This window comes from Erythrobacter tepidarius, assembly GCF_002155695.1.
Classification (GTDB): Bacteria; Pseudomonadota; Alphaproteobacteria; order Sphingomonadales; family Sphingomonadaceae; genus Erythrobacter; species Erythrobacter tepidarius.
The window spans coordinates 1-110,863 of sequence record NZ_MUYJ01000010.1; the positions used below are offsets into that span (position 1 = coordinate 1).

Genomic DNA, 110,863 nt, shown 5'->3' on the forward strand with positions numbered 1-110,863 from the left:
CCGTGCTCGAGGCAGGCTGCTTCGCCCATGCGAGGCGCAAGTTCTTCGAGCTGGCCGATGTCGTAAGCTCGGCCCGCAAGAAGAGTCGCGGACAGAGCGCCGCCATGATCTATCCGATCGCGCTCGAAGCCGTGCAGCGCCTCGATGCCCTGTTCGACATCGAGCGCGGCATCAACGGCAAGAGCCCGGCCGAGCGGCTTGCAGTTCGCCAGGAACTCAGCGCGCCGCTCATGGCCGAGCTCCACACCTGGCTGACCGAGCAGGTCGCCAAGCTATCGCGCGGCCATGATCTCACCAAGGCCTGCTTCTACATGCTCAAGCGCTGGGACGCGTTCACCCGCTTCCTCGACGATGGCCGGATCTGCCTCACCAACAACGCAGCTGAGCGCGCGCTCCGCTGCATCCCGCTTGGCCGCAAGGCATGGCTGTTCTGCGGATCCGATCGCGGCGGCCAGCGTGCCGTCATCATCTACACCCTGATCCAGACCGCCAGGCTCAACGATGTCGATCCGCAGGCCTGGCTCGCCGATGTCCTCGCTCGCATCGCCGATCATCCCGCCACCAGGCTCGATCAGCTGCTGCCTTGGAACTGGCGCAAGAGTGAAGGTCTGCTATCGCAGGCGGCATGACCCGCCAAAGCGCCATCGACAGTTTTACCGAGATCGCCACGCTGCGTATCGAGCTGAACGATTCCGACCCGCTCATCTGGCGAGAGCTCGAAGTCCCAACCTCCATCACCCTCAAGGTGCTGCACGAGATCGTCCAGACCGCCATGGGATGGCTCGACTATCACCTCTGGGAGATGGTCATCGATCACCAGACCTACGGCCTGCCCATGGACGAGGACTGGGGGACCGCTCCCCGCAAGGTCGCCTCCCGCACACGACTGCGCGATGTGCTTGCTCCCGGCACTACCCGGATTCATTATGTCTATGATTTCGGCGATTACTGGGAACACAGTTTGATCATCAGGGATGTCCGAGCTGGGGATCGCTCCACGGCATATCCGCGTTTCATCGCCGGTGAGCGCAACTGCCCTCCCGAGGACTGCGGCGGCATCCCGGGGTTCTACGAAATGCTCGAGGCGAGAAACGATCCGGACCATCCAGATCACGCCGATGTCAGCGAATGGCTCGACGACTACGATCCAGACGAACTCGATGTCTTCCCGATCAACGGCATCCTCGGCCGGATCGCCGCTCGTCGTAACGCCGCAGCAAAACGCATCATCAAACCCAGTGACCGCTAACTGAAACGGGTGCGGCCTTCACCGGATGGATACGTTTTGATTGTGCTTTGCACAGCTTCGCTTCCAAGACTGCTTTTTGAGGAGCAGTCATGGGTGTGGGGACTTGTCGGATGCGGAATGGGCGCTGGTCGGGCCGCTGTTGCCGCCTGAGCGTGGTCGCTGGGCGCGTCCCGCTGGCGATAACCGGCGCTTACTCAATGGCATGCTCCACGTGTTGCGGGTCGGCTGCCCTTGGCGCGACATGCACGAGCGCTATGGCAAGTGGAACTCTGTCTATGTCCGCTTCCGGCGTTGGGCCGAACAGGGCGTATCCTCCCATACACCCTGCCTGCTCCAGCGGTTGAAGCGGTTGTAGATCCTTGTGTACGGCCCATAATCAGCCGGACAATCGCGCCACCGGGCGCCCGTCTTGAGCATGTGCATGATGCCCGAGATCACCCGCCGGTCATCAACCCGGTGCGCCCCGCGCCGACCGCGCGGAAGCAGCGGCTCAATCGCGGCCCAACTCGCATCGTCCAGCCAATAAACATGCTTGCTCATTCCAGATGTCTCCTCGGCAACCTTGAATCAGCAACTCTGCGCTTCCGCCAGCCCCAATTGAGTACTGACCCTAGGAGGCGGGACTGCCTTGTGACGATAGTCCAAGTTGGTTGACCTTCGCCTTAGCCGATCATCGAGATTGGCTTTCCGCATATCCCCATCGTCTCTCTGGGTTTGACCCGGAACCCCGGCTCAATCCCTGGGAGCCGGTAAGGATCGACCCCTAACACCACCGCTTCCTCGGCCCGCCCCATTGCTCGGCCAGACCCTCGCGCACCAGCATTGCGCCGATGCTCTCGCCGCCGCGCGTCACCAGCTTGAGGCTGCGGCCATATTTGTCCTCGGAGGGGCCGAAGGTGTTGGGCGCCAGCGTGAACGGCCCTGCGTTAAGCAGCGCCTGCAAGCGCAGCGTCGCCTTGCGGCCCAGCGCCGCCTCGTTGGCGCAGCCGGGGTTGCTCACCTCGGGCGTGTCGAGATCGGCGATGCGGATCTTCTCGCCGCGATACCAGATGGTGTCGCCATCGACGACGCAGGTCACCCGCACCGGGCCGGAGCACAGGGAAAAGTGCGCCTGCTCGCGGTCCCCGTCACCCGCCACCGGCAGTGTGCCGCCCGCCTCCTTCACCCCGCTGCCGAAGGGCAGCAGCAGCACCGCCGCGAACACCGCCAGTGGCAGCGCGATCAGCGCCACCGGAAACCAGCGCACCCGACCACGCTCACGCCCTGACGAAGCGGGCCGATAGGCCGACACGCGGGTCCAGGTCGAGGCGCTCCGCCGCTTGTGGAAGGGAATGATCTTACCCATCTTTCGAGCCTGCCGGGTGAGTGATCAAGATAACACTAACGCCCCCTTTCCTACATTCCGCCTCCGGGCATACCCTCGTGGCGATGCCCCAGCCGCCAGCCTCGCCTGTTACCCGCGCAAACCCTGCTGTCCGTCCGCGCCGGGTGTGGCGCATCATATCACTGATATCGCCTCACAAATCGAGCGGGCGCAAAGTTGACAGGGTGTCAACTTCGTCAACTTGGCCGCACAGGTCACCCGCCGCCAGCAGCGCCGAAGCGCCTGAATTTGACTGCGCTCAAACACCGATGGCGCGGGCGGCTCTAGGCTGGCCGCACACACCAAGGGAGACGATCATGTCCGCACATACCCCGCACGAGCTGCACGAGGAATTTCCGCAAGATGCCGAGGTGCTGCACCGGCTGAAGCGCGAGAACGCGCATTTCGCCAGGCTGGCCGAGCGACATCACGCGGTGAACCGCGAAATCCACCGCATTGCCGCCGAGATCGAGGCGGCGAGCGATGAACGGGTCGAGGCGCTCAAGCGCGAGCGGCTCCACCTGCTCGACGAGATCGCCGCGATGATCGAGCAGGCGCAGGAGAACCCCGCATCGGCCTGACGCGCTGTAAGTCGTGCGGGCGGGGCATTGGGCGATGTCCTGCCCGTCAGCCCCGCCTGCGCCTCGACCGCGCGGCGGTCAGCTTCGGGGCTTGGCCCGCCGGTCCTCGCCCGAGCGGCGCTCGCCCTTGCGGCGATCCGGCCCGTCATAGGGCTGCTGGCTCTGGCGTCGTTCGCCCTTGCGGCGCCCCCCTTCGGGGCTATCGGTATGGGGGCATCGTCTGGCATATTGACCTCTCTCTCGCCAGCACCCTAGCATCAAATGCCTGAAAAACCTAATCCTGCTGAACAGGCTATGCCAAGCCGCCTTGCGCTGCGCGGTGAAGGCGCTAGGGCGCCGGCAAAACCATCTGCCCAAGCGGCAAGGGAACCGACGCCTGTGACCGATACCAAGCTTTCCACCGCCAGCGGCCCGCTCCCCGATCTCGCCAAGGCCGAAGTGCTGATCGAGGCGCTGCCCTATTTCCAGCGCTATGCCGGACGCACCTTCGTGGTGAAATATGGCGGCCATGCGATGGGCGATCCGGCCGCGGCGCGCGACTTTGCCGAGGATATCGTTCTGCTCAAGGCGGTCGGCATCAACCCGGTGGTGGTGCATGGCGGCGGCCCGCAGATTGGCCAGATGCTCAAGCGCCTCGGGGTCGAAAGCACCTTCGTCGACGGCCTGCGGGTGACGGACGCGGCCACCGCGCAGGTCGCCGAAATGGTGCTGTCGGGCGCGATCAACAAGGAGTTGGTCGGCTGGATCGCGGCCGCGGGCGGCAAGGCGATCGGGATTTCGGGCAAGGATGGCGGGCTGGTTACGGCGCGCAAGGTCTCCCGCACCACCCGCGATCCCGACAGCAATATCGAACAGGTGGTCGATCTCGGCTTCGTCGGTGAGCCGGCCGCAGTCGATACCTCGGTGATCGATACCGCGGTGGCGGCGGGGATGATCCCGGTGATCGCGCCGATTGCCCCCGGCGCGGATGGGGCGACCTACAACATCAACGCCGACACCATGGCAGGCGCCATCGCGGCGGCGCTGGGTGCGGCACGCCTGTTCCTGTTGACCGACGTGCCAGGCGTGCTGGGCGCGGATGGCGAGCTGCTCACCGATCTCACTCCCGCCGATATCGAGCGCCTGCGCGCCGAGGGCGTGATCCGCGGCGGGATGGTGCCCAAGCTTGAAACCTGCGTCAGCGCGGTCGAATCCGGCTGCGAGGCGGCGGTGGTGCTCGATGGCCGGGTGGGCCACGCGATGCTGCTCGAATTCTTCACCGCGCGCGGGGCGGGCACGCTGGTGCGCGCGGGATGATCATCAGGAACTGAGGTGTGGCGCGAGGCGTATTAAGACGCTAATACGCCTCTCAGGGACATCACCGGGTAGCGCACATCGCGCGCCCAGCATGGGATACGGATCGCAATGCAAGGACTGGCTGTACTCGTCGACATCCTCGTGATGATCACCAATGTGCTGGTGATGCTGATCATCGTGCAGTTCGTGATCGGGCTGCTGTTTGCCTTCAACGTGGTGAGTGCGAGCAACGAGTTCCTCCGGCAGGTCTATGATGCGATCAACCGCCTGCTCGAACCGGTGCTGCGGCCGATCCGCAACATCCTGCCTGCCACCGGCGCGATCGACTTTTCGCCGCTGGTGCTGATCCTCGGCCTGCAGATCCTGATCCGCGTGCTGATCGGGCTGGCGGGAGCCTATTGATGGCCGAGGCCGCCCTGATCGACGGCAAGGCCTTTGCCCAAGCCCTGCGTGCGCGGGTGGGCGAATACGCCGCGGCTTTCGCGCATCAGGCCGGGCGCCGCCCGGGCCTTGCGGTGGTGCTGGTTGGCGATGATCCGGCCAGCCAGGTCTATGTCGGGGCCAAGGGCAAGGCCTGCGCGGCCGCCGGCATGGCGAGCTTCGAGCACCGCCTGCCCGCCGACACAAGCGAGGCCGCGCTGCTTTCGCTGATCGAGCGATTGAACCAGGACGAGGCGGTGGACGGCATTCTCGTCCAGCTGCCGCTGCCCGGCCAGCTCGACGAACAGGCGATCATCGCCGCGATCAACCCCGACAAGGACGTTGACGGGTTCCATATCATCAACGCTGGCAGGCTGGCGGTGGGGCAGACCGGATTTGTCCCCTGCACGCCATTGGGCTGCATCATGCTGCTCAAGGACCGGCTGGGCGACCTGTCGGGGCTGGAGGCGGTGGTGATCGGGCGATCGAACATCGTCGGCAAGCCGATGGCGCAGCTGCTCACCGAAGCCAACGCCACCGTCACCATCGCGCACAGCCGGACGCGGAACCTGCCCGAGGTGGTGCGCCGCGCCGATATCGTGGTCGCCGCCGTGGGCCGGCCAGAGATGGTGCGCGGCGACTGGATCAAGCCGGGGGCGACCGTGATCGACGTCGGCATCAACCGCTTGCCCCCCGAGCCGGGCAAGGACAGGGGCCGGCTCGTGGGCGATGTCGCCTTTGCCGAGGCGCTGGAGGTCGCGGGCGCGATCACGCCGGTGCCGGGCGGGGTCGGGCCGATGACCATCGCGGTGCTGCTGCGCAACACGCTGATCGCCGCTTATGCCCACGCCGGAATGCCCGCGCCGGAGGGGCTGTGAGGCACGTCGCCCTTCTCGTGGCGCTGGGCGCAATGGCGCTCGCTGCCTGCGCCAGCCCGCGCCCCAAGGGCCCGCCACCGGCGGTGATCAACCGCGTGCTGGCGGGCGCTCCGGGCGCGGCCCAGCCGAGCGCGATCGTCGCGGCGGAAATCGCCTTCGCCCGCGCCGCGCGCGAGCAAGGCCAATGGACTGCCTTCAAGCAGTTCGCCGCTCCCGGCGCGCTGCTGCACGGTGCCAGTGGCCCCTTCCCGATCGAACCCTGGCTTGCCGGCCAGACCGATCCGCCGCAAGCCGTGCAGTGGGAACCGCGCGCCGTGGTGATGAGCTGCGATGGGGCGCTGGCGGTCAGCCAGGGCCGCTATCGCGATCCCGAAGGCAAGGTCGGCAATTTCTTCACCGTGTGGGAACGTCAGGGCAATGGCCAATACCGCTACGTCTTCGATGCGGGCGGCGATGACGTGCCGCAACCCCCGCCGAAAAAGCCGGTTGCGGACGAAGGCGGGATTGTCGTGACGGCGATGGATGCGGTGCTCGGCATGGTTGCTTCATGCCCGCGCGGCGGGAGCGAAATCCCGCCGCCGCCGGCGATCCCCTTGGGCGAGGAAGGCAAGAGCGATGCCCGCCTGTCGCGCGACGGCACGCTGCGCTGGCGCTGGGAACACCGCGCCGACGGTACGCGCTATGCCAGCGCCGAATATTTCTACGAAGGCCGCTGGCTGACCGCCTTCGAGCAGAGCCTGCTGCCCGTGGGTGACGAGTGATGGTGCTGACCGAACTGTTCCTGTCGGCCTTCGTCACCCTATTCGTGGTGATCGACCCGCCCGGCTGCGCGCCGATCTATGCTGGGCTGACCAAGGGCGCCAGCGCCGCGCAGGCCCGCAACATGGCGCTCAGGGCGACGCTGATCGCCTCGATCATCCTCTTGATCTTCGCGCTGTTCGGGCAGGAATTGCTGGCTGCTTTGCATATCGAGCTCAATTCCTTCCGCATCGCCGGCGGGCTGATGCTGTTCTTCATCGCCTTTGACATGGTGTTCGAAAAGCGCACCCAGCGCCGCGAAAGCCGTGCCGAGAAGATCGCCGCCACCCCCGAGATCGAAGATGTCTCGGTGTTCCCGATGGCGATGCCGATGCTCGCCGGGCCGGGGGCGATCGCGGCGGTGATGCTGCTGATGAACGAGGCCGATGGACTGTCCGAATCGCTCGAAGTGCTGGCTGCGCTCGCCGCCGTGCTGGTCATCACCGCAGCCGCGCTGGTCGCCGCTGGCCCGCTGATCCGGCTGCTGGGCGACAAGGTCGAGGCGGTGATCACCCGCCTGCTCGGCGTGCTGCTGGCCGCGCTTGCCGCGCAATACGTGATCGACGGGCTCAAGGGTAGCTTCGGCCTTTAGCCCTGCGTCCGGCCCGGCGCTCCCGGGTTGAGCGTGTTGGGTAAAGGGGCTCGGCTAAAATTCGTGGCTAACGACTTCCTAACCATTGCCGCGTAACTGCCCTTAAGCATGAATACGCAGAATTGCAGATGCCCCGTGTCAACCTTGCTCACCGGCACCGCGCTGGCGCTGGCCGCCATGGGCGCTGCCCCCGCGCTTGCCGGGGGCGTGACGGCGGGCACCCTGATCGAGAACACCGCTGTGGCCAGCTATGAAGAGGCCGGTGTCACGCGCAGTGTGCAATCCAACACCGTGGCCGTGCGCGTCGACGAATTGCTCGATGTGACGCTCACCTCGCTCGATTCCGGCCCAGTCACCGCGCGGCCGGGCAATGCCGTGCTCGCCTTTGAATTGACCAATCAGGGGAACGGGCCCGAAGCCTTTCGCCTGATCGCCACCACCGCTGTCGGCGGCAATGATTTCGACGTGGCGCTGCGCGCCCTTGCTGTCGATAGCAACGCGAACGGCATCTATGACGAGGGGATCGACGAGATCCTCGCCGCGCCGCAGACCACCGCAGAGCTGGCCGCGGATGCAGCGCTGACCGTTTTTGTGCTGGTCACGGTGCCCGATGGCGTAACCGATTCGCAGATCAGCAATGTCGATCTTGTCGCCGAGGCGACGACCGGCAGCGGAACGCCCGGCACCACCTTCAGCGGCGCAGGCGCCGACGGCGGTGATGCGATCGTCGGCAATACCGGCGCTCTGGCTACAGCGCGCGGATCGCTTCGCAACACGCGTGCCAGCGTCGAATTGATCAAGTCCGTGTCCCTGCGCGATCCTTTCGGCGGCACCGGCGCGGTACCCGGCTCGATCGCCACATTCACGATCGAAGCACGCGTGAGCGGCACCGGATCGGTTGCCAATCTGTTGGTGCGCGACGCCATTCCGGCGGGCACGACCTACGCGCCCGGCACACTCGCGCTCGATACCACGCCCTTGACCGATGCCGCCGATGGCGATGCGGGCAGCGCTTCCCAGAGCGATGGGATCGCCGTCACGCTCGGCAATGTGCCTGCCGGCACGCGCCGCACGATTACCTTCAACGTGACCGTCAACCCCTAGCCTCGCCCGATATTCTGCTGCAAAATCAGATAGAAAACAGGATCACTGCCATGAAGTCGATAACCTCTATGATGCTTGCCCTTGCGGCAGCTTTCGCACTCGCCGGAGCCGCTCAGCCGCTGGCAGCCCAGACCGCCAACCCGATTGCACTCAATGGCGATGTCAAGGCGGTGAAGGTCATCACCGATCCCGATGGCAAGGAGCGCACCGAACTGGTTGACCCGACCACCATAGTCCCGGGTGACCGGCTGGTGTTTGGCACCGACTACACCAACAAGGGCAGCGAGGCGGTGACCAATTTCATCGTCACCAACCCTCTACCTGCCGCGGTGCGCCTCGCGCCCGATGCCGATCCGGCGCTTGAAGTCTCGGTCGACGGGGGCAAGACCTTCGGTGCGCTGGCCGCGCTGGCCGTCACCGCTGACGACGGAACCACCCGTCCCGCCACCCATGCCGATGTCACCCACGTCCGCTGGGTGCTGGCGAGCATCGAACCGGGCGGCTCGGGGCGGCTTACCTATCCCGCAATCATCCGCTGACAGGCGGGCGATAACCGCCACGTCCTGCGGGCGGCATTTCTGACGCGGGACACACACTCAGGACCAAAACCATGATGAACACCAAGCAGTTGCTCGGTGCGGTGAGCGCGTTTGCGCTTGTCGCAATGACGAGCGCGCCTGCTCTGGCCCAGGGGACCAGCGCAGGTACGATCATCACCAACACGGTGAATGTCACCTTCAATGTCAATGGCGTCACCCAAAACGCCGAATCTGCGACCGACAGCTTCACCGTCGACCAGCGCGTCAACGTGACCGTCAGCAATGTCGGTGCGGCGACCAGCGTCGCCCCGGGTGAAACCGACCGGGCGCTCGCCTTCGACGTCACGAACCTTTCGAACAGCAGCGTCGATCTGGAACTGACCGCGCTGCTCAACGCCGGAACCGCTGCGAATATCAGCAATATCCGCATCTATCGTGACACCGACGGCAACCGCGTGCTCGATGCGGCCGAACTCGCCGCCGGACCGATCACCTACCTCGACGAGGTTGGCAGCTCGGCGACGGGTGTGACCGTGGCGGTGATCGTGCTGGCCGATATCGGCCTCAATGCGGCCAATGGCGACACGTTCGACATCGCGCTCACCGCCAATGCCCATGCCGCTGGCGGCGCGGGCACGCTGGGTGCGGAACTGGTCGAATCGGCGACCAACACCACTGGCATCGACACCGTGCTGTTCGACGGCCAGGGCGTAACCGACGCGACGCGCGACGGCGCCTTCTCGGCGATCGGCACCTACACCGTGGCGGCCGCGGTGATCGACGTGGCCAAGACGAGCCGCGTTATCAGCGATCCGGTCAACGGCACCACCAACCCCAAGGCGATCCCCGGCGCGACGGTCGAATATTGCATCACCGTGTCCAACGCGGCGGGTGCGGCGACCGCGACCGATGTCGACGTCACCGACGATCTGCCCTTCGATGTGACCTATGACAACGCCTTCGGGATCTTCGTCAACGGCGATGCGACCTGCGCCAACGGCACTGCCGGCGGCAACTTTGCTCCTGCCGGTGGCCCGGGTGGCGCAGACCGGGTGACGGGCGACCTCAGCGACATCGCAGGCGGTCAGACCCGCTCGCTCTACTTCCGGGTCGTGATCGACTAAGCCTCTGATCCGGAACACAGGTCTTGCGTGTTTTCCCCTCCTTGCGGCAGATGGCAGCAGCACTGCTTGCGGTGCTGCTGGCGCTTGGCGTGCCGCAGGGAGGGGTTTGCGCACAGACGAATGATGGCGCGGCGGTGCGCACCATCACCAACATCGCCGAAGCCACTTGGGAGGCTAACGGATCGAGCCACCGGATTGCCAGCAATCCGGTCCGGTTCGACGTCAGTCTCGCCCCGCCTGCCCCGCCGGCTATCCGGGTGTTCCGCCGCGCGTCGGGTGCGGGCTCCGAACTGGTCTATCGCGCGCCGGTCTGCGGTGCCGGGCGCAGCCCCGTGCAGGCCCGCCGCCAGTCCGCCAGCGTTGCAGGCAGCCCCGATCAGGGGGCGACCGCGGCACTCACCACGTCGATCGTCCGCCCGGTTGACCGGCTGCGCGGGGGCGAGCCGCTGTTTTTCGAAGTGACCGCGGCCAGCGCCAATCGCAATCCGGACGTGATCGACAGCCTCACCGTGGTGCTCACCAGCCTGGAGGGCGACCGCGAGACCATGACCGTGTTCGAAACCGCCCCCGACAGCGGCGTGTTCGCCGGCGTGATTGAAACCTTCCGCATTCCCCCGCCGCTGGAGCAGGAAGATTGTCGCCTCAACGTCGGGCCGGATTCGCGCATCACCGTCGCCGCAATGAACCCCGGCGAGGACACGATTCTGGTGCAGACCGCGATTGCCGTGCTGGTCGACCCCTTCGGCGTGGTGTTCGACAGCGAAACCGGCGAACCGGTCGATGGCGCGCGCGTCACGCTGGTCGATGCCGATACCGGAGCACCCGCGACCGTCTTTGCCGAGGACGGCACCACGCTCTGGCCGTCGACGGTTATCTCCGGCAGCGACATTACCGACGCAAGCGGCCGCAGGGTGATGATGGGGCCGGGCGAGTTCTGGTTCCCGTTTGTCGCAGTGGGCCGCTATCGGCTGCTGGTCGATCCGCCCGAATCCTATTCCGCGCCTTCCCGCGCCCCGCGCGATTTGCTTGCGCGGGTTCTCCGGCCCGATGGCCGGACGCATCTGGTGCGCGAAGGATCCTTTGGCGATCCCTTCGTGCTCGAAGCCCCCATCCTTTACGAGATCGACGTTCCGGTCGATCGCCCAGGGCTTGACCTTGCGCTCACCAAGAGCGCATCGCGGGTCAACGCCGCGCCGGGCGATGCGATCTTCTACACGGTGACCTTGCGCAACGCCGATCCGGTGCGGATCAAGCGCGCGGTGACGCTGACCGACATGCCCTCGCGCTGGCTGAGGCTGCGGCCCGACACGATCCGCGTCAACGGCACCGCCCCTGCTGCCGGGGCCGTGACCTTGGCTCCCGATGGCCGGATGCTGACCATCGCGCTTGGCGATATCGCGGCCGGGGCAAGCATCCGCGTGACCTATGCGATGACCGTGCGCCCCGATGCGCAGCAGGGCCGGGCGCTCAACGATGCTCTGGCGCGCGACGGGCTGGGCCGCCAGGTGCGCGCCAGCGCCGCGGTCGATCTGCGGCGCGAGGGGATTGCCGACCGGATGACCATCATTGGCCGCATCACCGCCGGGGCCTGCACTCTGGACGAGAGCCAACGCACCGGGATTGCCGGCATTCGCGTGATGCTGGAAGACGGCAGTTTCGCGATCACCGATGCAGACGGGCGCTATCACTTCGAGGGCGTGGTGCCCGGCACCCATGTGGTTCAGGTTGCGCGCATGACCCTGCCCGATGGGGCGCGGATGGTCGATTGCTCGGCCTCGACCCGCAATGCCGGCAGCGCCGCGTCGCGCTTCGCGATCGGGCAGGGCGGAAGTCTGGTGGTCGCCGATTTTCACGCCGTGCTGCCCGAGGCCGGCCCCGTGACGCCGACACCGGCCACACCGCCTGAACAGCCCGCGCCGGTTGTCCGTCCGGCCGCCAATCCCGCCGCACCTTCCGCCCCGCCCGAGGATTATCTGGCCCTGGGCGATGGCGAGGACGGCTTTCTCAGCCCCACCGAAAATGCCAATCCGCGCGCGCCCGCCGTCCGGGTCGCGATCCGTCACCGCCGCGGGCAGAGCGTGCAGCTGCTGGTCGATGGCAAGCCGGTCGATCCGCTCGCCTTCGACGGCACCCAGACGCCCGAGCGCGGCAAATATGCCATCAGCCATTGGCGCGGGGTGCCGCTGGTCAACGAACGCACGATGCTCGAAGCGCACATCGTCAATTCTTTCGGCGAAGTCACCAAGACCTTCAGCCGCGAGGTTTTCTTCACCCGCACGCCCGCCAAGGTGGAACTCCTCCCCGAACTTTCCCGTCTCGTCGCCGACGGCCGCACCCGCCCGGTGGTGGCGATCCGCGTGCTCGACCGCAATGGCCGCCCCCTGCGCGAGGGGATTTCGGGCACCTTCACGCTCAACGCGCCCTACCAGAGCGCCGAACAGATCGATCGCCAGCAGTTGAACCAGCTCACCGGCACCGCGCCGATGGCTGCACGCTGGGTGGTCGAGGGAGAAGAGGGCATCGCCCGGATCGCGCTGGCGCCGACCATGGTCAGCGGCGCGCTGCGGCTCGATTTCGCCTTCGAGGACGGCACCATCACCCGTCGTCAGGAGCTTGAGACCTGGATCGAACCGGGCGACATCGCATGGACCGTGATTGGTCTGGTCGAAGGCACGATCGGCGCGCGCTCGGTCGCCGACAACATGGAGCGCGGCGGCCAGTTCGACAGCGACCTTGGCGATGATGCGCGGGTGGCGCTGTATGCCAAGGGCCGGGTGCTGGGCAAATATCTCCTCACCCTTGCCTATGACAGCGCCAAGCAGCGTGACGACCAGCGCGTGCTCGGCACGATCGATCCGGCCGCCTACTACACCGTGTTCGGCGACGCTTCGGCCCGCCAGTTCGACGCTGCCAGCCGCGAAAAGCTCTACGTCCGGATCGAAACCGCAACCTTCTACGCGCTCTACGGCGATTTCCAGACGGCCTTCAACCAGACCCGGCTTGCCAATTACAACCGCACCGCGACCGGCGCCAAGACCGAAGCGCGGATCGGCCAGATCAAGGCGCAGGGCTTCGCCGCAAAAATCGCCAGCCGCTTCCAGCGGCAGGAAATCCAGGGCCAGGGCATCTCCGGCCCCTACAGTCTCGCCAGCCGCCGGATCCTGCCCAATTCCGAGCGCGTGACCATCGAAGTGCGCGACCGCTTCCGGCCCGAGCTGATCGTGGCGGTGCGCGAACTGACCCGCTTCGTCGATTACGATATTGATCTGCTCTCGGGCACGATCCGCTTTGCCGCCCCGGTGCTGAGCCGCGACGAAAACCTCAACCCGCAGTTCATCGTCATCGAATTCGAAACCGACGGCGCGGGTCCGGCCGAATGGAACGCCGGTGTCCGGGCCGACTGGACCAGCGATGACGGCAAGCTGCGGATCGGCGCGACCGCGATCAGCGACGCCGGCCTCGAGGGGCGCAACGGCACCGTGCAACGCACCGATCTGGGCGCGCTCGACCTGCGCGCCCGTGTCGGGGACAACACCGAGATCCGGGCCGAACTGGGCATTAGCCGCCGCGACGGCGATGCCGCGACCGGCTGGCTCGTCGAGGCGCAGCACCAGACCGCCAGCCTCGATCTGCTCGCCTATGCCCGGCAGATCGACGCCGCTTACGGCATCGGGCAGCAGAACGCGGCCGAGCGCGGGCGGCGCCGGATCGGTGTCGATGGGCGGGTGCTGCTCAGCCAGCGCCTCGCCTTCACCGGCAGCCTGTGGCAGGATGACAGCCTCACCGATGCGCTTCGCCGCCGTGCCGCGCAGGGCCAGTTGACCCTGACCAGCCTCAACACCGATCTGCGCCTTGGCATCACCCATTTCGACGATCGCCTGGCTGATGGCAGCAGCGCCACCTCGACCGTGCTGGAAGCTGGCGCGACCCAAAGGTTGCTGGGCAATCGGCTGGAGCTTTCCGCCGGCACCGCCGTGGCCCTGGGCAAGAGCGAAAGCCTCGATCTGCCCGCGCGCCATCGGCTCGGTCTGCGCTATGCGATCACGCAGGACGTGCGCCTGGTGGGCACCTTCGAGCTGGCCGAAGGCGAGAACCTCAAGGCGCGGCAGCTGCGCGGCGGGATCGAGGTGAGCCCGTGGCATGGCGGGCAGATGGTTGCCACGCTGGGCGAGGAGAGCATCGGCGAGCAGGGCGCCCGCAGCTTTGCTGCCTTCGGCCTGTCGCAGACCTTGCAAGTGAGCCAGCATCTGACCATCGACGCGACGCTCGACGGCAATCGCACGCTTGGCCGCAACCCCGGTTCCCCCGGCGTGATCAACCCCGCCCAGCCCCCGGCCAGCGGTGGTCAGCTTTCCGGCGGGCTGCTGTTCGAGGACTTCACCGCCGTCACTTTCGGCGCCGCCTGGCGCAAGGACCGCTGGAGCGTCACCGCCCGCGGCGAGCTGCGCGATGGCGAGACGGCCGACCGCAAGGGCGTGCAGTTCGGTGCCATCCGCCAGCTGGGCGAAGGCAGTCTGGTGGGTTCGGGTGTCACCTGGACCTTGTCGCAAGCGGCCGGCGGGGCGCGCGCCGAGATCCTCGACGCCAGCATCGCCTTTGCCCATCGCCCCGACGGCGCTGCCCTGGCCATGCTCGGCCGGGTGGAGTTCCGTTCGGACCGGATCACCGGCGGCGTGGCCGGGGAAATCGGCGGTGCTGGCGGTGCAGGCCGCACGGCTCTGGTGGTTGATGGCAATGCCACCGCGCGCCGCCTGGTCGCCAGCCTTTCGGCCAATTTCACCCCGCGCGGGACCGATAACGGGGCCGAAGTGCGCCGCCACGAACTGGCTCTGTTTCTCGGCGCGCGCCACAACCTTGACCGCTTCGAGGGCACCGAGTTCTCCGGCACTTCGGTGCTGGTCGGCGCTGACGGGCGGATCGGGATCGGCGCGCGCGTCGAGCTTGGGGCGAGCGCCACGGTGCGTTCCAACCTCACCGACAAGGTCACCAGCTTCGCCTACGGCCCGACGATCGGGGTGGTGCCGGCCCAGGGGATGCTGGTGACGCTGGGCTATAATGTCGAGGGTTTCCGCGACAGCGATTTCCGCGCGGCGCGCAACACCGACAAGGGTGTTTTTGCCGCCGTGCGGATGGCCTTCGACGCGGACAGCCTCGGCTTTCTCGGGCTGGGGAGATAAGCAATGCGCACCCCCGCTTCCGCCCGCCTTGCTTACCGCGTCTTAACCATAAAGCGCTATGCCCGGCGCATGGCCTGCTCCCTGCCATGTGTCCGCCGGTTGCTGGCTGCGATGGCGCTGCTGTGCGCGCTGATGTGGAGCCCGGCGGCAATGGCGCAGAACTGCGGGCAGGCGGCCACGCAGGGCACGGCTCCGGCCAGCTGGCAGACCTATTGCTGGCTCAACCTTGCCAGTTACAACGACGCCGCCGCGCGCAGCGCGGCGGGCCAGAACCTCAGCTTTACTCTGCCCGATGGCTCGGTGCTGAGCTTCAACGCTCGGGTGACGGGGACAACCACGGCCTACAACGCCGTCGCTGCTCCGTCGTGGAGCGGCGCCGCGATCGGCAATACCGCCTTCATCGGCATTCCGGGCCGCCCAGTGCTCTACACCGCCAGCGCCGGCACGCGCACCATCACTTTGTCGAACATCACCGTCATCCCGCCAGCGGGCGCGAGCGCGACGGTCTATTCCTTTGTGGTGGCCGATGCCGAATCGAGCAACCAGGGCGAGGCCCTGCGGCTTTCGACCAATGGCGGCGCGTGGCAATTGCTCGATTCGGTCAATCCGATCAGCGGATCGAACTTCCCGCCGATTGACGGGGTCGGCACCGGCAATGTCGCCATCACCGGGCGTTCGGGCACGGTCGGGGCCTATATCCTCGCCAGCAACAGTCCCACCAGCGTGACGGTGGAGACCCAAGCGGGCGGCCTGCAGGGGGTGATGTTCGCGATCCGCTTTGCAACGATCCGGCTGGAAACCCAGATCATCGGGGCGCGTGTCAACAGCGCCGACCAGCTGCAATACCTTATCACCTCGAACACCACCGGCGCGACGCTGAGTGGCGGGACCACCAGCGGCAGCAGCGGCGGCCCCTTCACCGTCGCGCCGCTCAACATGGCCGCGGGTGTGCCGCTCAGCCTCGCGCTCAACATGGCGCCGGGCAGCGTCAGCCCGCTGTCGGCCTATGCCAGCAGCCTAACCTGCGTGAACACCGCCGGCGCGACCCGGCCAGGCCTTCCGGATGGTCTGGCAACCACCGGCGCCAACATCGGCCAGCTCCAGTTTGGCGAGTATCTGGTGTGCACCTTCACCGTCGGCGCACAGCCCCGGTTGCAATTGCGCAAGCTGCTCGGCAGCGGCGGCCGGCGCTTTTCCGGCGACCAGTTCACCATCCGCATCCGCGACGGCGAAACCATCATCGCCAGCCGCACGACCACCGGATCGAGCGGCACGATCAGCAATGGCGATACCGGGCCGGTGCAGGTCACCTCCGGCACGGCCTACCGCCTCGACGAAGTCGCTGCCGGAACCACGAGCCTTGCCAATTACGATGCCGTCATGGCCTGCACCAACAGCGCCAGCGGTTCGCCCACCGTGCTGCCGACCGCGGTGGGCGGGACGGTAACGCCGCGCCCCGGCGACGTGATCGTCTGCACCATCACCAACACGCGCAGCAGCACCGCCGAGCTGGTGGTCGACAAGTCGAGCACGGTGATCTCCGATCCGGTCAATGGCACGACCAATCCCAAGCTGATTCCCGGCGCGATCGTCGAATATGCGATTACCGTGCGCAATGTCGGGGTGGCGCGCCCCGACAACAACTCGGTGATCATCACCGATATCATGCCGGCCGAAATGGCCTTTGCGACCGGAACTCCGGTGACCTTCACCAATGGTTCGCCCAGCAGCGGGCTGTCGAGCTTCAATCCGGCAACGATGGTGGCTTTCTCCTCCAGCCCTGGCGGGGCCGGGCCGTTCACCTATACCCCGGTCGGCCCGTTCGATCCCAATGTCCGGGCGATCCGCATCACCCCGGGCGGGCGCATGAACGCCGCAACGAGCGGCACCAGCCAGCCCAGCTTCACGATCCGCTTCCGGGCGCGCGTCCAGTGACCGGCAATGCCGCGCCCGCCTGCGGCTGCGGCAGGACGTGGGATAGGCGCCCGCCACCGGCGCCCCCGGCGATCCCGGTCCGCGCGGTCTGACAGGCCCCGCGGCGCGGCCGTGCTCTACCTGCCGCGCGCGTGGGCGACGATCTCGCTGGCGAGGCGCGGGACCAGCGCTTGCGGAATGTCGTGGCCCCACCCGGGGATCGTCACCAGCCGCGCGCCCGCGATGTGCCGCGCGGTATCCTCGCCTGCCTCGACCTTCACCAGCGGATCATCCTCGCCGTGCAGCACCAGTGTCGGGGTGCGCACCTTGGCGAGGCGCGCGCGGCGGCAACCGTCGTCGATGATCGCGGCGAGCTGGCGCGGCAGGCCAGCGGGATAGACCGAGCGGCGAATGTTGCGCAGCACCCGCTCGCGCTGCACCTGCGGATCGAAGGGGAAGCCCGGACTGCCGATGTTCCGCGCGATATTCAGCCCGTGGGCGACGAGGCTTTCCTCATCCATGCTGGTGATCGGCGCGACGAGCGCCTGCATCGCGTGCTTCTCGGCCGGCGGCAGCTTGGGGTTGCCCGTGGTCGACATGATCGAGGTCAAGCTCATCAGCCGCTCGGGGAAATGTACCGCCATCAGCTGGGCAATCATCCCGCCCATCGAGGCGCCGACCACGTGTGCGCGCGCGATATCCAGCGCATCGAGCAGGCCGATCCCGTCATGCGCCATGTCGGTGAGGGTGTAGGGCACCTTGGCCGGAAAGCCGATCTTCTTGCGCAGCAGCTGGATCGGCAACGAGGGGGCGCGGGCGCCTTCCATCTTCTGGCTCAGGCCGATGTCGCGGTTGTCGTAGCGGATCACGCGGAAGCCCTCGCTCACCAGCGCCTCGACCAGCTCGTCCGGCCACAGCGTCAGCTGCGCGCCGAGGCCCATCACCAGCAGGATCGCCTCGTGCGCGGGGTTCCCGTGATCCTCGTAGAAGATGTCGATCTTGGTGTTGGGGGTGGTGACGGTGGGCATGGGCGTTATGGTTCCTCTCACGCCTGCGCGGCTATTTCCACGCGGGTCCGGCAATATCGAAGCCGCGCGCGGCCAATTGGTCAAGCACTCCGCCGCGTTCCGCCAGCACCCGCAAGGGAACCACGGCCAAAGTGGTGCCCTTCGCGGCGCTTGCTTCGGCGATGCGTTCGACCCAGATGGTCCTGAGTTCGCTGCCCAAAGTCTCGTCCGCCCAGGGCCAGCATTGGCCGAGCGCGCTTTCGAGCGGGTTGTGCATCACGGCGGGAATCTTGAAGCGCCGCCAGTTGGCCGCGCGCGCCTCGACGATTTGCGGGCCAGCCTCGACCGCATCCATCGCCGCGACGAGGCAAGGGATGTGGGCGGTGGGGGGCGCGTCGAACAGATTGTCGATCACATCCTCGCCCCGCAGCGTGGCGGCGCGGGTGATCGGCACATCGGCCTTCTCGGCCGCGTCCTTGACCACGTCCGAGGCATCGCGCGTGGTGTCGCGGTTGAAGCGCAGCTGCTTGCGCAGCATCTCGAAGGCGGTGAGCAGGAAGGACTGGCGGGCGTAGTCTTCCTTATGCGCTTCGCCCAGCATCGCCAGACGCTGCCATTGCGCCGATGTCAGGTAGTCGCGCGCCACAGTCTTGTCGGGCAGCTTGGTGAGCTTGCCGCCGGAGAACATCAGCCGCAGGACATCGCCGGGTGAAATCCTGGGTCGCGCGCCGAGGATCACGCGGTCGGCCGCGCGGGTCGCCTCCTCGAGCCGCGCGGGCTGCCACGGGGTGGTCTTGGGGATAGCCCGGATCTCGCCGACAAGGATGACGCTGCCGCTGGGCGTCTCGACAATCCACATCGGCGCGCCGGAACGCTGGGCGGTAACGACGATGCCGTTTTCTGGGGCCTTTTCTGGGGCGTTGTCGGATTCGGCGGGGGCAGGTTCCTGCCCGGCGAGGGGGGTAGCAGCGAGCGCGGCCCATCCGGCCAGATACAGGAAAGCTTGCGTCGCTACGCCCTTCGCTTTCGGCCCGCTCATTCGGCCAGCCAGCGCTGGATGAACCGCCGCCCGACCGACCGGTTCCAGACGCAGCATCACGGCACCAGCACCGTATCCTTCGCCTCGGCGGCCTGTTCAGGGTAATCGAGCGTGTAATGCAGCCCCCGGCTCTCCTTGCGGGCGAGGGCGCTTTTCACGATCAGCTCGGCCGATTGCAGCAGGTTTCTGAGTTCGATCAGGTCGGTCGTCACCCGGAAGGCGCTGTAATATTCGTGGACCTCGCGCTTCAGCAGTTCGATCCGGCTCGCCGCGCGCTCCAGCCGCTTGGTGGTGCGCACGATGCCGACATAGTTCCACATGAATCGGCGGATTTCGGTCCAGTTCTGCTTGATGACGACTTCCTCGTCGGAATCGGTCACGCGGCTTTCGTCCCACGGCAGGATTGCAGGGGGCGCCTCCAACGTGTCCCAGCGCGCGAGAATGTCCTGCGCCGCGGCCTCGCCGAAGACGAAGCATTCGAGCAGGGAATTGGACGCCAGCCGGTTCGCGCCGTGGAGGCCGCTTTCGGTGCACTCGCCCGCCGCCCACAGGCCGGGCACATCGGTGCGCGCATGCAAATCCACCACCACCCCGCCGCAGGTATAGTGCTGCGCGGGGACGACCGGGATCGGCTGGCGCGTCATGTCGATGCCCAGGCCCATCAGCTTTTCGTGGATGGTGGGGAAATGCCCGCGCACGAAGTCCGGGTCTGCATGGCTGATGTCGAGATGGACATAGTCGAGGCCGAAGCGCTTGATCTCGGCGTCGATCGCGCGGGCGACCACGTCGCGCGGGGCAAGCTCCATGCGTTCGGGATCGTAGAAGGTCATGAAGCGCTTGCCGGTGCGCGGGTTGATCAGCCGCCCGCCTTCGCCGCGCACCGCCTCGGTGATGAGGAAGTTCTTGACTTCCAGATGGTAGAGGCAGGTCGGGTGGAACTGCATCATTTCCATGTTGGAAACGCGCGCGCCCGCGCGCCAGGCCATCGCGATGCCGTCGCCCGTGGCGCCGCGCGGCGCGGTAGAGAACTGATACACGCGCCCCGCGCCGCCGGTGGCGAGGACGGTGGCGCGGGCGACATGGCGTTCGACCCGCCCGGTGGCCTCGTCGAGGGCATAGGCCCCCCAGACGCGACCGGCGGCCGAGAACTGCTCGCGGTGGCGATCGGTGATGAAGTCGATGCAGGTGCGCCCCGGCAGCAGGGTGATGTTGGGATTGGCCTCGGCTGCCTTGAGCAGCGCCGATTGCACCGCCCAGCCGGTCGCATCGTCGACATGGACGATGCGACGGTGCGAATGGCCGCCCTCGCGGGTGAGGTGCAGCGCATCGGCATCGCGGTTGAACGGTACGCCCAGCGCGCACAGCCGGTCGATCGAGGCGGGGGCGCGTTCGATCACGAATTCCACCGTTGCGCGGTCATTCAGGCCCGCACCGGCGATCATCGTGTCGCGGATGTGATCCTCGAAAGTGTCACCCGCATCGAGCACGGCGGCGATCCCGCCCTGCGCCCAGGCGGTCGATCCGCCGGTGAGCGAGCCCTTTGCCAGCACCAGCACCCGCCGGGTTTCGGCCAGCGCCAGCGCCGCCGTCAGTCCTGCCGCGCCCGAGCCGATCACCAGCACGTCATGCGCTTCAGCCATTCTATCCTCTCTCGCCATCCTCTTGCATGACGGGCAAATCACCCTGCCGCAAGCGCCTTGACCTGTCACCTGGGAGTAAGAGATATTCCCTAAGTCCCGAGCTGGCACCGTGGTTCATGGCGTGGCATGTCAGACGACTGGCACAGGCCAGTGCCCGGAGGCTGGCAGAGGGGCGCGGCCGTCCAATAACCGAAATCGTCTTTCTGGTCTGCATCAGGACACCTGGTCCATGTCCTTCATTTCCTTTGTCCATTGCACCTTCGATCGGCACCAGCCGGTGCGGCGCGAAGTCACGTGGGACGGCAGGCGATATGTCGGCCATTGCCGCCATTGCGGCGCGCCGATCGTGCGAATCGGGCAAGGCAAGTGGCGCCGGCGCAAGGATTGATCAGCCCGCGCTCGCCGTCAGCTGCACGAACACGTCCTCCAGATCGGCCTCGCGGGTGGTGACATCCGCGATGGTGACGCCCTGCTCCTGCAGGATCGCCAGCACCTGTCCGGCGCTCAGGCGGTCCTTGTCATAGGTGACCTCTACCCCGCGCGCCCCATCCCATTGCACCCGCCCGAAATCAGGGTGCGCCGGGGCCGCAGCGAGATCGGCGGCGGCGGTGACCGCGACGATCTTCTCGCGCGCCATGTCGACCAGTTCGCGGGTCGGCTTGTTGGCGATCAGGCGGCCATGGTTGATGATCGCGATGCGGTCGCACAACTCCTCGGCCTCTTCGAGATAATGGGTGGTGAGCACCACGGTCACGCCTTCGCGGTTGAGTTGGCTCACCAGTTCCCACAATTGGCGGCGCAGATCGACATCGACGCCCGCGGTGGGTTCATCGAGCACGAGGATCGGCGGCGCGTGCACCATCGCCTTGGCCACCAGCAGCCGCCGCTTCATCCCGCCCGACAGGGAGCGGGCATAGGCATCACGCTTGTCGGCGAGTCGCACCGCCTCTAGCAGCGCCTCGGAGCGCCGGAGCGCGGCGGGGATGCCGTAGAAGCCGGCCTGATTTTCCAGAACCTCATAGGGTGTGAAGAAGGGATCGAACACGATCTCCTGCGGAACGATGCCGATCGCGCGGCTGGCGTTGCGCCGGTCGCGGTCGATGTCGAAACCCCAGATCTCGACGCTGCCCGAGGTCTTGTTGACCAGCCCCGCCAGAATGTTGATCAGCGTCGACTTGCCCGCGCCATTGGGGCCGAGCAGCCCGAAGATCGCGCCCTCCGGCACCTCGAAGCTCACCCCGCCGAGCGCCAGCTTGCCCTCGATGACACTGCCCTTCGCGCCTTTGGCAGGGGCATAGCGTTTGACGAGGTTGTCGATGCGGATGGCGGGCTCGGATGGCATGGCCTTGGCCCTAATCGCGCCGGGCATGGCGGGGCAACCGTTATTCTTCGCCGCGCTTTCCCACCCGCGGCGGCAGTGGCAGCTTGGCCGGCGTGATCGCGCGCCTGCGCCCCTTGCTGCCACCCGCTTTGCCCCGGCGATCCGGGCGGAGGGGTTTTTGGCTTCAGGACCGTGTCTTATGTGTCTCCAACAGGCCCGAAGATGAACGGCAAGCGGCCTTGCCAAAGGCGATTGAACTGGCGCGCCGCGCCCTGTATCGGCAGCAGCCATGAGCATTGCCCCTCCCGAAGTCCTGCTGGTCGATACGCGGCGCGTGAGCTGCGACGGGGCCAGCGGCATCCGCGGCGGTGCGGGCTTTCGCCCGGCCGCGCTTGGCCATCCGCGCGTGTTCCTCGAAATCGACGAGCACGGCTATGTCGATTGCGGCTATTGCGACCGGCGCTTCGTGCTGCGCGGCGGCCCGGCCGATGGTGCCGATCAGGCCGCCCTGCCCGATATCTCGGCCGGGGCGAGTCCGGCGCGGACGGCCTTCCCGCTCAGCGGCGGTTAAGCCTAGCTTTGGCAAGAGCCGGCGCACCTGCTGTGGAGAATCGCCCGTGTCGAACCTGTCTGCCCCTTCCCGCCGCGTGATGGCCGGCCTTGCTGCGGCCCTCGCGCTCGCCTTCGCCCTGCCCGCCGCCGCGCAGGATCAGGGCAAGCAGGATGGCGAAACCAGCGCCGAAGCCGCCCCCATGACCAAGGGCGAAAAGCGCCTCGCCAAACTGCTCGAAGGCCGCGTTGCCGGTGAACCGGTGCGCTGCATCCGGACCTTCCCGAACATGCCTATGCAGACGATCGAGAAGACCGCCTATGTCTATGGGCGGGGCGACACGATCTATGTCCAGCGCACCCGCAACCCCAGCGATATCGACGAGAGCGACGCGCTGGTGACCCAGCGCTTCAACGCCAGCGAGCTGTGCAAGCTCGACCAGATGACCACGGTCGACCGGGTGCTGGGCTTCTTCACCGGCGCGGTGTTCTTCGACGATTTCGTGCCCTACACCCGCGTGAAGGACGACAAGGCCGGCTGAACCGGCCTTCGCCTATACCGGATCGCGCATGACATGACGCGCGCCCGGCATGTTCTGTCCGGCCCGCGCCGCGCATCCATCCCCGTGCGAACAGGCCAGCCGGGTCGTGGCAGGACAGGTCGGTATGCCGCTCAAGCCGATGAAGCGGCATCTTGCGCTCCGGGCCGGGCGATCGAGCACGATCAGCGCATCCGCCTCCGGCACATCGCCGAGGATCCGCGCCGCCCGGCGGATCGCGCTGGCTTCGGCGTGTAGCTCGGCCAGCGTGAAAGGCAGCGCAAGCGCGGCGCAGCGTTCCTCCAGCGCTTGTTGCTGGCAGGGTGCGGCGCGATCCGCGGCCAGCCGATCGTCAAGGGGCGGCGGCGCATCCCCAGATGCGCAATCAGGCTCCGCCTGAGCGGCTGCGGGAGTATCGCCATGATCGCGCCACTTCTCGCCCGCCAGCGGGCCATGCACACGACCGATCGCCCAGCTGGCGACGGCAAGCAGGCCGGCAAACCCGCCCAAGGCGGCCGGATCAACTAGCAGTACCATTACTCCCTCCGCCTGGTGCACTGTCGCCGGAGCCACCTTCGTCTGCGGGCAGATGTGCGAATCGCCTTGCCCGATACCGCGGGCTGGGCGTCCATGCGGGAAAGCATGGCGCACTCCCGTGGCGGCGGGAATGCGGGTGCCTACTTAGCTTACGCGCGGGCCATGGCCTGCATCCGGGCGATGATCTCCTCGGCCTGACGCATGATGCGGTCGATCAGCTCCTTGCAGGTCGGGATGTCGTGGATCAGGCCTGCCACCATGCCGCAGCTCCACGCGCCCTTGTCCATGTCGCCTTCGATCATGATCGAAGGATAGACGCCCGCGACTTCCTCGACGATGTCCTCGAAGGTGATCGCATCGCCAAGCGCCTTCTCCTTGGCGATCAGGCGTTCGACCGCCGGATTGGTCAACACGCGCTCGGTGTTGCGCAGCGGACGCATGATCAGGCGGGTGTCGAGTTCGCTCGCGGCAAGGATCGCCTGCTTCACGTTGTCGTGCACCGGCGCTTCCTTGGTGGCGATGAAGCGGGTGCCCATGTTCATCCCCTGCGCGCCCATCGCCAGCGAAGCCACGAGGCTCCGCCCGTCGGCCATGCCGCCGGAGGAGACGAAGGGTATCTCCAGCTCATCCGCCGCGCGCGGCAGCAGGATGAAGTTGGGCACGTCATCCTCGCCCGGGTGGCCACCGCATTCGAAGCCGTCGACGCTCACCGCATCACAGCCGATCTCCTGCGCCTTAAGCGCATGGCGCACCGAGGTGCACTTGTGGATCACCTTGATGCCCGCATCCTTCAGGGGCGGCAGCAGATCGATCGGGTTGCGCCCCGCCGTCTCGACCACCTTGACGCCCCCGTCGATGATCGCCTTGACCAGGCCCGGATAGTCGGGCGGGGTCAGGGTCGGCAGGATGGTGAGGTTCACGCCGAAGGGCTTGTCGGTCATGTCCTTGCAGCGCGCGATTTCATTGGCGAGTTTTTCCGGAGTGCCCTGCGTCAGGCCGGTGATGATCCCGAGACCCCCGGCGTTGGAGACGGCAGCGGCCATCTCGGCAAAGCCCACATAATGCATCCCGCCCTGGATGATGGGGTGCTCGATGCCGAACATTTCGGTGATCGCGGTCTTCATGGCGCGTGTCCTCTCCCGTCAAAACCGTGTTTGGCGGGGACACAAGCGGGTTTGCGTGCGCCTTTCAAGTCCGCTTTTGAGAGGGGCGGGCCGGGTTAGCGTGCCGTAGCGTCAGGGCTTGTTCTATGGCGAGAAGCGGCAACCGGGGGAAGGGATGCGGTGGGATCGAGTCGCTCCCAGCCCGCCCGGCGCGATCATTCATACCGCACCGGCGCGGGAAGACTTTGATCCGGCCCAAGATCGCTGCAATTGCGGCGAGGTTCGCGTCAGCTGCGGGTGAAGGCGAGCGCGAAGGTGACCGGCACGGCGGGCGTGATCGAAGGCAGCTGCGCCAGCGCGCGCAGTTCCCCCAGTTCGTCGGTGAGGCCGAACATATCGGTGGTGATAATGACCGGCGCAGTCGGCACCACGGTCACCCGGTCATCCGCGACGCGGGTAACGAGCACGTCGGTCTCGATATCGCTGGAGGCGCCCTTGATCGTCACCGTGGCCTTGAGCGGGCGGTTCAGGGTTTGGCCGACGGCAAGGCCGGCAAAGGCCGCCGGGTCGAGTTTGGCGGTCACGCTTGCCTTGGGGTTTTCGGCAACCTGAAAGAAGATCTCGCGCATCCGCTCGTTGCGGATATCGACCCCGGTGCTGACCGAGGCGAGATCGATATCGAGGCTCGCGGTGCCATCGGCGGACACGCTGCCGGAAAGCGTATCGAAGCGGTTGGCCTCGGCAATCTCGCCTGCCTTGATGCTGACATAGGAGAGGCGTGAACCCGCCGGATCGAGCGTCCAAGCGCCGCTCGTAACCGGTGCGGCCTCCACCGCAGCACCGCTCTTGGGCGCGTCGCCGGCGGGCTGGGCGCAGGCGGTAAGACCAAGCGCCAATGCGGCGGCAAGCGGGGCGAGCAGGGGCAGGTTCGTCACAGGCAGTACCCTTGATGAACAGGATGCGGCGGGATGGATAGAGGATTTGCGAGGCAGCCGGAAGGGGGGCCTTGAGCTACTCCCACTCGATCGTCCCCGGCGGCTTCGACGTATAGTCATAGACCACCCGATTGATCCCCTTGACCTCGTTGACGATGCGGGTCGCCACGCGGGTGAGAAAGCTGGCATCATAGGGGAAGACATCGGCTGTCATCCCGTCGGTCGAGGTCACCGCGCGCAGGGCGCAGACCGAATCATAGGTGCGCCCGTCGCCCATCACGCCCACGGTCTTGACCGGCAGCAGCACCGCAAAGGCCTGCCAAATCGCGTCGTAGAGGCCGGCGTTGCGGATTTCCTCGAGATAGATCGCATCGGCCTTGCGCAGGATGTTGCAGCGTTCCTTGGTGACTTCGCCCGGAATGCGGATCGCCAGGCCAGGGCCGGGGAAGGGGTGGCGACCGACGAAGGCCTCGGGCAGGCCCAGTTCACGCCCCAGTTCGCGCACCTCGTCCTTGAACAGTTCGCGCAGCGGCTCGACCAGCGCCATGTTCATGCGCTCGGGCAGGCCGCCGACATTGTGGTGGCTCTTGATCGTCACCGAAGGCCCGCCGGTGAAGGAAACGGACTCGATCACGTCGGGATAGAGCGTGCCCTGCGCGAGGAAATCCGCCCCGCCGAGCTTCTTTGCTTCGGCCTCGAACACGTCGATGAAGGTCTTGCCGATGAACTTGCGCTTGGCTTCCGGGTCGGTGAGGCCTTTAAGGCCCCCGAGGAACAGATCTTCCGCCTCCACGTGCACCAGCGGGATGTTGTAGTGATCGCGGAACAAGGTGACGACCTCAACGGCCTCGTTCAGGCGCATCAGGCCATGGTCGACGAAGACGCAGGTGAGCTGGTCGCCGATCGCTTCGTGGATCAGCACCGCGGCCACCGCCGAATCGACCCCGCCCGAAAGCCCGCAGATCACCCGCTTGTCGCCCACCTGTGCACGGATCTCGGCGATCTTGTTCTTGCGAAACTCGGCCATGGTCCAGTCGCCGCTGAGGCCGCAGACATGGCGCACGAAATTGGCGATCAGCCTGCCGCCGTCGGGCGTGTGGACCACCTCGGGGTGGAACTGGGTGCCGTAGAAGCGCCGCGCCTCGTCCGCGATCACCGCGAAGGGCGCGCCGTCGGAGGTGGCGACGATTTCGAAACCCGGGGCAAACCGGGTGACCTTGTCGCCGTGGCTCATCCACACCTGATGGCGCTCACCCACCTGCCACAGCCCGTCGAACAGCGCGCAATCGGCGGTGACGGTAAGGAAGGCGCGGCCGAATTCGCCGCCCCTCAATCCCTCGGCGCCCGTCTCGTGGCCAGGGCGCACTTCGCCGCCCAGCTGATGCGTCATCACCTGCTGTCCATAGCAGATGCCAAGGATCGGCACGCCGGCATCGAACAGCATCTGCGGCGCGCGGGGGCTGCCGTCTTCGGGGACGCTGGCGGGTGAGCCTGACAGGATGATGCCCTTGGGGCGCATCCGCCTGAAGGCGGCTTCGGCCTGGGTGAAGGGGACGATTTCGGAATAGACTCCGGCCTCGCGCACACGGCGTGCGATCAGCTGGGTCACTTGCGACCCGAAGTCGACAATCAGGATCGATTCGGGGTGGCTCTGGTGGGGCGGGGAATCGCCCGGGGCAGGGCTCCAAGGGTGCGCGCTCATGGCAGCGGATTACGAAGCGCACCCGGCGCTGTCCAGCATCGCCGCACCGCAATCGATGTTTTTGCGGCGCAGCAATTTATTCTCCAGATATATCATGAGGTTCCCGGATTTCTTGCGTCTTTCGGTTGCAATCTTTGGAACCATTTTCGCTCTTTTCGCATTTGCACAGCGCTCTTGTGCGCTGCACCATAGTTGCAAAGAGCAACCGAATGCCGACCAACGGCATCAATGCTCAAGACACCCTCTCAACTTCGGAGAATATCCATGCGTTTCATCCTTCCTCTGATCGCTCTCGCAGCCCCGGCCGTGGCGCTTGCCGCTCCGCCGGCTAGCGAAACCGTCACCCTGCGTATCGCCTATGGTGATGTCGACCTGACGAGCGCCGAAGGCCGCGCCGCGCTCGAAGCGCGGATCGACGCCAAGCTGCGCCAGGCCTGCCAGTTCGCAGGCGCGGCGCGCTACACCTTTGGCCGCACCCGCATCGACGAGCAGTGCCTGGCCGATGCTCGCGTAGCGGCCCGTGCCGAAGTCGAACGCGTCGCCGCTGCCGAAGCGCGTCGCGGCGGTGCGATCGCGGCCAACTGAGCCACGCCAATTTCCTGAAAACCGGGCGGCCGTCGGAGCAATCCGGCGGCCGCTTGCGTCTGAGGACGCCAATTAAATTGCATATTATGCAACAAACATTGGTGTTTTATCATTTGTGTTCGATGGTTTCGAACACCATAGAGCTGGCACGCAATGTGCGCCGGGCCCTCTCTCCTCCTTGGCGCTCCCCATGTGGGGCATTGCAGAGCAGCACCAGACCGAACACGGCTGGTCTGTCAGCCTGCCTGACCCGGCACGGACGGCCACCTCCCCCCCTCTGGCCCTCCTGCCCCTGCCGGGCTGCCCTCCCGCTGATGGCAGGGCAAGCAGCACGCGAGACGCGGCCACCCTTCCTCCCCCTATCATCGGTGGCCGCGTCTCCAGCGGCTGGCGCGCCGCCAGCGCGCCGGTTGCGGGGCGCGACATTCGGGCTTGGGAGGATGAAACATTTTCGTTCATCGCTGCGATTGAAAATTACGCCCCACACCCCATATGATGCGCCTGACCGGACGGCGATCTCTCCCCCCTCTCTCCCTCGTCGGACCGGGTCCCGAACCAAAAGAAAGCAAGGGAATCAAACCATGACCAGAATCAGCGAAAAGGCGATTGCCCTGTTACTCGCGGTTGCGATCAGCGGCACCGCGTTCAATACGTTCATCGTGTAAGCGCTCACGCGCCGGACACCAGCTGTTAGCGGCCCGGTTCCTCACGACAGGAGCCGGGCCGTGTCACATGCAGGCTCTGGCTATTCGACGCCGCCCAAGCGTGCAGCCCACTCGCGCAGCTCGCTCTTGAGCAGCTTGCCGATGTGGCTGCGCGGCATCTCCTCGATCGCGTGGAGCGCGGCGAGGCGCTGGGTCTTGCCGAGCCGGGCGTTGGTGGCGGCCATGATCGCGGCCGGGTGGGCTGCACCGTCCTTGAGCACCACGAAGCCGACCGGGCTTTCGCCCCACTTGCGCGAGGGCACGCCGACCACCGCGGCCTCGGCGACGCCTGGCTCTTTCATCAGTTCGGCTTCGAGATCGCTCGGATAGATGTTGAATCCGCCCGAGATGATCATGTCCTTGGCGCGGCCGACCAGCTCGACGAAGCCGTCTGCATCCACCCGGCCAATATCGCCCATCCGCTGCCACACCGCGCCGGTGGCCGGATCGATCCAGTAGCCCTCGCGCGTCTTCTCGGGCTGGTTCTGGTAGCCGCTCATCATCGTCTGGCTACGGCCGACGAGGTTGCCGGGGGTGCCGGGCGGGACTTCGCGATCCGCGTCGTCGAGCACCTTCAGCTCGCTTCCCGGCGCGGGGCGGCCGACGGTGTGGAGCTTGTCGGGAAATTCGTGGCACGCCAGCAGGCAAACCACCCCGCCTTCGGTCATCGAATAGATCTCGATCAGGCCGCCCGGCATCCGCCGCAGGACCTCGCGCTTCAATTCGGCAGAAAAGGGCGCAGAGGTGCAATATTTGAGCTTGAGGTTGGAAAGGTCGAAGTCGTCGAACCCGGCAAAATCCATCAGCCGCTGATACTGCACCGGCACCAGCATGGTGATGGTGGTGCGGTCGGCCTGCGCATGGGCCAGCCACCTGGCGCAATCGAATTTGCCCATCACCCGCACGCAGCCGCCTGCCAGCAGCGCCGGCAGGAAGGCGACCATCGTGGTGTTGGAATAGAGCGGGGTCGAGGCGAGCGAGCGGACTTCCAGCCCCGCGCCAAGATAGCTCAAAGCCGTCGCGGCGAATTGCCGCCAGCGCATCTGGTGCGAATGGATGATGCCCTTGGGTATGCCGGTGGTGCCGGAGGAATAGATGATGTTGAACGGGTCTTTCGGATCGGGCGCGAAGTTCGGGGCGCGGCTGCCCGGAGGGGCCATCCACTGGTCGATGCTCTCCAGTGGCACGCGGATCAGATCGGCCATGAAATCCGGCCCCAGTTCCGCCGCCTTCGCGGCATCGATGAACAGGTGGATCGCGCCCGAATCCTTGGCCATCCCTTCAAGCTGTTCGGGTGATGCGCTGGTGGTGAGCGGCGCAGCCACCCCGCCGGCGCGCACGGCGGCCAGAAACACCAGCGCATATTCGACCGTGGAAGTGCCGAGGATCGCCACCGATTGCCCGCGCTTCAGGCCCGTCTCGACCAGCCGCGCCGCCAGCCGCTCTATGAGGCCGACCAGCTCCGCCCAGTAGACCTCGCGCCTGTCGTCCACCAGCGCAAGGTCATCGCCCTTGATGCGGCTCCATTCGATCAGGATGTCGGGGATGCTGCCGAAGGGCTCGGCAAGGCGGTTCATCATCATCTCGGTGCTCATGGGGGACATGCATAATCGCCAAGGCTGGCTGCGCAAAGGATTTGCCAACCGGCTCGCACTAGTGGCAGGACGCGCGCGCAAGGAGAGGGGCGCGCAATGATCCGCAAGGCTACCATGATGGCGCTCGCCGGGCTGGCGATCGGCCCGGCGCAGGCCCAGAACCCGCCCGAACGACAGGCGGTGCTGGTTGTCGCCGCACACCCCGATGACGAGCTGTTCATGGCCCCCGCCATCGCCTCGCTGGCGCGGCAGGGGCGCGCGGTGACGATCGTCTTCGCCACACTCGGCGATCAGGGGCCGGGGGTGACCGACTTCGCTCGCGGGCCGCAGCTCGGCGCGATCCGCCGCGCGGAGGCGCAATGTTCAGCGAATGCGCTGGGGGCCGAGGCACGGTTCCTTGAAGGGCTGGGTGACGGCACGCTGGCCGAAAGCCCGCAGGCGCCGAAATCGCCCGCCCTGCGCTTTCTCAACCAGTTCGCGAAGGCCTATGTCGAGGTCGACCCGCAGCTGGTGCTGACCTGGGGGCCGGACGGCGGCTATGGCCATGCTGACCACCGCATGGTGAGCGCGCAGGTGACGACCGCCCTGCAATCGCTGGCCGACCAATATCGCGCGCGCCTGCTCTATGTCGGCATCCCTGCCGGCACCCTGCCCAAGGTGCCGCAGATGGCCGGCTGGGCCGAGACCGACCCCGCGCTTCTGACCGAAACGGTGCGCTACACCCCCGCCGATCTCACCGCCGCCAAGGCTGCCGCGATGTGCCACGCGACCCAGTTCGACGAATCCTCGCGGCAAAGCATGATGGGGCTGTTCGACGCCACCATCTGGCGCGGGAAGGTGCATTTCCGTCCAGCTTTCTGAAGGCCTCGACAAGCTGCGCCTAACACTCGTGGAAAAGCTGTCCTCGGGGCCCTCCCCCAGTTGGGTTTCCGCGTCCCAGCCCCTATATGATGGGCCATGGACGATAATACCAGTCAGACCCCCGCAAAGCGGCCCAACACCAACGAATATGGCGCGGATTCGATCAAGGTTTTGAAGGGCCTCGATGCGGTTCGCAAGCGCCCCGGCATGTATATCGGCGACACCGATGACGGCAGCGGGCTGCACCACATGGTCTTCGAGGTTTCGGACAACGCGATCGACGAGGCGCTCGCGGGTCATTGCAATCTCGTGCTGATTGAACTCAATCCCGACGGCTCGGTCTCGGTCGAGGACAATGGCCGCGGCATCCCGACCGATATCCACCCCGAGGAAGGCGTCTCGGCGGCCGAAGTGATCATGACCCAGCTCCACGCGGGCGGGAAGTTCGAGAACACCTCGGACGACAATGCCTACAAGGTTTCCGGCGGCCTCCACGGCGTGGGCGTCTCGGTGGTCAACGCCTTGTCCGAGTGGCTTGAGCTCACCATCTGGCGCGAAGGCAAGGAGCACTGGATGCGCTTCGAGCATGGCAACGCGGTCGCGCCGCTGATCGTCAGGGGCGATGCGCCCCCCGGCAAGAAGGGCACGCGTGTCACCTTCAAGGCCAGCCACGAGACCTTCAAGAACGTGACCGAGTTCGATTTCGAGAAGCTCGAGCATCGCTACCGCGAGCTTGCCTTCCTCAACTCGGGCGTGCGCATCAAGCTGCGCGACAAGCGTCACGAGGAACAGCTTGAACACGATCTCTACTACGAAGGCGGGATTGCGGCTTTCGTGAAGTATCTCGATCGCAACAAGCAGGCGCTGATCGCCGAGCCGATCGCGGTCAGTGCCGAGAAGGACGGCATCGGCATCGATGTCGCGCTCGAATGGAACGATTCCTATTACGAGAACGTGCTCGCCTTCACCAACAACATCCCCCAGCGTGACGGCGGCACGCACCTCGCCGCCTTTCGTGCTGCGCTCACCCGCACGCTCAACAATTATGCCGAACGCTCGGGGATGCTGAAGAAGGAAAAGGTCAGTCTGTCGGGCGAGGACATGCGCGAGGGGCTTACCGCGATCGTCTCGGTGAAGCTGCCTGACCCCAAGTTCTCCAGCCAGACCAAGGACAAGCTGGTTTCTTCCGAAGTCCGCTCGCCGCTCGAAACCCTGATGGGCGAGAAGATGACCGAGTGGCTCGAGGAAAACCCCAATGAAGCCCGCGCGATCATCCAGAAGGTGATCGATGCCGCCGCCGCCCGCGAAGCCGCCCGCCGCGCGCGCGAGATGAGCCGCAAGGGCGCGATGAGCGTCGCCAGCCTGCCCGGCAAGCTCGCCGATTGTCAGGAACGCGATCCGGCCAAGTCCGAGCTGTTCCTCGTCGAAGGGGACTCCGCAGGCGGATCGGCCAAGCAGGGGCGTGACCGCAAGACCCAGGCGATCCTGCCGCTCAAGGGCAAGATCCTCAACGTCGAGCGCGCGCGGTTCGACCGGATCATTTCCTCAAAGGAAGTCGGCACGCTCATCCAGGCGATGGGCACCGGCATCCGCGACGAGTTCAACCTCGAAAAGCTGCGCTATCACAAGATCATCATCATGACCGACGCGGATGTGGACGGCGCGCACATCCGCACCCTGCTGCTGACCTTCTTTCATCGCCAGATGCCCGAGATCATCAGGGCCGGGCACCTGTTCATCGCTCAGCCGCCGCTGTTCAAGGTCTCCAAGGGGCGCAGCGAGGTCTATCTCAAGGATCAGGCCGCGCTCGATCGCTATCTGATCGATGCCGGGCTTCAGGGGCGCGTGCTCGAGACTCAGGGCGGTGCCCGCTCGGGCGCGGATCTGCGCGCGATCGTCGACGGGGCGCTGCGGCTCAAGAACCTGCTCGGCTTCGTGCCGCGCCGTTACGATCCCGGTCTGGTCGAGCAGATGGCGCTGACGGGCGCGCTTGAGCCGGGCCTGGCGGGCGATGCGCTCGCCGCTGCTTTGCAGCGCACCGCCGCACGGCTGGGTGCGGGTGACCGCGAAGCGCGCTGGAGCGCCGCGCAGCGCGAGGACGGCACGGTAGTGTTCCAACGCCTATGGCGCGGGGTGACCGACAACCACGAAATCGACGCGCGCTTCCTTGCCAGCACCGAGGCGCACAAGCTTCACGGCCTCGCCATAGCGCAGGCCGAGACCTATGCCGCCCCCGTCAAACTCGTGCGCACGGGCGATGTGGGCGAAGCTCCGGACGCCGAATCCGCCACTCCTGCCGATCCGCTCGCGGGCGAGGCCGAAGAGGCGGCGCCGGCTTCGGCAATCCCGGTCGATGCTTCCATCAGCCGGCCGACCCAGCTGCTCGAGGCGATCTTCGCCGCCGGGCGCAAGGGCCTGTCGATCCAGCGCTATAAGGGACTGGGCGAAATGAATGCCGAGCAGCTCTGGGAAACCACGCTCGATCCGGAAAACCGCGCGCTGCTCCAGGTCAAGGTCGAGGACGCCGATGTCACCGACGAGATCTTCACCCGCCTGATGGGCGATGTGGTCGAACCTCGCCGCGAATTCATCCAGGACAATGCCCTCAACGTGGCGAACCTCGATGTCTGATCGCATCTTCCATCGACAACCGATGGGCGGATTCACCCTCGCTCCTCCCGACGTCTAGTCGCACAAGGACATCTGCCCTGCCCATGGCCCACAAGCCGCACCGCACCGACGAATTGCAGCACGCCAGCTTCCTGCTGATTCTCGCGCTCGTCAGCCTGATGATGGCAGTGATCGTGTGGCCCTTCGCCACTGCACTGCTGTGGGCCGCGTTGGCGGCGATCATGTTCCAGCCGCTCTACCGCTGGATGCTGCGCAAGATGCGCGGACGACGCAATCCTGCGGCGATCAGCGCGCTGCTAGTGATCTTCTTCGCGGTGCTGGTCCCCGGTCTGTGGCTGGCGACGCTGGTGGTGCAGGAAGCGCTGGCACTGGTGGCGGCGCTGCAGGCCCAGCCGCTCGATCTCGCCGCGACCTTCGACACATATTACGGCATCCTCCCGCAGCCCGTGCAGGAGGCAATCGACCGTTCGGGCTGGGCAGACATGTCGAGCATCCAGACCAAGCTCCAGGAACTGCTTGCTGCCAGCGCCGGGATGCTCGCCAGCCAGGCGGTCTCGATCGGCAGCGGCGCGCTCAGCTTCCTGCTGTCCTTTGCGGTCGGGCTCTATGTGATGTTCTTCCTGCTTCGCGATGGCGAGCGGATCGGGCGCACGCTGCTCAACACCGTTCCGGTCGAACGCGCGATCGCCGAAAGGCTGGCCGAGCGCTTTCTCGGCATCGTGCGCGCGACGATCAAGGGATCGGGCGTGGTGGGTCTCGTGCAGGGCGTGCTGGCGGGAATCAGCTATCTCATCGTCGGGCTGGAATCCGCGCTGTTCTTCGGGGTGCTGACCACCGTGTTCGCATTGGTGCCGGTGATCGGTGCGGGCGCGGTCTATATCCCGGTCGGGCTGTGGCTGCTGCTGACCGGGGCGATGTGGCAGGGCGTATTCGTGCTGGTGGTCGGGGTGGTGATCATCTCCTCGGCGGACAATGTGCTGCGCCCGATCTTGGTCGGCCGCGACACCGGCATTCCCGACTGGATCATCCTCGTCACCACGCTGGGCGGGATCAGCCTGCTGGGCTTTTCGGGGATCGTGCTCGGACCGCTGGTGGCGGGCCTGTTCCTCGCGAGCTGGTCGATCCTGCAGGAATACCGCGAGGAGGACGCGCGGGCCGGTGAAGCAGCCCATCGGATCACGGTTGATGCATCGGGTCGTGCGCCCGATACCGGCGCAGGCTGAGCCGCGATGCAATCGCTCGTGCGGCCCGGCAGCCAGGCCGAACAGGCCGGACGGTTGCTGCTGGCCGGGCTGGTGGTGGTGATGCTGCCCTGGCTGCCTTTCGGCAATTACCTGATCTACCCCTTCGCCATCCTCACCACATGGTTCCACGAGATGGGACACGGGCTGACCGCGCTGGCGAGCGGGCAGGATTTTCGCCAGCTGATGATCTTCGCGAACGGATCGGGCGTGGCCGAAAGCCGGGTCGCCGCCGATGCACCAGTCTGGGTGCCGGCCGCGATTGCCGCGGGCGGCCCGCTTGCCCCTTGTGCCGCCGGTGCGCTGCTGATTGTCGCGAGCGCTCATCGGCGGTTGTGGCGATCGGTGCTGTGGCTGACGGCGGCGGCGATTCTGGCCAGCGTGATCGTCTGGGTGCGATCGCCGGTGGGCTATGCCGTGCTGCCGCTGGTCGGCGCATCTCTCGCGCTGATGGCATGGCGCGCCAGCCCGGCGCTGATCCGCTTCATCCTGCAGTTTCTCGGTGTGCTGGCGGCGATGAGCATGTTGCGCGACTTCGGTTACCTGTTCACCGAACAGGCGGTGATCGAGGGGCAGACGGTGCTCTCCGACACCGGTCAGATCGCGGCGGTGACAGGCCTGCCGCACTGGTTGTGGGCTGCGCTGATCCTGCTCGTCTCGACGGTGATGGTCGGAGGAGCGCTCAAATATGCGCTCGCCGAGAAGCGCTTCGGGCCGCCTCCACCCAGGCGGCCGGCCAATGTGCTTCAGTTCCGGCGAGACTGATTTCTATGCCAGTTCGCAAGCGCAAGCGCAGCAGTTAGGCTGACCTGCATGGACCTGACCGAAGTCGCCGACCGGCTTGCCATTGCCGAAACCCTCGCGCTCTACTGCCGCGGGATCGATCGCTGCGATGCGGAGCAGCTCAGCGCCGTGTTCACCCCAGATGCCCGGATCGACTATGGCGACGGTGCGAAACCGATCGCCGAGGCCATCCCCTCGCTGATGGCGGGGCTGGGCGCAATGCGGCTGACCCAGCACAACATCTCCAACACGGTGATGCGGATTTCCGGAGACACCGCCAGGGCCGAGACCAACTGCGTCGCGCTGCACCTGATCCCAGCCCCCCAGGGCGAGATCGAAGTGGTGGTCGGCGGGCGCTATCTCGACCGGCTCGAAAAGCGCGAGGGCCGCTGGCGGATCGCCGAACGGCTCTATGTGATGGACTGGAACCGCACCGCGCCTTCGACCATGGCGTTGCACGGGGGGTTGTTCGATGGCTTGCAGCGCCGCGGTGCGCGAGGCGACGATGATCCCGCCGCGGCCTGGTGGGGGGAGGGTTAGGAAGCGACTTTGAGCGTGTTCACACCCGAGGCATCGGCCCCGGCCTCGCCCGACAGGCCGATGAACATCGTGTCAATGATGCGCGCCAGCTTCTGCTCGGTCAGCTTGGGGCCGAGATAGATCAGCGCGTCAGGCAGAGTGTAAGGCGAGACCATCTGGTTGATCAGCGACAGCGCCTCGTCGATCTCCAGCCCGGCGAAGAAGCCTTCGGCCTGCGCCTCGGCGATCAGTTCGCACAGGTAGTGATCGGCCAAGTCGACATAGGATCGCACCCGCTCGAAATTGGCCGCGCCCATCTCGCACAGGATGGTGAAGAAGTGCGGATCGTCCTGGAAGCGCTCCCGCGAGATCACAAAGCGGCGGCGGAAGAACTCGAACATCTTGCGTTGCGGTGGCAGGGCCGAGGCCAGCACCTCTTCCATCACTGCCATATGCGGGGCGAGCCACAGCTGCGCCACGGCATCGAACAGATCGTCGTAATCTTCGAACAACGCTTCGAATCGTGCGCGGGTGAGGCCGCTTTCCGCCATCGCCACGGTCCACGGGATCTCTGCCCCGCGTTCCCTGACGAGGTCAAGCACATGGCGCGCAACGCGTTTGCGCTCCTGCTCGCGCAAGGTGGGGTTGAGAGCCATGGGCAAGCGCGTCTCCTTGATCTTGCGCAACATAGGCCAAACAGTGGCAGGCTTAAAGGGCAACTCGTCGATTCTTGTGCGACGCACCAAGGCCGTTCGTCGATTTGCCCTGCGTGAGGAGTAAATCAGCGGCGGGGAAACCACGGGAAAAACACTGGTGTGCGACGCTTGTAATCGGCGTATTTTTCGCCCTTGGACTTGTCCAAACCCTTTTCCAGCAGCGCCACCCCCGACCATTTGGTAAGGGTGAAGCTGAGGAACAAGGGCCCGATCACGGTCGCTGCGGCATAGCCCCATCCGGCCGCGGCGCAGGCGAGCCAGATGCCCCACCAGACAGCGAAGTCGCCGAAATAGTTGGGGTGGCGGGTGTAGCGCCACAAACCGGTGTCGAGCACTTTACCCGCGTTCGCCGGATCACCCTTGAAGCGCGCGAGCTGCCCGTCGCCCACCCATTCGAAGAACACGCCGACACACCACAGCGCGAAGCCTGCCCATGCCAGCGGCGGGATCGGCGCGGGCGCACCGCTCGCCAGAATGCCGACCTGTGCAGGGGACGAGACCATGAACAGCAGCACCGCCTGCATCAGCCACACCTTGGTCAGCGCGGCGGAGGCGAAGCGGCCCTTCTCACGATCCTTCTTGAGGATCAGGGCATAGCGCTTGTCCTCGCCGTGACTGCGCCAGCGCAGGAACAGATGAATGCCGAGACGAAAGCCCCAGACGGCGGTCATGGCTGCGATCAGCGTGGCGAGCGCGCCGGGGCCACCGGGCACGTTTAGCCAGCTGGTCACCGCCAGCACCCCCATCCCCGCACCCCAAAAGGCGTCGATGAAACTGACGTCGTTGATACGGACCGAAATCGCCCACTGGACCAGCACCAGCGCAATCAGGATGGCCGCGTTGGCCGCCAGTGCTTCAAACATCGTTCTTGCCAGCGATGATGTCGCGGGCCTGCTGTTCCAGCACCTTGAAGCGCTCGTAATCGGGGAGCTTGGAACGGAACCATTCGGCGATCTTGAGCAGATCCTCGCCGTAATTGCCGCTCGGAATCAGCGGCGGGCCGAAGCTGAGAATCTTGCGGGCATTGTCGGCAAAGGCTGGAACAATCGGCACATCGGCGGCCCGCGCGATGTGGTAGAAACCCGACTTCCACTTGCCGTCGGACTTGCGCGTGCCCTCAACCGCGATCACCAGCGCCAGCTCGTCGCGCCGCGCGAATTCGGCGGCGATCTGCTGGGTGGCGTTAAAACGGCTGCGGCGGTCGACCGGAATGCCGCCCATGTCGAACATGAAATTCTTCATGATCCCCTGAAACAGCGTGTGCTTGCCCATGAAGTTGGGGCGGATGCCTTCTTCGTGGGTTGCGCCGGTGAAAAACACGAAATCCCAGTTCGACGTGTGCGGCGCGCCGGCGATGACATATTTCTTGAGATGCTTGGGCAACCTGCCGTCGATCTTCCAGCCGTTCAGGTGATAGATCGCCAGAATGATCCGCCGCACGATGCGCGAGAGCAGCGTGGGCTTGCGGTTAAGGTCGTGCGGCACTTTATCTGGTCCCCCCCTCTCCACTGCGTTCCTGCTCACAACCGGGTGAGTTACGCAAGGGAAAGTTCGAGGGTTTCAGGCCGCAACAATCACATCCGGAACACGCCAAACGCAGGCCGCTCGGCAATAGGCGCCTCAAGACAAGTCGCCAGCGCAAGCCCCAGCACGTCGCGGGTCTGCACCGGGTCGATCACGCCGTCATCCCACAGCCGCGCGGTGGCGTAATAGGGGTTGCCTTCGTCCTCGTATTTCTGGCGGATCGGTGCCTTGAAGGCCTCTGCCTGTTCGGGGCTCCAGCTGCCGGCATCGCGGTGGACGGTGGCGAGGACGCTGGCCGCCTGCTCGCCGCCCATCACCGAAATGCGCGCGTTAGGCCAGGTAAACAGGAAGCGGGGCGAGTAGGCGCGCCCGCACATGCCGTAATTGCCCGCGCCAAAGCTGCCGCCGATCACCACGGTGACCTTGGGCACGGTGGCGGTGGCGACCGCGGTGACGAGCTTCGCGCCATGCTTGGCGATGCCTTCCGCCTCGTATTTCCCGCCGACCATGAAGCCGCTGATGTTCTGGAGGAACAGCAGCGGAATGCGGCGCTGGCAGGCAAGCTCGATGAAATGCGCGCCCTTCTGGGCGCTTTCGGAGAACAGCACGCCGCTATTGGCGAGGATCGCCACCGGCATCCCCCAGATGTGGGCAAAGCCGCAGACGAGGGTGCTGCCATAATGGGCCTTGAACTCGTGGAACTCGCTGCCGTCGACCAGACGCGCGATCACTTCCTTCACATCGTAGGGTGCGCGCACGTCCTGCGGGATGAGGGCGTAGAGGTCGTCCGCGTCGAACTTGGGCGGACGCGGGTCCTTGAGCGCCACGTCCTTGGCCGCCCCGGTGTTCGCACCGAGATGGCTGACGATATCGCGCACGATGGTCAGCGCATGCTCGTCATTCTCGGCGAGGTGATCGACCACGCCGCTCTTCTTCGCGTGCAGATCGCCGCCGCCCAAGTCCTCGGCGCTGATCTCCTCGCCCGTTGCGGCCTTCACCAGCGGCGGGCCGGCGAGGAAGATCGTCCCCTGGTTGCGGACGATCACGGTCTCGTCGGACATGGCGGGGACGTAGGCCCCCCCGGCGGTGCAGCTGCCCATGACACAGGCAATCTGGGGGATGCCGGCTGCGCTCATGTTGGCTTGGTTGAAGAAGATCCGGCCGAAGTGGTCGCGATCAGGAAAGACCTCCGCCTGATGCGGCAGGTTTGCCCCGCCGGAATCGACGAGATAGATACATGGCAGGCGATTTTCTGCTGCGATCTCCTGCGCGCGCAGGTGCTTCTTCACCGTCATCGGGTAATAGGTGCCGCCCTTCACGGTCGCATCGTTGCACACGATCATGCACTGCCGCCCCGAGACCCGCCCGATGCCGCAGATGATCGAGGCGCCATGCACATCGCCTTCATACATGCCATAGGCGGCAAGCTGGCCGATCTCGAGGAAGGGAGAGCCTGGATCGAGCAGACGTTCCACGCGCTCGCGGGGGAGCAGCTTGCCGCGCGCGACATGACGTTCGCGCGACTTCTCATTGCCGCCCAGCGCGGCCTCGGCCACGCGGGCGCGCAGTTCCTGCGCAAGGGCATGGTTGTGGGCAAACCGGGCCCTGGCCTCCGGGCTTTCGCGGTCGAGCTTGGTGGTGAGGGTGGGGGCGGTCATGTCAACGTTTTCTGACGAATTCGGCCCTGAGTACGAGGCCGTTGATCCCTGGATATTTGCAGTCGATCTCCTGCGCGTCGCCGGTCAGGCGGATCGACTTGATGAGCGTGCCTTGCTTGAGCGTCTTGCCCGCGCCCTTGACTCCAAGGTCCTTGATCAGCGTCACCGCATCGCCATCGGCGAGGATGTTCCCGACCGCGTCGCATACCTCGATCACGTCCTCCGCCGCACGCCGAGCGGCAAGTTCGGAGGCGGGCATCGATTCGCCGCTCACCTCGTCATAGACGTAGTCTTCGTCTTCGTTGCTCACCCCGCCGCCCCGATCAATTCCCGCCCGATCAGCATCCGGCGGATCTCGTTCGTCCCTGCGCCGATATCCAGCAGCTTCGCGTCGCGCATGTAGCGCTCCACCGGCCAGTCGGTGGTATAGCCTGCGCCGCCCAGCGCCTGCACGCTCTCGGCGGCGACGCGGAAGGCGTTCTCGCTCGCCAACAAGATCACGCCCGCCGCATCGAAGCGGGTCGTCTGTCCCGCGTCGCAGGCCTTGGCCACCGCATAGGCGTAGGCGCGGGCCGATTGCAGCGCGACATACATGTCGGCGACCTTGGCCTGCATCAGCTGGAAGCTGCCAATCGGCTTTCCGAACTGCTTGCGCTCACGCAGGTAGGGGATCACCGTGTCGAGGCACGCCTGCATGATGCCCAGCTGCAATCCGGCGAGCACCACGCGCTCGTAATCCAGCCCGCTCATCAGCACGCCGACCCCGCCATTGACCGGCCCCATCACCCGGTCTTCGGGAACGAAGCAATCGGTGAACACCAGCTCTGCCGTGGGGGAGCCTTTCATCCCGACCTTGGAAATCTTCTGGCCGATGGCAAAGCCCTCGTCGCCCTTTTCGATCAGGAAGGCGGTGATGCCGCGCGATCCGGCGTGGCCATCGGTCTTGGCATAGACCACCAGCGTATCGGCCTCGGGCGCGTTGGTGATCCAGAACTTGGTGCCGTTCAGCACATAGCCACCCTGGACTGCGTCGGCTTTCAGTTTCATCGAAACCACGTCCGAGCCGGCCCCGGCCTCTGACATCGCCAGCGAGCCGACATGCTCGCCGCTGATCAGCTTGGGGAGATATTTCGCCTTCTGCTCGTCATTCCCCCAGCGGCGGATCTGGTTGAGGCACAAGTTGGAATGCGCGCCATAGCTGAGGCCGACGCTGGCGCTGGCGCGGCTCACCTCCTCGATCGCGATCACGTGCTCGAGATAGCCAAGCCCCAGTCCGCCCCATTCCTCTTCGACCGTGATGCCGTGCAGCCCCAGCGCGCCCATCGGCTTCCACAATTCGCGCGGAAAGCGGTCTTCGCGGTCGGTGCGCTCGGCGAGCGGCGCGATCTGCTCGTCGGCGAAGCGCGCGGCGCTTTCGCGGATCATGATGGCCGCTTCGCCAAGCTGGAAGTCGAAATCGGGGGTGGCGCGCATTATGTGTCCTGCGATTGTAATGATTTTTCTGATCGGTCGCATAGCAAGGCCTCGGGCAAAGGCCAATCGCCCGCACTGGCCCCGCGCGGATTTGAGGGTTAGGGATTGCGGCAATGACCAACCCCCAACCCTTGCTCGTGTTCGAGCGCGCGGCGCGAGCCTATGGCGCGAGTGTGGCGGTGGCGGGCGTGGACTGCGCGATTGCGGCGGGCAGCTTCGTCGCGCTGGTGGGGGCCTCCGGCTCGGGCAAGTCGACGCTGCTCAAGATGGTCAATGCGCTCGTCGAACCGACCGGCGGGCGGGTGCTGTTTTCGGGCGAGGATGTGACCCGCCTCGCGCCAGCACGCCTGCGCCGCCGCGTGGGTTACGTGTTTCAGGGAATCGGGCTTTTCCCGCACATGAATGTCGCGCAAAACATCGCCATCGGCCCGCGCTTGACGGGCGAGAAAACCACCCCTGAACGCATCGCCGACTTGCTGCGGCTGGTCGAACTTGAACCGGGGCTTGCCAGCCGGATGCCGGACGAACTCTCGGGCGGGCAACGCCAGCGGGTCGGCGTGGCGCGGGCGCTGGCCAGCGCGCCGGAACTGTTGCTGATGGACGAGCCCTTCGGCGCGCTCGATCCCGTCACCCGCGATGCGCTGGGCCGCAAGGTGCGCGAGCTGCATGAACGCCTCGGTCTGACCACGGTGATGGTCACCCACGACATGGCCGAAGCACTGCTGCTTGCCGATCGCGTGCTGGTGATGGACCAGGGCAAACTGGTTGCCGATACGACTCCGCGCGCGCTGCTGGCGGGCGAAGGCGGGCCGGTCGCCCAGCGACTCGTCGCGGTCCCGCGTGGGCAGGCCGAGCGCCTTGCCGCGATGGAAAGGTCGGCCTGATGGCGCCAGTCTGGGACATCCTGCCCGGCCTTGGCGACAAGCTGGCGGCGCATGTGGTGCTTTCAGCCAGCGCGATCGGGCTGGCGATGCTGATCGCGCTGCCGCTGGCGGTGTGGGCGAGCCGATCGCAGGCGGTCGCGCGCCTGTCGCTCAGTCTTGCCAGCCTCGTCCAGACCATCCCTGCCCTCGCGCTGCTGGCGCTGTTCTTCCCGCTGCTGCTGAGCTTGAGGGCGGTGTTCGGCGAAGACCTGCCGACGCTTGGATTTCTCCCCGCGCTGATGGCGTTGACGCTCTATGCGCTGCTGCCGATCCTGCGCAACACGGTAACGGCGCAGGCCAATCTCGATCCCGGCGTGCTCGAAGCCGCCGACGGGGTGGGCATGACCAAGTGGCAGAAGCTCACTCTGGTCGAGGCCCCGCTCTCGGCCCCCTTCATCATGGCGGGCATCCGCACCGCGAGCGTGTGGACCATCGGCGCGGCGACGCTGGCCACCACCATCGGCCAGCCGAGCCTCGGCGATCCGATCTTCGCCGGGCTGCAAACGCAGAACTGGGCGCTGGTGGTTGCCGGCTGTCTGGCCAGCGCAGGCCTCGCGCTGGTGGCGGACTGGCTGTTGTGGTGGGTCGAGCGCGGTATCCGCCAACGCCGGCGCTGGCAATGGGCGGGTGCCCTGCTGGCGGTGGTGGCGGGCGTGAGCGCGGCGCTCTGGGCGCAGACCGACAGCGCCGAAGGACGCCGCATCGTCATCGCCGCCAAGCAGTTCTCCGAGCAATACATCCTCGCCCGGCTGATCGGTTCGCGGCTGGAGGCGGCCGGATACAAGGTCGAATATCGCGACGGGCTGGGCAGTGCGGTGGTGCATGGTGCGGTCGCCGCGTCGAGCATCGACATCTCGGTCGATTACACCGGCACGATCTGGACCAACTATCTCGGGCGCAAGGACAATCCGGGGCGTGAGGCGATGTACGAGACGATCCGCGAATGGGAATGGCGCGAAAACGGCGTCAGGGTGCTCGGGCGGCTGGGGTTCGAGAACGCCTATGCCTTCGCCATGCGCGAAGACCGGGCGCGCGAACTGGGGGTCAGCTCGCTGATCGATCTCGCCGCGGTCGCCCCGAGCCTGACGGTGGGCGGCGATCCCGAATTCTTCGAACGCCCCGAATGGATCGCGGTGCGCGATGCCTACGGGCTGAACTTTGCCAAGAGACGCAATTTCGCGCCGACCTTCATGTACAACGCGCTGGCCTCGGGCGAGGCCGACGTGATCAGCGCCTATACGTCCGACGGGCGGATCGCGGCGGACCGGCTCGTGGTGCTCGAAGACCCGGAGGGCGCGCTGCCGAGCTATGACGCGATGATCATGCTCTCGCCCCGCATCGCCGGGGATGAAGGCGTGGTCGCCGCGCTCACGCCCCTGCTTGGTGCGATCGGTGTCGAGGCGATGCGCGCAGCGAACCTCGCGGTCGACCGCGAGGATGCGCATAAGTTGACGCCCGAGCAGGCGGCCGCGTGGTTGGCGAGGCAGGCGGGTCTGGCGAAGTAGGCCTACCCCGCTTTCTTCCACACCTGCGTCTGGCACAGCAGGCCGAAACAGCCCTTCACTTCCAGCGTGCCCGAATCGTTGCGGCGCACTTCGGAGGCGTAGGTGCGGCCGGACTTGGGATCGTAGACCTGCCCGCGCCACACGCCCTCGTCCGCGGTCAGGCCGGAGAGGATTGCCGTGCCGATCAGCTTGCGGTTGCGCTTGGCCGGATCGGCGTTGTTGACATCGCGCTGGTCGTTGCCGTCCGGCGGCGGGATGAGGAACTGCGCGATCCGGCCACACAGCACCTTGCCGCACTTGGCGATCACCACCACCGCATCCTTTTCCGCCGTCACCCAGCGCCCGGTGATCGGGTCGGCCGCCATTGCCGGAGCCGCACCGGCCAGCGTGAGGGCAAGCGCGATTGCCGCCTTTTGCATTCTCGTCATGCCTGCCATCCTCACTGGAATCCTGCCCCGAACGGCCAGCGCCGCCCGCAGATCCCGAGCACCTTGAACAGCGTGCCCATCTGATTGTCCTCGACCAGCCGGTCACGCTGGCGCTGGACCTTGTCCTTTTCGCCCGGGTTGCGCCGCTGGAGCGCCTCAGTGCGCACGTCGATGCCCATCTGGCGCAGCCATTCGCCCTGATATTGCAAGCCCATCACGTCGGCGCCCTGCTCCTGCGCGACATGGGCGAGCAGCTCGAAATCGACATGGGCGGTGATGTCGGCCTCCCCCGGGTGATCGAAGATGTCGACCTTCCTGTGCGCCTTGAGGGCTTGCAAGGTGGTGCCCGAGGCCAGCTCCTTGTGGCCGTAATCGATGATCAGCGCTGCGCCGCCCTGTTCCTTGAGGCGCCGGGCGATCTCGGTCATCACCGCCACCGCCGCAGGGCTGGTCTCGATCGTCGCGCCCTGCGGGCCGGTGCGCCAGCTGGGCGGAACGATATGGTCCATCCGCTCCTTGCCCGGCTTCAAGACAAACCTGTCGCCCTCCAGCCCGACCATCCGTTCAAACCAGCCATCGGCCGAGCGCACCAGGTGATGGATCGGCAAGGCATCGAAGAACTCGTTGGCAACGATCAGCAGCGGGGCATCGTCGGGCAGGGTCGAAAGATCGTGGTGGTGGTGGCAATCGGGAAAGGCTTCGCGCTGGATCGCCCGCAATGTCGGCGAGGTCTCGACGAAATGCACCTGCGGTGCGAAATCGTAACGGCCGGCAGCGCCCAGGGCATCCTTCGCGAGCGTCCCGCGACCGGGGCCGAGTTCGACATAGTGGATGCGCTTGCGACTGCCCATGCGCACCCACAGATCGGCAAACCACAGGCCGATCAGCTCGCCGAACATCTGGCTGATTTCCGGAGCGGTGATGAAGTCGCCCTGATCGCCCAGCGGATCGCGGCTGGCATAGTAGCGCGCATTGCTTTCGGCCATGTAATGGGCAAGGCTGATCGGGCCGGTCTGTCTGATCAGGCGGCGCAAGCTCTTGCCAAGATCGATCTTCGCGCGCGCGGCGGCTTCGGCCTTGGCCTTCCTTTCCGCTTCGGCCTTGGCCTTCCTTTCCGCTTCGGCCTTGGCCTCGGCCTCGGCGGCGAGACGCGCCTTCTCCTCGGCTTCGGCCTTCTTGCGGGCTTCGGCCTCGGCCTTGGCGCGGGCCTTGGCTTCGGCTTCGGCGCGGGCCTTCTCCTCGGCCGCACGGCGCGCGGCTTCTTCGGCCGCGGCCTTGGCGGCGGCTTCGGCTCTGGCCTTGGCTTCGGCGGCCAGACGCGCCTTCTCTTCGGCCTTGGCGCGGGCTTCGGCCTCGCGCCGGGCCTTTGCCTCGGCGAGCGCCCTTTCCTTGGCCTCCTTGCGCGCCTTTGCCTCGGCTTCGGCCTTGGCCTTGGCCTCAGCGGCGAGACGCGCGCGTTCGGCGGCTTCGACCTCGCGGCGGGCGCGGGCTTCGGCAGCGGCTTTCGCGCGCGCTTCGCGCTCGGCCCTGGCACGGGCTTCGGCTTCGGCCTTGGCGCGTTCGCGCTCTTCGCGGATCAGCCGCGCGCGCTCTTCGGCTTCCGCCTTGGCTTTGGCGAGGGCTTCGGCCTTGGCGGCTGCCGCGGCTTCGGCGCGGGCTTGCTCGCGGGCTTGGGCTTCGGCGCGCGCCTGCGCTTCGGCGACGGCCCGTTCGCGCGCGGCAGCGGCCTGGGCTTGCGCGGCCATCTTCGTTGCGGCGTCAGACGCGGCTTTGCGGCGCGCCTGATCTTCCTCATCCTGCGTGGGATCGATCAGCCGCAAGGCCGGGCGCCAGACGGCTGCGCCGGTCAGGCCGGATGCCTTGTCCCCGCCGCCAGCGGCTTCTGGCGCAAGGCGTAGAGCACGACAATCAATCCAGTCAGGATAAGCGGTATGGTCAGCCATTGCCCCATCGATAGCCCGGTCCGGGCCGCAAAGTCAGCCAGTTGTGCATCGGGCTGACGGAAAAATTCGTTGACGAAGCGTGAAATCCCGATGCCGAGTGTGAATATGCCCGCGAGCAGTCCGGGCCGATAGCGCGCGCGGGTTTTCCAGAACAGCAGCATCATCACGATCAGCAGCGCCAGCCCTTCGAGCCCGGCCTGATAGAGCTGGCTCGGGTGACGCGGTTGATCGTCAGCACCGGGGAACACCATTGCCCACGGCACATCGCTCACCCGCCCCCACAGCTCGCCGTTGACGAAATTGGCCAGCCGCCCGAGCAGCATCCCCATCGGCACGCTGACGCTGACATAGTCGGCCACACGGATGAATCTGAGCTTGTCGCGCCAGGCCACGTAAGCCATTGCCACAATCACCCCGATCAGCCCGCCGTGGAACGCCATCCCGCCGTCCCACAGCCGCAGCAGCTTCCACGAAACGAAGCCATCGCCCGAGAAATCGGTGAAGGCTGAAGGTATGCCGGTCTCGCCCCCGGTGTAGAAGGCGGCATAGCCCAGCCGCCCGCCGACGATCACGCCCAGCGTGCAGTAGAAGAACAGATCGTCGGCATGGCGCTGCGCCATCGGCGCGCCGGGCTGCTTGAGCATCTTCGAGGTGTGCCAATAGGCGAAGATCACCCCGATGAGATAGGCGAGCGAATAGAACCGCAGCGTGAAAAAGCCGAGATCGATGCCCGGGCGCAGGCCGAGATCGGTCCAGTGGATCGGATCGGCGGCGCCGCTTGCGGCAAGTAGTGACAGCACAGGGCGAACCTCTTATTGACAATGAGATGCCGTATCGGCGGGCCGGATCCGGCCGTGTCGCGTGGGTGCTTCTGGCACAGCGCGCCGGACAGGGGAAGGGGCGCGGAACTGCCGAGGCGGCTTGGGATCGGATGACGGGCAGGGCGAAACGCGCGCCGGTCTTCCAGCAATGAGAGAGGAAAGGATACCGCATGCCCACCCAGCTGGACAATGCGCTTGATGCGATCATCACCGCGCTGACTGCCGAAGGACAGCCCTTTGCCACCGTGCCCTTCATCCGTGATGGTGTGGAAATGCCCGCCTTCGCCAGCGCTCCGCCGAGCCTTGCACATTACTTCGCGCATTTCTGCAACGAACACCGCGACGTGCCTTTCCTCGTCGATGGCGAGATCCGGCTGACCTTTTCCGAAACCTATGCCGCGGCGAGCTGCGTCGCGGAAAGCCTTGTCCACGATCACGGCATCACCAAGGGCGACCGCATCGGTATTGCCGCGCGCAATTCGGCCAACTGGATGATCGCCTATATGGGCATCCTGATGGCGGGCGGCTGCGCGACCTTGCTCAACGGCTTTTCCAGCGGAGAGGAACTGGCCTACGGGATCGACCTGGTCGAGGCGAAGCTGGTGCTGGCGGATGCCGAACGCGCAGCGCGGCTCGAAGGCCATGCCCATCCGGCCAAGGTGGTGCTGTTCGATCACGGCAGCGCGCCCTCGGCCGGGCTGGCCAATGTCTGGCGCCTGCCGCAGGGCACCAGCGCGGCGATGGCGATGCTGGGGCAGATCGGCCCCGACGACATCGCCACCATCCTCTACACCTCGGGTTCGACCGGCAAGTCCAAGGGCGCGTGGTCGGATCACCGCGGCGTCGTCCACGGGGTGATGAGCTATGTCGCCCAGAGCGCGATGGCCAAGGTCCATATCGAAAGCAGCGAAGGGCCGATCACCGATCAGCCCTGTGCGCTGGTCGCCGTGCCGTTGTTCCACGTGACCGGAGAAGTGCCGCTGTTCCTCCAGAGCTTCGCCATCGGGCGCAAGCTGGTGCTGATGCCCAAGTGGGACGCGGGCCTGGCGATCCGGCTGATGGCCGAGGAAGGCGTCACCTATTTCGTCGGCGTGCCGCTGATGAGCTACGAAATCGCCAATCACCCCGACCGCGAGAAATACGATCTGTCGAAGTGCAAGAGCTTCGCCGCGGGCGGGGCGCCGCGTCCGGTGGAGCACGTCACCCGCATCAAGGAAGCCTTCCCCGGCGGGTTCCCGCTGCTCGGCTATGGCCTGACCGAGACCAACGCGGTCGGCTGCGGCAATTTCAACGAGAACTATCTCGCCAAGCCCGGCTCGACGGGCCGCGCATCGAAACCGATCGTTGATCTCGCCATCCTCGACGATGCCGGCAATCGGCTGCCCAACGGCCAGGTGGGCGAGGTGTGCATCCGCTCGGTCGCCAATTTCCGCGGCTACTGGAAAAACGAGGAAGCGACCAAGGCCGCCTTCACCGCCGATGGCTATTTCCGCACCGGCGATCTCGGCTATCTTGACGCGGACGATTACCTGTTCATCGTCGACCGCAAGAAGGACATCATCATCCGCGGCGGCGAGAACATTTCTTGCATCGAGGTGGAAGACGCAATCTATGCCCATGACGACATCGGCGAATGTTCGGTGTTCGGGCTGCCCGACGCGCGTTTCGGCGAGGTGCCCGCGGCGGTTTACCGCATGAAGGAAGGCCGGCCCGCGATCACCCCGGGTGAGCTGCGCGCCTTCCTGCTCGGACGGATCGCGCCGTTCAAGGTGCCGCTCGAACACCAGATTTGGATCACCGAGGAAGCTCTGCCGCGGCTCGGCACGCAGAAGATCGACAAGCGCACCGTCAAGGCGCGCTATGCTGGCGAGAACCTGGCGGCGTGAGCCTCCGGCGCATCCCCGGACAGCGCGCGATCATCAACCGGCGCGCGCTGGTCGAGGAGATCGCCGAGCTGCACGCGGCGCACGGGTCCGCTGCGCGCGCCACGATCGTCAAGGCGCTGCGCGGCGCGATGAATGCCGGCCGGGCCGAACTGGTGCGGCGACTGGCCGATGCGCCCTCGGCCGGTCACGATGTGACGGGGGGCTATTCCTTCCTCACCGACCAGCTGCTGCGGGTGATTCACGATCATGTGACCACCCACATCTATCCGGTGCCCAATCGGACTCAGGCCGAGCGGCTCGCGATCCTTGCGGTCGGCGGTTACGGGCGGGCCGAGATGGCGCCGCATTCGGATGTCGACATCGCCTTCATCACCCCGATGCGGCGCTCGCCGTGGTGCGAGCAGGTGATCGAGGCGATGCTCTACATCCTATGGGACCTCGGCCTCAAGGTCGGCCATTCGAGCCGCACCGTTTCCGACGCCATGCGCATGGCCAAGGAGGATCTTACGATCCGCACCGCGCTGCTCGAAAGCCGGCTGGTTTGGGGCGACCAGCAGCTCTACGAAGAGCTGCGCCAGCGCTTCTGGAGCGAAGTCGCCAAGGGCTCGGAACGTCAGTTCCTGACCCAGAAGCTCGCCGAGCGCGATGCCCGGCACAAGCGCATGGGCGACAGCCGCTACGTGGTCGAACCCAATATCAAGGACGGCAAGGGGGGATTGCGCGACCTGCAGACGCTGTACTGGATCGGCAAATATGTGCACCGTGTCCAGAACGCCGCCGAGCTGGTTGATGTCGGACTGCTCACTGCCGGTGAATACCGCAGCTTTCGCCGTGCCGAGGGTTTTCTGCTGGCGGTGCGCTGCCACATGCACAACATCACCGACCGCGCCGAGGACCGGCTCACCTTCGATCTCCAGCGGCAGGTGGCCGAGCGAATGCATTTCGCCGATCGCCCAGGCAAGAGCGCGGTCGAGCGGTTCATGCAGTATTACTTTCTGCAGGCCAAGCGCGTCGGCAGTCTGACCGGCGTCTTCCTCGCTCACCTCGACGAGGAATTCGCGAAGAAGCGCACCCGCAGCGGGTTCTTTGCCGGCTGGACCCAACGCCCGCGGGCGTTCAAGGGCTACATGGTCGATGGCGGCCGCATGCGGGCACCGGGCGATGACTGGTTCCGGGCCGATCCGGTGCGGCTGATCGAGGTGTTCCGGCTGGCCGAGTCCGAAGGGCTGGAGGTGCACCCTGAAACCATGCGCCAGGTCGGCCGCGATGCGAAGCTGATCGATGCGGGCGTGCGCCGCGACAAGCGCGCCAATGCGCTGTTCCTCGAACTGCTTACCGGCCGCAAGGATCCGGAAACGGCGCTGCGCTGGATGAACGAGGCGGGCGTGTTCGGCCGCTTCGTGCCGGACTTCGGCCGGGTCAACGCGCAGATGCAGTTCGACATGTATCACCACTACACGGTCGACGAGCACACCATCCGCGCGATCGGCCTGCTCAGCCAGATCGAGCGTGGACTGCTTGCCGCCGATCACCCGCGCGCCACCCGCGAGATCGGGCGGGTCGCCTCGCGCCGCGCGCTCTATGTCGCGGTGCTGCTGCATGATATCGCCAAGGGACGCGGGGGCGACCATTCGGTGCTGGGCGCGGAGGTGGCACACCGCCTGTGCCCGCGCTTCGGGCTTGACGAGAAGGAGACCGATCTGGTCGCCTGGCTGGTGCTGCATCACCTGCTGATGAGCCGCACCGCCCAAAAGCGCGATCTCACCGATCCCAAGACGATCGAGGATTTCGTCGCCGAGGTGCAGAGCCTCGAACGCCTGCGCAATCTCGCGATCCTGACCGCCGTCGATATCCGCGCGGTCGGGCCGGGCACATGGAACAGCTGGAAGGGCCAGCTGCTGGGCGAACTTTACGACGCCGCGCAGGAGCGCCTGCGGCTCGGCCACAAGGGGACGGGCCGCAAGCAGCGCGTGGCAGCCAAGAAGGACGTGGTGGCGCGGCTCTTGGGCGAACGCGCGGCTCTGGTCGATACGGCCGGGGCGCTCCTGGGCGATGCCTACTGGATCGCCGAGCCGGAAGACATCATCGCCAGCAACCTGCTGCAATATGACGCGGCGCTGGCGGCGGGCGAGCCGCTCTCGATCCAGTGTGAGCCCGACAAGGTGCGCGGTGCGACCCGCGTCAGTGTCATTGCGGTCGATCATCCCGGGCTGTTCTACCGCATGGCCGGCGGGATCCACCTCGCCGGCGGCAACATCATCGACGCGCGCATCCACACCGCCAAATCGGGCTATGCCTTCGACAATTTCCTGGTGCAGGACCAGCACGGTCAGCCGATGGGCGAGGAGGCGCAGATCGCCCGCATCCACAGGGGCATCCGCGATGCCTTGTTGGCCAAGGTCGAACTCGTGCCCAAGCTTGCCGCGCGCCCGCTCGCCCATTCGCGTGCCAAGGCTTTCGATGTCGCCCCGCGCGTCGGGTTCGACAATGATGCGTCAAACCACTTCACCGTGATCGAGGTCACCGCACGCGATCGTCCGGCGCTGCTTAACCGGCTGGCGCACGCGCTCTACAAGGCCAACCTGATCGTCCATTCGGCCCACATCACCGCCTATGGTGAGGCGGCGGCGGACACGTTCTACGTCACCGATCTTACCGGGGCGAAGGTCAAGGCACCCGAACGGCTCGCGGAGATCGAGGCTGCGCTGCTCGCGGCGGCGAGCGATCACCGGCAGCAACAGCTCGAAAAGGCATGATTACAACGTTTTGAATCCAAGAACCTTTGCATGCTCGACTTACCCCGGTCGGCAGGTTGCAATTGCGTGACGTCTTGCTATTGCGGCCGCCCTCAACTCAGGGAGAGCCATAAGATGACCACCAAAACCCTCGCGTCGAGCCCCCTCTGGCTCGGCAAGATCGCGCTGCTGCTCGGTACCGCCGCGCTGACCCCGTTCGCGGCCGCGGCCCAGGACAGCGAAACCCCCGCCACTGAAGAGCGCACCAGCACACTCGACGCGATCAACGAGATCCTCGTCACCGGCACCAAGAAAAAGGATGCCGAGAACGTCCAGGACATCCCGCTCGCCGTGACCGCGTTCAATTCCGGCACACTCGAGGCCTTCAAGATCCGCGATATCCAGGGCCTTTCCTTCCAGGCGCCGACGGTCAGTCTCGACCAGGTCGGCACCAGCCGCGGCACTGCCAACTTCACCATCCGCGGCCTCGGCATCAACTCGTCGATCCCCTCGATCGACCCGACCGTCGGCGTCTTCGTCGATGGCGTCTATCTCGGCATCAACGCCGGCGTGGTGTTCGACCTGTTCGACCTTGAAAGCGTCGAAATCCTGCGCGGCCCGCAGGGCGTGCTGTTCGGTCGCAACGTGACCGGCGGCGCGGTGGTGATCAACACCGGCAAGCCGACCGAAGACTTCCGCGGCAAGTTCCGCGCGGCGGTCGATGGCCCGGCGCTCGATGGCGGTCGCGGCGGCCCCAACTACACCGTCAGCGGTGTTATCAGCGGCCCGATCGTCGAGGACGTGCTGCTGTTCAAGGTCGGCGCCTATTACAACAAGGACGAAGGCTATTTCCGCAACCTTGCCTCGCTGACCAACCCCAACATTCCGGAAAACCACGGCAAGGCGGAAACCAAGATCCTGCGCGGTGCGCTCGAAGCGCGGCTCGGCGGTCTGACCCTGCTCGGCAAGCTCGACTATTTCGAGAGCGACGGCGACGGCCCGTCGGCCCAGAACCGCGCCTTCTTTGATCGCAACAGCTTCGACTTCGCGATCGACGAACCGGGCTTTTACGCCAACGAGATCTGGACCGGCTCGCTCACCGCGACGCTCGATATCGGCCCCGGCACGCTCACCAACGTGTTCGGCTACCGCGATTACAGCGCCAGGACCCGCGGCGACATCGATGCCACTCCGCGGTTCCTGTTCCACTCGGGCACGCAGACCCAGCAGGACCAGATCTCGAACGAACTGCGCTATGCGATGTCGTTCGACCGGCTCGATCTCACCCTCGGCGGGTTCTACTTCCAGCAGGACCTCGCCTATGACGAAAGCCGCGAACTGCGCCGTGACCTGCCGCCGGCCCTCCAGCCCCCAGTATTCTACGGTGGCGGGCGCCAGGATCACGAGGTGATCGGCCTTTTCGCCAGCGCCCAGTGGGAATTCATCGACAATCTCTCGCTGATTGCCGGGATCCGCTGGAATCAGGAAACCAAGGACGCGGCGGTGACCTACATCACGCCGCGGGCGGCCTGTTCGGTTGTTGCCGGCACCTGCCCGACCGGCACCCAGCCGTTCAACCCGGCGACCGAGACCAACGGCTTCACCGACCGCGTGCGGTTCAGGAACCTCTCGCCCAAACTCGGCCTGCAGTACGAATTCGCCAACAGCCAGGTCTATGGCCACTGGAGCCGCGGCTTCCGTTCGGGCGGCTACAACTTCCGCATCACCAACGTGCCGGTATTCAACCGCGCCTTCCTCGCCACCGGCTCGCTCGGGTTTGATGAAGAGAAGGTCGACAATTACGAAATCGGCGGCAAGTTCCAGACTATGGACGGCGCCTTCACGCTCAATGCCGCGGCCTACATCACCAAGATCGGCAACATGCAGCGCGAAGTGAACCTCGCCGATCCGGGCGCGGGGGTGGTGCAGAACATCCTCAACACCGCCGATGCGACGATCACCGGCTTCGAAGCCGAAGCGCGGATGCGGGTGTCGGACAGCCTCGCCTTCACCGCCAATATCGGGATCGTCGATGCCGAGTATGACCGGGTGCTGTTCGACATCTCCGGCGATGGCCTGATCACCGATGCCGATCTGGCGCTGAGCCTGCCGCGCGTTCCCCCGATCACGGTGGGTGCGGGCCTGATCCACGAGCTGGATCTGGGCAGCAGCAACATCCTCACGCGGATCAACTACCAGTACCGTGACGAGGCAGCCTATACCGATGACAACCTCGGCTGGCTGAACGCGCTGTCGAACCTCGAAGCCAACATCACCTGGAACACCCCGATCCAAGGCCTGTCGCTGTCGCTCTACGGCCGCAACCTGCTCGACGAGGTCCAGGAAGGCGGCGACACGCAGGTTCCGTTCGGCGGCCCCAACTCGACCGGGGTGCGTCGTCCCTTCGCCCCGAATCCGACCGCTGGCACCTTCTCGCCGCTAATGCGCGGCCGCAACGTCGGCATCGAGGCGATGTTTGAATTTTGAAGTTTTTAGGCGATCGCCCCTCCTGGCGATCGTCCTCGCTAGTCGCGCAGCAAAGCTGCGCCCGCTGCGGGCGGCCGGTCGGCCTTGCGGTCGCTTCGCGACCGGTGCTCGTGACGAATGAAAGGGGGGCGCTCCGGGAACGGAGCGCCCTATTTCTTACCCGCGCGCCCCGAACAGCGCGGTGCCGACCCGCACGTGGGTCGCCCCGAGCATCACGGCCGTCTGATAATCGCCGCTCATGCCCATGCTGAGGCCGGAAAGGCCGTGATCGGCGGCGAGCTTGGCCAGCAGCGCGAAGAAGGGTGCGGGTTCGGTGTCGGCCGGGGGGATGCACATCAGCCCGGCTACGGGCACGTCGGCGGCGCGCACCTGTTCGAGAAAGGCGGGCAGACCGGCAATCGGACACCCGCCCTTCTGCGGCTCGTTGCCGATATTGACCTGCACGAAGCACGGCACCTGCCGCCCGGCCTCGTCCATCGCCTTGGTGAGCGCGGCGAGCAGGCTCGGCCGGTCGAGCGAATGGATGCAGTCGAACAGCGCCACGGCCTCACGGGCCTTGTTCGATTGCAGCTGGCCGATCAGGTGTAGCTCGATTTCGGGATGGGCCGCCTTGAGCGCGGGCCATTTGCCCTGTGCCTCCTGCACCCGGTTCTCCCCGAAAACGCGCTGGCCTGCATCGATCAGCGGTTGGATCGCCTCGGGGCCGTGGGTCTTGCTGACCGCGATCAGCGTTATATCTTCCGGCGCGCGGCGGGCGGGCTTGCACACGCGGGCGATGTTGGCGTGCACTTCGGCAAGGCGGGCTGCTGCATTGTCCATGCCGCGCGCTATAGAGAGGCGGTGACGCAGATAAAGACCCTTCCCGGCCTGTGGCTGATCTCCGATGCGCGCAATGACGCCGGGCTCGAGCGCGCGCTCGCCCGCCTGCCGCGCGGTTCCGGCTTCATCTATCGCCACTACCACCTGCCCGATGCCGAGCGGTTCCGCCGGTTCCGACAGCTTGACCGCATCGCACGGGCACGGGGACACAGGGTGATTCTCGCCGGCGGTGCCCAGACTGCCCGAAAATGGGGGGCCGACGGGATCTATGGCGCGCCGCGGAGCCTCTGTCCGCGCCGGGCTGGGCTACTCCACTTGGCGACCGCGCACAGCCTCGCCGAACTGGGCCTGGCGGCCCGGCTGGGGGCGGATGCCGCATTGCTTTCGCCGGTGTTCCCGACCCGCACCCATCCCGGCGGCAGGGTGCTGGGCCCGGTGCAGTTCCGGCTGCTGGCGCGGCAATCGCGGCTGCCTGTCATCGCGCTCGGCGGGATGACGGCGCCCCGGGCGCGGCGGCTCGGCTGGCGCTGCTGGGCGGCGATCGACGGGTTGAGCGAGTGTTAGATGACAAGACCTTCTGGAGTGGCGGTGAGCGGGATTTTTCGGGATTGCGCGGGGATATCCGGGGAAAAAGCCACGGTTTTCTGCGGGGTTCCGAGGAGGGTCATCAAAAATTGGCGGTCGGTTCCTGTGTCAAGAGTCAGGGGCCATTTAGACGATAGATTGCCAAGACCGGCTGGAGTGGCGTGATCTGATGGATCGGCCTTCTGAAGCGCGGAATTCTGCCGTTTATGGCCCCATAACGGGCCGCTGAAGAGCCCCTGAGAGGTAACCCAAGCGCCTCCGAACTAGGACACAACTTGGACAACAGCCGGTGGGTGTATAGATCAGACGAAAACGCGAGGAAATCGAACGTATTAGGGCTGAAATAGCCTCTTACTTACATTCGTGAAAGTGGGCGCGAATTTCAGCCTAGATCGAACTCCCAGGTCCAGTTGCAGGGGCACCATTCTTGCCCGCAATCAGGCAACGGCAAGGACCACTTGCCGGCCAGCGGGACTATCGACTGGTCCAGCTGGCGCGCTGCGTCGCAATGCCGACCCGCGCTCGCCCAGAATCTCACCCCGGAAACGCCCTCAGGGTTCTGGCGATCAAACTCCTCGCGGAGCAGATTGAACTCGGCTCTAAGCGAGGTTGCCTTCTGGGCGTGGCGGGGATCGGAGAGCCCCTTCTCGCTGAGCAGCGGCCGGATCTCGGCTTCACGGAACATCGTCGAGGAGAGGCCCTTTGGCCACTGTTCGCGGTACATGGCCAGCAGCTGGTCGAGCGCGTCGATCCTGTAGTATCCGAGAGCCTCGTTAGCCTCGCGCAGGTGGTGCTCGAAGCGCTCTGGCATCGGCCCATGTATGACCAGACTTGCCATCGGTGTCAGCCCGGTTTCCGCCGAATGTCATCGATGATAACAAGGCCCCCTTGCTGAACCGAGCGCGCCTTCTCGTCGCCGCAACGCTCGTAGATTGCAGTGAGCTGCATCTGTTGCAGGCGCAGGCTCATGTCCTGCATCTCCTTCTGCTTTTCGCGATCGAACTCCACGCCAACGGCACCTGCCAGAGCGCCTGAATAGACGTTTGAGGTATAGCCATCGATAGTGCGGAGGTAATCGCTTTCGAGGCTTCGGCAAACCCACCACTGATTGCCGAAATAGGCTCCAACGCCGATTGCCAGTGCGCCGACGATGCCTGCCATGATGAGGGCTGGGCGTGCCGCCAATTCAGATCCTCCTCACCACGGCGATGACGCGGCCAAAAACGTGCAGCTCGCCATCGTGCGCCACCTCGGGCGGGACGGCTGGGTTGTCGCTCAATATCTTGATGCTGCCGTCGGGCATTGGTCGCAGGCGTTTGACCATTCCGGTCTGCCCGAAGGCGATGGCCCAGTAGAGATCGCCGAACTTTGAGCCTTCGGCGGAGCGATCGATCAGGATCACATCACCATCGCCGATGGTCGGCTCCATCGAGTTGCCCAGGCCTTTGGCCCAATAGAGCTGTTCGGGCGGGCTGCGGGTGATCGAGCGGAGCCAATCACGCGGGAACAGCAGGGTGTCTGCCTGGTGTTCGAGTATCTCGCTGTCCATGAAGGCCGGGCCGAGGCCGAAATTGAGGTCGATGGAGGCGATCTCGACCATATCGGGTTCGACGCGGCTGACGAGCGCGGCCGCACCGGCCCGGGTCCAGCCTGGGAACTTGGGGAAGGCTGCACGGAGCTTCTCGATCGTGCGCTGGCTGAGGCGAGTGTCCGCTGAACCATTTGCAGGGCGTTGCAGAGTGGAAGGGGCTATCCCGGCCTTCCGCGCGATCGCGGCCAGATCCGTGCCAGCGTAATTTTTCAGCGCAAGCACCAGCTCGCGATCCTGTTCGAGCCCCTCCATACCAGTCAGGTAGCAAAGGGGGGGCTGCAAATATAACTGCATTTCTGCACTTGCGCGGCTGAAAAAATGCGGTTACTGCAAACGACATGGACCAGCAATCGACCATCCGGGACATCGAGCGGCGCGCGAAAGCGGCCCGCGTGCCCATCGCGCAGCTCTGCCGCAGGGCAGGAGTGCACCCGACCACGTTCTTCAGATGGCGGCGGGGTCCGAAGAACCCTGACCCCGTTGGGGCCAATTTCCATTCTATCGAGGCGCTTTATCGCGAGCTCGACAAGATCGAGGCGGAGGATGCCAAGCGGCTGGCGGGCCGCGGGAAGGCGGTGGCGGCATGAACAACTGGCCTTGGCCTGTCGACAAGTTTGTCGGCAAAGACGGATCGATGCGGTTTGGCAATCGCCGCTTCTGGTCGAAGGACAGCGCAAAGTTCGCTGGCCAGTGTGTTTCGGTGCGCCTGCCCAAGGAAGCCGACCAGATGGTGACCTTCTGGATCGGCGATGAAGAGAAGGCGCGCAAATATGTCGCGCATCTGACCGCTGACACAGACTTTGTGGTGCCGAGCTACGCCGCCAGGATGATGGCCGAAGCGCGCGCCGAGGGCGAGGCGCGGGCTGCATCAATCGTTCGCTTGCAGGCCGAGCTGCTGATGCAGCTGCTGGACGATCTTGTTGAGGACCGCCGCGCTGGCGCGCTCGCCCGCGTCTTTGGCCAGGCGATGCGCCAGATCGAGCTGGTCAAACAGCGCTTCGGAAAGGGCGGGATCGGTGCGGATCAGGGCCGCGCCGATGGCGATCTGGAACGCGCCGAGCGCGTCGAGGCGCGCCTGCGTCTGGCGCAGCGCATCTTTGAGGTCGGCAAGTTCGGTATCGATGCTCAAGGCGGGTCTCCTGCTGTTGATGCCGGAGAGGCTAGCGAGGCCGAAGCGGGCGCGCATCGTCTAAGTGGAGGTGCGCAATGAACGCTCGCCCGCTATTGACGAGCGCCCAGCTGCTCGAGCTTGACCCGAACGACATCTTCATCCCCGCGCGGATCGGTTTCCTGCACGAGGACAAGGCGGCTGCGCTTGGCCGGCTGATGGCCGTGGATGGCCAGCGCGATCCGATCAAGGTGACGCGGGTCTTCCCGAGCAAGAGCATCGAGAAGTGCAAGGCGGAGGGCAATCGCCCCTGGCGGCTTGTGACCGGGATGCATCGGCTGACCGGTGCCCTGATGGAGGGCATCACGGTCTTCGCGATCGAGGTCAAGGGCAAGCCCGAGGACCTCGCCGACCTGGAGGCCTCGGAGAACCTGCACCGCCGCCCGCTGGGGCCGATCGAGCGGGCGAAGTTCACCGCCGCGCTGGTGACCGCCGCGCAGGAGCGCATCGCCCGCGCGCATGGCGATCTCGACCAATACCAGCGCGGCGCGAAGGCGCGCTGGGACCGTGTGAAGCACTTCGAAGAGACCGCTGAGGCGGCTCTCAGGGATGAGACCGAGGATGCTTGTGCAAAGATTGCACAAGCATACAGCTGGGAGGAATCGGTCGGCGAAGCGCTCGGGATGTCGCGGCGCACGATCCACAATGATCTGGCGCTCTATCGCCTTGTGATCGAGCCCTTTCCCGATCTCGTCGAGCAGCTCGCCAAGCATCCGGTGGTGGGGGAGAACGGCGCGCAGCTGAAGGCGCTGACCCAGCTCAAGGATGAGAGGGTACGCCGCAAGGTGATCGAGGCGCTGATCGCCGATCCCGAGATTGGCGTTGAGGATGCCAAGATCGCGGCAGGGGTCGGTGGCCCAGTGCCGCTGGCGGCGCCGGTGGCGCACCAGAAGCATTACGACGCGATCACGGGCGCTTGGTCGCGCCTCAGCCTCGAGCAGAAGCGCCAGTTCGTGCCGAAGCTCGTCTCGATGCTCACGCCCGAGATGAAGCGCGTCCTGCGCGACCGGCTCAATGAGGAGCTGGGCGAGTGAGGGGTGAAATTTCCTCGGGCCGGCATTCAAAGCGCCATCCGCTCGACTGGTATGTCGACGAGTTCTGGTGCGCCGAGCAGCTGGCTCTCGTGCTGGATGATCTGGCGCTGGAGCAGGCCGAGGGACTTGCGATCTGGGATCCGTGCTGCGGCATGGGCAACACCCTGCTCGCCGCGCACGACCGGAACTTCCTCACCTACGGATCGGACCTCGTCGAGAACGTCGCCTACCAGAACTTCGGCGGCGGCGCGCCGATGATCTTCACACCGGGCGACTTCCTCGAGACCAAGGCCGCACCCGCGCCCTGCAGCCTGATCTTCAATCCGCCCTATTCCTACCGGAAGGGCATCCTAGAGGCCTTCGTGCGGCACGCGCTTGTGCTCACGTCGCGGCGGGTTTGTATCCTCGTGCCGAGCAAGTGGCTTGCCGGGAAGGTGCGCTTCCAGTTGTTCACTGACCACCCGCCGCAGGCGGTGCTGCACCTGTGCCAGCGCCCCTCGATGCCGCCGGGCGACCTGATCGCCGCGATGGGCAAGCGCGCCTTCCGTGGCGGCATGGTCGATTACTGCTGGATCGTCTGGGACGTGAAGCGCCCGACTGCGCCCGGCCAGACGCGCACGATCTGGCTGCCGCCGCTCTCCCGAAATTCCGAAATCCTGTCGCTTGAGGAGGTGCTGTGATGCCCGGCGAACCAGATGACCGCGCCAGCCTGACCGAGATCATGCTCGGCATCGCCATTGCCCTGATCATCGCGCCCGGCGTGATCTGGTAGGCGCTGACCTTGTGGGAGCTGCTGACATGAGCCGCAGCCAACAGCGCCGGGTGCTCAGAGAGCAACTGCGCCGCCCCGGTCGGAGGGCAGCGCGATGATCGGTTTGACCCAGCGCCAGCAGGACGTGCTGCGCTTTATCATCGGCTTCCAGCAGGCGCATGGCGGCGTCTCGCCGAGTTTCAATGAGATCGGCGCTGGCCTTGGGTTCTCGAGCACTGCCACAGTCGCGCGCCACCTGGACGAGATCGAGCGCAGAGGTGCGCTGCGGCGACTGCCCAGGAGGCAACGTGCGATCGAGGTTCTGGCGCAGGTGCCGATCCCGCGCGCGCCCGATGGCGAGCCGCTGTTCTTCGTTCGCGCGGGAGGGCCGCTGTCATGATCGGCCTCACGCCCCGCCAGCAGGACGCGCTGCGCTTCATCGTCGGGTACGAGGAAAGTATCGGCGTACCTCCGCTGATGAAGGAAATCGCCGAGGGCATTGGCTGCCGCAGCCTGAATGCGGCGTTCCAGCTGGTCGAAGGACTGGAGAGGCGCGGCGCTGTCCTGCGATCCGGTGCGCAGTGGCGCGGGATCAACGTGCTGCGCCCGATTCCCATCCCGCGCGCGCCCGATGGCGAGCCGCTGTTCTTCGTCCGCATCGGGGAGGCGGCGGCATGACATCCTACAGCCCCACCAACGAATGGAACGAGCTCGAAGCCGCGATGCGCTCGGAGGTCGAGCTGGCGCGGATCATGCGCGAAGGCGCAGACAAGGTCACCGCGCGCGAGCTCGAGTTGACGCGGCGCGATGCGCTGCGGGCGATGGTCACCGGCCTGCCCGATCCGCGCGATGTCGCCCGAACGCTGGAAACGGCTGATCCCGAGGCTGCCGAGGTGCTCAAGCAGGCATGGATCAGCAGCAAGCAGCCCTACGCGGGCGCGTGGCGGGTGGCCGACTGCGAGCACACTGCGGTGCTGCGCGCGATGGGGCTGGTCGGCTGGATCGGCAAGGAGCGCGGGATGGGATGCGCGGTTGGCAGCTTCGGGCTGCTGGTGCGCAAGGTGATGCTCTTCGACTTCGACAGCCAGCAAGGAGAGGTGTGATGCCGCGTTTTGCCAGCCATGCCGAATACTGCCGCCACCATCGCAAGGTGATGGAGCTGGCGCTGGAACTGGGCGTCACCCCGATCGAGGCAGAGGCGCGGATGAAGGCGGTCGAGATGCGCGAGCAGCACCGCGCGAAGATGGCCCGGCGCGGGCTGCGTTCGGCGCTGCCGCCGATCCCGCTGATCCCCGAGCAACCCGCCGCGCCGCGCTTCGACGATTTCGATACGCGCTGGATGATGAGGGACTGAGCCATGGCTGAGCCCTTTCTCACCCGCCATGCAATCCAGCGTTATCGCGAGCGGGTGGCCGATTTGCCGGCCGCCGAAATCTGGCGCGCGCTCGACGTTCCGGCGGTGCGGGTCGCCATCGAATTCGGGGCGCGGTTCGTGCGCCTCGCAGGAGGGCAGCGGGTGGTGCTGGAGGAAAACCGCATCGTCACGATCCTGCCGCGTGATCACTGCCGCGGCTCGCTTTCCCGGCGGCTTGACCGGCGCTTGGGCGATGGAGAGGCCGATGCCCAAGGCTAAAGCCCATCCCAACCAGCTGCCCTTCGACTTCGCGCCGCCTGCGCCCGCCAAGGGCGTGGCCGAGCTGGCGGGACTGGAGCGGCAGGTGTGCGAACTGGTCGGCACCGTGCTCGCCAGCGATCCGCGCAGCCGGGAGGAGATCGCGGGCGCGATGTCAGCCGTGCTCAACGACACCGTCAGCAAGGCGATGCTCGATGCCTATGCCAGCGGCGCGCGGCCCGATCACAAGGTGCCAGCTTCCCGCCTGTTCGCGCTGCTGGTGGTGACCGACCGGCAGGACCTGCTCGATCCGATCATGCGAAAGATCGGTGCCGCCCTGCTGGTGGGCGAAGAGGTCAAGACCGCGCGGCTCGGCCAGATCGAGACCCTGATCAACCAGCTCAGGGAGGAGCAGCGCCGCCTGCGCAACGAAGCAACCCCTATCCGCGATAGGTGAGCAATAAATGGCCAGTAGAGCCCAATCACTGATCCCGCTGGAAGACGATGCGTGGTTCACCGCGGCCGAGCTTGAGGCGCTGGGCCTGCCCGGTCTGCCCGGTGACAAGCGCTCGATCAACCGCCGCGCGCAGGCCGAGCGCTGGGCCACGCGCGTGGGTGCCGATAATCGCCTTCTGGTGCGCAAGCGCTGCGGTCGCGGCGGCGGGGTGGAATTCCACGTCAGCCTGCTGCCCGGCGAGGCGCGGATCGCGCTGGCGCGGCGCGGCCTGATCCGCACCCGTCCGACCGCCGCTGGCATCGCGCAGGAATCGGCCTGGGCGTGGTTTGACCGGCAGAGCGCCAAGGTGAAGGCCGAAGCGCAGCGCCGACTCGACATCGTCAATGCGATCGCGCTGCTGTGCGAGGCGGGATCGACCCGCAGCTCGGCTGTTGCCACCGCGTCCGACCAGTTCGGCGTCGGCCGGTCGACGTTGTGGAACTGGTTGCGCGCGGTCGAGGGCATCGGGCGGGCCGACTGGCTGGTGGCGCTCGCCCCGCGCCGCCAGGGCGGCGGGGCCGAGGCGGAAATCCACCCCGATCTGTGGCAGGCCTTCATCAGCGACTATCTGCGCGCCAGCGCACCCACGCTCACCAGCTGCTACTACCGCGTCGCCCGGATGGCCGAGGCGCGCGGCCTCTCAATGGCGTCTGAGCGCACCTTCAGGCGGCGCGTGGAGCGGGAATATCCCGCCGCCGTGCTGACCCTGAAGCGCGAAGGCGAGGAGGCGCTGCGCCGCTCGATTCCCGCCCAGCGCCGCAGCGTGAAGGAGCTGCGCGCGCTCGAGTGGGTCAACATCGACGGGCACAAGTTCGATGTCTTCGTGAAGACCGCCGACGGGCGGGTGATCCGCCCCATCATGCTGGCCATCCAGGACATTTTTAGCCGAAAGATCCTCGCCTGGCGGCTGGGCGGCGAGGAAAGCGCGATCCAGACCCGGCTCGCCTTCGCTGACCTGTTCAGGAACTTCGGCATCCCGGCCAACTGCGTGCTCGATAACGGCCGTGCCTTTGCCTCGAAGTGGATCACCGGCGGGGCGAAGAGCCGCTTCCGCTTCAAGATCAGGCCCGAGGAGCCGACCGGGTTGCTCACCGCCCTCGGTGTGCGCATTCACTGGGCGCTGCCGTTCCGGGGCCAGTCCAAGCCGATCGAACGGGCCTTCCGCGATCTGTGCGACTGCATCGCCAAGCATCCGGCCTGCGAGGGCGCCTACACCGGCAACAGCACCACCGCGAAGCCCGAAAACTACGGCAGCAAGGCGGTTGAATGGGATCGCTTCGTCGCCCTGGTCGACCAGGAAATCGCCGCCCACAACGCCCGCCCGCGCCGCCGCACCCAGACCGCGAACGGTCGCAGCTTCGACGAGGTGTTCTTCGAAAGCTACGCTGCCAGCACCATCGGCAAGGCCACCCCCGAGCAGCTGCGGATGGCGCTGCTCGCCGCCGATCAGAAGCTGATCAACCGCCAGACCGGCGAGATCGAGCTACACGGCAACCGCTACTGGCACCCAGAGCTTTCGAGCCGCCGGGGCGAGCGGGTGACGGTGCGCTTTGATCCCGACAACCTGCATTCCGAGGTCCACGTCTACGATCTGGAAGGCCGCTACATCACCGCTGCCGATCTGATCGCCGACACCGGCTTCACCGATGCCGCCGGCGCGCGCGAAACAGCCAAGCGTCTCGCCGCCTACAAGAAGCAGGTCAAGGCGATGGCCGAGGCCGAGGAGCTGATCTCGGCCGAGCAGCTCGCCGAGCTGCAGGCCGGTGTCGCGCCCCCGCCAGCCCTGCGCGCCGGTGCGGTCCGCCCGGTGCGCCCCTCGGGCAAGGCGGTGGGCCTGCCGCGCGCCGCGCGCGCCGCTGACAACCCCGGCCCCGCCGAGCCGACTCCGCTGAGCGCGCTCGAACGGATGCGCCTCGGCCGCGCGAAGATCGCGGCAGCCAACAACTGAGCCAGGAACAAGGAGAGCAAGGGATCATGATCAACGTCAAGGACATCCCGGTCGATGTCGAGGAGATGCGGCTGTGGCTCAACGGCTACCGCGAGCTGAGCGATCCGCCGATGCCGTGGAGCCAGGTCGCGCAGCAATCGGGGATCCCGGTCGGCACCATCACCACCTTCGCCGCGGGCACCTACGGCGCGAAGGACGGCGGCAGCAATGTCGCGCGCCGGGTGTGGCAGTTCCGCCAGATGGTCGAGGCGCAGTCGATGCGCCAAGCGAAGCTGCCGGCCGACCCGGGCTATTTCGACACGCGCACCAGCCAGAAGATCCTCTACCTGCTCGAAGTCGCGCACTCGGGCCGGATCACCGTGGTCGGCACCGGGCCGGGCACGGGCAAGACCATGACGATCGACGAATACGCCGGCCGCGCAGGGCCGGTCTGGAAGGCGACGATGAAGCCCTCGAGCAGCAGCCTGCTGTCGATGATCCAGGCGGTGCTCAAGGCCCTCGGCGTGGAGCAGCGCCGCCTGTCGACCGCCGATGCCTCGGCCGTCGTCGTCCAGCGGGTGACGGGGCGCAAGGGCCTGCTGGTGATCGACGAGGCCAACTGGCTCAGCCTCGAGGCGATCGAGGAGCTGCGCTTCTGGCACGACACCACCGGGGTCGGGATCTGCCTGCTCGGCAACGAGGAGCTGGTCCAGTCGATCAAGACCGGGCGGCGGCGCGACCAGCTCGCCCGCCTGATGAGCCGCCTCGCCCACATGCACGAGCAGCGCACGCCCGAGCGCGAGGACGTGGTCGCCTTCTGCGATGCCTGGGGGATCGAGCAGCCCGACATCCGCCGCTACCTCGAAAGCATCGCGCTCACGCCCGACAGCGGGGGTCTGCGCGAATGCAAGCAGCTGATCGAAGCGGCGACGATGCTGGCGGTGGCCGAGGATCGCGGCCTCTCGATCGCCGACCTGCGCGACGCCCAGAGCGAACGCGCCACGCGCTGGATCCGCGCGTGACCCGCCTCCTCGCCCTCTACCGCCACACCGCGCGCGCGCTCGATGCCGCCTGCGGCCCCGGCACCGCCCGATCGGAGGCGATCGGGATGGTGATCACCCTCGGCCTCGCCGCGATCCTCGCGATCGGGCTGGCCGCCATCACTGGAGAATCCTGATGGGACTTGCGCTCCACGCCAATGCCGCGCCCGCCACTTTCGACCGGTCGGCCACCCGCCGGCGGGCGATGCTGGCCAAGGTTCATCTCGCCAAGAAGCAGCTGATGCTCGACGAGGACGACTATCGCCAGATCCTGCTCGAGGAGACCGGCCGACCGAGCGCTGCCGATTGCACCGAGGCCGAACTGGAGCGGGCGCTGCGCCGCTTCGAGGCGCTCGGCTTCAAGCCTCTGCCCAAGAGCGGGACGAGCCGCCCCGCGCAGCACCCGGTCGCCCGCAAGGCGCGCGCGCTGTGGATCAGTCTCTACCACCTCGGCGCGGTGCGCAGCCCGGACGAGAAGGCGCTCGAGGCCTTCGCCAGGCGCCAGCTCGGCTGCGAGCGGCTTGTCTGGGCCAACCAGTCGCAGGGCTACCGTCTGATCGAGGCGCTCAAGGCGATGGCCGAGCGGCATGGCTGGTCGCAGACCGATGCCAACGGCAACGCTTGGACAGTGCTGAAGCTCAAGGAGCGGCTGTGCGAGGCGATCGTCGCCAAGCTGAAGCGCGCCGGCGAAATCCCCGACAGCTGGACGCTGAACGACGCCGCCTTCCGGCTGTGCGGGATCGAGCTCGGGGTCGGCGGGCCGGTGACGGCTGAAGGCTACGACACGATCGCTCACGCCCTGGGCCGGAAGCTGCGCGCAGCGGGAGGGGGAAAATGAACGCCCGCGCCACCTTCCTGCGCCCCGCGCCGCAGCTCTACTGGCCCGGCGAGACCAACCGCTGCCCCTGCTGCGGAGGCAGGGCCTGGCATGTCGGCCGCATCACCGCCGAGTGCGCCGCCTGCGATGCCGCCCTGCCGCTGGCCCACGCACCACAGGCCGGGGAAGCGGTCTGGGAGAGCCCCGAGCCGGCCGGGCGGGGCACCGAGACCCAGTGACCATCCGCGCCGATCCTCTCCCCCAGGTGCTCGCCGATATCGCCCGGATCGCGGGCGAGGAGGCAGCGCGCCGGGTGGCGGGGGCGGTCGGCGGCACCCGCGTTTACATCCCGCCGCACCCCGGCCCCGATCACTGGCTCAGCCAGCTCGTCGGGCAGGAAGCGGCAAGGCGGATCGGCGAGCACTTCACCGCCGGGCTGGCGGGCGCGCGGGTCGATATCCCGCTCGGCGAGACGGGATTCATCGCCAGCCAGCAGGCCCGCATCGACGCGATGATCATGGCCGGGCGGTCTGATCGTGACATCGCTCTCGCTTGCCGATACACCGAGCGGGGCGTCCGCAAACGCCGCGCGCGGTTGAAAGCGATGCGCGATTCGCGGCAGGGCAGGCTCTTCTAGCCGCTCCGGCCCGGCTAGGCCGGAACGCGTTCCGGGGCGCAGCGCACACCGATTTCCCCCATCCAGCGGGGCATGACCAGCGCGCATCTCACCGAACGGATCCTGCTCGAGATCGCCGAGCACGAAGGCCTCGTGCTCGAGGCCTATCTCGACAGCGTCGGCGTGTGGACCTGGGGGTTTGGGGTGACGGACAAGAGCGGGCACCTGGTCGGTCGCTATCGCGGCCGCCGTTCCACCGTCTTGCGCGCTATCGAAGTCTATGAATGGCTGCTGCGCACCCGCTATTTGCCGCAGGTGCTGGCCGCATTCCGCGGCCGCGAACTGACCGAGGCCCAGTTGGGCGCGGCGCTGAGCTTCCACTGGAACACCGGGGCGATCGGGCAGGCCGACTGGGTGCAGTCCTTCCTGTTCGGCCGGCGCGCGCGCGCCTGGAGCGAGTTCCTGAACTGGTCGCGCCCGCGCGAAATCATCGCCCGCCGCAAGGCCGAGCGCGATCTGTTCTTCGACGGGCGCTGGTCCGGCGATGGCGTGGTGGTGATGTACGAGCGTGTGCGACCGAACGGCACGATCGACTGGAAGAGCGCCCGCGCTATCGACATTCGCGACGAAATTCGCGCCGTGCTCGCCAAGGCGGGCGAAGCCTGATGTGGCTCGGGCTGAAATTGTTCGCCGCGGGTGCGTTTGAGTGGCTGGTGAGGGGCCTCTCAGCGGCCGGCAAGTGGCTCGCCAGCGACTGGCGCAACCTCGCCGTCGCAATCGTCTTTCCGGCCCTGCTGTGGTCGCAGCTGGTCACAGTCCCCGGCCTGCGCGCCGATCTGGCCGAGGCCGAGGCCGGCCTCGCCGCCGAGCAGGCTGCGCATCTCGGCACCGTCAACGCTTTCCTCGCTGCCGCGAAGCAGGCCCAAGCCGAGGCCGAGGCCAATGCCCGGCGGGTCGCCCGCGAACAGGAGACCATCACCGATGCGATCACCTCTGATTACCGCAGCGCTCTGGCTGGCCTGCGCGCTCGCTTTGACCGCCTGCGGGCGCGTAACGCCGCCCCAAGCGATCCCCGCCACGCCGACGCAGCTGGTCTGCCCGGCCTTCCCGATTCCGCCGGCCGAGCTGATGCGCCCGCCGGTGAAGACCGATTTCCTGCCGGCGGAGCCCTTGGCCTCGACGACGCGCTGATCGCATCCGAGCAGGCGCTCCAGCTGCAGGCGCTGATCGACTGGGTGAAAGCGCAGTCCGCCGTCCGCTTCGTGCCGGAGGAGCCGCGGTGATGGATATCGGCGAGCGCGGGCTGGAGCGGGCCGAGGCCTGGGAGCGCCTGTCGAAGGAGGCGGCGCTGGCGCGCTTGCGCGGCGCGCTGGCCCTGCCGGGCGCGGCCTGGTGCATCGAATGCGGCGAGCCGATCGATCCGGCGCGCCGCCAGGCGATGCCTTCGGCGCGGCGCTGCATCACCTGCCAGAGCCGGCGGGAGACGCGCCGATGACCGAGCCGCTCTCGCTCTCCAAGTTTCTCGCGCTGTGGGTGCCCTCGCTCGCGCTTACGGCGGTGGCGCCCGATGCGCGCCTGCCGCTGGGCGAGCGCTTCCTTGTCGATCTGTGGGGCCTGCCGGTGCCGATCGTCACCTGCATCCTCGGGGCGATCGGCGTGATCGCGGCGCGGCCCTTCACCCGGCGCAGCGAGGCCGCGCTCGGCCTGCCGCTTCGCCTCTTGGTGAGCGCGATCATGCTGATCGTGGTCGAGCTGTGGATCATCGAGAGCCGCCCGGGCTGGCTGTTCGCCTTCGTGGTGGCGGTGGGCCTCGGCTTTTCGGGCTATTCGCTGCTCGAGCTGTTCGGCCAGCAGATCAAGGATTTCATCAGCCGCGTCTTCACCGGCGCGAGCGGCACGATCAAGGGACCAGGCAAAGAATGACCAGCGGCGATTTTCTCGAGCTTGCGATCATCGTGTTCATCCTCTTCGGGATCGCGATCGCCGCCTGGCGCGGCGGGGCGCACAACCCGGTGGGCACCGGGGGGCTCGAGCGCAAGTTCGCCGCGTTCGACAACAAGCTCTCCGGGGTCGAGGCCAAGGTCGGCGAGATCGAGCAGCGCCTCGGCAAGTTCGAGGACGCGGTGGCGAGCGTCGCCGAAATCAGGCGGATGGAAAAGGCGATCGAGCGCCTCGCCAAGGCCCTGCCCGATCTCGAAGGCCGGCTGCGCGCCCAGGCCGAGCGGCAGAGCGAACACGCCGCCATGAGCGCGGCGACCGCGGCCAAGGTCGATCACATCGATCGCAATCTCACCCTGATCATGTCGGTGGTGGTGCCCAAGGGGATGGAGCGATGAGCCTTGCTGCCGAACTGGCCGTGCAGATCGCGCGCGAGGCGCGCCTGGCGATGCTGCGCGCCCTGGCCGATCAGGCCGATGGCCGGCTTTCCGATCTGCTCTTGAAGCGCACGCTCGACATCTACGGCTATCGCCGCAGCCGCGAGTGGATCCGCACCCAGATGCGCGCGCTTGCCGAGCTTGGCGCTGTCAGCCTGATCGAGAGCGGCGAGGTGCTGTTTGCCCGGCTCGAGACCCCGGGGCGCGAGCACCTCGAGGAACGCCGGGTGATCGATGGGATCATGCGCCCGGCCGAGGCGCGCTGAGATGGCGCGCAAGCCCAACCGCCGCGAGGGCCGCGGGCACCTGTCTTCGATCGACATGCTGCCCGACGAGGCCGAGGCCGCGATCGTCTGGGCCAATGACTGCCTGCGCGAACGCAAGCTGCCGACCGCGGTGATCCACGCCGAGTTCAACGAGAAGCTGGCCGATCTCGGCCTCGGCCCGATCAGCAAGAGCGCCTTCGGCCGCTATGCCGTGCGCAAGGCGATCCAGTTCCGCCGCCTCGACGAGATCCAGCGGATCGGCGGGGAACTGGCCCGCACGATGGAGGCCAAGGCCCCGGATGAAGTCACCGTTGCCGTGGCCGAGCTGGTGAAGGTCGCTGCCTTCGAGATCCTCGAAGAAGGCGAGGTCTCGACCGCTGGCCTGATGCAGATCAGCCGCGCGCTGCAATCCGCGGTCGCTGCCCAGAAGACCAGCGCCGAATACCGCGAGCGGCTGGAGAAGGAAGTCCAGGCGCGGCTCGCCGAGGCGGCGAAGGAAGCGGGCGAGATCGGCAAGAAGAAGGGCGTCTCCCCCGAGGCGCTGGCCGCGATCAACCGCGCACTGATGGGGCAGGGCTGATGGGCGCCCAGGGAAAAGGACGGGCCAAGCGCATCCCGGCTGCGCCCGAGGCGATCTTCCTGCCCTACCAGGCGCGGTGGATCGCGGACACCTCGCAGCTCAAGCTGATCGAGAAGAGCCGTCAGATCGGCCTCAGCTGGGCGACTGCCTACGCCACCGTCTCGCGCACCGCGCTGGTGACCGCGCGGTTCGACCAGTGGATCAGCTCGCGCGACGATATCCAGGCGCAGCTCTTCCTCGAAGACTGCAAGTTCTGGGCGGGCAACCTCTCGCTTGCCGCCGAAGACCTCGGCGAGATCGTGCTCGATCCGCGCGACCGACAGACATCCTACACCCTGCGCTTCGCCAACGGGAAGCGGATCAACTCGATGAGCTCCAATCCCAACGCGCAGGCCGGCAAGCGCGGCGGGCGGGTGCTGGACGAGTTCGCGCTGCACCCCGATCCGCGCAAGCTCTGGGCGATCGCCTATCCGGGGATCACCTGGGGCGGGTCGATGGAGGTGATCAGCACCCACCGCGGCAGCGCCAACTTCTTCAACCAGCTGGTCCGCGAGATCAAGGAACAGGGCAATCCCAAGGGGATTTCCTTGCACACCGTCACCCTGCAGGACGCGCTCGATCAGGGCTTCCTCTACAAGCTCCAGCAGTCGCTGCCCGACAGCGACGAGCGCCAGGCGATGGACGAGGCCGCCTATTTCGACTTCGTCCGCAAGGGCGCGGCCGACGAGGAGAGCTTCCAGCAGGAATACATGTGCCGCCCGGCCGATGATGACGCGGCCTTCCTCGAGTACGACCTGATCGCCCGCAGCGAATATCCCGAGGGCACCGACTGGCGGCAGATCGAGGGCGGCACGCTGTTCGCCGGGATCGATATCGGCCGCAAGAAGGACCTCACCGTCATCTGGGTGGTCGAGAAGCTGGGCGACGTCTTCTACACCCGCCACATCGAAGCCCTGCAGAACATGACCAAGCCGGAGCAGGAGAAGGTGATCTGGCCGTGGATCGGCCGGGTGCTGGAAAGCGGCGGCCGGGTGGCGATCGACAACACCGGCCTCGGCATCGGCTGGGTGGACGATGCCCAGGCGAAGTTCGGCAAGTACCGGGTCGAGGGCGTCAACTTCACTGCGCAGACGAAGGAGGCGCTGGCCTATCCGGTGCGCGGCATGATGGAAGACCGGCGCCTGCGGATCCCGCACGACGGCCGGATCCGCGCCGACCTGCGCAGCGTCACCAAGCAGGTGACCGGCAGCGGCAACGTCCGCTTCACCGCCGAACGCACCCCCGACGGCCACGCCGACCGCTTCTGGGCGCTGGCGCTGGCGATCCACGCCGGCAGCGACGGCAAATCCCCGCCCTGGCGACCGCTGGCAGGCATCACGCCGCAGGGCAGCAGCTCCGTCCTCGACCTCGACGCAAACTGGATCCCGGCATGAAACCACCCGCAAGTACCTCGGGCACCGGCAATGGCGGCAACTTCCTGACCAAGGCGCTCGCCCGCGTCGCCAGCTCGCTGACCACGATGCGCCACGCGGCGCAGTCGCTGTTCTTCGGCGGGCTGCTGCGCCGCACCCGGTTCGATTACGCCCGCGAAGTCGGCGACATGCTCGACGCGAGCGTGGTGATGGCCCCGGTGATGTGGCTCCAGCGGGCGTTGCCCGAGGCGCGCCTGGCGATGCGCGCGCGGCTGGATGGCGGCAAGCTGGAGCCGGTCGAGGAGCATCCGCTGCTCGAGCTGATCCGCAACCCCAATCCCCACTATGGCGACATCGCGCTGTGGAACGGGGTGATCGCGGATTTCTGCATCTGGGGCGATGCCTATCTGGTCAAGGTCCGCGATCTTTCGGGCACCGTGCGCGAGCTGTGGTACGTGCCCCAGTTCATGATGGAGCCCAAGGCAGGCCTGGACGGGAGCGCGTTCCTCTCGCACTACGAATATCGCCCCGGCACCGGCTACGGGACGATCTCCCTCGATCCGGCTGACGTCGTCCACTTCCGCAACGGCCTCAACCCGCGCGATCTGCGGCGAGGTTACGCTCCGATGCGCAGCGTGATCCGCGAGATCTTCGCTGACATGGAGAGCTCCAACTTCGTCGCCAGCCTGCTGCGGAACATGGGCGTGCCCGGCGTGGTGATCAGCCCGAAGGCCGGTTCGATCCCGAGTGCGGAGGATGTCGAGGCGACCAAGACGTGGTTCCAGCAGACCTTCAGCGGCGATGGCCGGGGCGGCACGCTGGTGATGGGCGCGCCGACCGACGTCCAGCCCTACGGCTTCAACCCGCAGCAGATGAACCTGTCAGAGGCGCGCGATGTGGCCGAGGAGCGGGTCTGCGCGGCGCTCGGCATCCCGGCCGCAGTTGTCGGCTTCGGCGCTGGTTTGCAGGCCACGAAGGTCGGCGCGACGATGGAGGAGATGCGCAAGCTTGCCTGGTACAACGGCGTGCTGCCGCTGGGCCGCGCGCTGGCGGATGAGCTGCAGCGCAGCCTGCTGCCCGACTTCGAGAAGCCCCGGCGCGGCGCGGGGCGCCTCGAGCTGTTCTGGGACACCGACGCGGTGCTCGCCCTGCAGGAGGATGAAAACAAGCAGATCGAGCGCAAGCTGAAGGAGTTCGAGGCGGGCGCGATCACGCTCTACGACTATCTGGTCGAGACCGGCCGCGATGCGGACGAGAGCCACAAGTACTACCTGCGCCCGATCGCCAAGCTCGAGGTGCCGCTCGCGCAGGCAGAAAAGGCGTCTTTGCGGCCTACTGCTCCGCTGCTTGCGGCCGATCTCGCCCGACCGATCACGCAGGCCGAGCTGCGCGCTGCGGCCCAGCGCAAGGCGCTCGCCGCAGCGCAGGCCAAGACCCTGCCCGAGGACTGGTTGCCGGCCGACGCGCGCGACGCGGACGAGGCGACGATCAAGCGCAGCCAGCGGATCGCCCTGCGCCTGTTCCGCGAAGCGCGCGCCCACGCGGAGGCCTTCACCGCCGCGCTGCTGCCGCTGTTCGGCGAATGGGGCGACGCCGCCGCGCGCGTGGCCGAGCAGGTTCTGGGCGCGCGGGGCTGGGAGCCGAAGTCGAAGGCCTTCACCAAGAACGATGACCTGATCCAGCAGATCATCGATCTGCTCAACCTCGAAGCCTGGCAGGAGGGGCTCTCCTCGCGCTACCAGGCGCAGTATCTGGCGATCGCCCGCAAGACTGCCGAAGTGCTCGAGGAGGCGGGTTTCGGCACCGGCCTGCCCGATCCGGTGCTGCGCGAGATTGTCGCCGCGGGGGGCCGGCGCGCCGGGCTGATCGATCTGCCTGGCCAGACCCGCGACGCGATCTTCGCCGCGCTGGCCGAAGGGCTGGAGGAAGGCGATGGGATCCGCGCGCTCGCCAACCGCATCGCCAACCAGGTGGAAGGCGGGATCTGGAACAGCCCCGAAACCCGCGCCCGGGTGATCGCCCGCACCGAGACCCAATTCGCGCAGAATGTCTCGACGCTGGAGATGGGGCGCGCGGGCGGGGTGGGCGAATATGTCGTCTCCGACGGCATATTCGGCGAACCGCGATCCGAGCTCAGCCACATCGCCCGCAGCGGCAAGATCGTCTCGGCCGAGGCCGCGCGGTTGATGACCGACACCATGCGCCCGAACTGCACGCTGTCCTTCGTGCCGAACTTTACCCTCTGACGGGCCTACCGCTTTGCTACTTGAGGCCCGCCAGAGATTGTCTTCAGGAGACCTTCGATGCTCACCAAGAACCTGACCGTCACCGAGATGGGCGAGACCGGCAAGGGCCTTGCCATCATCGCCCGCCTGTCCGAGGTCGACCATGACGGCGACACCTACGCGCCCGGCGCTTTCGCCTGGAAGGACGGTGGCGAACAGTGGTGCCCGCTGATCCATCACCACGATCGCTACCAGATGCCTTTCGGCAAGGCGCGGGTCTACGAGGAGGGCGACGTCGCCTATGCCGCGCTCCACCTCAATCTGGAGACGCAGGCCGGACGCGACTGGCACAAGGCGCTGCTGTTCGATCTGCGCACCGGCAAGTCGGTGCAGGAGTATTCCTACGGCTTTGAGGTGGTGGAATCCGACTTCACGCAGCGTGGCGAGACGCGGGTGCGGGTGCTCAAGCGGCTCGATGTGCACGAGGTGTCGACCGTGATCCGCGGCGCGGGCCGGGGTACCGGGACGCTCAGCATGAAGGCGCTGAAGGAAGCCGGCTTCGCGCCGCTGATCGCTGGCCTGGGCGCGCTGGCCGAAGCCCTGGGCAGCGATCCGGCCAGCCTGTCGGCGACCGGGCGCAAACAGCTGGAGGCAATCCACACCGCGCTGGGCAAGGCGTTATCGTCGCCTGCCGCTTCGCTGCTCGAGGCGGCAGGCGACGATGCCCAGGGCAAGGCGATCGATGCGATCCGCAACCAGATCGCCCATCACGAGACCCGGGCGGCCCGGATCCGGCTGGGTTTCTGACACCCGCCGCTGGAGCCGCCAGAACGCCACGCAACCGCTTGCAGGCACTCTGGGAGCCAAAAGGCCCTCGGATGGCTTCTTATGGCCTCTGAAATCGCGCTGAAAGGGTTTTCAGAGGCACCAGTCCTTGCGGCCTGGCCAGCGGGTAGCGTGGCCTTCGCGCAAAAGCTGCTCGCCGATGCTTGTGCCGCTGCTGGTGATCTGCGCCAGCGTCCTGCCGAAACGATCGGTGCCGGTGCGGCGGATCACCAGCTTGTGGCCGTCGAGCAGCGCGACCAGACGATCGCGCGCGGCACGTGCTCGGCGGCGCTCGGCCGCGCACCGGCCAGTCAGTTCGGGGGCGTCGATCTCGGCGATGCGGAGCTTTTCGCCATGCCACCACAGCGTGTCGCCATCGACGACACAGTGCCAGCGCCGGGCCGGTGGTGGCGGGCAGACCGCGATCGCGCTGGCAGCGATGAGGGCGAGGAGCATTCCTGCATCCTAGCAGCGCGCAGCGCATTTGCCGAATCGCGTTTTTGGGTTAGGCAGAGCGCATCCCCAAATCGCCGCAATCGCGCTGCGTCGGAACGCGTTCCGGGGCGCACGAGACGCGGTTGTGATCGCATTGCGTCTCCACCGGTTTTCGTCGGGCTGATCGGCCCGGCTCCAGTGGAGAAAACGCAATGTCCGATATCAAGAACCTCAGCCGCAGGGAAGCGGAGGAGAAGCTCCAGGCCCGTCAGGCCGATCTCGCCAAGGTGTTCGAGGCGGCCAAGACTGACGATGGCCAGTACGACTACAGCAAGGCGATCGGCGTGGTGTCCGGCGCGAAGGATGCGATCGCCGTCGCCGAGCACGTCAAGGCGCTCAACGCCGAGGCCGACGCGATTGCCACGCACCTTGAAACTTTCCTCGAGGCCGACAAGGCGGCCGCCGCGCTCGAAGGCCGGACGAAGGGCCTGCGCGGCTTTGTCCATCCCGGCCAGGGCGGCCAGCCGGCCAACCGCAACCAGTTCAAGTCGATCGGCGAGCAGCTGGTCAACGCGCCCGAGTTCAAGAGCTGGTACGAAGCGCGCACCCCGGAGGGCGCGACCGTCCGCTTCGGCGAGATGCTGCCCTCGGAGTTCCTCGCCAAGGCGGCCGCCTTCGAGACGATGGGCAGCAAGGCGTTGCTGGCGACCACTGCCGGCTTCGCGCCGGAAAGCATCCGCCTGCCGGGATTCGTCGAAGCGGTGACCCGGCCGATCCAGCTGCTCGACATCCTGCCGATGGGCAATGTCAGCCAGGCGGCGGTGCCTTACATGGAGGAAACCACCCGCACCCACGCCGCGGCTGAAACGGCGGAAGGCGCAGCCTTCGCCGAGAGCACCTTCGTCTTCACCCAGCGCTCGGTCAGCGTGGTCAAGATCACCGACAGCCTGCCGGTGACCGACGAGCAGCTCGAGGACGTCGCGCTGATCGAGAGCTATGCGAACTCGCGCCTGGCATTCGGCGTGCGCCAGCGGCTCGATCAGCAGGCCATGACCGGCAATGGCACCGCGCCCAACATGCGCGGCATCCTCAACACCGCCGGCATCCAGACGCTGGCCCGCGGTTCCGATCCGCAGATGGATGCGCTCTACAAGGCGATGGTCCGGATCCGCACGATCGGCCGCGCCATGCCGACGCACCATGTGATCCACCCGCTCGACTGGCAGGACATCCGCCTGACCCGCACGGCGGACGGCATCTACATCTTCGGCTCGCCGATGGAATCGGGGCCGGAGCGTTTGTGGGGTCTGCCGGTGGTGCAGAACGAGGCGATCGCCGAGAACACCGCGCTGGTCGGCAGCTTCGAGCCGAGCTGGATCACGCTGTTCGAGCGCCGCGGCATCGACATCCAGGTGGGCTATTCCGGCACGCAGTTCACGCAGGGGATCCGCACCATGCGTGCCGACATGCGCGCCGCGCTGGTGGTGTTCCGGCCGGCAGCGTTCCACACGGTCACCGGCATGTAGGGCTCTCTCGCGGCCGGGCCGATCCCGCCCGGTCGCATCCCTCCGGGGCCGGTTGGAGCGTCCCCCCAGCACCGGCCCCGGCTTTCCCGGCGGCTTTTTGTCCCATCGAGCCGCCCGGCAAGCCCCATCAGGAGAAACCGATGTCCGTCACCCAGTCAGGCTTCCCGCGCACTGTCGCCACCGCCGTCGTTCCCGGTGGGCCGATCGGCAACATCGCCGTCCCCGGCATCCGGGCAGGTGATCAGCTGCTGAGCGTCGTCTCGGTCACCAGCGCGCTGGTCCGCACCGATCGCTTCGCCAACGCCTCGATCCCGGCGGGCAGCGAAGGACGCATCGCGATGGCCACCGTCGACACCACCGGCGCGTGGCTCGTCATCACCTGGCTCAAGGCCCAGTGATTTCCTTCAACCTGATTTCTTTCAACCAGGAGAACCCGATCATGTCCCAGAACCAGATCTGCGCCGAGCGCCTCTATCTCACCGCCGACAAGAGCGCGCTGGTGGGTGAAGGCGATGCCCGCGCTGCCACGCTCTACGCTGTGCCTGGCGACGAGATCCCCGCGAGCGCGGCCGCGCAGTTCGGCCTGGTGGACGGCAAGCTCGCAGGCAAGGCCGCAGCCAAGCCCAAGAAGGCAGCCGAGACCAAGCCTGCTGCCGGCGAGACCGAAACCAAGGCCTGATCCGATGACCACCCGCGTCCGCGTCATCACCGAGGCTGCCCCGGCGATCGTGCTCTCCTATCCCCGCGATAGCGATCCGGTGTTCGGGGCGGAGCTGAGCGAAGTCGCGCAGCTCCCGCCCTATTTCGCGCAGGAGTTCCTTCTGGACGCCGGCTGCGATCTGCTGGTCGCCGAGCTGACGGGCACCGCCTCGCCCGCGGGTGAGGCCGTGGAAACGGGTGGCGAGGCTTCGCCGATCGTCGCCGGCCCGATCCCGACCGAGGAGGCGGCCTGATGGCTTTGCTCGATCGCGTCAAGCTGCGGGTCCCCACCGATCTGCCCGACAGCGAGCTGCTGGCGATGATCGATGCCATCACCGCCGAGCTAGATGCGCGCTTCGGCGTGGCGGGCGCGCTGACGGTCGAGCTGGGCGATCCGCTGGCGCCCGCCGACCGGCTCAAGACCACCCTGCGCCTCCTGCGTCCGGCCGACACGGCGCAGCCGATCGCCATCACCGAGATCGATCCCGGCGACACCGGCCTCGCCAGCCACGAGACCGAGCTGGCTGCCGCCGATTTCCGGGTGCTGCACGGCGGGCGGACGCTCCAGCGGCTGATCGGCGGACCGAACCCCCGCGCGCACTGGGCCCCGCTGGTCCGCGTTGCCTACACGCCGGTTGGGGTGGCGGCAGCGCGCGACGAGGTGACGATCAAGCTGATCGCGCTCGATCTGTCCTATCGCGGCGCGCTGCGCAGCGAGCGGGCGGGCGATTACCAGGTGACGCTGAGCGGCGACATGGCCGCCGATCGCGAGGCGATCCTGCAGACGCTGGAAGACCGGCGCGGGATGGTGATGGCGTGATTGGTTTTGCGCCATCAGACGCCGGGCGGAGGCCCGCCGCCCGCCTTGGCTTCCTGCGCGCAGGGCGCTCCTGGGGCGGGTTCGCGCTCGCGGCGCTCGCTGTGATCGTGGTCGAGCTGCTGCTCGACCTGCGGAGGCTGCCATGATCGCCGGTCGCCTGATCCACCGCGCCCGGGTGGAGCGCAACACCGCCACCGGCACCGACAGCTGGGGCGGGCCGGTCGAGCCGGTCTTCACCGTGCTGCACAATGCGCTGCCCTGCTTCGTCTATTCGAACAGCAGCCGCGAGCTGGTCGACGGAGCCAAGACCGCGATGATCGAGGATCTGCGGATCATGATCGCACTGGGTGCCGATCTGGCCGAGGGCGACGAGATCGCCGCGGTCAGCGACCGCCTCGGCCGGACCATCATCCCCGGCCGCCTCAAGGTCGAGGGGCCGGTGCAGTTCAAGCACAACCACCGCGAAGCCGCGCTGCAGAGGATCGGATGATGGCGTTTCCCGTCGCTCCTGCCGCTTCGCCACCTGAGGTGCAGCCATGACCTCGCAGTCTCTCCGCTGGGAAGGCGATGCGCTCACCGCCCGGATGCGCCAGGCGCAGATCCTCGGCGTCAACAAGACGATGCAGGATGCCGTCCTGCACGCGCGCGCCAACCACACCTGGCAGAACGATCAGGGGCGGCTCGAGAACTCGATCAACATTGCCGAGCTGGCGCGGCCCGATGGCACGGGCGTCGTGGGCACCTGGGGATCGAAGGGCGTGCGCTATGCCCTGATCCACGAGCTGGGCGGAGTGATCGTGCCGGTGCGGGCCAAGGCGCTGAAGATCCCGATGCCCGACGGCAGCTTCCGCTTCGTCAAGAGCGTCACGATCCCGGCGCGCCCCTACCTGCGCCCGGCCGCCGATGCGGTCTATCCGCAGCTGGCGGGCAACATCCGCAAGGCCTTCGAAGGCGCGTCTCAGGGAGGTCTTGGCGATGCCTGAGGCAGCCGATATCGAGGCCGGGCTGGTCGCCTTCCTCAAGGCCGATCTCGCCACCAGCACGGCGACCGCCGGGCGGATCTTCGGCGGCGAGCTGCCCGAGGCCGAAGCCGCAGCGATGCCGCGGGCTGCGATCGTGCTGCGCGCGTCGGGCGGGGTTTCCCTGACCGGGGAGAGTTACCTCGAACACGACACGCAGCGGGTCGATGTCTTTGCATTCGCCGCCACCCCGCGCGCGGCCGCCGGTGTGATGCGCGCCGCCGCGCGCGCCCTGCGGTCCTTGCGCCGCTCGGTCCACGCCGGGTGCCTCATACACTGGGCCAATTCCGCCAGCAGCGCGATCGCGGGCCGCGAGCCGGTGACCGAGTGGCCCCGCCAGTTCCAATCGTTCCAGGTCATGCACGGCCTGGTCGCCATCGAGGAGTAAACAAGCATGACCCCTTTTGAAATCATCGGTGCGCCGCTGACCCTCTGGGTCGCCCCGGTTGGCACCGCCTTTCCGACCATCACCGCTGCCCCGTCTTCACCCTGGGTGAAGATCGGCACGAATGGCGATCGCAACTATGAGAACGGCGGCGTCACCGTGACCCACGCCAAGAGCTATGACAAGGTGCGCACCGCCGGTGCGGCGGGGCCGGTCAAGGCATTCCTCAGCGAGGAAGACCTGATGTTCGGCGTGACGCTGCTCGATCTGACGCTCGAGCAGTACCAGCTTGCGCTCAACGGCAACACGATCACCACCGTGGCCCCGGCTGCCGGCCAGCCCGGCACCAAGAAGATCGGGCTTAGCGAAGACGTCGGCCGGACCAAGGAATACGCCCTGCTCGCGCGCGGGCTTTCGCCCTATAATGAAGCGCTGGCGATGCAGTATTGCGTGCCCCGCTGCTACCAGTCGGGTGCGCCGGCCCTGGTGTTCCGCAAGGGCGGGACGGGCGCTGGCCTTCAGCTCAGGTTCGAGGCGCTGGAGGATCTCAACGCCACCAACGCCCAGGAGCGCTTCGGCTACATCCTCGCCGCCCACCTGCCGGCGCTCTGATCGGAGAAGGCGGGCATGGCCGAGGCAACCAGGGGCGCGCTGCTCGATCTCGACACGCTCATCGAGCGGCCGTTCATCACCATCGATGGCGAGCGGGTCGAGATCCTCCACCCGGATGAGCTCAGCGTGATCGAAAGCCACCGTTTCGGTGTGTGGGGGCGGCGGATCGAGGAGCTGGCGCAGCAGACCGGCGAGGAGGCGGAAAAGGAGCTCGACGCGCTCGTCGCCACGGTTGCCCGCAAGATCTGCGTCGGCGCGTCAGACGCGCTGTTCGCCAGGCTGCCCGGAACCCAGCGATGGGCCATCATCGACCTTTTTACCGCGCTCCGGCTGCGATCGACGCTGAAGGTGGCCGGAGCGATGGAAGCAGCACGGGGCGAGCTGCCGGCGTGGATTGGGGCGAGCTCATCCCCCGGCTCCAGCGGTTCTACGGCGGACGGCCGCAGGACTGGCTGGAGGCGGTTCCTGCCGGGCTGGTGAGGGCCTTCGTGCGGATGATGCCCCGGATCGATGCGGCCGAGACGCTCGCTGCGGTGAACCGGGCCGCGCTGGGCAACAATCGCGGTTTCGCCAGCGAGCTGGATCACCAGCGCGCCATGGACGCGATCAGGGCGGCGGCTTCCGGCGAAGCCGCACCCGCTCCGGCCAAGGCCGATCCGGCCGATCTGGCGGCGATGGGCATCGGCATCGCCAATTCGGAGGAGCTACCGGCAATCACCGATCTGGACGCGTGGCTGGGAGGAACCGATGGCTGAGCGGCGTCCCTTGATGGCGGTCCTACCGCTTCGCTGCTTGAGGACGCGCCATGGCTGAGCGGCTTGGTGAGGCGCTGCTCGAGCTGCGCACCAATGATGCGGGGTTCAATGCCGGCATCGCGCAGGCCGAAGGGCGCGCCCAGAAGCTGGGCAGCACGCTGGATCGCACCAGCGGCAGCTCGGCCAAGCTGGCGAGTGAGATGGCCGCCGCCGGCCGGAGCGCGCAAGTCATGGGGGCGGGCGTCGAACAGGCCGGCCAGCGCGTCGAACAGGCCGGCAAGCGCGTCGTCCAGTCGGCCAGCGCCCAGCTCGCCGGGATGCAGCAGCTGAGCTCCCAGCTCGGCGACATCGCCACGATGTACGCACTCGGCGCGCGGCCGATGCAGATCTTCGCCTCGCAGAGCGGCCAGGTGATCCAGGCGATCCAGATGATGAGCGGCGGCACCAGCCGCCTCGCCGCCTTCATGGGCGGGCCCTGGGGCATCGCGATCACCTCGGCAGCGGTGGTGCTGGCACCCTTCATCGGCAAGCTGTTCGAGGCCGAGGATGCGCTCGAGGGCGTCGCGTTCGCGAGCAGCAGGCTGGGCGATGCGCAGAGCATCCTTGGCAGCGTGGTTGATGAAACCACCGGCAAGATCAACGTCCAGTCGCAGGCGATGCTGGCGCTGGCCCGCGCGCAGGCCGTGGCCGGGATGGTCGGCGCAATGCAGCGGCAGGCGGCGGCGGGGGCCGAGATGCAGTCGATCCGCCAGGGCGGGCTCGGCGATCTCAGGGCCGAATTCTCGATGGGCGGTCTGCACGTCACCCGCGCCAACAAGGGTCAGGACGTGGTCGATCTGGTGATGCGTGGCCGGCTTTCCGCCGCCGAGGCCGAGCAGCAGCTGCGCGCGCGGATGGAAAGCGGCGTGATCTCGCAGGAGGCCTATTTCCGCGCTGCTCAGGCGATCACCGCTTTTGATGCCGAAGGCGCGAACGTGGTGCTCTTCCGCGACACGCTGGCCGGCCTCGATGGCGACAGCGCGGCCGCGCGGCGGATCCTTGGCGGTTCGGGCGGCGGGCGCGGTGGCGGTTCGGGCGGCGGGCGCGGCGGCGCTACCCGGGCGGGCGTCAACCAGGCGGGGGCCGATGCGCGCTTCGAGAGCGATCTGATCGCCGTCACCCAGCGCATTCTGCAGGCCCGGTTGCAGATCGCCACCAGCGCCGAGGAGCGCGCCGAACTCGCCGCGCGCGGGGTCGAATGGGACCGGCGCGATGCGCTGGCCGCGATCGCAGCGCGCGAGGACCTGTCCGATGCCCAGCGCGTGGAGCTGCGCGCGGCCACCAACCGGCTCGCGGATGCCGAGCTCGAAGCGATCGAGTTCCGCAAGCGCGTCGAGCAGGCGCGCGCCGCCCAGGACCTCGCCGACGAGCGGTTCAGGGGCGAGGCCGAGGCGCTGGAGAATGCCCGGGCGCTGGCCGATACCGAGGCCGAGCGCAAGGCGATTGCCCTGCGGCTGCTGGAGGCCGAGGAGCGGCTGGAGCGGCTGCGGCTGTCCACCATCATCGCGGCCGCCGAAACCGACGAGGCCGAACGCGCGCGCGCCCAGCAGGCGCTCGATAACCTCAACGCCAATTCCGAAGGCCGCCGCGCCGCTGTCGCCCGCCAGAACGAGACCGAGACCGAGCGCTATCTGCGCGGGCTCAACGCCACGCCAGGCATGATCAACGAGGCGATCGACGGCATCAAGATCGACGGGCTGGAAGCGCTCAACGATGGTCTGACGCGCGCGATCATGGGGGTGGAGAGCCTCGGCGACGTCTTCAGCCGGGTGGCCGACCAGATCATCGCCGATCTGCTGCGGATCGCGATCCAGCAGGCGATCATCAAGCCGCTCGCCGGTGCGCTGTTCGGCGGTGGCGGCGGCGGCCTCCTGGGCGGGCTGTTCGGGGGCGGCGGCCCCAGAAGCAGCCTGCTCGGCAGCGTCAACAGCCTGTTCGAGGGTGCGTTCGCCGGCCTCTTCGCCAAGGGCGGGACCATCCCGACCGGGCAGTTCGGCATCGTCGGCGAGGAAGGGCCTGAGATTGCCTTCGCCGGGCCGGGCGGGCTGGGCATCCTGTCCAACAGCGACAGCCGCAAGCTGATCGGCAGCCCGGGCGGGCCGAGCATCGCCATCCCCATCACCATCGACGCCACCGGCGCGGATGCTGCCGCGATCGCGCGGCTCAACGCCCGGCTCGACCAGCTGAGCGCCGAGCTGCCCGGCCGCATCGTCGCCACGGTGCAGGAAGCGCGCGAGAGGAGAGTGATCCGATGATCCTGACCCAGCCCGACACCCCCAGCGGCATCGCCCGAGTCCGGTTCGACATCGAGCGGGTGGATTATGCCGCACCCGAGGCGAGCGGCCGGCAGGGCGGCGTGCAGGCGGGCTGGCCGCTGTGGGCGGCGCGCTTCGAGATCGACCGTGCCGACCCCGAGAGCGCGGATCTGTGGCAGGCCTTCTTCGACCGGCTGCGCGGGCGGATCAGGCGGTTCTACGCGATCGACCCGACGCGCCGGCTCCCCAAGCTCTACCGCTTCGGCTTTGCCGGGCTGGTGCGCGCCGGCACGGCCACGCCCTTCACCGGCCCGGCCACCAGCTGGAGCCAGGCGATCGACGCCAACGGCAACGCGCTGCTCATCCTCAACGGCCTGCCAGCCGCTTTCCAGATCTCGGTCGGCGACCAGATCGGCTTCCGCTGGGACGCGGCGGGCGCGGGCGCGGGCAACATGATGCGCCGCACGATGGCGCGCGCCGTGCTGCCGGCGACGTCCACCGGCGCGGGGCAGGCGCAGGTGACGATCGAGCCGCCGCTCAACACCGCGCTGGTGCCTTCGGGGGCGATCGCGCACCTCGATAACCCGGCCTGCGTGATGCAGCTGGTCCCCGAGGACAGCCAGATCGGCCCGATCGGCGCGGGCGGCGCTCTGGCCGGGGCGACGATCACCGCGATTCAGGATCTGCGCGCATGAAGACGATCGCGCCTGCCGCGCTCACAGCGCTCGAGGCCGGAACAGCGATCGTCACCGGCGCGGTCGAGATCGCCTGCGATCCGGTGGTACGGATCTGGGGCGGGTGGCACGAGATTACCTTCGACGGGCGCACCTTCCTGCCGATCGGCGATCGCGGGCTGGTGCAGGTGGCAGGCGGGGCGCTGGGCGATGCGGCGCAGAACATCACCCTCACCCTGTCGGGCGTGGACGCCGAGACGCTGGTGCTGCTCGATGCGTCCGGGATCGCCGGGGCGCCGGCGGTGCTGTGGCGGCTGATCTTCGACCAGACCGGCAACACGCTGCTCGACTTCAACGTCTGGGCGCGCGGCCGGCTCGACACGCTCGCGCGCGAGGAAGAGATCGGCGGCACGGCCAAGATCACTGCGCAGCTGGAGACCGCGGCCAAGGGCCTCGGCCGGCGCGGGGCGCGGATGCGCAGCGATGCCGACCAGCGCCTGATCGACCCAGCCGACGGCTTCTTCAAGCACGTCTCATACGCCGGTGAGAAGACGCTCTACTGGGGTGGACGTCGCCCGGCGCGGGCCGGATCGTCACTGCCTGGCGCCGGGAGTGGCTTCGGCGGCGGGGGCGGCGGCTCCGGCGGGTTCGGCAGCCCTTCGGGCGGGGTGGCCCGATGAGCCGCGACCTCGCCGCCCTGATCGCCCTGATCGAGGCGCGCCAGGCGCGCGGGTTCCGCTGGCGGCGCGGGCGGGATTGCGTGAGCTTCGCGGCCGCCTGCGTCGCGGCGCAGACCGGAGTTAATCCGCTCGCCGATCTGCCGCGCTGGCGCACCCGGCGCGAGGCGCTGGAGCTGGCCGCGGCTGAGGGCGGGCTGATCGCCGGGATCGACCGACGCCTTGCCCGCATCGCTCCGGCGATGGCCCGGCGCGGCGACATCGCCGGACTGCCTGACCGGCTGCTGGGCGTCCGGCTGATGGTGGTCGAAGGCGAAACGCTGGTGGGGCCGGGTGCGCGCGGGCTGGAGCGCCTGCCGCGCGGCGCGATGACGATGGCCTGGTCGGCGAGCGGAGGCGAGGTCGATGGGTAAGGTCGTACGCGCCATCGTCGGGGCGGGGCTGGTCGTCGTCGGCGCGGTCACTGGCAATTTCCAGCTGATCCTCGCAGGCGTGTCGCTGGTGGGAGGGGCGCTGCTTCAGCCCTCGGTAAACCGCAACCGCGCCGCCGCCGCCGCGCAGCTCCAGCTCGGCGAGCAGCCGCGGCAGGCGATTTTCGGCCGGGCGGCTGTCGGCGGGAGCCTCGTCGATGCGTTCAACTACGGCGGCAAGTACGGCACCGACTGGGAGGTGCTGGTGATCGCACTGGCGGATCACCGCTGCGATGCGCTCGAAGGCTTCTTCGTCGACGATGCCTACGTCGCCTTCGCCGGCGACGGCAATGTGGCCGGGTTCAACAACCAACTCCAGGTGTTCTGGCGCGATGGCCAGTGGGACCAGACCGTCCCCTCGATCCTCACCGCCAACGGGCCGGGCTGGACCGCGAATGATCGCGGGCGCGGCGTGGCCTACGTCGTCGTCGCTTACAAGGCCGACAAGGCGGATGCGAAGAACCCCGTCTGGCCGAGCGGCCGTCCGCGCTTTCGCTGGGTGGTGCGCGGCCTGCGCTGCTACCAGCCGCGGAAGGACAGCACGGTCGGCGGCAGCGGGGCGCACCGGCGCGACAACCCGGCGACCTGGGAGTGGACCGAAAACCCGATCGACATCCGCTACAACTGGGTGCGCGGGATCTACGCCGGCGATCTGGTCGACCAGCCGGGGATGCTGCTGCTCGGCCGCGGCCTGAGCGCGATCGAGGCGCCGCCCGCCAATGTCTTTTCCCGCGCCAACCTGTGCGACGAGCTGGTCGGCGGGCAGCCGCGCTACCGGGTCGGCGGGGTCGTGGCCGCGAACGAGCCCTTCATCGATGTCGAGAGCGATTTCGCGGCGGCGGTGGCCGGGACGATCAGCCAGCCGCAAGGCGCGGTCGAGGTCGATCCGGGGCAGGCCAAGGCCCCGGTCGCGCATTTCACCGATGATGATCTGCTGATCGGCAGCACGGTGCGCTGGAACGAAGGGATCCTCGGCGCGGCTGACGAAGGTTGGGTCAACACCGTCGCGCCGCGTTTTATCGATCCCGCGCAGCGCTGGACGGTCCGCAGCGCCCCGGTGCAGCGCGATCTGGCCGATGTCACGGCCGACGGCGGGCCGCGCGAACAGCAGCCGCAGCTCGACTTCGTCACCGATGGCGCGCAGGCCCAGCGGATTGGCCAGATCATCCGCCGGCTCGGCCGGCTGTGGGGCAGGGCGACCGTCACCCTGCCGCCGCGCTTCGCCTTTATCGAGGAAGGCGACTGGGTCACCTGGCAGAGCAACCGCCGCTTCGGCGGGGCGACGCTGACCTTCCGGGTCGAGGCTTGGGGATCGGACAAGGCCTGGCACCACCAGCTGACCCTGCGCCAGATATCGGCCAGCGCCTTTTCGGACACCGCGCCGCTCGATGATGGCTCGATCGCTTCCGACCAGCCCGAGCCGCCCGTGGTGGCCGCGCCGGGAGTAGGGGCATGGAGTGCGGCGGCTGTGCTGCTGGGCGCGGGATCGGTGCGCATCCCCAATCTTCGCGTGGGAGGGGCGACCGACGATCCGGCCGCTTCCTTGGTCGTCTTCGAATACATCCAGCAGGTGGAAGCGCCGGGCGTCGGCTCGATCTGGACTTTCGCCGCGAGCTCGCGCCCCGAGGTCACCCTGCTGGACATCCCGGTGCCGGAAGGCGGCACGTTCTGGGTGGCGGTGTCCTATATCGTCGACGGCATCCAGGGCGAGCGCCGCGTGCTGGGGCCGATCTCGACCAGCGGCCTGTCCTTCAGCGATGGCAGCCCGGTCGCACCGGTCGCCCCGGCCAACGCCAACCGGGTGCCGTTCTCCAGGATGGAGGGCGATCGCGGGTATGCGGTGTTACACAATCCGGTGCCGCTGTCGATTGCGACCGACTACAACGCCAACTCAATCGGCATCCGGTTTTTCCGCGGATCGACCACCATCACGGCGGCAGGCCAGCAATTCTCGATCGGCAACAGCAGCCGCAGCGCAGTGAAGGTAACACCGGGCGAGCGGCTTTCGGTGCAGGCGCGGGTGTCGCGGCAGGGCACGGCCGCGGGCACGTGGCAGTTGGAGCTGTGGACCTATCAGGCTGACGGGGTGACAGGTTCGGGAACGGTGATCGCTTCTGGCACCGGCTTGACCAGCCTCGGCGACGGCATCCAGCGCGGCTTTGTGACCGTGCCATCGGGCCGCTACTTTGCCCGGTTCGAACTGCGGTTCATCAGCACCGCGGCGGGCACGGCGCAGATTGCCATTGCCGAACCGATGGTTACGGAGGCCGCGCCCGACCAAAGCGTGCATCCGTCCTTCTCGCCCGGCCCAAATGCTGTCGATGGCGCAGATGTCACGGGCGAAAATGTCGCCGCGGCGATCACCGGGCAGAGTGCGTGGGCCACGACAACCATTCCGACCTCGCGGCTCGATTACCTCGACAACTCCGGCAACCTGTCGTCTCTGGACAGGGTTACGACCCGCAATCTCAACCAGCTCAACAACCGGGCGTGGACCAACCTTTACCGCGCCGATGGGACCACGCCGATCACCGATGCCGACGCGATCACCTCGCTGGGGACGGCAGCGGCGATTACCGGGCAGGGTGCGCTGGCGACGGCGAACAGCGTCAACTACGCGACACAGGTGGTAGGCTCCGGTCGGCCGGAGACCTTTGTATTTGGGTGCAGAGGAAACTCCGCGACTGCGCCCACAGGCTACTCCGAAGGGTTGTTCGACGGCGCAGGCAACAGCATTGGCGGTTTTGTTCGATCCTATCGTGTCTTTTACCGCACGTTCGGATCGACGACGTGGGTGACGCAAGGTTTCGACGTGTTCGGGACTGCCGGTCAAGACACAGCGATGGCCAATTACCTCAACGCCATTCCGACAGGCGCGGTCGTCGTGGTCCTCTCGTTCGATGAACCTAAAGGCAACCGGCTCGGCGGCGGCCTGCCCAATGCCATGTATCGCTGCGGTGCGAGCCGCTCGGTGTTCGGTCGGAATAATTTTGCCTTCCGGTCCGCTTACGCTCTTATCGGTCGCGCGGGCATTGGCGAGGGCATGGGCACAGAATATTATCGGGGCGACGGCGACAACGATCCGAATGCGTGGATCAGCGGGACGTTCACTATCGTCAATGGAGTTCCTATCACGGGTCTTACCCCGATCCGAGGGGCGCAGGATATCGCCTATCCGAACGGTGTCCGCCTCGATGAACTTCAGCCTTCCGAAGCGGGTGCAAACATCACCGAGACGAGGGTCGCCGCCGCGATCACCGGTCAGTCCCCCTGGGCAACCACCGCTATCCCCACGTCGCGAGTGAACAACCTCGACAACTCGGGCAACCTGTCCTCGCTCGCAAACATTACCACTCGCAACCTCAATCAGTTGAACAACCGCGCGTGGACCAACCTTTACCGCGCCGATGGGACCACGCCGATCACCGATGCCGACGCGATCACCAGTCTCGGCACTGCCGCCGCGATCACCGGTCAGGGCGCGCTGGCGACGTTGAACAACATCGACGCTGGTGGCCCCTATTTTGTCGGCACACTGCCGGTTGAGCGAGCGGACGTTGCGCTTAGAAACGAGAACTTGGCACTTGGTAATGCCAACCGCGTGCCGTTTTCGCGGATGGAGGGGGACAGGGGTTGGGCGGTGTTGTTCAACCCGGTGCCTATGGCGTTCACGACCTCTTTTGGCACTTTCGCTGGGATGCGCTTCTTCCGAGTGGATGCCACGGCCACGGCGGCAGGACAGATCATTTCGATCGGAAATGCCGGCGCAGCGGGCCCGATCTTCCGGCTAACGCCGGGTGAGCGGGTTTCGGTGCAGGTGCGCACCGAAGCTCAAGGCCCGGCAGCAAATGGCTGGCGTCTTTCGTTATGGGGATACCGAGCCGACGGGACTGCGGATCGCATTGCCGAGCACTTCGGCGCGAACCGTCAGATCGGTGACGGCTTCATCCAGTTCTTTTCCGATGTGCCGAGCGACATGATCGGCGGATGGCTTGAGCTTTACGTTTACAGCAGCGCCGCTGGGTCGCTCGTTGCGGCGATTTCCGAACCGATGGTTACGGAGGCCGCGCCCGGCCAAGGCGTGCATCCGTCCTTCTCGCCCGGCCCAAATGCCGAGGATGGCGCAGATGTTACCGCCACCGCCCAGCGCACCATTGTGCCGCAGTTTCCGGTGATCGAGATCAAGCAGGGCGAGGCGGGCCATACCGGCAACCGCACCGTGACCCACACGGCCAAGCGCGGCACGGCGACGCTGACGGGTGGCACCTGGTCGCTCCCCTCGCAGAACCTCGGCGCAGGCTCGGCCAGCATCAACAGCAGCACCGGCACGGTCACGCTGTCCGGCATCGTGCAGTCTGGCGCCTACGCGATCCGCTACACCCACAGCGATGGGTTCGCGACCGAGATCAACGTCAACGTCACATTTGTGCCACTGGTGGCTGCGGGTGTCGGAAATACCGCCAACAGCATCACCAAGCCGTTTTCCTCGACCAGCTTCACCGCGATCAGCAACGAAATGACCATCGCCCTGCCTTCTGGCGTGACCGTGGCGAACCTGCTGGCTAATGGCATCACGCTGGAAGTGCCGAATTCTTTTCCGGCAGGCGTCACCAATGTCGAAGTCAAGTGGCAGCGGGAGACCTCTCCCGGAACCTGGGCCGATGTCGGGTCTGTCGCCACCTCCTCGCCGCACCCAGGCGTGATCGACGAAGGCGGATTTCCGAGCGCCGAAATCGGCTTCGTGACCTGCAACCGAACAGCAACCGGGTTGACCGCCGGATCGACACAGAAATTCCGTCTGATGGCCCGGATCTCGGGCGGACAAACGCGCACCGTGACGCCGTTCGGCACGGTGACGGCGGGAGGGTGAGGAATGCCCATCGCCGATTTAAAACCGCTTTTCCGACCCTTGAAAGGAGTTATTCATGGTTAAGTTCACAGGACTAGACGCCCGAACTGCTTTGACGAATTTCGGCTTCGCCCACGGTGCCGCTCACCCAGAGTTGATCGAGATTATCGCGGAGCCTGACTGGCTCGGTTCCGTCGTCAAGGGCATCGAGTATCTCTATGCGCGGCGCGCCGACCTGACGCCCGATGGGCTCGCGCTGCTGCGCGATCTCGCGCAGTTCATCGCGACGCACCACTTCTATGGCAAGGGCGTTCGCTGCGCGCAGATAGCCGGCGTGGCGGCGCGGATCATCGAAGGCGGCCCGGCCGAGGATCAAGGCGATCCCGAAATCGACTCCGCCCTTCTCCCCGCCGAAAGTCCGTCAATCTCTTAAGCAGTGGAGCATCGAATATGGCCCGTTGCAAACAGGTAGCCGCTCCAGCTCCGGCCAATGCCGCCGAAGCCATCCTTATGATTGGCGAGTTCGTCGCGATCGAGCGTGACAAGGCGCTCGCTCGGCTCGCGGCCGAGGCGGCGATCGATCGCGTGAAGGCCCAGCGAGACAGCGATCTGCGCGAGCTGGAGGCGCGGGCTGCGCCGCTGTTCGCCGGGCTCAAGGCCTGGTGGGAGGCTGGCGGCAAGGACGAGCTGGCCAAGGGCAAGCGCTCGGCCGAGATCGTCGGTGCGAAGATCGGGATCCGCCTCACCCCGCCCGCCGTGAAGCTGAAACGCGGCGTGAAGCTGGGCGATGTGATCATCTGGCTGAGCGGCCTGCGCTGGGCGCGTGCAAAGGACTTCCTTCGCACCAAGATCGAGCTCGACAAGCAGGCGGTGATCAAGGCCGTGCAGGCCGATGCCGAAATCGCCGAGAAGTTCGCGGCCTTCCTGACGATTGAACAGACCGACGAGTTCTTCATCGACACCGGCCTCGACGAGGACGCGGTCCGCAAGGAAGCGGCGGCGTCCGTCCAAGCCAATTGATCTCTCTCGAAAGGAAACGACCATGGTTTTCAATTCAGCGACACCGTTCGTAACGCCGCTCTCGACGCGATGGAAACCGCGATCGGGGGCTAGCCCGACGCTCCGCATCCGCTCCGGTGCTGCCCCTGCCAACTGCGCTGCTGCTACTGCCGGGCACCTCGGGATCATTTAGGGCGTTACCTGAGGAGATACTGCCCATGTCCCTGCAGACTGTTCGTCCCGTCCAGCCCATCGCCCCGTGGTTGGGCGGCAAGCGTTCCCTTTCGCGCCGGATAGGCGAGCGCACCGCCGAGATCCCGCACACCCGCTACGTGGAGCCTTTCGTGGGCATGGGCGGGGTGTTCTTCCGCCGCCCGGTGCGGCCGAAGCTGGAGGTGATCAACGACGTGAATCGCGATGTCGTCACGCTCTTCCGTATCCTGCAGCGGCACTACCAGCAGCTGCTCGATGTGCTGAAGTTCCAGCTCTACAGCCGCGCCGATTTCTACCGGCTGCGGGCCACCCCAGCCGACCAGCTCACCGATCTGGAGCGGGCGGCGCGCTTCCTCTACCTGCAGAATACCGGCTTCGGCGGTATGGGACGCACCTTCGGCGTCGATTACAGCCGGCCGCGCTGGAGTCTCGGCAAGCTGGAGCCGATGCTCGAGGCGGTCCACGAGCGGCTCGAGGACGTGCTGATCGAGTGCCTCGACTTCGGTGCCTGCATCGAGCGCTACGACAGCCGGCCAGGGACGCTGTTCTACTGCGATCCGCCCTACTGGGGGCACACCGATGACTATGGAAAGGGCATCTTCTCAGAGGCCGATTTCGAGCGTCTGAGGCGCATCTTGGGCGGGCTTCAGGGGCGCTTTATCCTCTCGCTGAATGACCGGCCCGAGGTGCGCGAGCTGTTCGCCGGCTTCGAGATCGAGGAAGTTTCCCTCAACTACAGTGTCGGCGGCGGCCCGACCCCGGCGCGGGAGTTGATAATCTCGGGGCCATGAGTGAAGATATCGCTGCCCGCGCCGACCGCCTTTTTGAGGCCGCAACTGCACTTTGCCGCGAGGATGCGAAAGCAATTCTGGCAGAGCACTCCGCATGAGGAGTTCTGCGCTCGATCGGCACCATCAAGAAGGCAACAGGGGCATTTGCTCAGCGGTCTATTGAGGCCCTCGATGAGACACTTTCATCGATTTCAAAGCGTGTGGATCATCGCGGACGGAAGTGGCGAGGCGCGCCAGACACCCCCATCACCGGCCGCTCCTGTCCCTGGCTAGACTTCAGAGAAGTGCTCTAACTTCTCTTGTCAAAGACTCCAAAAGCTTGTGTCCCGCTACAGCGAGGCCAACGCCCTGTCGCACATCGCTTGACCCGGACTCGCCGAGGATTCATGATGTGTTCCACACAGGAGACATCCCCATGGCCAGCCGCGCCGTCACCCCCAGAAGCACGAATGGCCGCAAGCCTGCCGTCAGCAAGTCCGATGCCGAATGGCGCGCGGGGCTGCGGCGGGGGCTGCGCCGCCTTGCACAGATGGCGGGGGCGGCTGTGCTGCTGGGTGCGATGGTGTTCCTTGCGCTCGCGCTGTTGAGCTACACCCAGACCGATCCCAGCCCCTCGACCGCCGCCGATCCGGCCGAAGTCGCCAACTGGATGGGTGCGGCCGGCGCGTGGGTGGCGGATCGGGTGCTGCTGGTGTTCGGCCTGCCCGCTGCGCTGCTGCTGCCGCTGCTCTATGTCAGCGCGCGCAAGCTGTGGCGCGATGTCGAAAACGGCGACGCGGCGGAGACGACTCCCTGGTGGCTACCCACCGGGCTCCTGCTGATCGCCATGACGCTGCTTTCGACCGTGCTCAGCCTCGCCTTCGAGGGGCCGGGCGGTACGCTCCCGGCGCAGGCGGGCGGGCTTGCCGGCCTGCTCGGTGCCGGTGCGGTGCAGGCGCTGGCCGCGCGGATCGGGGGCGATGCGCAGGGCTGGGCGATTCTCGGCATGGCGCTGGTCTGCCTTGCCACCGGCGTAGGCCTGTTGACCCGCGTCTTCGCGATCGACTGGCGCGTGCTGCTGAGCCTGCCCGAGTTCCTTGGCGGCGGCTCGCTTGCCGGGCTGGTGCGCCGCCTGCCGCTGCCGGGCCGAAAACGTCCCGCCGCCCAGGCGCTGGCCTTGGCCGACGAAGAGGACGAGGACACTGCCCCGCGCCCACGCCGTTCCGTCAAGGGCGAGGTTGCCCCGGTCATGATCGACGATCGCCCGCGCCGCGCGCCCGAGATTTCCGATCCTTCCGCCCCGCCCAGGCGCGCCCAGACGCCCAGAACCGCCCAGGGCGATATGTTCGCCGCCTTCAAGCTGCCGAGCCTTGATTTGCTGGCCGAGCCGCCTGCCGACAAGGCGCCCAAGCTCGACAAGATCGCGCTCGAACGCAACGCCCGCCTGCTTGAGAACGTGCTCGACGATTTCAACGTGAAGGGCGAAATCACCGCGGTGCGCACCGGCCCGGTGGTGACGATGTACGAGCTCGAACCCGCGCCCGGCATCAAGGCCAGCCGCGTGGTGGGCCTTGCCGAAGACATCGCCCGCAACATGAGCGCGATCAGCGCGCGCGTTTCGCCCATCCCGGGGCGCACCGTCATGGGCATCGAACTGCCCAATCAGGATCGCCAGATGGTGGCGCTGAAGGAACTGGTCGCCTGCGCCGCTTTTGCCGAAGCCAAGGGCAATCTGCCGATCATCCTCGGCAAGGATATCTCGGGCGAACCGATCATCGCCGATCTCGCCACCATGCCGCACCTGCTGGTGGCCGGCACGACCGGCAGCGGCAAGTCGGTCGGATTGAACGTCATCCTGCTGAGCCTGCTCTACCGCTTCACTCCGGCCGAGCTGCGTCTGATCCTGATCGATCCCAAGGTGCTCGAACTCAAGACCTATGACGATATCCCGCACCTGCTCTCGCCGGTGGTGACCGAGCCGGCCAAATCGGTGCGCGCGCTGAAGTGGGCGGTCGAGGAAATGGAGCGGCGCTACCGCATGATGAGCGCAATTTCCTCGCGCAACATCAACAGCTTCAACGAAAAGGTTGCGGCCGCGATCGCCAAGGGCAAGCCCTTGGGCCGCCGGGTGCAGACCGGGTTCGACCCGGAAACCGGCGAGCAATTGTTCGAGGAAGAACAGCTCGATTACCAGCCGCTGCCGCAGATCGTGCTGATCGTCGACGAACTCGCTGACCTGATGGTGACGGTCGGCAAGGAAATCGAAGTGCTGATCCAGCGCCTCAGCCAGAAGAGCCGCGCGGCGGGGATCCATCTCATCATGGCGACCCAGCGGCCCTCGGTCGACGTCATCACCGGGGTGATCAAGGCCAACCTGCCGACCCGGATCAGCTTCAAGGTGACCAGCCGGATCGACAGCCGCACGATCCTGGGCGAACAGGGCGCCGAGCAGCTGCTGGGCAAGGGCGACATGCTCTACAAGCCCAACACCGGTGCGATGGTGCGCGTTCACGGGCCGTTCGTTTCGGACGAGGAAGTCGAGGCCGTGGCCGATTTCTGGCGTGCCCAGGGCAAACCCGAATATGTCGATGCCGTCACCGAGGAACCCGAGGAGGGTTTCGGCGGCTTCGGCTTCGAGGACGATCTCACCGCCTCGGACAACCCCGAAGAACGCAAGTATCGCCAGGCCTGCCAGATCGTGTTCGAGAATCAGAAGGCTTCCGGTTCCTGGCTCCAGCGTCAGATGGGGGTGGGCTACAACACCGCCGCCAAGTGGATTGAGCGGATGGAGGCAGAGGGGCTGGTCGGTCCGGCCAACCACGTCGGCCGCCGCGAGATCTACCGCGACAAGGACGGCAATCCGCTATAGCGCTCCCAAGTGCGGTGGCGCGGGCGGAATGTGCCTGCCAAGGCGGGTGCCGGATGGATGCATATCGGCAACGTCCCGAAGCCGTAAAGGGATCGTAACCGCTGCTTCACGCGTCCGTCGCGGCAGTGTCACCGTCGCCTGTCAGGGGCGGGTTCTCTCTCCGCCAACAGGGAAGCCCACCATGCTCCGCACCACTTTGTCGCACGTATCGCCGATCGCGCTTGCCAGCGTTCTTGTTTGCACGTCGCAGGCTGCCGCCGCGCAAGAGGCCTTAGCCCCGGCCGAGGAACAGCGTGCCGGCAATCAGATCATCGTCACCGCCCAGAAGATCGAACAGCGCGCGCAGGACGTGCCGATCACCATCTCGGCCGTCAGCGGCGAGCAGATCCGCGATTTGGGGGTCAATGATCTCGACGAGCTGTCGAACTACATCCCCGGCCTCAACATTCAGGAGCAGAGCGCCAATAATCCCGGCGTGGTGATCCGCGGGATCACCTCGGACTCCGGCTCGGCGCAGCAGGGCCCGCGCGTCACGCTCTACTACAACGGCGTCGACATTTCGCGCTCGCGCGGGTCCTATCAGGCGATCTATGATCTCGATCGGGTCGAAGTGATCAAAGGCCCGCAGGCGACCCTGTTCGGCACGGCCAGCACCGTGGGCGCGATCAGCCTTGTTTCAGCGCGTCCGCGCGAGGGCTTTTCCGGCCAGATCACCGGCGGCTACGGCAATTTCGAGCAGACCCTGCTGTCGGGATTCCTCAATGCCGGCTCGGACGTGCTCGCCGGGCGCATCGCCTTCGAATGGCGCACGCGCGAGGGCTATGCCGAAAACCTCAATCCCAACCAGCGCGAGGAACTTTACGCGCAGGACCAGCTCGGGGTGCGCGCCTCGCTGCGTTATACCCCGACGAGCGACATCACGCTCGATCTGATCGGCACCTATGACCAGCAGCGGAACGGCGGCACGCCCTTCATCTCGGGCCGTTTTCCGGCTTTCCTCGGCGCGCCGGGCGGGGCGGCCAATGCCTTCCGTCCCGCCAATCTGGGCGGCAACCCCGGCGCGGCCGCGGTGCTGGGCGACGACCAGCTCGGCCTCAACCGCGAGGTCTATGATCTCAACCTCACGGTCGAATATGCCTTTGCGGACGACTGGACCTTCTCCACCGTCAACGGCTACCGCGAATTCGACAGCCGCGAGGTATTCGATGCCGACGGCTCGGCCGCGCCTTTTCTCGAATTCGCCGAGATCGCCGATGGCTGGCAGATCAGCCACGAAGGCCGCTTTACCTATTCCGGCCGCAGCCTGCGCGCGCGTGCGGGGTGGAACGTGTTCATCGAGGACGGGCGCCAGAACGTGCCCTTCGCCACCGAGGAAGGCACCTTTCTCCAGTGCCTCAGCTCGCTGTTCGGCGCGCCGCTGATCCCCGGCATTCCCTGCGTGGCGCCCGACGGCAGCGTGCCGGCCGCCGGCGTGACCGCGATCGCCACAGGCGGGGCCTTGCAGGCCATCCCCTATGCCTCGGTGTTCGAGAATCAGGGCCGCAACGAGGCCTATTCGGTGTTCGCCGATGCCACCTGGCTGGCGAGCGACGCCTTGGAACTGACCGCGGGCGTGCGGTTCCTGTGGGAATATCGCAAGTCCGGCTTCTTCGCCAACGTGCCCAATTCGGTGCTCAGTCGTGCGCCGCTGATCCCCGGGCAGATCGACACCGGCGGACGCACCTTCACTGCCGACAAAAGCTTCACCGCCGCGCTGCCGCGTTTCAATGCGCTCTACCGCATCAGCGACGACGTGAATGTCTTTGCCACTGTCTCCAAGGGCCGCCGTTCGCCGGTGGTGCAGGTCAATGCCGCGCGCCGCGCCGGCGTGGTGGAGCCGAACGTGGTCGATGTCGCGCAGGAAATCGTGTGGAACTACGAAGGCGGGGTGAAGCTGGCAAGCGGCCCGGTGTCGGGTTCGCTCGGGGTCTATTATCAGGTCTACAACGACTTCCAGGTCTCGATCGCCCAGCGCGATGCCAACGGCAATCCCACCGGCGCCTTCGTCACCGCGAGCGCGGGCAAGGCCAGCAACCTCGGGATCGAGGCTGAAGTCGCGATCGAAGTGGCCGACTGGCTGCGCCTGTTCGGCAATGTCGGCTTCATCGACGGCGGGATCGACAAGGACGGGGCCTTCTCGCCCGCCTTCTCGGGCGCACGCTTCCGCCTGCAGCCCGAATGGCAGGGCGCGGCGGGCTTTACCATCGACAAGGATCTGGGCCGGGGCGTGCGGCTGTTTGCCACGCCGAGCGTGACCTATCGCAGCAAGATCTTCTTCGAGGTGCCCAACAACCCGCTGATTTCGCAGGATGCGGTGACGCTGGTCAACGCGCGCGCCGGGGTGAGCCTTGCCGATGATCGCTACGAGATCGCGGGCTTCATCCGCAACGCCACGGGCGAGGACTACCTGCTCGATGCGGGCAACACCGGCGGGGCCTTCACCATCCCCACCTTCATCCCGGCCGAGCCGCGCTTCTACGGCATCCAGCTGACCGCGCGCTTCGGCAACTGAAAGCAGGCTATTCGGCCATGATCGGGGGTGGGGGGCGCATGTCCTCTGCCCCTTCGTCTTGCGCCTCGCGCGCGGCGATTTCATCCTGCGTGAGCGGGCGGAAGCGGATGCTGACAGGCGTGAAGCTGCCGTCCTCGCGCAGGCGGATCGTCACGATCCCGCGCTGGTCGGGCTGCTGGAGCCGCTGCTGCAACGCCATCGCCCGTTCCTGCCCGACATAGAGCCGCCCGCGCTCCAGCGCGCTTGCGCCATAGACGTGCCCCGGATGGGCGATCAGGCGATGGGCGCAGGCGGCATCGGCTTTGAGCAAGCTCACGCGCGCGATCCGCGGTGCGCTGCCCTCGATGCAAAGCGCCTGCGCCCCTTGCCCCGGCACCCCAAGGTCGAGGCCCGGCCAGTCATAGCTGAACTCGACATAGTGTCCGCGCAGGAAGTCGCGCGGGTCGTAGCCCATGATCGGCACCTCCCACTCGGTGCCGCTGCGGTAGTGGCGGTCGCGGTGCACCCACAGCCCGGCAAGACCGGCAAGCGGAAGCAGGGCGGCCAGCAGGCGGGCGGCGCGCATCATGCCTCACCCTCGTGCTCGCGCGGGGCAAAGCGCTTCGACACCCGCACCGCCGCCCAGGCGACACCAAGGATCATCACCCCAGCCAGAATCAGCCCGAAGCCGCTCATCAGCAGGTCACCGGCCAGCTCGAAGCTCAAGATGATCAGGCGCAGCGCAATCACGCCCACGGCCAGCTGGAATACGCCGCGCCAGTGGGCAGCGAGCGCGGCGGCGGCGATCCCGACCCACAGCGCCATGAACAGCAGTGCAGGCGGCAGGGCGGCATTATCGACGGCATAGGCCAGCGGCGGCACCAGTCCGGCCCCGCCAATGATCGCGCCTGCCATGCGCCCCGACACCCCCGGCCGCACCAGCGCCACGCCCAGCCCCGCCACCAGCGCCACCGCGCCGCTTGTCGCCATGCTCGCCCATTCCTGCGTCAGCCCGGGCCCGCCGAAGCCACCGAACCCGGCGATGATGGTGGCGAAGCAGGCCCCGGCAACCGCATAGGCCAGCGCGAGCTGCTCCAGCCGCCGCCAGAAATCCTGGCGCGCGCTGTGGGCACGACACCATGCGGCCACGGGCGCGAACAGCACCGGCAGCGCGATGACCAGCGCCAGCCACAAAAGCAGCGCCATGTCTGGCGTGGCGCTGCCATCGCCGGTGGTTTCGGTGGCATATTCCCACGTCGTCCACACCGCTCCGCCCAGCACCGCGAGCGCAGCGGGCCAGCTGCGCCCGGTCAGCAGCAGCAGCGGCGCGAACAGCACCCACCACACGCTCAAAGGCTGCCACAGCGGCGAGGCGGTCTGATAGACCTGCCCCAGATGCCCGAAGAAGGTGAGGCCCAATGCGGCGGCGATGAACACCAGCGCCTCAACCGCCCACGGCGAGCGCTCCGCCAGCGCGCCCTCGCGCAGGAACAGCACCGCCAGCACCCCCGCAATCAGCGCAAGATGCACGCCGAGTCGCAGCTGGCCGGGGATGTCCTCCCAGTTGGCGGCGATCAGCGACACGAGGCCGAGTCCGATCGCCAGCGCCCCGATGCCGAACACCGCCCACAGCGCGAGCGGCCTTGCATGGGCGGCTTCATAGGCCAGCAGCCGGTCGCGCGTTGCCGCGTCGATCAGTCCGGCATCGTGCCATGAGGCGATCTTGCGGGCGCTCATGACGGGCAGGCTAACCCGTCACGGTGCCAACAGCAATCGCGTTACTTCTGGGCGGCGAGTTCCTCGCGGGTCAGCACGGTCTGCTCGCGCACCTTGGCGGCGTTGGCCGCCATCGTTTCGGGCGGCATCGTCACCATCCCGATCTTGGCCAGCGGGCCATCCTTCCCCCAGCTCTTGATCCATTCGTCAAGGAACGCCGACAGGCCCGGGATTGCGCGCATATGTTCCTTCTTTACATAGACATACAGCGGACGGGCGCCGGGATAGGCGAAGCTTGCGATGTTCTCGTAAGTGGGCGCGACACCGTTCATCGGCAGGCCCTGCAACTTGTCGAGGTTCTCTTCGAGATAGGAATAGCCGAAGATGCCGACGGCCTGCGGATTGGCCTCGATCTTTTGCACGATCAGATTGTCCTGCTCGCCCTGATCGACATAGGCGCCGTCATCGCGCACTTCGGTGCAGATCTGCTTGAACTTGCTCTCGTCGCTGTCCTTGAGCGCCTTCATCGCCGGGTCGGCCTTGCACCCGACTTCGAGGATCAGCTCCTTGAGCGCATCGCGCGTACCCGAGGTGCTTGGCGGGCCGTAGACGAGGATCGGCCGGGCCGGCAGGGCCGGATCGACATCCTTCCAGGTCTTGGCGGTCTGCGGCTTGCCGTAGGGTTGCGCGGCAAGCGCCTTGTAGACCGTCTCGGGCGAGAGGTTGAGCATGATGCCGCCCTTGGCCGAAGCGAAGGCGATACCATCGAGGCCGACCTGCACCTCGATGATCTCATCGACCTTGTTGGCCTTGCACGCGTCAAACTCGCTCTCCTTCATCCGGCGCGAGGCGTTGGCCATGTCGGGCGTGTTGGGGCCAAGCCCCTTGCAGAATAGCTGGATGCCATTGCCGGTGCCGGTGGATTCGATCAACGGCGAGCGGAAGTCGGTGTTCGAGCGGGCAAAGCTCTCGGCCACCAGCTTGGCGAAGGGATAGACGGTGGAAGATCCCACCGCGTGCACCGAATTGCGGGTGCCGCCGCCGCTCTCGGAGCTGTCGCAGGCGGAAAGGGCAAGCGCTGCCAGAGCGAGCGTGGCGGTGGTGCGGCCGAAAGCGGCAAAGGTCGTGATCATGAAGGGTTCCCGAGGTTGTCCGATGCCGCGCGCTAGTGCGCTTCCATGACAAGCATATGACAAGCCCTCCAACTATCGATCCAGTCTTGTGGCCGACCTCGGCGCCGCCCCGCTGCCTGCGTGCCAAGTCGGTGAGATTGCGTGATATTCTCGCCGCGACCCAAGTCCAGGCTTAACAGCATCGTAAGGGGTTGAATGCTAGGCCTAGCCGCATGGTTAGGCTGTGCCTCGCGATCTGGCTGTGGCTGGGCGCTGCGCTATGCGCGGCGGGGCTTGCCGTGCCGGCCCGCGCCGAGGCGCATCAGGGCCTGGTGGCAGCCCCGCGCTGCCATGCCGCAAGCCCGGCAGACCGCAGCCCGGTGGCGATGATCGAGCGTGCGGCGTGGAACTGCAATGACAGCGATTGGCGCGCGGATCAGCCTGTCGCGTGGCTGCGCTTCGAGGCCGACAGCTGGCAGGGCGCGGCTGTCCCGCGCTATTTCTTCACCCGCACCGCGCGGCACGCGGCGATCACCTTCTACGCGCTTGATGCCGATGGCACCCTGCGCGCGCGCCGCTTTGCCGAAAGCGAGGGCAAACCCTTCGCTGCCGGGCCGGTATTCCGCCTGCCGTTGCCCGAGATCACCCCCGCTACACAGGCCCTGCTGGTGCGGATCGAGCGCCCCCATTCGATCCCGCTGCTGACCGAGGCCGGCATCGCGCGCCATAACGAGGATGCCGGCCGCAGCCTTGAGGAGATGATGCTGCTGTCGCTGATCCTCGGGATGCTGCTGCTGCCGCTGCTGTTCGACATCAGCTTCTACCTCGTGCTGCGCGAACGCTTCGTGCTCTACCACGCGACCATGGTGGTGGCGATGATGGGCTATGTCCTGTTCGCAGGCGGACTGGTTTCGGTGGTGGCGAGCCTGCCCGTGGCTTTGCTTGCGATCATGGCGCCGCTGTTCTGGGCGCTGGGCTGCGGGGCGGCGCTGCTGTTCCTCAGCGCGTTCCTCGAACGCGGGGCGCTGTCGCGCGGGATGCGGCGGCTGACCTTCGGGACCGGGTGCTGGACGATTGCCGTGCCCGGCTTCTTGGCGCTGCAATTGCACGCCACGCAGGGCTTCGACGATATCGGCTACTTCCTCACCATCGCGCCGGCTGCGGTGGTGGTGAGCGCCGCGCTGGTCCACGCGATTGTGCGCGGCAGCCGTTCGGCAAAGTTCGTCGCGGCGGCGTGGTGCCCGCTGATCCTGACCTCGATCGAGCGGCTGGCGCGCGGGCTGGGGCTCTATTCCGGCCCGGCGCAGCTTGATCTGATGATGTTCATCGCCACCGGGATCGAAGTGGTGATCATCAGCCTCGCGATTGCCGACCGTTTCCTTGCCATCCGCCGCGAACGCGACGCGGCACTGACCGAAGCGCGCATGCTGGAACAGATATCGACCCGGGATTCGCTCACCGGCCTGATGAACCGCCGTGCGATCGAGGCGCGTTTCGACGATTTGCTGGCGCAGGGCTTCGATACCTTCGCGCTGGTCGATCTCGACCGGTTCAAGGCGATCAATGATCTCCACGGCCATCAGGTCGGCGATGCCGCACTGGTCGCCTGCGCCAACGCGATCCGCAGCATGGGCGACCGCGATGCCATCGCGGTGCGGCTCGGCGGTGAGGAATTCGTCGTGCTGCTGCGGGGGCAGCGCACGCTCGAACGGGCCGAGGCGCTGCGGCAGGCTATCCCGATCCGCATCGCGCAGGACGTGCCGGGGCTGGAGCTGCCGGTGACTGCCAGCATGGGGGTGATCGTGCTGGCGCAGGCGCAGCGCCCGACAATGCAGTTTGCCGAGTTCTACGCCCGCGCCGATGCGTTGCTGTACGAGGCCAAGGCGAGCGGGCGCAACCGGATGGCCTATGAACGTCTGACGGTGTTCAGCCAGCCCCCCGCCGGACGGATGCGCAGGCGCGAGAAGGCGGCGTAGCCTGGTTGCCCGCGCGCACTCGCGCGAGGCAGGCCTTCAGATAAAAGGCTCCAGCACCTCGGGCCGCACGCGCGCCAGCCGGCCGGTGGCGCGGTCGAGCATCGCCCAGGTCGTCGCCGCGCTGACGAGGCGCCTGCCGGACGCATCGGTGAACTCCACCCGCCGCAAGGATTTCGCGCCCTGCGCCGGGCCTTCGATCCAGGTTTCGGCCTGAACGCTCTCGCCCTCGGCAACATTGCCGCGATAATCGATCTCGTGCCGCACTACGACCCAGAAGAACGCCGCTCGGTCCTCGGGCCGGGCGATCGCGTCCCAGTGGGCCGTGGCCATGTCCTGAATCCACTGCACCCACACGGTATTGTTGACGTGGCCGAGTTCGTCGATGTGCTGCGGCAGAGCAGTGAAGGTGCGGGTGAAGTGGTGGGTCACTTCGGCTCCGGGTTGTCCGCCATCCCCACCTGCCACAGGATGAAGGCATATTCCTCTGCCGTTTCCCTGAGGCTGTTCCAGCGCCCCGACTGCCCGCCGTGGCCTGCGCCCATGTTGGTCTTCAGCAGCAGCAAGTTGTCGTCGGTCTTGAGTTCGCGCAGCTTGGCGACCCACTTGGCCGGCTCCCAATAGGTCACGCGCGGGTCGTTCAGCCCGGCCGTCACCAGCAGCGGCGGGTAGGCCTTGGCGGTCACCTGATCATAGGGCGAATAGGACAGCATGTAGGCGAACGCTGCCTTGTCGGTGATCGGGTTGCCCCATTCCTGCCACTCGCCCGGGGTGAGCGGCAGCTTCTCGTTGAGCATGGTGTTGAGCACATCGACGAAGGGCACGTGCGCCACCACCGCGCCATATTGCGCCGGATCCTGGTTGATCACCGCCCCCATCAGCTCGCCGCCCGCCGAGCCGCCGCTTGCCGTGACCATGCCTTCGGCGGTGTAGCCCTTGGCAATCAACCCGCGGCCAACATCGACGAAATCATTGAAAGTGTTGGTGCGCGCGAACAGCTTGCCCTGGAGATACCAGCGCCGCCCGAGATCATCGCCGCCGCGGATATGGGCGATGGCATAGGCAAAGCCACGATCCACCAGGCTGAGGCGCGCGGTCGAGAAGCCCGGCGGCACGGCATAGCCATAGGCGCCGTAGGCATAAAGATGCAGCGGCCCCGGCCCCTTGATCCCGGCCTTCTTCAGGATCTCCGCCCGGTCCTTCCTCATCATGATGCTGACCGGCACCATCGTCCCGTCGCGCGCCTGTACGCTCACGCGTTCGGCCACGTAGAGCGAGGGGTCATAGCCGCTCGGAATTTCCTGCGTCTTGAGCGTCTCCAGCTTGCCGGAGGCGACGTCGTAATCATAGACTGTGCTCGGCGTGACCATCGATTGATAGGCCAGCCGCAGCTTCTTCATGTCGTATTCGGGGTTGTTGGCAAGGGCGGCGGTATAGCTGGCCTCCGGGAAGGTGATCGGCGTGATCTTGGCCGGATCGGCGTAGGAGCGCAGCTGGATCTGGTCGAGGCCGTTGAGCCGGCCTTCGGTCACGAAGAAGTCCTTGAACAGGTCGAATCCGGTCAGATAGAAGTCGTCCGAACCGGCGATCACCGTCTGCCACTCGCCCGGGCTTTCCAGCTTGGCCTTGGCAAGGCGGAAGTTGATGTGATTGTCGTTCGTCCACACCCACACCTCGCCGTCACGCACATCGACTGCATATTCGACGCCCTTCTGGCGCGCCTTCACCAGAATGGGTTCGGCAGTGGGGTTGGCGGCGGGCACGAGGCGCACCTCGCTCGTCTCGTTGTCGCCGGTGGCGATGATCAGCCAGTCTTCCTGGGCGGTAAGGCCGGTGGCGACCCCGAAGGACTGGTCCTCCTCCTTGTAGAGGGTCACATCCTGCTCAACCGGCGTGCCGATGACGTGGAGCTTGGCTTCGAGCGTGCGCCATTCCTCGGTCGAGGGACCATAGACCAGCGCGGTGTCGTTCGCGACCCACACCAAATCGCCGCGCAGGTTTTCCAGCACATCGGGCAGCAGCGCGCCCGTGGCCAGATCCTTGATCCGTGCGGTGTAGCGTTCCGAGCCGTTGGTGTCGGTCGAATAGGCCAGATAGCGCCCGTTCTGGCTGATCGCGACCGCGCCGAGACGGAAATAGTCGTAACCTTCGGCCAGCGCGTTCTCGTCGATCAGCAGCTCGGCTTCCCCCCCGGCGACGGGCTTCCTGTAATGCTTGCGATATTGCGCGCCTTCCTCGAACTCGGACCAGTAGAGGTAATCGCCGTCCTTCTGCGGCACGGTGGAATCGTCCTCTTTGATGCGCGCGCGCATCTCGCTGAACAGCGCTTCGATCAGACCCTTCTGCGCGGCCATCTTGGCTTCGAAATAGGCGTTTTCAGCCTTGAGATGGCTGAGCACATCCTCGTCGTCGACGGTCGGATAGGACTTGTCGTAGAGCCAATCATAGGGATCCTCGATGGTGATCCCGTGATGGGTGTAGCTGTGCGGGCGCTTCTCCGCGACGGGGGGCTTGATCTCGGTGTTCGCGGCGGAAGTGGTCACGCGGGTCGGTTCCTCTCGGGTGGTGGCGTGTGCGGGCACGGGTGCAAAGGTGGTGGCGGCAAGCGCGCTGGCAAGAGCGCAGGCACTGACACGTGTGATCATGGATGGTGATCCCTTCTGTCAGCCGGGGGCAGCGGCTCCGGGTGGAAAGACGCGCCGCATCGGCCTATGTTGGCGATACTAACGAGCCATTGTCGCGCGGCAAGGGTCCGCGCCGCTATCCGAGGATCCGCCCATGCTGATGCAGACCCATGAAGCCCGGCTGGCCGCCCTGCGCGAGGAACTGAAGCGCCGCGGCTTGGACGGGTTCGTCGTGCCGATCAGCGACGAGCACATGAGCGAATATGTCGGCGACTATGCCCAGCGCCTGCGTTGGCTGACGGGCTTCGGCGGCTCGGCAGGGTTTGCCTGCGTCACGCTCGTCCACGCGGCGATCTTCGTCGACGGACGTTACACCGTGCAGGTGCGCGAGCAGGTCGATGGCAAGCTGTTCGACTACAAGAGCATCCCCGCCGACACGCTGGCCGGCTGGCTCGCCGAGGTGTGCGCCGAGGGCGCGCGGATTGCCTATGATCCCTGGCTGCACACCTGGGCCTGGGTCGAGGCACTGGAAAAGCAGCTTGCGCCCAAGGGCATTGTGCTTGTCCCTGTCGACAGCAACCCGCTCGATGCGGTGTGGGCCGACCGGCCTGCCCCCTCGCCGGCGCCAGCGATAATCCATCAGGATGAACTTGCCGGCCGTTCCTCAGCCGACAAGCGCGCTGCGGTGGCCGACTGGCTGGCAAGGGAAGGCCACGATGCGGTGGTGATTCCCGCGCTCGATTCGATTGCCTGGTTGCTCAACATCCGCGGCAGCGACGTGCCGCACACCCCGGTCGCGCTGTCCTTTGTCATCGCCCACAGCGACGGCAGCGCCGAGCTGTTCATCGCGCCCGAGAAGGTGACGCCCGAACTCGCCCGACATCTCGGCAACGCGGTGACGATCCGCGACCGCGCCGCCTTTGCAAAGGTGTTGCGCGGCGAGCTGGCGGGCAAGAGCGTCGCGCTCGATCCCGATTTCGCGGTGGTCGGGATCGCGCAGGCGCTGCGCTCGGGCGGGGCGCGGTTCACCTTCAAGCAGGATCCGACGATCCTTGCCAAGGCGATCAAGAACCCGGTCGAACAGGCCGGCCATCGCGACGCGCAGACGCGCGACGGGGCGGCCGTCACGAAGTTCCTGCGCTGGCTGGAGATCGAGGGGCCGAAGGGCACGGTCGACGAACTTGCCGCCGCCGCGCGCCTGCAAGCCTTCCGCGCGGAAGACGCAGGCCTGCGTGACCTCAGTTTCGACACCATCTCCGCCGCCGCCGGCCACGCCGCGCTGCCGCATTACAAGGTGGACGCGGACAGCAATATCCCGATCCCTCCCGGCTCGATCTATCTGGTCGATTCGGGCGGGCAATATCCCGGTGGCACCACCGACATCACCCGCACGGTGTGGGTTGGCCCCGGCGAGCCGACCCCGGAAATGCGCGATCGCAATACCCGGGTGCTCAAGGGCCACATCCAGCTCGCCCGCGCGGTCTTCCCGCAGGGCACGTGCGGAGCGCAGCTCGACGTGCTGGCGCGGCAATATCTGTGGGAGGCGGGGGTCGATTATGCCCATGGCACCGGGCACGGGGTGGGCAGCTTCCTCGGTGTGCACGAAGGCCCGCAGCGCATCGCCAAGCCCGGCGGCGGACAGGCCGGCACCGCGCAGGAGCTGTTCGCGGGCATGATCCTGTCGAACGAGCCGGGCTATTACAAGCCGGGCCATTTCGGCATCCGTATCGAGAACCTGGTGCTGGTCGAGGAGCGCCAGATCGAAGGGCAGGAGGGCAAGTGGCTCGGCTTCGAGACGCTGACCTTCGTGCCGCTTGACCGCAAGCTGATCGACAAGTCGCTGCTGACGGCGGAGGAGATCGCTTGGGTCGATGCCTATCACGCCAGAGTGCGCACGCTGCTCGCGCCGCGGCTGGAGGGCGAGGACCTCGCCTGGCTGGAGCGGCAGACGGCACCGCTCTGAACAACCTCCGACAGCGCGTGCCTGAAACGGGGCCAGGCTATCCTTCTTCCCGCTGGCGATTGAAAAGAAAAGCCAAGCCCCGGATCAAGCCCAGCGCGACGAGTGTGAGGTTTGTGGCGCTTGTTGCTGTCCCGATGTTCTAATAATGTTCCCGCATTGCGAGTCGCGGTAAGGGAGGAATTCACATGATCGGCTACGTCACCTTGGGCACCAATGATCTGCCCCGCGCGGCGGCGTTCTATGACGCGATCGCGGCTCATTTCGGTGTGGGGCGGATGATGGAGTTCGAAAGCTTCATTGCCTGGGGCGAATGGGGCGGTGCGCCGGGGATCGCGGCGACGGTGCCGTTCGATGGCCAGCCGGCCACGGTGGGCAATGGGGTGATGGTGGCGCTGGAGGTGAAGACGCCGGAGGATGTCCACGCGCTCTATGACATCGCCCTGGCCCATGGCGGCAGCGACGAGGGCGCGCCCGGCCCGCGCGGCAATGACGGATTCTACGCGGGCTATTTCCGCGATCCCGATGGCAACAAGCTCAATGCCTTCTGCATGGTGGCACCCGAGAAGCCCGGCGCATGAACACCCCCCGGCTCGAAGAGCGCTTCATTCACCTGGGCCTCGGCGCGAAGGCGGTGGAAGAGCCGCCCTTTACCGGGATGGCGTGGTATGAAGGCTACGGCGCGCGCCATGCGGCAGACGGCGCGCAAGGGCGGCTGGTGTCGCAATACACCTTCACCGAAAGCTGGAACTCGTGGGAAATGCACCCCGCGGGCGACGAGGTGGTGATCTGCACCCACGGCACCATGGTGCTGGTGCAGCAATTTCCGGACGGCCGCGTGGTGAAAACTCCGCTCGCCGCCGGGGAATATGCCATCAATCCGCCCGGTGTGTGGCACACCGCCGACGTTGCCGAGAGCGCGACGGCGATCTTCATCACCGCGGGCGAAGGGACAAAGCACCGGGAGCGGTGATGTTCCGCAAATGTTTCACGTGAAACATTTTGCGCAAATCACCCTTCCGGACATGCTTGGGCGCTAGCGCATCAACCCGCCGAGGATATTGCGCACAAATGCCGTCGCCCCGGTCTTGAGCGGATCGGCGCTTGACTTCTTGCCCAGCACCATCGCCACCGCCATCGAGGCGAGCGAGCCGCTTGCGGCAGTCAGCGCGCTCTTGCCCGCCTTCTCCCACATCGAAGGTGTCCTTCGCTCGCGCTTGGCCACTTCCTCGCGGCCCCTTTCGGCCACTTCCTCGGCGGTGGCTGCCGCATCGGCAGCCTTGGCGGCGAGCACTTCGGCCGCGCTTTCGCGGTCGACGCGGGTGTCATACTTGCCCTCGACCGGGCTGATCGACTGGATGATCGCCCGCTCCTTGGGAGTCACCGGCCCGAGCCGCGAGCGGGGCGGCTTGATCAGCGTGCGCTCCACCACCGTCGGCGCACCATCCTCGTCGAGCGTCGAGACCAGCGCCTCGCCCACCTTCAGTTCGGTGATCACCGCCTCGACATCGAGCTTCGGGTTGATCCGGAAGGTCTCCGCCGCGGCCTTGATCGCCCGCTGGTCGCGCGGGGTGAAGGCCCTCAGGGCATGCTGCACGCGGTTGCCCAACTGCCCGGCGACCTCCTCGGGAATGTCGATCGGATTCTGGGTGACGAAGAACACCCCGACACCCTTGGAACGGATCAGCCGGACGACGTTCTCGATGGTGTCCTGCAGCGCCTTGGGCGCATCGTCGAACAGCAGATGCGCCTCGTCGAAGAAGAACACCAATTTTGGCTTTTCCGGATCGCCCACTTCGGGCAACGATTCGAACAGTTCGGCCAGCAGCCACAGCAGGAAGGTGGCATAGAGCTTGGGGCTGCGCATCAGCTTGTCCGCGGCGAGCACGTTCACGTACCCGCGCCCCTGTTCGTCGACCTTGAGGAAATCATTGATCTCCAGCGCCGGCTCGCCGAAGAAATTGTTCGCCCCTTGCGCCTCGAAGCTCAGCAATTGCCGCTGGATCGCCCCGACCGAAGGCTTGGTGACATTGCCGTACTTGCCTGACAATGCAGCCGCGTTCTCGTTCGCCCAGGCCAGGAGCGCGGCGAGATCTTCGAAGTCGAGCAGCAGCAAGCCGTTCTCGTCGGCGTAACGGAATATGATCTGCAAGACGCCTTCCTGCGTCTCGTTGAGGTCGAGCAGGCGCGAGAGCAGCAGCGGCCCCATCTCCGACACCGTGGTGCGGATCGGGTGGCCCTGTTCGCCGTAGAGATCCCAGAAAATCACCGGATTGTCGGAATAGGTATAGTCGGTGATGCCCAGTTCTCTTGCCCGGGATTCGAGCTTGTCGGCGTGCTTGAAGGTGGGTGAGCCCGGCATGGCGATGCCCGACAGGTCACCTTTCACATCGGCCACGAACACCGGCACCCCGGCCGCCGAAAAGCTCTCGGCGATGCCCTGCAGGGTCACGGTCTTGCCGGTGCCGGTGGCGCCGGCGATCAGCCCGTGGCGGTTCGCCCGGCCGAGCAGCAGCCTCTGCCGCGATCCGTCGGCCCCGAGCCCCAGATAGATTTCGCCCGCCTTGTCCGCCATCATTCGTCCTCTTGTCCAAGTTCGGCTCCGATGTGCAGGTGACCGGAGAAGCGGTCAAGTTCTCGACAGGGGCGCAGGTTTCGGCCAAGGCTCAAGCGATGGGTCAGCCAACGCCATTTGTCCTGCTCGATGATGCCCGCGCCGGGGAAGGCGCGGCCGATGCCCTGCTTTACGAGGCCCCTGAGGCCCTGTTTGTCGCGCACCGGGCGGGCGAGGTCGAAGCCGCGCTCGCCGCTGCCGAGGCGGCGCGACAGGCGGGTGGCGGGGCGCTGGCGGGCTATGTCGCCTACGAGGCCGGCCTTGCGCTCGAACCCCGGCTTGCTCCGCTGGCCGCCCAGCGCAGCGGCGCGGCCGGCCCGCTGGTGTGGCTCGGCCTGTTCGGCGCGCCGAGACGCATCGCAGCGGCCGAAGTGCCTGCCTTTCTTGATGCCCGCGCCTCCGGCCCCGGCACGATCGGGCCGCTCGAACCGCAGCTCTCCCCCGGCGGTTATGCTGCGGCCTTCGCCGCCCTCACCGAGGCGATCCGCGCGGGCGATATCTACCAGGCCAACCTCACCTACCCGCTGGCGGGCGCGTTTCGCGGCGATCCGGTGGGGCTTTATGCGGCGCTGCGCGCGGCGGCGGCGGCGAGCTATGGCGGGCTGATCTTCGATGGTTCGCACTGGCTCCTCAGCTTCTCGCCCGAGCTGTTCGTTGCGCTCGGCGGCGCCGAGGCCAAGGTCAAGCCGATGAAGGGCACCCGTCCGCGTATGGCCGATCCCGCAGCCGATCGGGCGATGGCGGAGGACCTCGCCACCTCGGTCAAGGACCGCGCCGAAAACCTGATGATCGTCGATCTGATGCGCAACGATCTGTCGCGCGTGGCCGAAGCGGGGAGCGTGCGCGTCGATGCGCCCTTCGCGGTCGAAAGCTACCCGACGCTGCACCAAATGGTTTCGACCGTGCGTGCGCGGCTCAGCCCCGGCAAGGGCGCAATGGAACTGGTGCGGGCGCTGTTCCCCTGCGGCTCGATCACCGGCGCGCCCAAGATCCGGGCGATCGAGCTGCTCGCGCAGGCGGAGCGCGATGCGCGCGGGCCCTATTGCGGCGCGATTGGGCGGATCGATGCCAGCGGGGATGCGGCGTTCAATGTCGCGATCCGCACCTTGCGCCTGACCCCGATCGAGAACGGGCAGGGCTTGGCGGTGCTCGGTATCGGCTCGGCGATCGTCGCCGATAGCGAGGCGATGGCCGAGCGGCGCGAATGCGAGGTCAAAGCCGGCTTCGTCCGCCGCGCCGTGCCGGGGTTGACGGCGCCGCAATGCGATCTGATCGAAACCATGCGGTTCGAGCCAGAAAGCGGCATCGCACTGCTCGAATTGCACCTCGCGCGGATGAAGGCCAGCGCCGCCGCGCTCGGCTTCGCCTTCGATCGCCATGCCATGCGCAACCAGATCCAGGCGCTGTGCTTCGAGCTGGAGGCTCCCGCCAGAGTGCGGCTGGTGGTGTCGCGCTCGGGTGCGAGCGCATTGGAGACCGGGCCGCTGCCCGCACCGCCGCCCGCGCCGGTGAAGGTCGTCGCTTTGCCCCATCCGCTCGACCCTTCCGACTGGCGGCTGATGCACAAGACCTCCGACCGCGGCTTCTACGAGGACGCGCTGGAAGCGGCCCGCTCCTGCGGCGCGGCCGAGGCGGTGCTGGTGCGCGCTGATGGCCTCGTCACCGAAGGCAGCTGGACCAACGTCCTCGTCGACGGCCCCGAGG

The 110,863-nt window shown here is 66.8% G+C and carries 110 protein-coding genes and 2 pseudogenes (1 of these 112 cut by a window edge); 81 read left to right on the forward strand and 31 right to left on the reverse strand.

Going from position 1 to position 110,863, the window contains the following annotated elements; genetic code table 11:
* From tnpC to BZF61_RS10660, 3 genes and pseudogenes are all read left to right on the forward strand, one after another.
* Window positions 1–629: IS66 family transposase (tnpC, locus tag BZF61_RS10650; protein ID WP_143736998.1), on the forward strand; the 629-nt coding region annotated here is incomplete at its 5' end.
* Window positions 626–1,249, forward strand: coding sequence for a plasmid pRiA4b ORF-3 family protein (locus BZF61_RS10655; RefSeq protein WP_027443935.1), 624 nt, complete (start codon window positions 626–628; stop codon window positions 1,247–1,249). The genes tnpC and BZF61_RS10655, both read left to right, overlap by 4 nt.
* Before the next feature lie 76 nt (window positions 1,250–1,325).
* Window positions 1,326–1,559 (forward strand): annotated as a pseudogene (locus tag BZF61_RS10660) (transposase); the annotation flags it as partial.
* 5 nt (window positions 1,560–1,564) lie between these two features.
* Here BZF61_RS10660 and BZF61_RS10665 read toward each other — a convergent pair.
* Window positions 1,565–1,789, reverse strand: a pseudogene (locus tag BZF61_RS10665) (transposase); the annotation flags it as partial.
* 223 nt (window positions 1,790–2,012) lie between these two features.
* Window positions 2,013–2,594, reverse strand: coding sequence for a thermonuclease family protein (locus BZF61_RS10670; RefSeq protein WP_086619160.1), 582 nt, complete (start codon window positions 2,592–2,594; stop codon window positions 2,013–2,015).
* Window positions 2,595–2,929: 335 nt separating this feature from the next.
* Here BZF61_RS10670 and BZF61_RS10675 point away from each other — a divergent pair, with 335 nt between their 5' ends.
* The 11 genes from BZF61_RS10675 to BZF61_RS16010 all read left to right on the forward strand — a co-directional run bounded on the left by BZF61_RS10675 (window position 2,930) and on the right by BZF61_RS16010 (window position 17,056).
* Window positions 2,930–3,193, forward strand: a complete 264-nt coding sequence (locus BZF61_RS10675; RefSeq protein ID WP_086619162.1) for an HP1242/YdcH family protein — start codon at window positions 2,930–2,932, stop codon at window positions 3,191–3,193.
* A gap of 378 nt (window positions 3,194–3,571) precedes the next feature.
* Complete coding sequence (argB, locus tag BZF61_RS10680) at window positions 3,572–4,489, forward strand: acetylglutamate kinase (protein ID WP_086619163.1); 918 nt, start codon at window positions 3,572–3,574, stop codon at window positions 4,487–4,489.
* Between the two features lie 108 nt (window positions 4,490–4,597).
* Entirely contained in the window at window positions 4,598–4,891 is a 294-nt protein-coding gene (locus BZF61_RS10685) for a YggT family protein (protein ID WP_086619165.1), read from the forward strand.
* Window positions 4,891–5,787 (forward strand): bifunctional methylenetetrahydrofolate dehydrogenase/methenyltetrahydrofolate cyclohydrolase FolD, encoded by an 897-nt coding sequence (gene folD, locus BZF61_RS10690; RefSeq protein WP_086619167.1) that lies wholly within the window; start codon window positions 4,891–4,893, stop codon window positions 5,785–5,787. Before BZF61_RS10685 ends, folD begins: the two co-directional genes overlap by 1 nt.
* Window positions 5,784–6,548, forward strand: coding sequence for a hypothetical protein (locus BZF61_RS10695; protein ID WP_245804592.1), 765 nt, complete (start codon window positions 5,784–5,786; stop codon window positions 6,546–6,548). The genes folD and BZF61_RS10695 overlap by 4 nt, the downstream gene beginning before the upstream one ends.
* Before the next feature lie 5 nt (window positions 6,549–6,553).
* Window positions 6,554–7,177: a MarC family protein gene (locus BZF61_RS10700; protein WP_086619354.1), complete on the forward strand. Its 624-nt coding sequence runs from the start codon at window positions 6,554–6,556 to the stop codon at window positions 7,175–7,177.
* A gap of 135 nt (window positions 7,178–7,312) precedes the next feature.
* On the forward strand, window positions 7,313–8,281 hold the full coding sequence (locus BZF61_RS10705) for a hypothetical protein (protein WP_245804593.1): 969 nt from the start codon (window positions 7,313–7,315) through the stop codon (window positions 8,279–8,281).
* A gap of 50 nt (window positions 8,282–8,331) precedes the next feature.
* Window positions 8,332–8,820, forward strand: coding sequence for a hypothetical protein (locus BZF61_RS10710; protein ID WP_211276765.1), 489 nt, complete (start codon window positions 8,332–8,334; stop codon window positions 8,818–8,820).
* Between the two features lie 71 nt (window positions 8,821–8,891).
* Window positions 8,892–9,944, forward strand: coding sequence for a DUF11 domain-containing protein (locus BZF61_RS10715; RefSeq protein WP_086619172.1), 1,053 nt, complete (start codon window positions 8,892–8,894; stop codon window positions 9,942–9,944).
* A 50-nt stretch (window positions 9,945–9,994) separates the two neighbouring features.
* A complete protein-coding gene (locus BZF61_RS10720) occupies window positions 9,995–15,121 on the forward strand; it encodes a DUF11 domain-containing protein (protein WP_086619173.1) in 5,127 nt (1,708 codons plus the stop codon).
* 111 nt (window positions 15,122–15,232) lie between these two features.
* Window positions 15,233–17,056, forward strand: a complete 1,824-nt coding sequence (locus BZF61_RS16010) for a CshA/CshB family fibrillar adhesin-related protein (RefSeq protein WP_245804594.1) — start codon at window positions 15,233–15,235, stop codon at window positions 17,054–17,056.
* A 116-nt stretch (window positions 17,057–17,172) separates the two neighbouring features.
* Here the strand turns inward: BZF61_RS16010 and BZF61_RS10730 are convergent, their stop codons facing one another.
* From BZF61_RS10730 to nadB, 3 genes are read right to left on the reverse strand one after another with little or no spacing between them, the layout of a single operon-like run.
* Window positions 17,173–18,063, reverse strand: coding sequence for an alpha/beta fold hydrolase (locus tag BZF61_RS10730; protein WP_086619176.1), 891 nt, complete (start codon window positions 18,061–18,063; stop codon window positions 17,173–17,175).
* A 31-nt stretch (window positions 18,064–18,094) separates the two neighbouring features.
* The gene (locus tag BZF61_RS10735; RefSeq protein ID WP_245804603.1) at window positions 18,095–19,138 is read right to left on the reverse strand and encodes a TraB/GumN family protein; all 1,044 of its coding nucleotides are present in this window, start codon (window positions 19,136–19,138) and stop codon (window positions 18,095–18,097) included.
* Entirely contained in the window at window positions 19,138–20,721 is a 1,584-nt protein-coding gene (gene nadB / locus BZF61_RS10740; RefSeq protein WP_245804595.1) for an L-aspartate oxidase, read from the reverse strand. Before nadB ends, BZF61_RS10735 begins: the two co-directional genes overlap by 1 nt.
* Window positions 20,722–20,950: 229 nt before the next feature.
* On the opposite strand from nadB, the gene BZF61_RS15775 reads away from it, so the two are divergent.
* Window positions 20,951–21,109: a hypothetical protein gene (locus tag BZF61_RS15775; protein WP_158094093.1), complete on the forward strand. Its 159-nt coding sequence runs from the start codon at window positions 20,951–20,953 to the stop codon at window positions 21,107–21,109.
* On the opposite strand, the gene BZF61_RS10745 is transcribed toward BZF61_RS15775, so the two are convergent.
* Window positions 21,110–22,063: an ABC transporter ATP-binding protein gene (locus tag BZF61_RS10745; RefSeq protein WP_086619180.1), complete on the reverse strand. Its 954-nt coding sequence runs from the start codon at window positions 22,061–22,063 to the stop codon at window positions 21,110–21,112.
* A 268-nt stretch (window positions 22,064–22,331) separates the two neighbouring features.
* Here BZF61_RS10745 and BZF61_RS10750 point away from each other — a divergent pair, with 268 nt between their 5' ends.
* Both BZF61_RS10750 and BZF61_RS10755 read left to right on the forward strand, forming a co-directional pair.
* Window positions 22,332–22,613: a zinc-finger domain-containing protein gene (locus BZF61_RS10750; protein ID WP_086619182.1), complete on the forward strand. Its 282-nt coding sequence runs from the start codon at window positions 22,332–22,334 to the stop codon at window positions 22,611–22,613.
* Between the two features lie 46 nt (window positions 22,614–22,659).
* Window positions 22,660–23,133, forward strand: a complete 474-nt coding sequence (locus BZF61_RS10755; RefSeq protein WP_143737012.1) for a hypothetical protein — start codon at window positions 22,660–22,662, stop codon at window positions 23,131–23,133.
* Between the two features lie 12 nt (window positions 23,134–23,145).
* Here the strand turns inward: BZF61_RS10755 and BZF61_RS10760 are convergent, their stop codons facing one another.
* The 4 genes from BZF61_RS10760 to guaA form a co-directional block, all read right to left on the reverse strand.
* Window positions 23,146–23,667, reverse strand: a complete 522-nt coding sequence (locus BZF61_RS10760) for a hypothetical protein (RefSeq protein ID WP_143737014.1) — start codon at window positions 23,665–23,667, stop codon at window positions 23,146–23,148.
* Window positions 23,668–23,816: 149 nt separating this feature from the next.
* Window positions 23,817–24,791: an NAD(P)H-dependent flavin oxidoreductase gene (locus BZF61_RS10765; protein ID WP_086619186.1), complete on the reverse strand. Its 975-nt coding sequence runs from the start codon at window positions 24,789–24,791 to the stop codon at window positions 23,817–23,819.
* Window positions 24,792–25,057: 266 nt separating this feature from the next.
* On the reverse strand, window positions 25,058–25,705 hold the full coding sequence (locus tag BZF61_RS10770; protein ID WP_086619187.1) for a YceI family protein: 648 nt from the start codon (window positions 25,703–25,705) through the stop codon (window positions 25,058–25,060).
* 76 nt (window positions 25,706–25,781) lie between these two features.
* Window positions 25,782–27,407: a glutamine-hydrolyzing GMP synthase gene (gene guaA / locus BZF61_RS10775; RefSeq protein WP_086619188.1), complete on the reverse strand. Its 1,626-nt coding sequence runs from the start codon at window positions 27,405–27,407 to the stop codon at window positions 25,782–25,784.
* Window positions 27,408–27,671: 264 nt separating this feature from the next.
* Here guaA and BZF61_RS10780 point away from each other — a divergent pair, with 264 nt between their 5' ends.
* A complete protein-coding gene (locus BZF61_RS10780; protein WP_158094094.1) occupies window positions 27,672–27,992 on the forward strand; it encodes a UrcA family protein in 321 nt (106 codons plus the stop codon).
* Window positions 27,993–28,737: 745 nt separating this feature from the next.
* On the opposite strand, the gene BZF61_RS10785 is transcribed toward BZF61_RS10780, so the two are convergent.
* The gene (locus tag BZF61_RS10785; protein ID WP_086619191.1) at window positions 28,738–30,300 is read right to left on the reverse strand and encodes a class I adenylate-forming enzyme family protein; all 1,563 of its coding nucleotides are present in this window, start codon (window positions 30,298–30,300) and stop codon (window positions 28,738–28,740) included.
* Window positions 30,301–30,387: 87 nt separating this feature from the next.
* Between BZF61_RS10785 and BZF61_RS10790 the strand changes: the two genes are divergently transcribed.
* The 5 genes from BZF61_RS10790 (at window position 30,388) to BZF61_RS10810 (ending at window position 36,347) form a co-directional block, all read left to right on the forward strand.
* Window positions 30,388–31,152, forward strand: a complete 765-nt coding sequence (locus BZF61_RS10790) for a PIG-L family deacetylase (protein WP_086619193.1) — start codon at window positions 30,388–30,390, stop codon at window positions 31,150–31,152.
* Window positions 31,153–31,248: 96 nt separating this feature from the next.
* On the forward strand, window positions 31,249–33,783 hold the full coding sequence (gene gyrB / locus BZF61_RS10795) for a DNA topoisomerase (ATP-hydrolyzing) subunit B (RefSeq protein ID WP_086619194.1): 2,535 nt from the start codon (window positions 31,249–31,251) through the stop codon (window positions 33,781–33,783).
* 83 nt (window positions 33,784–33,866) lie between these two features.
* Entirely contained in the window at window positions 33,867–35,006 is a 1,140-nt protein-coding gene (locus BZF61_RS10800; protein WP_086619196.1) for an AI-2E family transporter, read from the forward strand.
* Between the two features lie 6 nt (window positions 35,007–35,012).
* Window positions 35,013–35,789: a M50 family metallopeptidase gene (locus BZF61_RS10805; RefSeq protein WP_086619197.1), complete on the forward strand. Its 777-nt coding sequence runs from the start codon at window positions 35,013–35,015 to the stop codon at window positions 35,787–35,789.
* A 48-nt stretch (window positions 35,790–35,837) separates the two neighbouring features.
* A complete protein-coding gene (locus tag BZF61_RS10810; protein ID WP_086619198.1) occupies window positions 35,838–36,347 on the forward strand; it encodes a nuclear transport factor 2 family protein in 510 nt (169 codons plus the stop codon).
* Here BZF61_RS10810 and BZF61_RS10815 read toward each other — a convergent pair.
* The 6 genes from BZF61_RS10815 to BZF61_RS10840 form a co-directional block, all read right to left on the reverse strand.
* Window positions 36,344–36,982 (reverse strand): hypothetical protein, encoded by a 639-nt coding sequence (locus BZF61_RS10815; RefSeq protein WP_086619355.1) that lies wholly within the window; start codon window positions 36,980–36,982, stop codon window positions 36,344–36,346. The genes BZF61_RS10810 and BZF61_RS10815 overlap by 4 nt on opposite strands.
* A 125-nt stretch (window positions 36,983–37,107) precedes the next feature.
* Window positions 37,108–37,905, reverse strand: coding sequence for a DUF1295 domain-containing protein (locus BZF61_RS10820; protein ID WP_086619200.1), 798 nt, complete (start codon window positions 37,903–37,905; stop codon window positions 37,108–37,110).
* The gene (locus BZF61_RS10825; RefSeq protein ID WP_086619201.1) at window positions 37,898–38,527 is read right to left on the reverse strand and encodes a lysophospholipid acyltransferase family protein; all 630 of its coding nucleotides are present in this window, start codon (window positions 38,525–38,527) and stop codon (window positions 37,898–37,900) included. Before BZF61_RS10825 ends, BZF61_RS10820 begins: the two co-directional genes overlap by 8 nt.
* 89 nt (window positions 38,528–38,616) lie before the next feature.
* Window positions 38,617–40,224 (reverse strand): carboxyl transferase domain-containing protein, encoded by a 1,608-nt coding sequence (locus tag BZF61_RS10830; protein ID WP_086619203.1) that lies wholly within the window; start codon window positions 40,222–40,224, stop codon window positions 38,617–38,619.
* A 1-nt stretch (window position 40,225) separates the two neighbouring features.
* Window positions 40,226–40,534, reverse strand: a complete 309-nt coding sequence (locus tag BZF61_RS10835; protein ID WP_211276766.1) for an alkylphosphonate utilization protein — start codon at window positions 40,532–40,534, stop codon at window positions 40,226–40,228.
* Window positions 40,531–41,697 (reverse strand): isovaleryl-CoA dehydrogenase, encoded by a 1,167-nt coding sequence (locus tag BZF61_RS10840; RefSeq protein WP_086619204.1) that lies wholly within the window; start codon window positions 41,695–41,697, stop codon window positions 40,531–40,533. Before BZF61_RS10840 ends, BZF61_RS10835 begins: the two co-directional genes overlap by 4 nt.
* 113 nt (window positions 41,698–41,810) lie before the next feature.
* Between BZF61_RS10840 and BZF61_RS10845 the strand changes: the two genes are divergently transcribed.
* Both BZF61_RS10845 and BZF61_RS10850 read left to right on the forward strand, forming a co-directional pair.
* Window positions 41,811–42,581, forward strand: a complete 771-nt coding sequence (locus tag BZF61_RS10845; RefSeq protein WP_086619206.1) for an ATP-binding cassette domain-containing protein — start codon at window positions 41,811–41,813, stop codon at window positions 42,579–42,581.
* Window positions 42,581–44,125: an ABC transporter permease/substrate-binding protein gene (locus tag BZF61_RS10850; protein ID WP_086619207.1), complete on the forward strand. Its 1,545-nt coding sequence runs from the start codon at window positions 42,581–42,583 to the stop codon at window positions 44,123–44,125. Before BZF61_RS10845 ends, BZF61_RS10850 begins: the two co-directional genes overlap by 1 nt.
* A 2-nt stretch (window positions 44,126–44,127) precedes the next feature.
* On the opposite strand, the gene BZF61_RS10855 is transcribed toward BZF61_RS10850, so the two are convergent.
* From BZF61_RS10855 to lgt, 3 genes are read right to left on the reverse strand one after another with little or no spacing between them, the layout of a single operon-like run.
* Window positions 44,128–44,553 carry a DUF2147 domain-containing protein gene (locus BZF61_RS10855; protein ID WP_086619358.1) on the reverse strand — a complete coding sequence of 142 codons (426 nt, stop codon included), beginning with the start codon at window positions 44,551–44,553 and terminating at the stop codon, window positions 44,128–44,130.
* Between the two features lie 11 nt (window positions 44,554–44,564).
* A complete protein-coding gene (locus BZF61_RS16090; protein ID WP_342742810.1) occupies window positions 44,565–46,496 on the reverse strand; it encodes a class I SAM-dependent methyltransferase in 1,932 nt (643 codons plus the stop codon).
* Window positions 46,400–47,296 (reverse strand): prolipoprotein diacylglyceryl transferase, encoded by an 897-nt coding sequence (gene lgt, locus BZF61_RS10870; RefSeq protein WP_211276767.1) that lies wholly within the window; start codon window positions 47,294–47,296, stop codon window positions 46,400–46,402. The genes BZF61_RS16090 and lgt overlap by 97 nt, the downstream gene beginning before the upstream one ends.
* A gap of 191 nt (window positions 47,297–47,487) precedes the next feature.
* Here lgt and BZF61_RS10875 point away from each other — a divergent pair, with 191 nt between their 5' ends.
* The 3 genes from BZF61_RS10875 (at window position 47,488) to BZF61_RS10885 (ending at window position 54,425) form a co-directional block, all read left to right on the forward strand.
* The gene (locus BZF61_RS10875) at window positions 47,488–49,203 is read left to right on the forward strand and encodes a class I adenylate-forming enzyme family protein (RefSeq protein WP_086619210.1); all 1,716 of its coding nucleotides are present in this window, start codon (window positions 47,488–47,490) and stop codon (window positions 49,201–49,203) included.
* Complete coding sequence (locus BZF61_RS10880; protein ID WP_086619211.1) at window positions 49,200–51,959, forward strand: [protein-PII] uridylyltransferase; 2,760 nt, start codon at window positions 49,200–49,202, stop codon at window positions 51,957–51,959. The genes BZF61_RS10875 and BZF61_RS10880 overlap by 4 nt, the downstream gene beginning before the upstream one ends.
* A gap of 114 nt (window positions 51,960–52,073) precedes the next feature.
* Window positions 52,074–54,425 carry a TonB-dependent receptor gene (locus BZF61_RS10885; RefSeq protein ID WP_086619213.1) on the forward strand — a complete coding sequence of 784 codons (2,352 nt, stop codon included), beginning with the start codon at window positions 52,074–52,076 and terminating at the stop codon, window positions 54,423–54,425.
* A gap of 156 nt (window positions 54,426–54,581) precedes the next feature.
* Here BZF61_RS10885 and BZF61_RS10890 read toward each other — a convergent pair whose 3' ends face one another.
* Window positions 54,582–55,244 (reverse strand): YggS family pyridoxal phosphate-dependent enzyme, encoded by a 663-nt coding sequence (locus BZF61_RS10890; protein ID WP_086619215.1) that lies wholly within the window; start codon window positions 55,242–55,244, stop codon window positions 54,582–54,584.
* A gap of 21 nt (window positions 55,245–55,265) precedes the next feature.
* Here BZF61_RS10890 and BZF61_RS10895 point away from each other — a divergent pair, with 21 nt between their 5' ends.
* Window positions 55,266–55,808 carry a thiamine phosphate synthase gene (locus BZF61_RS10895; protein WP_086619217.1) on the forward strand — a complete coding sequence of 181 codons (543 nt, stop codon included), beginning with the start codon at window positions 55,266–55,268 and terminating at the stop codon, window positions 55,806–55,808.
* A gap of 403 nt (window positions 55,809–56,211) precedes the next feature.
* On the opposite strand, the gene BZF61_RS10900 is transcribed toward BZF61_RS10895, so the two are convergent.
* The 3 genes from BZF61_RS10900 to BZF61_RS16015 are packed head-to-tail and all read right to left on the reverse strand — an operon-like array spanning window position 56,212 to window position 57,672.
* Window positions 56,212–56,667, reverse strand: a complete 456-nt coding sequence (locus BZF61_RS10900; RefSeq protein ID WP_086619218.1) for a hypothetical protein — start codon at window positions 56,665–56,667, stop codon at window positions 56,212–56,214.
* A gap of 5 nt (window positions 56,668–56,672) precedes the next feature.
* On the reverse strand, window positions 56,673–56,990 hold the full coding sequence (locus BZF61_RS10905; RefSeq protein WP_086619219.1) for a hypothetical protein: 318 nt from the start codon (window positions 56,988–56,990) through the stop codon (window positions 56,673–56,675).
* 25 nt (window positions 56,991–57,015) lie between these two features.
* Complete coding sequence (locus BZF61_RS16015) at window positions 57,016–57,672, reverse strand: S24 family peptidase (protein ID WP_245804596.1); 657 nt, start codon at window positions 57,670–57,672, stop codon at window positions 57,016–57,018.
* Between the two features lie 86 nt (window positions 57,673–57,758).
* Here BZF61_RS16015 and BZF61_RS10915 point away from each other — a divergent pair, with 86 nt between their 5' ends.
* The 26 genes from BZF61_RS10915 to BZF61_RS11035 all read left to right on the forward strand — a co-directional run bounded on the left by BZF61_RS10915 (window position 57,759) and on the right by BZF61_RS11035 (window position 74,546).
* On the forward strand, window positions 57,759–58,007 hold the full coding sequence (locus BZF61_RS10915) for a transposase (protein WP_086619221.1): 249 nt from the start codon (window positions 57,759–57,761) through the stop codon (window positions 58,005–58,007).
* A complete protein-coding gene (locus BZF61_RS10920) occupies window positions 58,004–58,630 on the forward strand; it encodes a hypothetical protein (protein ID WP_086619223.1) in 627 nt (208 codons plus the stop codon). The genes BZF61_RS10915 and BZF61_RS10920 overlap by 4 nt, the downstream gene beginning before the upstream one ends.
* Window positions 58,627–59,622 carry a hypothetical protein gene (locus tag BZF61_RS10925; protein WP_143737016.1) on the forward strand — a complete coding sequence of 332 codons (996 nt, stop codon included), beginning with the start codon at window positions 58,627–58,629 and terminating at the stop codon, window positions 59,620–59,622. Before BZF61_RS10920 ends, BZF61_RS10925 begins: the two co-directional genes overlap by 4 nt.
* On the forward strand, window positions 59,619–60,302 hold the full coding sequence (locus BZF61_RS10930; protein ID WP_086619226.1) for a TRM11 family methyltransferase: 684 nt from the start codon (window positions 59,619–59,621) through the stop codon (window positions 60,300–60,302). The genes BZF61_RS10925 and BZF61_RS10930 overlap by 4 nt, the downstream gene beginning before the upstream one ends.
* Before the next feature lie 186 nt (window positions 60,303–60,488).
* Complete coding sequence (locus BZF61_RS10935; protein ID WP_086619227.1) at window positions 60,489–60,773, forward strand: LexA family protein; 285 nt, start codon at window positions 60,489–60,491, stop codon at window positions 60,771–60,773.
* A complete protein-coding gene (locus tag BZF61_RS10940; RefSeq protein WP_086619229.1) occupies window positions 60,770–61,051 on the forward strand; it encodes a LexA family protein in 282 nt (93 codons plus the stop codon). Before BZF61_RS10935 ends, BZF61_RS10940 begins: the two co-directional genes overlap by 4 nt.
* Entirely contained in the window at window positions 61,048–61,476 is a 429-nt protein-coding gene (locus tag BZF61_RS10945; protein ID WP_086619230.1) for a hypothetical protein, read from the forward strand. Before BZF61_RS10940 ends, BZF61_RS10945 begins: the two co-directional genes overlap by 4 nt.
* Window positions 61,476–61,727 carry a hypothetical protein gene (locus BZF61_RS10950; protein WP_086619232.1) on the forward strand — a complete coding sequence of 84 codons (252 nt, stop codon included), beginning with the start codon at window positions 61,476–61,478 and terminating at the stop codon, window positions 61,725–61,727. The genes BZF61_RS10945 and BZF61_RS10950 overlap by 1 nt, the downstream gene beginning before the upstream one ends.
* A 3-nt stretch (window positions 61,728–61,730) precedes the next feature.
* Complete coding sequence (locus BZF61_RS10955; protein WP_086619233.1) at window positions 61,731–62,006, forward strand: hypothetical protein; 276 nt, start codon at window positions 61,731–61,733, stop codon at window positions 62,004–62,006.
* A complete protein-coding gene (locus BZF61_RS10960) occupies window positions 61,993–62,442 on the forward strand; it encodes a hypothetical protein (protein ID WP_143737018.1) in 450 nt (149 codons plus the stop codon). The genes BZF61_RS10955 and BZF61_RS10960 overlap by 14 nt, the downstream gene beginning before the upstream one ends.
* A gap of 7 nt (window positions 62,443–62,449) precedes the next feature.
* Window positions 62,450–64,429, forward strand: a complete 1,980-nt coding sequence (locus BZF61_RS10965; protein ID WP_086619236.1) for a transposase domain-containing protein — start codon at window positions 62,450–62,452, stop codon at window positions 64,427–64,429.
* Window positions 64,430–64,455: 26 nt separating this feature from the next.
* Window positions 64,456–65,430 carry an AAA family ATPase gene (locus BZF61_RS10970; RefSeq protein WP_086619238.1) on the forward strand — a complete coding sequence of 325 codons (975 nt, stop codon included), beginning with the start codon at window positions 64,456–64,458 and terminating at the stop codon, window positions 65,428–65,430.
* Window positions 65,427–65,585: a hypothetical protein gene (locus BZF61_RS15780; RefSeq protein WP_158094095.1), complete on the forward strand. Its 159-nt coding sequence runs from the start codon at window positions 65,427–65,429 to the stop codon at window positions 65,583–65,585. Before BZF61_RS10970 ends, BZF61_RS15780 begins: the two co-directional genes overlap by 4 nt.
* The gene (locus BZF61_RS10975) at window positions 65,585–66,286 is read left to right on the forward strand and encodes a gp16 family protein (protein WP_086619240.1); all 702 of its coding nucleotides are present in this window, start codon (window positions 65,585–65,587) and stop codon (window positions 66,284–66,286) included. The genes BZF61_RS15780 and BZF61_RS10975 overlap by 1 nt, the downstream gene beginning before the upstream one ends.
* Window positions 66,283–66,504, forward strand: coding sequence for a hypothetical protein (locus BZF61_RS10980; protein WP_086619241.1), 222 nt, complete (start codon window positions 66,283–66,285; stop codon window positions 66,502–66,504). The genes BZF61_RS10975 and BZF61_RS10980 overlap by 4 nt, the downstream gene beginning before the upstream one ends.
* The gene (locus BZF61_RS10985; RefSeq protein ID WP_086619242.1) at window positions 66,501–66,902 is read left to right on the forward strand and encodes a hypothetical protein; all 402 of its coding nucleotides are present in this window, start codon (window positions 66,501–66,503) and stop codon (window positions 66,900–66,902) included. The genes BZF61_RS10980 and BZF61_RS10985 overlap by 4 nt, the downstream gene beginning before the upstream one ends.
* 72 nt (window positions 66,903–66,974) lie before the next feature.
* The gene (locus BZF61_RS10990; RefSeq protein WP_086619244.1) at window positions 66,975–67,547 is read left to right on the forward strand and encodes a lysozyme; all 573 of its coding nucleotides are present in this window, start codon (window positions 66,975–66,977) and stop codon (window positions 67,545–67,547) included.
* Window positions 67,547–68,164 carry a hypothetical protein gene (locus BZF61_RS10995; protein WP_086619245.1) on the forward strand — a complete coding sequence of 206 codons (618 nt, stop codon included), beginning with the start codon at window positions 67,547–67,549 and terminating at the stop codon, window positions 68,162–68,164. The genes BZF61_RS10990 and BZF61_RS10995 overlap by 1 nt, the downstream gene beginning before the upstream one ends.
* Window positions 68,164–68,376: a TraR/DksA C4-type zinc finger protein gene (locus BZF61_RS11000; protein WP_086619247.1), complete on the forward strand. Its 213-nt coding sequence runs from the start codon at window positions 68,164–68,166 to the stop codon at window positions 68,374–68,376. The genes BZF61_RS10995 and BZF61_RS11000 overlap by 1 nt, the downstream gene beginning before the upstream one ends.
* A complete protein-coding gene (locus BZF61_RS11005; RefSeq protein WP_086619248.1) occupies window positions 68,373–68,804 on the forward strand; it encodes a hypothetical protein in 432 nt (143 codons plus the stop codon). Before BZF61_RS11000 ends, BZF61_RS11005 begins: the two co-directional genes overlap by 4 nt.
* Window positions 68,801–69,217: a hypothetical protein gene (locus tag BZF61_RS11010; protein ID WP_086619249.1), complete on the forward strand. Its 417-nt coding sequence runs from the start codon at window positions 68,801–68,803 to the stop codon at window positions 69,215–69,217. The genes BZF61_RS11005 and BZF61_RS11010 overlap by 4 nt, the downstream gene beginning before the upstream one ends.
* A complete protein-coding gene (locus BZF61_RS11015; RefSeq protein WP_086619251.1) occupies window positions 69,214–69,522 on the forward strand; it encodes a VpaChn25_0724 family phage protein in 309 nt (102 codons plus the stop codon). Before BZF61_RS11010 ends, BZF61_RS11015 begins: the two co-directional genes overlap by 4 nt.
* A 1-nt stretch (window position 69,523) precedes the next feature.
* Window positions 69,524–70,102 (forward strand): phage protein Gp27 family protein, encoded by a 579-nt coding sequence (locus BZF61_RS11020; RefSeq protein ID WP_158094096.1) that lies wholly within the window; start codon window positions 69,524–69,526, stop codon window positions 70,100–70,102.
* Window positions 70,102–71,535, forward strand: coding sequence for a phage terminase large subunit family protein (locus BZF61_RS11025; protein ID WP_086619254.1), 1,434 nt, complete (start codon window positions 70,102–70,104; stop codon window positions 71,533–71,535). Before BZF61_RS11020 ends, BZF61_RS11025 begins: the two co-directional genes overlap by 1 nt.
* Window positions 71,532–73,760, forward strand: coding sequence for a phage portal protein (locus tag BZF61_RS11030; protein WP_086619256.1), 2,229 nt, complete (start codon window positions 71,532–71,534; stop codon window positions 73,758–73,760). Before BZF61_RS11025 ends, BZF61_RS11030 begins: the two co-directional genes overlap by 4 nt.
* Window positions 73,761–73,817: 57 nt before the next feature.
* Window positions 73,818–74,546, forward strand: coding sequence for an HK97 family phage prohead protease (locus tag BZF61_RS11035; RefSeq protein WP_086619258.1), 729 nt, complete (start codon window positions 73,818–73,820; stop codon window positions 74,544–74,546).
* A 111-nt stretch (window positions 74,547–74,657) separates the two neighbouring features.
* Here BZF61_RS11035 and BZF61_RS11040 read toward each other — a convergent pair whose 3' ends face one another.
* Window positions 74,658–75,020, reverse strand: a complete 363-nt coding sequence (locus BZF61_RS11040; protein ID WP_086619260.1) for a thermonuclease family protein — start codon at window positions 75,018–75,020, stop codon at window positions 74,658–74,660.
* A gap of 191 nt (window positions 75,021–75,211) precedes the next feature.
* Here BZF61_RS11040 and BZF61_RS11045 point away from each other — a divergent pair, with 191 nt between their 5' ends.
* From BZF61_RS11045 to BZF61_RS11145, 21 genes are all read left to right on the forward strand, one after another.
* Window positions 75,212–76,525, forward strand: a complete 1,314-nt coding sequence (locus BZF61_RS11045) for a phage major capsid protein (protein ID WP_086619262.1) — start codon at window positions 75,212–75,214, stop codon at window positions 76,523–76,525.
* A gap of 140 nt (window positions 76,526–76,665) precedes the next feature.
* The gene (locus tag BZF61_RS11050; RefSeq protein WP_086619263.1) at window positions 76,666–76,923 is read left to right on the forward strand and encodes a hypothetical protein; all 258 of its coding nucleotides are present in this window, start codon (window positions 76,666–76,668) and stop codon (window positions 76,921–76,923) included.
* A 41-nt stretch (window positions 76,924–76,964) separates the two neighbouring features.
* Complete coding sequence (locus BZF61_RS11055; protein WP_143737020.1) at window positions 76,965–77,204, forward strand: hypothetical protein; 240 nt, start codon at window positions 76,965–76,967, stop codon at window positions 77,202–77,204.
* Window positions 77,205–77,208: 4 nt separating this feature from the next.
* Window positions 77,209–77,478: a hypothetical protein gene (locus BZF61_RS11060; RefSeq protein ID WP_086619266.1), complete on the forward strand. Its 270-nt coding sequence runs from the start codon at window positions 77,209–77,211 to the stop codon at window positions 77,476–77,478.
* Window positions 77,478–78,044: a hypothetical protein gene (locus BZF61_RS11065; protein ID WP_086619268.1), complete on the forward strand. Its 567-nt coding sequence runs from the start codon at window positions 77,478–77,480 to the stop codon at window positions 78,042–78,044. The genes BZF61_RS11060 and BZF61_RS11065 overlap by 1 nt, the downstream gene beginning before the upstream one ends.
* 142 nt (window positions 78,045–78,186) lie before the next feature.
* Window positions 78,187–78,534, forward strand: a complete 348-nt coding sequence (locus BZF61_RS11070) for a hypothetical protein (RefSeq protein ID WP_086619270.1) — start codon at window positions 78,187–78,189, stop codon at window positions 78,532–78,534.
* Window positions 78,535–78,580: 46 nt separating this feature from the next.
* Window positions 78,581–79,027, forward strand: coding sequence for a phage virion morphogenesis protein (locus BZF61_RS11075; protein ID WP_086619271.1), 447 nt, complete (start codon window positions 78,581–78,583; stop codon window positions 79,025–79,027).
* Window positions 79,020–79,451, forward strand: a complete 432-nt coding sequence (locus BZF61_RS11080; RefSeq protein ID WP_086619273.1) for a DUF3168 domain-containing protein — start codon at window positions 79,020–79,022, stop codon at window positions 79,449–79,451. Before BZF61_RS11075 ends, BZF61_RS11080 begins: the two co-directional genes overlap by 8 nt.
* 6 nt (window positions 79,452–79,457) lie before the next feature.
* Window positions 79,458–80,060, forward strand: a complete 603-nt coding sequence (locus BZF61_RS11085) for a hypothetical protein (protein ID WP_086619274.1) — start codon at window positions 79,458–79,460, stop codon at window positions 80,058–80,060.
* Window positions 80,061–80,075: 15 nt separating this feature from the next.
* Window positions 80,076–80,540 (forward strand): hypothetical protein, encoded by a 465-nt coding sequence (locus BZF61_RS11090; protein ID WP_086619276.1) that lies wholly within the window; start codon window positions 80,076–80,078, stop codon window positions 80,538–80,540.
* Window positions 80,541–80,548: 8 nt separating this feature from the next.
* A complete protein-coding gene (locus BZF61_RS11095) occupies window positions 80,549–80,815 on the forward strand; it encodes a hypothetical protein (RefSeq protein ID WP_143737022.1) in 267 nt (88 codons plus the stop codon).
* Between the two features lie 50 nt (window positions 80,816–80,865).
* Window positions 80,866–83,109: a hypothetical protein gene (locus tag BZF61_RS11100; RefSeq protein WP_086619279.1), complete on the forward strand. Its 2,244-nt coding sequence runs from the start codon at window positions 80,866–80,868 to the stop codon at window positions 83,107–83,109.
* Window positions 83,106–83,804: a hypothetical protein gene (locus tag BZF61_RS11105; RefSeq protein ID WP_086619280.1), complete on the forward strand. Its 699-nt coding sequence runs from the start codon at window positions 83,106–83,108 to the stop codon at window positions 83,802–83,804. The genes BZF61_RS11100 and BZF61_RS11105 overlap by 4 nt, the downstream gene beginning before the upstream one ends.
* Window positions 83,801–84,463, forward strand: a complete 663-nt coding sequence (locus BZF61_RS15900) for a hypothetical protein (protein WP_086619282.1) — start codon at window positions 83,801–83,803, stop codon at window positions 84,461–84,463. The genes BZF61_RS11105 and BZF61_RS15900 overlap by 4 nt, the downstream gene beginning before the upstream one ends.
* A complete protein-coding gene (locus tag BZF61_RS11115; RefSeq protein ID WP_086619283.1) occupies window positions 84,460–84,873 on the forward strand; it encodes a DUF6950 family protein in 414 nt (137 codons plus the stop codon). The genes BZF61_RS15900 and BZF61_RS11115 overlap by 4 nt, the downstream gene beginning before the upstream one ends.
* A complete protein-coding gene (locus tag BZF61_RS11120; protein WP_086619285.1) occupies window positions 84,866–89,800 on the forward strand; it encodes a phage tail protein in 4,935 nt (1,644 codons plus the stop codon). Before BZF61_RS11115 ends, BZF61_RS11120 begins: the two co-directional genes overlap by 8 nt.
* 133 nt (window positions 89,801–89,933) lie before the next feature.
* On the forward strand, window positions 89,934–90,212 hold the full coding sequence (locus tag BZF61_RS11125) for a hypothetical protein (protein ID WP_086619287.1): 279 nt from the start codon (window positions 89,934–89,936) through the stop codon (window positions 90,210–90,212).
* Between the two features lie 17 nt (window positions 90,213–90,229).
* Complete coding sequence (locus tag BZF61_RS11130; RefSeq protein ID WP_086619289.1) at window positions 90,230–90,799, forward strand: host-nuclease inhibitor Gam family protein; 570 nt, start codon at window positions 90,230–90,232, stop codon at window positions 90,797–90,799.
* 197 nt (window positions 90,800–90,996) lie between these two features.
* Window positions 90,997–91,782, forward strand: coding sequence for a DNA adenine methylase (locus BZF61_RS11135; protein ID WP_086619291.1), 786 nt, complete (start codon window positions 90,997–90,999; stop codon window positions 91,780–91,782).
* 415 nt (window positions 91,783–92,197) lie between these two features.
* The gene (locus BZF61_RS11140; protein ID WP_086619292.1) at window positions 92,198–94,630 is read left to right on the forward strand and encodes an FtsK/SpoIIIE family DNA translocase; all 2,433 of its coding nucleotides are present in this window, start codon (window positions 92,198–92,200) and stop codon (window positions 94,628–94,630) included.
* A gap of 181 nt (window positions 94,631–94,811) precedes the next feature.
* Complete coding sequence (locus BZF61_RS11145; protein ID WP_211276768.1) at window positions 94,812–97,181, forward strand: TonB-dependent receptor; 2,370 nt, start codon at window positions 94,812–94,814, stop codon at window positions 97,179–97,181.
* A gap of 7 nt (window positions 97,182–97,188) precedes the next feature.
* On the opposite strand, the gene BZF61_RS11150 is transcribed toward BZF61_RS11145, so the two are convergent.
* Genes BZF61_RS11150 through BZF61_RS11160 form a run of 3 tightly spaced genes read right to left on the reverse strand, consistent with a single transcriptional unit; the run spans window position 97,189 to window position 100,009 of the window.
* Entirely contained in the window at window positions 97,189–97,749 is a 561-nt protein-coding gene (locus BZF61_RS11150) for a GDYXXLXY domain-containing protein (RefSeq protein WP_086619293.1), read from the reverse strand.
* Window positions 97,746–98,897, reverse strand: coding sequence for a DUF2157 domain-containing protein (locus tag BZF61_RS11155; protein ID WP_086619294.1), 1,152 nt, complete (start codon window positions 98,895–98,897; stop codon window positions 97,746–97,748). The genes BZF61_RS11150 and BZF61_RS11155 overlap by 4 nt, the downstream gene beginning before the upstream one ends.
* Before the next feature lie 41 nt (window positions 98,898–98,938).
* The gene (locus BZF61_RS11160; protein WP_086619296.1) at window positions 98,939–100,009 is read right to left on the reverse strand and encodes a substrate-binding domain-containing protein; all 1,071 of its coding nucleotides are present in this window, start codon (window positions 100,007–100,009) and stop codon (window positions 98,939–98,941) included.
* Window positions 100,010–100,221: 212 nt separating this feature from the next.
* Here BZF61_RS11160 and BZF61_RS11165 point away from each other — a divergent pair, with 212 nt between their 5' ends.
* Window positions 100,222–101,964, forward strand: coding sequence for a GGDEF domain-containing protein (locus tag BZF61_RS11165; RefSeq protein ID WP_086619297.1), 1,743 nt, complete (start codon window positions 100,222–100,224; stop codon window positions 101,962–101,964).
* Between the two features lie 36 nt (window positions 101,965–102,000).
* Here BZF61_RS11165 and BZF61_RS11170 read toward each other — a convergent pair whose 3' ends face one another.
* Both BZF61_RS11170 and BZF61_RS11175 read right to left on the reverse strand, forming a co-directional pair.
* Window positions 102,001–102,393 carry an acyl-CoA thioesterase gene (locus tag BZF61_RS11170; RefSeq protein ID WP_086619298.1) on the reverse strand — a complete coding sequence of 131 codons (393 nt, stop codon included), beginning with the start codon at window positions 102,391–102,393 and terminating at the stop codon, window positions 102,001–102,003.
* Window positions 102,390–104,606, reverse strand: coding sequence for a S9 family peptidase (locus tag BZF61_RS11175; protein ID WP_086619300.1), 2,217 nt, complete (start codon window positions 104,604–104,606; stop codon window positions 102,390–102,392). The genes BZF61_RS11170 and BZF61_RS11175 overlap by 4 nt, the downstream gene beginning before the upstream one ends.
* A 133-nt stretch (window positions 104,607–104,739) precedes the next feature.
* Between BZF61_RS11175 and BZF61_RS11180 the strand changes: the two genes are divergently transcribed.
* The 3 genes from BZF61_RS11180 (at window position 104,740) to BZF61_RS11190 (ending at window position 107,518) form a co-directional block, all read left to right on the forward strand.
* Window positions 104,740–106,548, forward strand: coding sequence for an aminopeptidase P family protein (locus tag BZF61_RS11180; RefSeq protein WP_086619301.1), 1,809 nt, complete (start codon window positions 104,740–104,742; stop codon window positions 106,546–106,548).
* Between the two features lie 185 nt (window positions 106,549–106,733).
* Window positions 106,734–107,126, forward strand: coding sequence for a VOC family protein (locus BZF61_RS11185; protein WP_086619303.1), 393 nt, complete (start codon window positions 106,734–106,736; stop codon window positions 107,124–107,126).
* Window positions 107,123–107,518: a cupin domain-containing protein gene (locus tag BZF61_RS11190; protein ID WP_086619305.1), complete on the forward strand. Its 396-nt coding sequence runs from the start codon at window positions 107,123–107,125 to the stop codon at window positions 107,516–107,518. Before BZF61_RS11185 ends, BZF61_RS11190 begins: the two co-directional genes overlap by 4 nt.
* Before the next feature lie 63 nt (window positions 107,519–107,581).
* On the opposite strand, the gene BZF61_RS11195 is transcribed toward BZF61_RS11190, so the two are convergent.
* On the reverse strand, window positions 107,582–109,123 hold the full coding sequence (locus BZF61_RS11195) for a helicase HerA-like domain-containing protein (RefSeq protein ID WP_425429622.1): 1,542 nt from the start codon (window positions 109,121–109,123) through the stop codon (window positions 107,582–107,584).
* Between the two features lie 95 nt (window positions 109,124–109,218).
* On the opposite strand from BZF61_RS11195, the gene pabB reads away from it, so the two are divergent.
* A protein-coding gene (pabB, locus tag BZF61_RS11200) for an aminodeoxychorismate synthase component I (RefSeq protein ID WP_086619366.1) crosses the window boundary here: on the forward strand, window positions 109,219–110,863 show its 5' portion. The gene runs 170 nt beyond the window's last position; 1,645 of the gene's 1,815 nt are visible here — the first part of the coding sequence; the start codon lies at window positions 109,219–109,221; its stop codon lies beyond the right edge, outside the window.

What these genes read in the sequence shown, in the direction of transcription:
- gyrB (WP_086619194.1), top strand. Translation starts at nt 31,249, where the DNA reads ATGGACGATAATACCAGTCAGACCCCCGCAAAGCGGCCCAACACCAAC.
- BZF61_RS11020 (WP_158094096.1), top strand. Translation starts at nt 69,524, where the DNA reads ATGGCGCGCAAGCCCAACCGCCGCGAGGGCCGCGGGCACCTGTCTTCG.
- BZF61_RS11195 (WP_425429622.1), bottom strand. Translation starts at nt 109,123, where the DNA reads ATGATGGCGGACAAGGCGGGCGAAATCTATCTGGGGCTCGGGGCCGAC.
- BZF61_RS10925 (WP_143737016.1), top strand. Translation starts at nt 58,627, where the DNA reads ATGAACGCTCGCCCGCTATTGACGAGCGCCCAGCTGCTCGAGCTTGAC.
- BZF61_RS10850 (WP_086619207.1), top strand. Translation starts at nt 42,581, where the DNA reads ATGGCGCCAGTCTGGGACATCCTGCCCGGCCTTGGCGACAAGCTGGCG.
- BZF61_RS10730 (WP_086619176.1), bottom strand. Translation starts at nt 18,063, where the DNA reads ATGCCCACCGTCACCACCCCCAACACCAAGATCGACATCTTCTACGAG.
- BZF61_RS11040 (WP_086619260.1), bottom strand. Translation starts at nt 75,020, where the DNA reads ATGCTCCTCGCCCTCATCGCTGCCAGCGCGATCGCGGTCTGCCCGCCA.
- BZF61_RS10780 (WP_158094094.1), top strand. Translation starts at nt 27,672, where the DNA reads ATGCGTTTCATCCTTCCTCTGATCGCTCTCGCAGCCCCGGCCGTGGCG.
- BZF61_RS10810 (WP_086619198.1), top strand. Translation starts at nt 35,838, where the DNA reads ATGGACCTGACCGAAGTCGCCGACCGGCTTGCCATTGCCGAAACCCTC.
- BZF61_RS15900 (WP_086619282.1), top strand. Translation starts at nt 83,801, where the DNA reads ATGAAGACGATCGCGCCTGCCGCGCTCACAGCGCTCGAGGCCGGAACA.
- BZF61_RS10995 (WP_086619245.1), top strand. Translation starts at nt 67,547, where the DNA reads ATGTGGCTCGGGCTGAAATTGTTCGCCGCGGGTGCGTTTGAGTGGCTG.
- BZF61_RS11145 (WP_211276768.1), top strand. Translation starts at nt 94,812, where the DNA reads ATGCTCCGCACCACTTTGTCGCACGTATCGCCGATCGCGCTTGCCAGC.
- BZF61_RS10735 (WP_245804603.1), bottom strand. Translation starts at nt 19,138, where the DNA reads ATGCTGCGTCTGGAACCGGTCGGTCGGGCGGCGGTTCATCCAGCGCTG.
- BZF61_RS11065 (WP_086619268.1), top strand. Translation starts at nt 77,478, where the DNA reads ATGGCTTTGCTCGATCGCGTCAAGCTGCGGGTCCCCACCGATCTGCCC.
- BZF61_RS11055 (WP_143737020.1), top strand. Translation starts at nt 76,965, where the DNA reads ATGTCCCAGAACCAGATCTGCGCCGAGCGCCTCTATCTCACCGCCGAC.
- BZF61_RS11120 (WP_086619285.1), top strand. Translation starts at nt 84,866, where the DNA reads ATGGGTAAGGTCGTACGCGCCATCGTCGGGGCGGGGCTGGTCGTCGTC.
- BZF61_RS11115 (WP_086619283.1), top strand. Translation starts at nt 84,460, where the DNA reads ATGAGCCGCGACCTCGCCGCCCTGATCGCCCTGATCGAGGCGCGCCAG.
- BZF61_RS11180 (WP_086619301.1), top strand. Translation starts at nt 104,740, where the DNA reads ATGCTGATGCAGACCCATGAAGCCCGGCTGGCCGCCCTGCGCGAGGAA.
- BZF61_RS11050 (WP_086619263.1), top strand. Translation starts at nt 76,666, where the DNA reads ATGTCCGTCACCCAGTCAGGCTTCCCGCGCACTGTCGCCACCGCCGTC.
- BZF61_RS11140 (WP_086619292.1), top strand. Translation starts at nt 92,198, where the DNA reads ATGGCCAGCCGCGCCGTCACCCCCAGAAGCACGAATGGCCGCAAGCCT.
- BZF61_RS11010 (WP_086619249.1), top strand. Translation starts at nt 68,801, where the DNA reads ATGACCAGCGGCGATTTTCTCGAGCTTGCGATCATCGTGTTCATCCTC.
- BZF61_RS10875 (WP_086619210.1), top strand. Translation starts at nt 47,488, where the DNA reads ATGCCCACCCAGCTGGACAATGCGCTTGATGCGATCATCACCGCGCTG.
- BZF61_RS10975 (WP_086619240.1), top strand. Translation starts at nt 65,585, where the DNA reads ATGGGACTTGCGCTCCACGCCAATGCCGCGCCCGCCACTTTCGACCGG.
- BZF61_RS11025 (WP_086619254.1), top strand. Translation starts at nt 70,102, where the DNA reads ATGGGCGCCCAGGGAAAAGGACGGGCCAAGCGCATCCCGGCTGCGCCC.
- BZF61_RS10815 (WP_086619355.1), bottom strand. Translation starts at nt 36,982, where the DNA reads ATGGCTCTCAACCCCACCTTGCGCGAGCAGGAGCGCAAACGCGTTGCG.
- BZF61_RS10980 (WP_086619241.1), top strand. Translation starts at nt 66,283, where the DNA reads ATGAACGCCCGCGCCACCTTCCTGCGCCCCGCGCCGCAGCTCTACTGG.
- BZF61_RS10785 (WP_086619191.1), bottom strand. Translation starts at nt 30,300, where the DNA reads ATGTCCCCCATGAGCACCGAGATGATGATGAACCGCCTTGCCGAGCCC.
- BZF61_RS10720 (WP_086619173.1), top strand. Translation starts at nt 9,995, where the DNA reads ATGGCAGCAGCACTGCTTGCGGTGCTGCTGGCGCTTGGCGTGCCGCAG.
- BZF61_RS10990 (WP_086619244.1), top strand. Translation starts at nt 66,975, where the DNA reads ATGACCAGCGCGCATCTCACCGAACGGATCCTGCTCGAGATCGCCGAG.
- BZF61_RS10765 (WP_086619186.1), bottom strand. Translation starts at nt 24,791, where the DNA reads ATGAAGACCGCGATCACCGAAATGTTCGGCATCGAGCACCCCATCATC.
- BZF61_RS10750 (WP_086619182.1), top strand. Translation starts at nt 22,332, where the DNA reads ATGAGCATTGCCCCTCCCGAAGTCCTGCTGGTCGATACGCGGCGCGTG.
- BZF61_RS10885 (WP_086619213.1), top strand. Translation starts at nt 52,074, where the DNA reads ATGACCACCAAAACCCTCGCGTCGAGCCCCCTCTGGCTCGGCAAGATC.
- BZF61_RS11045 (WP_086619262.1), top strand. Translation starts at nt 75,212, where the DNA reads ATGTCCGATATCAAGAACCTCAGCCGCAGGGAAGCGGAGGAGAAGCTC.
- BZF61_RS11165 (WP_086619297.1), top strand. Translation starts at nt 100,222, where the DNA reads ATGGTTAGGCTGTGCCTCGCGATCTGGCTGTGGCTGGGCGCTGCGCTA.
- BZF61_RS11175 (WP_086619300.1), bottom strand. Translation starts at nt 104,606, where the DNA reads ATGATCACACGTGTCAGTGCCTGCGCTCTTGCCAGCGCGCTTGCCGCC.
- BZF61_RS11060 (WP_086619266.1), top strand. Translation starts at nt 77,209, where the DNA reads ATGACCACCCGCGTCCGCGTCATCACCGAGGCTGCCCCGGCGATCGTG.
- BZF61_RS10945 (WP_086619230.1), top strand. Translation starts at nt 61,048, where the DNA reads ATGACATCCTACAGCCCCACCAACGAATGGAACGAGCTCGAAGCCGCG.
- BZF61_RS11085 (WP_086619274.1), top strand. Translation starts at nt 79,458, where the DNA reads ATGACCCCTTTTGAAATCATCGGTGCGCCGCTGACCCTCTGGGTCGCC.
- BZF61_RS10790 (WP_086619193.1), top strand. Translation starts at nt 30,388, where the DNA reads ATGATCCGCAAGGCTACCATGATGGCGCTCGCCGGGCTGGCGATCGGC.
- folD (WP_086619167.1), top strand. Translation starts at nt 4,891, where the DNA reads ATGGCCGAGGCCGCCCTGATCGACGGCAAGGCCTTTGCCCAAGCCCTG.
- BZF61_RS10715 (WP_086619172.1), top strand. Translation starts at nt 8,892, where the DNA reads ATGATGAACACCAAGCAGTTGCTCGGTGCGGTGAGCGCGTTTGCGCTT.
- BZF61_RS11135 (WP_086619291.1), top strand. Translation starts at nt 90,997, where the DNA reads ATGTCCCTGCAGACTGTTCGTCCCGTCCAGCCCATCGCCCCGTGGTTG.
- BZF61_RS10950 (WP_086619232.1), top strand. Translation starts at nt 61,476, where the DNA reads ATGCCGCGTTTTGCCAGCCATGCCGAATACTGCCGCCACCATCGCAAG.
- BZF61_RS10820 (WP_086619200.1), bottom strand. Translation starts at nt 37,905, where the DNA reads ATGTTTGAAGCACTGGCGGCCAACGCGGCCATCCTGATTGCGCTGGTG.
- BZF61_RS15775 (WP_158094093.1), top strand. Translation starts at nt 20,951, where the DNA reads ATGTCCTTCATTTCCTTTGTCCATTGCACCTTCGATCGGCACCAGCCG.
- BZF61_RS10890 (WP_086619215.1), bottom strand. Translation starts at nt 55,244, where the DNA reads ATGGACAATGCAGCAGCCCGCCTTGCCGAAGTGCACGCCAACATCGCC.
- BZF61_RS10965 (WP_086619236.1), top strand. Translation starts at nt 62,450, where the DNA reads ATGGCCAGTAGAGCCCAATCACTGATCCCGCTGGAAGACGATGCGTGG.
- BZF61_RS10745 (WP_086619180.1), bottom strand. Translation starts at nt 22,063, where the DNA reads ATGCCATCCGAGCCCGCCATCCGCATCGACAACCTCGTCAAACGCTAT.
- BZF61_RS10760 (WP_143737014.1), bottom strand. Translation starts at nt 23,667, where the DNA reads ATGGTACTGCTAGTTGATCCGGCCGCCTTGGGCGGGTTTGCCGGCCTG.
- BZF61_RS11105 (WP_086619280.1), top strand. Translation starts at nt 83,106, where the DNA reads ATGATCCTGACCCAGCCCGACACCCCCAGCGGCATCGCCCGAGTCCGG.
- BZF61_RS10955 (WP_086619233.1), top strand. Translation starts at nt 61,731, where the DNA reads ATGGCTGAGCCCTTTCTCACCCGCCATGCAATCCAGCGTTATCGCGAG.
- BZF61_RS10840 (WP_086619204.1), bottom strand. Translation starts at nt 41,697, where the DNA reads ATGCGCGCCACCCCCGATTTCGACTTCCAGCTTGGCGAAGCGGCCATC.
- BZF61_RS11030 (WP_086619256.1), top strand. Translation starts at nt 71,532, where the DNA reads ATGAAACCACCCGCAAGTACCTCGGGCACCGGCAATGGCGGCAACTTC.
- BZF61_RS10710 (WP_211276765.1), top strand. Translation starts at nt 8,332, where the DNA reads ATGAAGTCGATAACCTCTATGATGCTTGCCCTTGCGGCAGCTTTCGCA.
- BZF61_RS10920 (WP_086619223.1), top strand. Translation starts at nt 58,004, where the DNA reads ATGAACAACTGGCCTTGGCCTGTCGACAAGTTTGTCGGCAAAGACGGA.
- nadB (WP_245804595.1), bottom strand. Translation starts at nt 20,721, where the DNA reads ATGGCTGAAGCGCATGACGTGCTGGTGATCGGCTCGGGCGCGGCAGGA.
- BZF61_RS11150 (WP_086619293.1), bottom strand. Translation starts at nt 97,749, where the DNA reads ATGATGCGCGCCGCCCGCCTGCTGGCCGCCCTGCTTCCGCTTGCCGGT.
- BZF61_RS10960 (WP_143737018.1), top strand. Translation starts at nt 61,993, where the DNA reads ATGCCCAAGGCTAAAGCCCATCCCAACCAGCTGCCCTTCGACTTCGCG.
- BZF61_RS16090 (WP_342742810.1), bottom strand. Translation starts at nt 46,496, where the DNA reads ATGGCTGACCATACCGCTTATCCTGACTGGATTGATTGTCGTGCTCTA.
- BZF61_RS11155 (WP_086619294.1), bottom strand. Translation starts at nt 98,897, where the DNA reads ATGAGCGCCCGCAAGATCGCCTCATGGCACGATGCCGGACTGATCGAC.
- BZF61_RS11190 (WP_086619305.1), top strand. Translation starts at nt 107,123, where the DNA reads ATGAACACCCCCCGGCTCGAAGAGCGCTTCATTCACCTGGGCCTCGGC.
- BZF61_RS10670 (WP_086619160.1), bottom strand. Translation starts at nt 2,594, where the DNA reads ATGGGTAAGATCATTCCCTTCCACAAGCGGCGGAGCGCCTCGACCTGG.
- BZF61_RS16015 (WP_245804596.1), bottom strand. Translation starts at nt 57,672, where the DNA reads ATGGAGGGGCTCGAACAGGATCGCGAGCTGGTGCTTGCGCTGAAAAAT.
- BZF61_RS16010 (WP_245804594.1), top strand. Translation starts at nt 15,233, where the DNA reads ATGGCGCTGCTGTGCGCGCTGATGTGGAGCCCGGCGGCAATGGCGCAG.
- BZF61_RS11035 (WP_086619258.1), top strand. Translation starts at nt 73,818, where the DNA reads ATGCTCACCAAGAACCTGACCGTCACCGAGATGGGCGAGACCGGCAAG.
- BZF61_RS10675 (WP_086619162.1), top strand. Translation starts at nt 2,930, where the DNA reads ATGTCCGCACATACCCCGCACGAGCTGCACGAGGAATTTCCGCAAGAT.
- BZF61_RS10655 (WP_027443935.1), top strand. Translation starts at nt 626, where the DNA reads ATGACCCGCCAAAGCGCCATCGACAGTTTTACCGAGATCGCCACGCTG.
- BZF61_RS10855 (WP_086619358.1), bottom strand. Translation starts at nt 44,553, where the DNA reads ATGACGAGAATGCAAAAGGCGGCAATCGCGCTTGCCCTCACGCTGGCC.
- BZF61_RS11130 (WP_086619289.1), top strand. Translation starts at nt 90,230, where the DNA reads ATGGCCCGTTGCAAACAGGTAGCCGCTCCAGCTCCGGCCAATGCCGCC.
- BZF61_RS11070 (WP_086619270.1), top strand. Translation starts at nt 78,187, where the DNA reads ATGATCGCCGGTCGCCTGATCCACCGCGCCCGGGTGGAGCGCAACACC.
- BZF61_RS10915 (WP_086619221.1), top strand. Translation starts at nt 57,759, where the DNA reads ATGGACCAGCAATCGACCATCCGGGACATCGAGCGGCGCGCGAAAGCG.
- BZF61_RS11075 (WP_086619271.1), top strand. Translation starts at nt 78,581, where the DNA reads ATGACCTCGCAGTCTCTCCGCTGGGAAGGCGATGCGCTCACCGCCCGG.
- BZF61_RS10800 (WP_086619196.1), top strand. Translation starts at nt 33,867, where the DNA reads ATGGCCCACAAGCCGCACCGCACCGACGAATTGCAGCACGCCAGCTTC.
- BZF61_RS10940 (WP_086619229.1), top strand. Translation starts at nt 60,770, where the DNA reads ATGATCGGCCTCACGCCCCGCCAGCAGGACGCGCTGCGCTTCATCGTC.
- BZF61_RS11000 (WP_086619247.1), top strand. Translation starts at nt 68,164, where the DNA reads ATGGATATCGGCGAGCGCGGGCTGGAGCGGGCCGAGGCCTGGGAGCGC.
- BZF61_RS11185 (WP_086619303.1), top strand. Translation starts at nt 106,734, where the DNA reads ATGATCGGCTACGTCACCTTGGGCACCAATGATCTGCCCCGCGCGGCG.
- BZF61_RS11080 (WP_086619273.1), top strand. Translation starts at nt 79,020, where the DNA reads ATGCCTGAGGCAGCCGATATCGAGGCCGGGCTGGTCGCCTTCCTCAAG.
- BZF61_RS10830 (WP_086619203.1), bottom strand. Translation starts at nt 40,224, where the DNA reads ATGACCGCCCCCACCCTCACCACCAAGCTCGACCGCGAAAGCCCGGAG.
- BZF61_RS10935 (WP_086619227.1), top strand. Translation starts at nt 60,489, where the DNA reads ATGATCGGTTTGACCCAGCGCCAGCAGGACGTGCTGCGCTTTATCATC.
- BZF61_RS11005 (WP_086619248.1), top strand. Translation starts at nt 68,373, where the DNA reads ATGACCGAGCCGCTCTCGCTCTCCAAGTTTCTCGCGCTGTGGGTGCCC.
- BZF61_RS11160 (WP_086619296.1), bottom strand. Translation starts at nt 100,009, where the DNA reads ATGATCACGACCTTTGCCGCTTTCGGCCGCACCACCGCCACGCTCGCT.
- BZF61_RS10685 (WP_086619165.1), top strand. Translation starts at nt 4,598, where the DNA reads ATGCAAGGACTGGCTGTACTCGTCGACATCCTCGTGATGATCACCAAT.
- BZF61_RS11100 (WP_086619279.1), top strand. Translation starts at nt 80,866, where the DNA reads ATGGCTGAGCGGCTTGGTGAGGCGCTGCTCGAGCTGCGCACCAATGAT.
- guaA (WP_086619188.1), bottom strand. Translation starts at nt 27,407, where the DNA reads ATGAGCGCGCACCCTTGGAGCCCTGCCCCGGGCGATTCCCCGCCCCAC.
- BZF61_RS11090 (WP_086619276.1), top strand. Translation starts at nt 80,076, where the DNA reads ATGGCCGAGGCAACCAGGGGCGCGCTGCTCGATCTCGACACGCTCATC.
- BZF61_RS10970 (WP_086619238.1), top strand. Translation starts at nt 64,456, where the DNA reads ATGATCAACGTCAAGGACATCCCGGTCGATGTCGAGGAGATGCGGCTG.
- BZF61_RS10805 (WP_086619197.1), top strand. Translation starts at nt 35,013, where the DNA reads ATGCAATCGCTCGTGCGGCCCGGCAGCCAGGCCGAACAGGCCGGACGG.
- BZF61_RS11015 (WP_086619251.1), top strand. Translation starts at nt 69,214, where the DNA reads ATGAGCCTTGCTGCCGAACTGGCCGTGCAGATCGCGCGCGAGGCGCGC.
- BZF61_RS10845 (WP_086619206.1), top strand. Translation starts at nt 41,811, where the DNA reads ATGACCAACCCCCAACCCTTGCTCGTGTTCGAGCGCGCGGCGCGAGCC.
- BZF61_RS10905 (WP_086619219.1), bottom strand. Translation starts at nt 56,990, where the DNA reads ATGGCAGGCATCGTCGGCGCACTGGCAATCGGCGTTGGAGCCTATTTC.
- BZF61_RS10900 (WP_086619218.1), bottom strand. Translation starts at nt 56,667, where the DNA reads ATGGCAAGTCTGGTCATACATGGGCCGATGCCAGAGCGCTTCGAGCAC.